General features: G+C 69.9%; 86 protein-coding genes and 2 pseudogenes (1 of these 88 running past the window's edge). 56 read left to right on the top strand and 32 right to left on the bottom strand.

The window, feature by feature from the left end:
• On the bottom strand, positions 1 to 14,702 hold a 14,702-nt coding region (locus tag ACT54X_RS20745; protein WP_476348305.1), incomplete at its 3' end, for an Ig-like domain repeat protein.
• A 545-nt stretch (positions 14,703 to 15,247) separates the two neighbouring features.
• On the opposite strand from ACT54X_RS20745, the gene ACT54X_RS20740 reads away from it, so the two are divergent.
• Positions 15,248 to 15,856, top strand: a complete 609-nt coding sequence (locus ACT54X_RS20740) for a tetratricopeptide repeat protein (protein ID WP_476348303.1) — start codon at positions 15,248 to 15,250, stop codon at positions 15,854 to 15,856.
• Positions 15,857 to 16,109: 253 nt separating this feature from the next.
• A pseudogene (locus tag ACT54X_RS20735) lies at positions 16,110 to 16,448 on the top strand (LysR family transcriptional regulator); the annotation flags it as partial.
• A gap of 7 nt (positions 16,449 to 16,455) precedes the next feature.
• Here ACT54X_RS20735 and ACT54X_RS20730 read toward each other — a convergent pair.
• The 3 genes and pseudogenes from ACT54X_RS20730 to ACT54X_RS20720 all read right to left on the bottom strand — a co-directional run bounded on the left by ACT54X_RS20730 (position 16,456) and on the right by ACT54X_RS20720 (position 20,752).
• Positions 16,456 to 17,792 (bottom strand): annotated as a pseudogene (locus tag ACT54X_RS20730) (alpha/beta hydrolase domain-containing protein).
• Positions 17,793 to 18,496: 704 nt separating this feature from the next.
• Positions 18,497 to 19,492: a Bug family tripartite tricarboxylate transporter substrate binding protein gene (locus ACT54X_RS20725; protein ID WP_476348301.1), complete on the bottom strand. Its 996-nt coding sequence runs from the start codon at positions 19,490 to 19,492 to the stop codon at positions 18,497 to 18,499.
• Positions 19,493 to 19,534: 42 nt separating this feature from the next.
• Complete coding sequence (locus ACT54X_RS20720; protein ID WP_476348299.1) at positions 19,535 to 20,752, bottom strand: M20 aminoacylase family protein; 1,218 nt, start codon at positions 20,750 to 20,752, stop codon at positions 19,535 to 19,537.
• Between the two features lie 107 nt (positions 20,753 to 20,859).
• On the opposite strand from ACT54X_RS20720, the gene ACT54X_RS20715 reads away from it, so the two are divergent.
• From ACT54X_RS20715 to ACT54X_RS20650, 14 genes are all read left to right on the top strand, one after another.
• Entirely contained in the window at positions 20,860 to 21,852 is a 993-nt protein-coding gene (locus tag ACT54X_RS20715) for a LysR family transcriptional regulator (RefSeq protein ID WP_476348297.1), read from the top strand.
• A gap of 271 nt (positions 21,853 to 22,123) precedes the next feature.
• The gene (locus ACT54X_RS20710; RefSeq protein WP_476348295.1) at positions 22,124 to 22,903 is read left to right on the top strand and encodes a GntR family transcriptional regulator; all 780 of its coding nucleotides are present in this window, start codon (positions 22,124 to 22,126) and stop codon (positions 22,901 to 22,903) included.
• 24 nt (positions 22,904 to 22,927) lie between these two features.
• Positions 22,928 to 24,142 carry an ABC transporter substrate-binding protein gene (locus tag ACT54X_RS20705; RefSeq protein WP_294375362.1) on the top strand — a complete coding sequence of 405 codons (1,215 nt, stop codon included), beginning with the start codon at positions 22,928 to 22,930 and terminating at the stop codon, positions 24,140 to 24,142.
• A 24-nt stretch (positions 24,143 to 24,166) separates the two neighbouring features.
• Positions 24,167 to 25,039, top strand: coding sequence for a branched-chain amino acid ABC transporter permease (locus ACT54X_RS20700; RefSeq protein ID WP_354319528.1), 873 nt, complete (start codon positions 24,167 to 24,169; stop codon positions 25,037 to 25,039).
• Positions 25,036 to 25,998: a branched-chain amino acid ABC transporter permease gene (locus ACT54X_RS20695; RefSeq protein WP_354319527.1), complete on the top strand. Its 963-nt coding sequence runs from the start codon at positions 25,036 to 25,038 to the stop codon at positions 25,996 to 25,998. The genes ACT54X_RS20700 and ACT54X_RS20695 overlap by 4 nt, the downstream gene beginning before the upstream one ends.
• Positions 25,991 to 26,761: an ABC transporter ATP-binding protein gene (locus ACT54X_RS20690; protein WP_354319526.1), complete on the top strand. Its 771-nt coding sequence runs from the start codon at positions 25,991 to 25,993 to the stop codon at positions 26,759 to 26,761. The genes ACT54X_RS20695 and ACT54X_RS20690 overlap by 8 nt, the downstream gene beginning before the upstream one ends.
• Positions 26,758 to 27,522: an ABC transporter ATP-binding protein gene (locus ACT54X_RS20685; RefSeq protein ID WP_476348292.1), complete on the top strand. Its 765-nt coding sequence runs from the start codon at positions 26,758 to 26,760 to the stop codon at positions 27,520 to 27,522. The genes ACT54X_RS20690 and ACT54X_RS20685 overlap by 4 nt, the downstream gene beginning before the upstream one ends.
• A gap of 1 nt (position 27,523) precedes the next feature.
• On the top strand, positions 27,524 to 28,843 hold the full coding sequence (locus tag ACT54X_RS20680; protein ID WP_476348290.1) for a 3-isopropylmalate dehydratase large subunit: 1,320 nt from the start codon (positions 27,524 to 27,526) through the stop codon (positions 28,841 to 28,843).
• A complete protein-coding gene (locus ACT54X_RS20675; RefSeq protein ID WP_476348288.1) occupies positions 28,840 to 29,373 on the top strand; it encodes a LeuD/DmdB family oxidoreductase small subunit in 534 nt (177 codons plus the stop codon). Before ACT54X_RS20680 ends, ACT54X_RS20675 begins: the two co-directional genes overlap by 4 nt.
• Positions 29,366 to 31,060 carry a hydantoinase B/oxoprolinase family protein gene (locus tag ACT54X_RS20670; RefSeq protein ID WP_476348286.1) on the top strand — a complete coding sequence of 565 codons (1,695 nt, stop codon included), beginning with the start codon at positions 29,366 to 29,368 and terminating at the stop codon, positions 31,058 to 31,060. The genes ACT54X_RS20675 and ACT54X_RS20670 overlap by 8 nt, the downstream gene beginning before the upstream one ends.
• Positions 31,057 to 33,102: a hydantoinase/oxoprolinase family protein gene (locus ACT54X_RS20665; protein WP_476348284.1), complete on the top strand. Its 2,046-nt coding sequence runs from the start codon at positions 31,057 to 31,059 to the stop codon at positions 33,100 to 33,102. The genes ACT54X_RS20670 and ACT54X_RS20665 overlap by 4 nt, the downstream gene beginning before the upstream one ends.
• A complete protein-coding gene (locus ACT54X_RS20660; RefSeq protein WP_476348282.1) occupies positions 33,099 to 33,689 on the top strand; it encodes a cysteine hydrolase family protein in 591 nt (196 codons plus the stop codon). Before ACT54X_RS20665 ends, ACT54X_RS20660 begins: the two co-directional genes overlap by 4 nt.
• Positions 33,686 to 35,119: an FAD-dependent oxidoreductase gene (locus tag ACT54X_RS20655; RefSeq protein ID WP_476348280.1), complete on the top strand. Its 1,434-nt coding sequence runs from the start codon at positions 33,686 to 33,688 to the stop codon at positions 35,117 to 35,119. Before ACT54X_RS20660 ends, ACT54X_RS20655 begins: the two co-directional genes overlap by 4 nt.
• Positions 35,116 to 36,033: an isocitrate lyase/PEP mutase family protein gene (locus ACT54X_RS20650; RefSeq protein ID WP_294375391.1), complete on the top strand. Its 918-nt coding sequence runs from the start codon at positions 35,116 to 35,118 to the stop codon at positions 36,031 to 36,033. Before ACT54X_RS20655 ends, ACT54X_RS20650 begins: the two co-directional genes overlap by 4 nt.
• Before the next feature lie 51 nt (positions 36,034 to 36,084).
• Here ACT54X_RS20650 and ACT54X_RS20645 read toward each other — a convergent pair whose 3' ends face one another.
• Entirely contained in the window at positions 36,085 to 36,912 is an 828-nt protein-coding gene (locus tag ACT54X_RS20645) for a DODA-type extradiol aromatic ring-opening family dioxygenase (RefSeq protein ID WP_294375393.1), read from the bottom strand.
• Entirely contained in the window at positions 36,905 to 37,213 is a 309-nt protein-coding gene (locus tag ACT54X_RS20640) for a subunit of meta cleavage enzyme (RefSeq protein ID WP_294375396.1), read from the bottom strand. The genes ACT54X_RS20645 and ACT54X_RS20640 overlap by 8 nt, the downstream gene beginning before the upstream one ends.
• Positions 37,214 to 37,602: 389 nt before the next feature.
• On the opposite strand from ACT54X_RS20640, the gene ACT54X_RS20635 reads away from it, so the two are divergent.
• From ACT54X_RS20635 to ACT54X_RS20625, 3 genes are all read left to right on the top strand, one after another.
• Complete coding sequence (locus ACT54X_RS20635; RefSeq protein ID WP_476348277.1) at positions 37,603 to 38,727, top strand: FAD-dependent monooxygenase; 1,125 nt, start codon at positions 37,603 to 37,605, stop codon at positions 38,725 to 38,727.
• Positions 38,728 to 38,810: 83 nt separating this feature from the next.
• Positions 38,811 to 39,836, top strand: a complete 1,026-nt coding sequence (locus ACT54X_RS20630) for a Rieske 2Fe-2S domain-containing protein (protein WP_476348275.1) — start codon at positions 38,811 to 38,813, stop codon at positions 39,834 to 39,836.
• A gap of 71 nt (positions 39,837 to 39,907) precedes the next feature.
• A complete protein-coding gene (locus ACT54X_RS20625) occupies positions 39,908 to 41,212 on the top strand; it encodes an MFS transporter (RefSeq protein WP_476348273.1) in 1,305 nt (434 codons plus the stop codon).
• 31 nt (positions 41,213 to 41,243) lie between these two features.
• Here the strand turns inward: ACT54X_RS20625 and ACT54X_RS20620 are convergent, their stop codons facing one another.
• Entirely contained in the window at positions 41,244 to 42,203 is a 960-nt protein-coding gene (locus ACT54X_RS20620) for a helix-turn-helix domain-containing protein (protein ID WP_476348271.1), read from the bottom strand.
• Positions 42,204 to 42,371: 168 nt separating this feature from the next.
• Between ACT54X_RS20620 and ACT54X_RS20615 the strand changes: the two genes are divergently transcribed.
• The 13 genes from ACT54X_RS20615 to ACT54X_RS20555 all read left to right on the top strand — a co-directional run bounded on the left by ACT54X_RS20615 (position 42,372) and on the right by ACT54X_RS20555 (position 54,098).
• Complete coding sequence (locus ACT54X_RS20615) at positions 42,372 to 42,719, top strand: YciI family protein (RefSeq protein WP_294375408.1); 348 nt, start codon at positions 42,372 to 42,374, stop codon at positions 42,717 to 42,719.
• 122 nt (positions 42,720 to 42,841) lie between these two features.
• Positions 42,842 to 43,243 (top strand): YciI family protein, encoded by a 402-nt coding sequence (locus ACT54X_RS20610; RefSeq protein ID WP_354319513.1) that lies wholly within the window; start codon positions 42,842 to 42,844, stop codon positions 43,241 to 43,243.
• 27 nt (positions 43,244 to 43,270) lie between these two features.
• Entirely contained in the window at positions 43,271 to 43,810 is a 540-nt protein-coding gene (locus tag ACT54X_RS20605) for an SRPBCC family protein (RefSeq protein ID WP_476348268.1), read from the top strand.
• Positions 43,807 to 44,256 carry an SRPBCC family protein gene (locus tag ACT54X_RS20600; protein WP_476348266.1) on the top strand — a complete coding sequence of 150 codons (450 nt, stop codon included), beginning with the start codon at positions 43,807 to 43,809 and terminating at the stop codon, positions 44,254 to 44,256. Before ACT54X_RS20605 ends, ACT54X_RS20600 begins: the two co-directional genes overlap by 4 nt.
• An 11-nt stretch (positions 44,257 to 44,267) precedes the next feature.
• Positions 44,268 to 44,672: a VOC family protein gene (locus ACT54X_RS20595; protein ID WP_354319510.1), complete on the top strand. Its 405-nt coding sequence runs from the start codon at positions 44,268 to 44,270 to the stop codon at positions 44,670 to 44,672.
• 14 nt (positions 44,673 to 44,686) lie between these two features.
• Positions 44,687 to 45,178, top strand: a complete 492-nt coding sequence (locus tag ACT54X_RS20590) for a VOC family protein (RefSeq protein ID WP_354319509.1) — start codon at positions 44,687 to 44,689, stop codon at positions 45,176 to 45,178.
• A gap of 22 nt (positions 45,179 to 45,200) precedes the next feature.
• Positions 45,201 to 46,466, top strand: coding sequence for an RNA polymerase sigma factor (locus tag ACT54X_RS20585; RefSeq protein ID WP_476348263.1), 1,266 nt, complete (start codon positions 45,201 to 45,203; stop codon positions 46,464 to 46,466).
• Between the two features lie 115 nt (positions 46,467 to 46,581).
• Positions 46,582 to 47,607 carry a LacI family DNA-binding transcriptional regulator gene (locus ACT54X_RS20580; RefSeq protein WP_476348261.1) on the top strand — a complete coding sequence of 342 codons (1,026 nt, stop codon included), beginning with the start codon at positions 46,582 to 46,584 and terminating at the stop codon, positions 47,605 to 47,607.
• A gap of 197 nt (positions 47,608 to 47,804) precedes the next feature.
• A complete protein-coding gene (locus tag ACT54X_RS20575; protein WP_476348259.1) occupies positions 47,805 to 48,767 on the top strand; it encodes a Bug family tripartite tricarboxylate transporter substrate binding protein in 963 nt (320 codons plus the stop codon).
• A 30-nt stretch (positions 48,768 to 48,797) separates the two neighbouring features.
• A complete protein-coding gene (gene gudD, locus ACT54X_RS20570) occupies positions 48,798 to 50,129 on the top strand; it encodes a glucarate dehydratase (protein WP_476348317.1) in 1,332 nt (443 codons plus the stop codon).
• 95 nt (positions 50,130 to 50,224) lie between these two features.
• Positions 50,225 to 52,645: an MBL fold metallo-hydrolase gene (locus ACT54X_RS20565; RefSeq protein WP_476348257.1), complete on the top strand. Its 2,421-nt coding sequence runs from the start codon at positions 50,225 to 50,227 to the stop codon at positions 52,643 to 52,645.
• Positions 52,642 to 53,526, top strand: coding sequence for a tetratricopeptide repeat protein (locus tag ACT54X_RS20560; protein WP_476348256.1), 885 nt, complete (start codon positions 52,642 to 52,644; stop codon positions 53,524 to 53,526). The genes ACT54X_RS20565 and ACT54X_RS20560 overlap by 4 nt, the downstream gene beginning before the upstream one ends.
• Positions 53,527 to 53,540: 14 nt before the next feature.
• Entirely contained in the window at positions 53,541 to 54,098 is a 558-nt protein-coding gene (locus tag ACT54X_RS20555; RefSeq protein WP_476348254.1) for a DUF3299 domain-containing protein, read from the top strand.
• Between the two features lie 34 nt (positions 54,099 to 54,132).
• Here the strand turns inward: ACT54X_RS20555 and ACT54X_RS20550 are convergent, their stop codons facing one another.
• The 3 genes from ACT54X_RS20550 to ACT54X_RS20540 form a co-directional block, all read right to left on the bottom strand.
• Complete coding sequence (locus ACT54X_RS20550) at positions 54,133 to 55,779, bottom strand: histidine kinase famiy protein (RefSeq protein ID WP_354319503.1); 1,647 nt, start codon at positions 55,777 to 55,779, stop codon at positions 54,133 to 54,135.
• 184 nt (positions 55,780 to 55,963) lie between these two features.
• Complete coding sequence (locus ACT54X_RS20545) at positions 55,964 to 56,506, bottom strand: hypothetical protein (protein WP_476348252.1); 543 nt, start codon at positions 56,504 to 56,506, stop codon at positions 55,964 to 55,966.
• Positions 56,507 to 56,671: 165 nt separating this feature from the next.
• Positions 56,672 to 57,598 (bottom strand): LysR family transcriptional regulator, encoded by a 927-nt coding sequence (locus ACT54X_RS20540; RefSeq protein WP_476348250.1) that lies wholly within the window; start codon positions 57,596 to 57,598, stop codon positions 56,672 to 56,674.
• A 125-nt stretch (positions 57,599 to 57,723) separates the two neighbouring features.
• On the opposite strand from ACT54X_RS20540, the gene ACT54X_RS20535 reads away from it, so the two are divergent.
• From ACT54X_RS20535 to ACT54X_RS20500, 8 genes are all read left to right on the top strand, one after another.
• Positions 57,724 to 58,626 (top strand): VOC family protein, encoded by a 903-nt coding sequence (locus tag ACT54X_RS20535; RefSeq protein ID WP_476348248.1) that lies wholly within the window; start codon positions 57,724 to 57,726, stop codon positions 58,624 to 58,626.
• A gap of 57 nt (positions 58,627 to 58,683) precedes the next feature.
• Complete coding sequence (locus tag ACT54X_RS20530) at positions 58,684 to 59,553, top strand: fumarylacetoacetate hydrolase family protein (RefSeq protein WP_294375455.1); 870 nt, start codon at positions 58,684 to 58,686, stop codon at positions 59,551 to 59,553.
• The gene (locus ACT54X_RS20525; protein ID WP_476348246.1) at positions 59,550 to 61,097 is read left to right on the top strand and encodes a bifunctional 3-(3-hydroxy-phenyl)propionate/3-hydroxycinnamic acid hydroxylase; all 1,548 of its coding nucleotides are present in this window, start codon (positions 59,550 to 59,552) and stop codon (positions 61,095 to 61,097) included. Before ACT54X_RS20530 ends, ACT54X_RS20525 begins: the two co-directional genes overlap by 4 nt.
• A gap of 80 nt (positions 61,098 to 61,177) precedes the next feature.
• Complete coding sequence (locus tag ACT54X_RS20520) at positions 61,178 to 62,152, top strand: Bug family tripartite tricarboxylate transporter substrate binding protein (RefSeq protein ID WP_476348244.1); 975 nt, start codon at positions 61,178 to 61,180, stop codon at positions 62,150 to 62,152.
• A gap of 19 nt (positions 62,153 to 62,171) precedes the next feature.
• Positions 62,172 to 63,155: a tripartite tricarboxylate transporter substrate-binding protein gene (locus tag ACT54X_RS20515; protein WP_476348242.1), complete on the top strand. Its 984-nt coding sequence runs from the start codon at positions 62,172 to 62,174 to the stop codon at positions 63,153 to 63,155.
• A 4-nt stretch (positions 63,156 to 63,159) separates the two neighbouring features.
• On the top strand, positions 63,160 to 64,905 hold the full coding sequence (locus ACT54X_RS20510; RefSeq protein ID WP_476348241.1) for a thiamine pyrophosphate-binding protein: 1,746 nt from the start codon (positions 63,160 to 63,162) through the stop codon (positions 64,903 to 64,905).
• A 31-nt stretch (positions 64,906 to 64,936) separates the two neighbouring features.
• Complete coding sequence (locus ACT54X_RS20505) at positions 64,937 to 65,365, top strand: GlcG/HbpS family heme-binding protein (protein WP_295529351.1); 429 nt, start codon at positions 64,937 to 64,939, stop codon at positions 65,363 to 65,365.
• A 133-nt stretch (positions 65,366 to 65,498) separates the two neighbouring features.
• Positions 65,499 to 66,533: an amidohydrolase family protein gene (locus tag ACT54X_RS20500; RefSeq protein ID WP_354319495.1), complete on the top strand. Its 1,035-nt coding sequence runs from the start codon at positions 65,499 to 65,501 to the stop codon at positions 66,531 to 66,533.
• A 175-nt stretch (positions 66,534 to 66,708) separates the two neighbouring features.
• Here ACT54X_RS20500 and ACT54X_RS20495 read toward each other — a convergent pair whose 3' ends face one another.
• Positions 66,709 to 68,328, bottom strand: coding sequence for an IclR family transcriptional regulator (locus ACT54X_RS20495; protein ID WP_476348238.1), 1,620 nt, complete (start codon positions 68,326 to 68,328; stop codon positions 66,709 to 66,711).
• 135 nt (positions 68,329 to 68,463) lie between these two features.
• On the opposite strand from ACT54X_RS20495, the gene ACT54X_RS20490 reads away from it, so the two are divergent.
• The 3 genes from ACT54X_RS20490 (at position 68,464) to ACT54X_RS20480 (ending at position 72,001) form a co-directional block, all read left to right on the top strand.
• Positions 68,464 to 69,438, top strand: coding sequence for a Bug family tripartite tricarboxylate transporter substrate binding protein (locus ACT54X_RS20490; protein WP_476348236.1), 975 nt, complete (start codon positions 68,464 to 68,466; stop codon positions 69,436 to 69,438).
• A gap of 3 nt (positions 69,439 to 69,441) precedes the next feature.
• A complete protein-coding gene (locus ACT54X_RS20485; RefSeq protein WP_476348234.1) occupies positions 69,442 to 70,656 on the top strand; it encodes a CaiB/BaiF CoA transferase family protein in 1,215 nt (404 codons plus the stop codon).
• 178 nt (positions 70,657 to 70,834) lie between these two features.
• Positions 70,835 to 72,001: an acyl-CoA dehydrogenase family protein gene (locus ACT54X_RS20480; protein ID WP_476348232.1), complete on the top strand. Its 1,167-nt coding sequence runs from the start codon at positions 70,835 to 70,837 to the stop codon at positions 71,999 to 72,001.
• A 941-nt stretch (positions 72,002 to 72,942) separates the two neighbouring features.
• Here ACT54X_RS20480 and ACT54X_RS20475 read toward each other — a convergent pair.
• The gene (locus tag ACT54X_RS20475; RefSeq protein ID WP_476348230.1) at positions 72,943 to 74,151 is read right to left on the bottom strand and encodes a CaiB/BaiF CoA transferase family protein; all 1,209 of its coding nucleotides are present in this window, start codon (positions 74,149 to 74,151) and stop codon (positions 72,943 to 72,945) included.
• A 13-nt stretch (positions 74,152 to 74,164) separates the two neighbouring features.
• The gene (locus ACT54X_RS20470) at positions 74,165 to 75,127 is read right to left on the bottom strand and encodes a Bug family tripartite tricarboxylate transporter substrate binding protein (protein ID WP_354319489.1); all 963 of its coding nucleotides are present in this window, start codon (positions 75,125 to 75,127) and stop codon (positions 74,165 to 74,167) included.
• A gap of 143 nt (positions 75,128 to 75,270) precedes the next feature.
• Here ACT54X_RS20470 and ACT54X_RS20465 point away from each other — a divergent pair, with 143 nt between their 5' ends.
• Complete coding sequence (locus ACT54X_RS20465) at positions 75,271 to 76,152, top strand: SMP-30/gluconolactonase/LRE family protein (RefSeq protein WP_476348228.1); 882 nt, start codon at positions 75,271 to 75,273, stop codon at positions 76,150 to 76,152.
• Between the two features lie 29 nt (positions 76,153 to 76,181).
• Here ACT54X_RS20465 and ACT54X_RS20460 read toward each other — a convergent pair whose 3' ends face one another.
• A complete protein-coding gene (locus ACT54X_RS20460; RefSeq protein WP_354319487.1) occupies positions 76,182 to 76,592 on the bottom strand; it encodes a MarR family winged helix-turn-helix transcriptional regulator in 411 nt (136 codons plus the stop codon).
• Between the two features lie 171 nt (positions 76,593 to 76,763).
• Here ACT54X_RS20460 and ACT54X_RS20455 point away from each other — a divergent pair, with 171 nt between their 5' ends.
• Entirely contained in the window at positions 76,764 to 78,500 is a 1,737-nt protein-coding gene (locus ACT54X_RS20455; RefSeq protein WP_476348226.1) for a tannase/feruloyl esterase family alpha/beta hydrolase, read from the top strand.
• Positions 78,501 to 78,550: 50 nt separating this feature from the next.
• Here the strand turns inward: ACT54X_RS20455 and ACT54X_RS20450 are convergent, their stop codons facing one another.
• Together ACT54X_RS20450 and ACT54X_RS20445 are read right to left on the bottom strand one after the other, a co-directional pair.
• Positions 78,551 to 78,943 carry a VOC family protein gene (locus ACT54X_RS20450; RefSeq protein WP_354319485.1) on the bottom strand — a complete coding sequence of 131 codons (393 nt, stop codon included), beginning with the start codon at positions 78,941 to 78,943 and terminating at the stop codon, positions 78,551 to 78,553.
• A gap of 84 nt (positions 78,944 to 79,027) precedes the next feature.
• Positions 79,028 to 79,945, bottom strand: coding sequence for a LysR family transcriptional regulator (locus ACT54X_RS20445; RefSeq protein WP_354319484.1), 918 nt, complete (start codon positions 79,943 to 79,945; stop codon positions 79,028 to 79,030).
• Positions 79,946 to 80,047: 102 nt separating this feature from the next.
• Between ACT54X_RS20445 and ACT54X_RS20440 the strand changes: the two genes are divergently transcribed.
• The 11 genes from ACT54X_RS20440 (at position 80,048) to ACT54X_RS20390 (ending at position 91,354) form a co-directional block, all read left to right on the top strand.
• Positions 80,048 to 81,142 (top strand): LLM class flavin-dependent oxidoreductase, encoded by a 1,095-nt coding sequence (locus ACT54X_RS20440; RefSeq protein ID WP_354319483.1) that lies wholly within the window; start codon positions 80,048 to 80,050, stop codon positions 81,140 to 81,142.
• A 21-nt stretch (positions 81,143 to 81,163) separates the two neighbouring features.
• Complete coding sequence (locus ACT54X_RS20435; RefSeq protein ID WP_476348223.1) at positions 81,164 to 82,105, top strand: flavin reductase family protein; 942 nt, start codon at positions 81,164 to 81,166, stop codon at positions 82,103 to 82,105.
• Positions 82,106 to 82,177: 72 nt separating this feature from the next.
• Complete coding sequence (locus ACT54X_RS20430) at positions 82,178 to 83,341, top strand: acyl-CoA dehydrogenase family protein (protein ID WP_354319481.1); 1,164 nt, start codon at positions 82,178 to 82,180, stop codon at positions 83,339 to 83,341.
• Between the two features lie 4 nt (positions 83,342 to 83,345).
• The gene (locus ACT54X_RS20425) at positions 83,346 to 84,461 is read left to right on the top strand and encodes an acyl-CoA dehydrogenase family protein (RefSeq protein WP_476348221.1); all 1,116 of its coding nucleotides are present in this window, start codon (positions 83,346 to 83,348) and stop codon (positions 84,459 to 84,461) included.
• Positions 84,458 to 85,219, top strand: coding sequence for an enoyl-CoA hydratase/isomerase family protein (locus ACT54X_RS20420; RefSeq protein ID WP_476348219.1), 762 nt, complete (start codon positions 84,458 to 84,460; stop codon positions 85,217 to 85,219). Before ACT54X_RS20425 ends, ACT54X_RS20420 begins: the two co-directional genes overlap by 4 nt.
• A gap of 2 nt (positions 85,220 to 85,221) precedes the next feature.
• On the top strand, positions 85,222 to 87,360 hold the full coding sequence (locus ACT54X_RS20415; RefSeq protein WP_476348217.1) for an acetate--CoA ligase family protein: 2,139 nt from the start codon (positions 85,222 to 85,224) through the stop codon (positions 87,358 to 87,360).
• Positions 87,357 to 88,124 carry an SDR family NAD(P)-dependent oxidoreductase gene (locus ACT54X_RS20410; RefSeq protein WP_294375525.1) on the top strand — a complete coding sequence of 256 codons (768 nt, stop codon included), beginning with the start codon at positions 87,357 to 87,359 and terminating at the stop codon, positions 88,122 to 88,124. Before ACT54X_RS20415 ends, ACT54X_RS20410 begins: the two co-directional genes overlap by 4 nt.
• The gene (locus ACT54X_RS20405; protein WP_476348215.1) at positions 88,121 to 88,519 is read left to right on the top strand and encodes a VOC family protein; all 399 of its coding nucleotides are present in this window, start codon (positions 88,121 to 88,123) and stop codon (positions 88,517 to 88,519) included. Before ACT54X_RS20410 ends, ACT54X_RS20405 begins: the two co-directional genes overlap by 4 nt.
• Positions 88,516 to 89,070 carry a nuclear transport factor 2 family protein gene (locus ACT54X_RS20400; RefSeq protein ID WP_476348213.1) on the top strand — a complete coding sequence of 185 codons (555 nt, stop codon included), beginning with the start codon at positions 88,516 to 88,518 and terminating at the stop codon, positions 89,068 to 89,070. Before ACT54X_RS20405 ends, ACT54X_RS20400 begins: the two co-directional genes overlap by 4 nt.
• A gap of 8 nt (positions 89,071 to 89,078) precedes the next feature.
• Complete coding sequence (locus tag ACT54X_RS20395) at positions 89,079 to 90,362, top strand: SDR family NAD(P)-dependent oxidoreductase (protein WP_476348211.1); 1,284 nt, start codon at positions 89,079 to 89,081, stop codon at positions 90,360 to 90,362.
• Positions 90,363 to 90,364: 2 nt separating this feature from the next.
• Positions 90,365 to 91,354 carry a Bug family tripartite tricarboxylate transporter substrate binding protein gene (locus ACT54X_RS20390; RefSeq protein ID WP_294375537.1) on the top strand — a complete coding sequence of 330 codons (990 nt, stop codon included), beginning with the start codon at positions 90,365 to 90,367 and terminating at the stop codon, positions 91,352 to 91,354.
• Positions 91,355 to 91,520: 166 nt separating this feature from the next.
• Here ACT54X_RS20390 and ACT54X_RS20385 read toward each other — a convergent pair whose 3' ends face one another.
• From ACT54X_RS20385 to ACT54X_RS20310, 16 genes are all read right to left on the bottom strand, one after another.
• On the bottom strand, positions 91,521 to 92,072 hold the full coding sequence (locus ACT54X_RS20385; protein ID WP_476348209.1) for a hypothetical protein: 552 nt from the start codon (positions 92,070 to 92,072) through the stop codon (positions 91,521 to 91,523).
• A 110-nt stretch (positions 92,073 to 92,182) separates the two neighbouring features.
• The gene (locus tag ACT54X_RS20380; RefSeq protein WP_476348207.1) at positions 92,183 to 93,466 is read right to left on the bottom strand and encodes a DUF6402 family protein; all 1,284 of its coding nucleotides are present in this window, start codon (positions 93,464 to 93,466) and stop codon (positions 92,183 to 92,185) included.
• A gap of 366 nt (positions 93,467 to 93,832) precedes the next feature.
• Complete coding sequence (locus ACT54X_RS20375) at positions 93,833 to 94,747, bottom strand: restriction endonuclease (RefSeq protein ID WP_476348205.1); 915 nt, start codon at positions 94,745 to 94,747, stop codon at positions 93,833 to 93,835.
• A gap of 55 nt (positions 94,748 to 94,802) precedes the next feature.
• The gene (locus tag ACT54X_RS20370) at positions 94,803 to 95,204 is read right to left on the bottom strand and encodes a type II toxin-antitoxin system RelE/ParE family toxin (RefSeq protein ID WP_294375553.1); all 402 of its coding nucleotides are present in this window, start codon (positions 95,202 to 95,204) and stop codon (positions 94,803 to 94,805) included.
• Positions 95,197 to 95,520, bottom strand: a complete 324-nt coding sequence (locus tag ACT54X_RS20365) for a type II toxin-antitoxin system Phd/YefM family antitoxin (protein ID WP_476348203.1) — start codon at positions 95,518 to 95,520, stop codon at positions 95,197 to 95,199. Before ACT54X_RS20365 ends, ACT54X_RS20370 begins: the two co-directional genes overlap by 8 nt.
• Positions 95,521 to 95,602: 82 nt before the next feature.
• Positions 95,603 to 97,597, bottom strand: a complete 1,995-nt coding sequence (locus ACT54X_RS20360; RefSeq protein WP_476348201.1) for a hybrid sensor histidine kinase/response regulator — start codon at positions 97,595 to 97,597, stop codon at positions 95,603 to 95,605.
• Positions 97,579 to 98,514 carry a sensor histidine kinase gene (locus ACT54X_RS20355; protein WP_114802722.1) on the bottom strand — a complete coding sequence of 312 codons (936 nt, stop codon included), beginning with the start codon at positions 98,512 to 98,514 and terminating at the stop codon, positions 97,579 to 97,581. Before ACT54X_RS20355 ends, ACT54X_RS20360 begins: the two co-directional genes overlap by 19 nt.
• On the bottom strand, positions 98,511 to 99,536 hold the full coding sequence (locus tag ACT54X_RS20350) for an ATP-binding SpoIIE family protein phosphatase (protein WP_476348198.1): 1,026 nt from the start codon (positions 99,534 to 99,536) through the stop codon (positions 98,511 to 98,513). The genes ACT54X_RS20355 and ACT54X_RS20350 overlap by 4 nt, the downstream gene beginning before the upstream one ends.
• Positions 99,527 to 99,931, bottom strand: coding sequence for an anti-sigma regulatory factor (locus tag ACT54X_RS20345; protein ID WP_017757019.1), 405 nt, complete (start codon positions 99,929 to 99,931; stop codon positions 99,527 to 99,529). The genes ACT54X_RS20350 and ACT54X_RS20345 overlap by 10 nt, the downstream gene beginning before the upstream one ends.
• Positions 99,921 to 100,301 (bottom strand): STAS domain-containing protein, encoded by a 381-nt coding sequence (locus ACT54X_RS20340; protein ID WP_114802720.1) that lies wholly within the window; start codon positions 100,299 to 100,301, stop codon positions 99,921 to 99,923. Before ACT54X_RS20340 ends, ACT54X_RS20345 begins: the two co-directional genes overlap by 11 nt.
• Before the next feature lie 5 nt (positions 100,302 to 100,306).
• Entirely contained in the window at positions 100,307 to 101,155 is an 849-nt protein-coding gene (locus ACT54X_RS20335; RefSeq protein WP_114802719.1) for an STAS domain-containing protein, read from the bottom strand.
• A 216-nt stretch (positions 101,156 to 101,371) separates the two neighbouring features.
• Positions 101,372 to 102,919, bottom strand: coding sequence for an HD domain-containing phosphohydrolase (locus ACT54X_RS20330; protein ID WP_476348196.1), 1,548 nt, complete (start codon positions 102,917 to 102,919; stop codon positions 101,372 to 101,374).
• Positions 102,916 to 106,359, bottom strand: a complete 3,444-nt coding sequence (locus ACT54X_RS20325) for a SpoIIE family protein phosphatase (protein ID WP_476348194.1) — start codon at positions 106,357 to 106,359, stop codon at positions 102,916 to 102,918. Before ACT54X_RS20325 ends, ACT54X_RS20330 begins: the two co-directional genes overlap by 4 nt.
• On the bottom strand, positions 106,337 to 106,678 hold the full coding sequence (locus tag ACT54X_RS20320; RefSeq protein WP_294375579.1) for an STAS domain-containing protein: 342 nt from the start codon (positions 106,676 to 106,678) through the stop codon (positions 106,337 to 106,339). The genes ACT54X_RS20325 and ACT54X_RS20320 overlap by 23 nt, the downstream gene beginning before the upstream one ends.
• Positions 106,636 to 106,974: an Hpt domain-containing protein gene (locus ACT54X_RS20315; protein WP_114802715.1), complete on the bottom strand. Its 339-nt coding sequence runs from the start codon at positions 106,972 to 106,974 to the stop codon at positions 106,636 to 106,638. Before ACT54X_RS20315 ends, ACT54X_RS20320 begins: the two co-directional genes overlap by 43 nt.
• Positions 106,958 to 107,108 carry the 3' portion of a response regulator gene (locus ACT54X_RS20310; protein WP_476348191.1) on the bottom strand. 329 nt of this gene lie beyond the right edge of the window, so only the last 151 of its 480 coding nucleotides appear in the window; its start codon lies off the right edge, out of view — the gene reads right to left on this strand; its stop codon occupies positions 106,958 to 106,960. The genes ACT54X_RS20315 and ACT54X_RS20310 overlap by 17 nt, the downstream gene beginning before the upstream one ends.

The following is a 107,108-nucleotide window of genomic DNA, read 5'->3' as shown; positions in this document are numbered from 1 at the left end:
CAGCTGTAGACATCGGCCAGGGCGTGGGTGGTCTTGATCAGGCGGCCGAGCTTGTCGTGGGTGTACCAGGTGGGTGCACCCAGGGCGTCGATGCGCCGTACCTCGTCGCCGAAGGCGTCGTAGGCATGCTGCACGACGCCGCCGTCGGCGTGCACCTCGCGCACCAGCTGGCCGGCGGCGTCCCACTCCTGGCCGTTGGTGTGGCCGTTGGCGTCGGTGACGGCCACCTGCCGGCCCAGGGCGTCGTAGGCGATGCGGGTGACGGGCGAGGCGGTGCTGGCAAAGCCGTTGCTGTCGGGCTGCACCTGCTCGATGACCTGGTTGTTGGCGTTGTAGCGGTAGGTGGTCTTCCAGGCCGTGGAGCGCGGGTCGCTGATGCTCAGAACGTTGCCCCAGCGGTCCACGTTCTGCTGCACCACGGGGCGGACCCAGTCGGCCACGCCGTTGAGGCCCGTGCTCTGGCCGACGGAGCGGCCGGCGCTGGTGGGGTCCTGGCTGAGGGCGTAGGGGCCGGCGTCGCTGGCGCTCCAGCCGTATTGCGGTGGGGTGTCGGGCGTGCCGGGGGTACCGGGGGTGGCCGGCGTGTAGGGCGGGGTGGTGTCGTTCAGGACGATGCTGCCGTCGGCGTTGACGGTGATGGTGCCCACGGCGTGGGCCGTGGCGTTGGCGCCCACGTAGGGGAACCAGCCGTAGCCGAAGGTGTAGGTGCCGGGGCTCAGGTTCTGCGCGGTGATGTCGGCAATGAACACGCCGCCGTCGACGCCCAGGGTGACGGGGTACTGGAAGCCTCCCGCGCCCAGGAAGAAGGCCGGCACCTGGCCCGGGGGCGGCGGCAGGCGCACGACCCAGTGGGTGGTGGTGATGGGGTTGCCCGATTCGTCCTGAACGGTCTGGATCTGCTGGGTGCCGACGCTCAGGCCGTCGATGTGCGGCAGGCCCGAGGCTGGGGTACCGGGCGTGCCTGGCGTGCCGGGAATGCCGGCGGTCTTGTCGAAGTGACCGGTGGCGTGGGCATAGGGGCCGGGCTGGCCGGCATGGGTCCACAGCACTTCGTAGTCGTAGCTGCCGGCCTGCAGGCCCGCCAGGCTGGCCACGGTCCAGTTGTCGCCGTTGGGCTGGCTGCTGCCGATCTCGATCCAGCTGCCGCCGGACTGGCGCACACGCACGGTCTGGATGTCGCCGTTGCCGGGGCCCGCCCATTCCAGGGTCTGGCTGCCACCGTTGATGCCGGCCACCGCAAAGCTGGCCAGCACCTTGGGTGTGATGCTGAAGCTGCCCGTGGCGGTCTGCACGGCCGCGCGCCCGGGCACGGTGGTGCTGGCGCGGTATTCGTAGTTGCCCAGGGCCAGGGCGGAGATGTCGGCGCGCAGGCGGTCACCGAAGTTGGTGGTGGCCAGCGTGGTCCAGGCGCTCTGGCTGCCGGCTGGTCGGATCTCCAGCAGCACGGTGGCGCCGCTGTCGGCGGGGCTGTCCAGCAGCAGGGTCTGGGCGGTGTCGCCGAAGCCGCTCTGGTTGATGAGCGCGACCCAGTCGGCCTGGGTGTCTTTCTTGAAGACTTCGATGCGGCTGATGCGGCTGATGGCGTCTGTGCCACCGGCGTCGTTCTGGCTCCAGCCGATGCTGGCACCGCCACCCGCCTGGGCAGCGTTGAGGATGCGGGTGACGCTCTGCTCGGGGCCTTCGTTGCCGTTGGCGTCGCGCGGGATGTAGCGGATGCGCACGAGCACGTCGCCGCTGCCCAGGTCCGCCGTGCTGTTCCAGCCCAGATTGACGACGTTGCTGCCGCTCCAGATGGTTTGCGGGCCCTGGCCGATGACAGCGACGCTGGTGGTGTCGCCTTGAGTCGCCGTAGCGCGCGCCACTATGCCACCGGTGAGGGCTTCGGCGCGTACCGATGCACCACCCTGCACCTCCTGACGCTCGGGCAGGCGCTGCTCGACGACGCGGCCGAGCAGGTCGTAGATGGTGTCAGTGCGGCGCACGTCGCGCAGGCTGGCCACTTGCTGGGCATCGCCCGCCGCACGCAGGTCGATGTCGCCACGCCCTTGGCCGGCGCTGCCGATCTGTGCGGTCTGGTGGCCTTGGGTGTCGTACAAGGCCACCTTGTCGACGCCGTCGCCCGCGTTGGTGCGCCACAGCCGGCCGGCGGTGTCGTAGTCGAAGTATTCGTCGCGCAGGCCGGCCACGTTGCGGTGCGTGACTTCGCCGAAGGCGTTGTAGCTGACAGCGGTATCGACGAGCGTGCCCGGCTGCTCGGCGCCCGCACCGATGGAGACGCCGCCATTGGCTTGGGCAGCGCTGCCCTGCCAAAGCAGTTGTCGGTTGGGCAGCGGTACGCCGGCGAGCGAAAGGCCGGACAGGGAAGCAACGCGGTAGATGCGGATGCCGGTGATGGTGCCGATGGGATGGTCGGGCACGAGTTCGACGGCGCCGCTTGCCTGGGCCGCCAGCAGGTAGCTGCTGATGTAGGTGTGGCTGTCGTGCTGGGTGGTGCCGCTGCCCGTGCTGCTCTCGTCGCCGGGCGTAGTGACGGTGTAGTCGGGCGTGATGTAGTCGAACTCGACCTGGAAGCCGCCGTCGAGGGTGGTTATCAGGTTGTCCAGCCGCGAGAGCGTGAGCTTGCCGGCCGAGGCGATGGCTGGCTCCTGGCTGGGGCTGTTACTTTCGTTGCCGACCGGCTGGCCACTCCCGTTGTTGGCAGTCTGGTAGCTGCCGGCCGTGACGGCAGCGCCCGGGTTGGCCGCGTAACCCGCGATGCCGGTCGTGCCGGCGGTGTTGACGCCATCGGTGGGCGTACCGGGCTCGTAGATGTGGGTCTGCCGGCCCAGGGCGTCGTACTGGTAGGCCTTCCACAGGGTGTGGCTGGCGCCATCGTTGTCGCTGACCTGTTGCCACTGCCGGGCCAGCAGGCCTTGCGCGTTGTAGGCGCTGTAGTGGTTGACGCCGGTGGCGTCGGTGCTCTGCACCTGGTTGCCGCGGCTGTCGTACTGCGCATAGCTGGTGCGGTCGGTCTTGGCAAAGAGGTCGGCGTCGCGCGAGGGGTCGGGCGCGACCGATGTCGATTCGGCCAGGTAGATGTGGTCCGAGAAGACAGGGCCCGCAAGACGCAGCAGGCGCGTGTCCATCGAAGCATCGGCGTTGGTGCGGGTTTCGAATGCCTCGCCATCCAGCATGGCGCCCGAGGCAACCTGGCTTTCGGCTTCGGCGGGGTCGGTGGTGAGAAAGTGCGTGAGGCCGAGAAGCGGCACGAACCGGGACAGTCGATAGACGGGCTGGCCGCCCGAGCCCGGGGGCAGCACGTAACCGGACACGCCCTCGTCGGTGTAGAGGCCGCTGGCCAACAGGCTGCTGCGTTCGGTCGCCGAGATGGTGTAGAGGTGCTGGTTGTTGAAGGTATTGCGCAACCGATAGAGCGCCGTGCCGCCGTCGAAGGCGGCGGTGGAGATGTACCCCATCGAGCCTTCGTCACGCCAGCCTGACGCTCTAACGCTGGCGAGTTCGGTGGAGGGGATCTGTACCTTGTCCGGCAGGGGGTTGGGCGCAGCCGCGCCGTAGCCGTCGCCGTTGAGCACTGCGCCATTGACGTAGTCGGTCTTGGCGACCACATTGCCGTAGGCATCGTGTCGGTACACCGTCAGCGGCGTGATGCTGCCCCCACCCTCGGTGCTGCTACGTGCCGGGCCGGCCACAGCCACGGAACGCCCCAATGCGTCGTAGTAGGTGTAGGTGGACGCACCCAGGGCGTCGGTGCTGCGGGTGAGGTTGCCGACCGCGTCGTAGGCGTAGGTGCTGGTCAGGTTGCCGCGCTGCGTGCTGCCGTTGGCGCTGCTGCTGTATTCGACGTTGACGCGGGTCTCGCTGATCTTTCGGTTGTCGGCGTCGAAGGTGAACGTGGTGCGCCGATCATTGGGCGACGCGCCAGCGACCGGCTGTGTGCCGGCCGTTGCTGCCAGCCCCGTCCAGCCCACCATGGCAGAGGTGCCGACCCAGGCGCTGCCGTCCGCGTTGCGTGCGGCGGTGGCGTATTCAAGATGCTCCACGGCGTTGCCGGCGCTGTCGAAGTGGTCGACCGTGAGGTAGCCGAGGGCATCGACGCTGCCGATCTGCTGGCCGCGCTTGTCGAAGAAGCGCGTGTCCAGGACCCAGTTGTCGGCGCTCTTGAGGCTGGCGACCTGGACCAGGTTGCCGAAGCTGTTGTAGGTACTGCGGGTGGTCTTGGCCAGATAGGCATAGGTGCCCGATGCGCCCGCGCTGCTGTCGTAGACGAGGACCGTGGGCTCCTTGACCTCGATGACGCGGCCCAGGCGGTCGTAGGCCGTCAGCAGGACGCGGTCGGCCGAGTGATCGAGGCCGGCGACGGCGGCCTGCACCTGGGCCGTGTTCAGGCTCGGCGGATTGCCGGCGGTCAGGCCGCTGGCGGTGCCGTAGCGTGTCAACGCAGTGGCGTCACCAAAGGTGTTGCGCCCGTAGCCGCTCACATAGCCCAGTGCGTCGACCTCGAAGGCAACACGCCCAAGGGCGTCATAGGTCTTGTAGCTGTAGGCACCGCCGACGTCGCGGTTGGCAATGGCATTGCCCAGCGCGTCGTAGGTGGTTTCTGTGCTCAGTGCCTGGGTGACGTCGACACGGTCGCCCATGCTGGCGCCGCCGTTGGTGGCCACCGCCTGGCCGGTGAGCTCGTAAACGCCCACGGGCGGATAGATGACGCGCACCTGGCGGCCCACCTGGTCGTACTGGTACTCGGTGGTGCGCTGCTCGGGCCGGCCGACGGCCTCGGTGCGCCAGCGCAGATTGCCGAAAGCGTCGTACACCATCTGGGTGATGACGCTGCCTTGTCCGCTGTTGGCAGCGTCGATCCGCAGGCTGCCATTGACGCTCTTGACGGCTGTGAGTTCGACCTGGGGCGAAACCTCCATGCGCAGTCGGCCGGTGCGGTCGTAGTCGTACGTCCAGACTGCGCCCTTGGCGTTGGTGTGGGTGCGCTTGTTGCCCAGTGCGTCGTAGCTCCAGCTTTCGGTGTAGCCCAGCGCATCGGTGGTGGCGAGGAGGCGGCCTGCCGCGTCGTGGCTGTAGGTGGTGGAGCGGTCGGCGCCAATGGCGACGACAGCCGCAGCCCACGCGGCAGCCGTGTTGGCCGTCGTGGCCGGCACGGCGAGCGCGTACTGCGTGCTGGCGTTGAGCTGACCCAGGGCGTCGTAGCTGTTGCGCGTGACAAAGCCGAGCGCATCGACGCTGTAGATGCGGCGCCCCGCCGCGTCGTAGGCCTGCTGAATGATGCGGTCGTTGGCGGCGTCGGTGCTCAGGCGCGAGCGGATGTCTGCCACGCTGGCGGTCAACGCCAACCCAGTGGTGGCAACGGCACGGGCATATTGACGGCTCTGCACGGCCAGTCCTACGCCGTCGTAGCTCGTCTCGACAGTGCCGCCCAGGGCGTCGACCGCGAAGACCTGCCGGTTGGCCTGGTCCCAGGCCATGCGCTGGATGCGATCGGCGCTGGCGTTGGTCACGATGCTCGATGCGAGCGTTGCGTCGCTGTACACGCTGGCACTGGTGGGCGGCGTGATGCGGGTGGCATAGCTCGCCTGGAGGGTGACATTGCCGAAGGCGTCGTACACCGTCTGGCTGACGCCGCCCAACGCATCCACGGTGAAGGTGGTCCGGCCGGCGGCGTCGTGCGCCATGGCGGTGATGCGGTCGCGGCCCGCGCTGGTCTGCAGGCGCGACTCGATGTCGGCGAGCGACAACGCCGCGGTGCCCGTCGAACGCTGAGCGGGCTGGGAAAGTTGGGTGTCGATGGCCTTGGCGAACTGCTCGGTACGGATGATCCGCCCCGTGCCGTCGTAGCTGTTGCGAGTGACAGCGCCTTCGCCGTCGACGCTGTAGCGCAGCCGGCCCGCCGCGTCGTAGGCCATGAACTGGCTCTGGTCCTGATCCGGTGCGACGACCAGGTTGTTGGCGACACTTGCTGTGTCGTTGCCAACGGAGGCGGGCAGCGGCCAGGCATGCGCGGTCTGCCGCACCACATGACCTGCGCCGTCGTAGGCGTAAGAGGTCACTTCGCGCACGGATCCTGCACCGGGCAGCAGGTATGAGCCGCTGGCCCAGCGCAACTGGTAGCTCAGGCGATTGCCCTTGTCGTAGAGGTAGTCGACGGTACGGTCGCCGTCGCTTTGCACGGCACTAGTCGGGTCGGCGCTGTAGTCAATCGGCGTCAGGTACTGCCGGCTGCGCGTGATGTTGCCGTTGGCGTCGTACTCAAGGTGCGAGACAGCGCCAGTGCCGTCTACGGTCCACGACAAGCGGTTTGCGGCGTCGAAGACCTGACGCGTGCGTGCGTCGTGGGCATCGTCCGTCACGGCGGCAGGCGCGATGCGGCCGTTCCATGCTGCAAGTGCGGTGCCCGTCAACGCCTTGGCATAGGCGCGGCGCTCGATGAGGTTGCCGTTGGCGTCGTAGCGCATCTGGGTGACGTCGCCCAGGGCGTCCACACTCCAGACGGCGCGATTGGCGTTGTCGTAGACCGTGCGCAGGCGCTGGTCGCGGCTGTCGTCGGCGGTGACGGTGGGCGCGCTGCTGCCGTTCCAGCTGGTGAAGGCGGTGCTGGTGAGCGCATTGGCAAAGGCACGGCGATCGGTGACGTTGCCGTTGGCATCGTAGGCATAGCTGGTGACGTTGCCAGCGCCGTCGACCTTCCAGGTGGCGCGGTTCTGGGCGTCGTAGACGACACGAACGCGCTGGTCGCGCGAGGCGTCTACGACCACTGCCGGCTTGGCGCCCAGCCCCAGCGCCGAGGGGTTGATGCGATTGGCGTAGGCGCGCGTTTCGACGATGTTGTCGTTGGCGTCGTACTTGTACTCGAGCACCGCGCCCGTGCCGTCGATGGTGAACTGCAGGCGGCCCTGGCGGTCGTACCGGCGCTGCTCGACCACATCAGAGGCGCTGGCAGTCAATCGGCCGCTGATCACCGTCCATACCGTGGAATTGGTGATGCCGGCCAGGCTGATGGGGGTGGCAAACGCCGTTCTGCGCACCACCCGGTTCTCGGCGTCGTATTCCGTGAACTGCACGTTGCCGAGCGCGTCGATGCGGTACATCTCGCGGTTGTAGGAATCGTAGATGTAGCGTGTGGCGTTGCCATTGCCGTCGATGGAGCGCACGACGTTGTCGGCACCGTCGTACTCGTAGCGCCGCGTGAGGTTGAGCCCACCTGGATCGACCGTCTCTGAAACGCGGCGTCCGGCGGCGTCGTATTCGTAGCGTGTCAGGTTGCCGTTGGCGTCGGTGACCGTCAGCACCCGCCCGGTGGTGTCGTGGACGTAGCTGGTGCGCAGGTTGAGGCCACCGGGGTCGACGGTCTGGCTCAGCGTCTGTCCGTTCAGGTCGAATTCGGTCAGGGTGACGACACCGCGAGGATCGGTCACGCAGATGGCCTGACCCTTGGCGTCGTAGGCGTACGTGGTCAGTTGGTTGAGACCGGACGGATCGACTGTGCGCGAAAGCTGCCGATTGGCGGCGTCGTAGGTGTAGACGGTCTGGACGCCGCGCGCGTCGGTGGTCTGGACCAGCCGGTCGGCCTTGTCGTATGCCGCGGAGCTCGTCACGCCCAGTGGCCCCTCGGTCTTCACGAGGTTGCCGCTCTTGTCGTAGCTGTAGCTGGTGGTGTTGCCACGCCCGTCGGTCACGCTCTGGACCTGACCTTCGCGGTTGTAGACGGTCTTGATGACGACGCCCTCGGGGGTGGTCGTGGTGACAGTTCGCGTGGTGGGGTCGTACCAATAGATCGTGTTGTTGTTGAGCGCGTCGGTCCGCATCTGGACGCGGTCGAAGACGTCGTAGGTGGTGCGCGTGACATTGCCCAGTCCGTGTCCTGTGGTCACGATGCGGCCGAGGCGGTCGTAGGTCACAAAGCTCGAACGGCCGGCTCCGTCGAGCCGGGTGGTCGCCCGGCCGAAAGCGTCGTAGTAAGTCCGCTCGGTGATGGCCAGGCCGCCTGCATCGCGTACGAAGATCGTCCTGAGACCACGTCGGTCATAGCTGGCCGTGTCGGTGACGACTTGCCCGCTCGCCAGGGTGTAGTTGGTGGCCAGGGCTTCACGGAAGGCGTTGTATGAATACTGCGTGACATGCCCGAGCGCGTCGGTGGTGCGCGACTCGGTGCCGACGGCCGTGTAGTCGTGCGAAGTGCGCGAATCCTTGGCAGCGTCTGCAATGAGCACAAGTTGGGCGGCCAGCGCGGTGCTGTCCAGCCCGCCGGGAGCCAACGACGCCATGGCAGAGGCGTCCAGCCGGGTTCCGTAGGCAACCTGCTCGGTGAGTTGATCGAGGGCGTTGTAGTGGCTCTCGCGCACTTCTCCCTCGGCGTTGACGGTGTAGCGCAGGCGGCCGGCCGCGTCGTAGAAGAAGAGCGTCCGATGTCCTTCGGCATCGGTGGTGCTGGTGCGCCGGTCAGCGGCATCGTAGGTGTGGGTCGTGCCGTTGGCCTGCCATTGGCCGAATGCATCGGAGGCAGCGACCGCCTCGCTTCCCCTGCCGTCGAGTTCGCCGATCAGGCGCCCCTGCGCGTCGTACAGGTACTTGGCGCTACGCTCGTCCGTGGTGCCCAGAGCGACGGTACGCTGCACCAGATGGCCTGCGCGGTCGTAGGTGTAGCGGGTGATCGTTCCTTCGGCATTCGTGCTGCTCACGAGCAGGTTGGCCGCGCTCCAGGTCTGGGTCTCGACCTTGTCGTAGCCCGAAGTCAAGGTTGGGCGTACGCCTTCGAGCGTGGTGGCATTTCGATTGACGCCACGCGCGTAGCGAATCGTCTTCACCACATTGCCACGTGCGTCGTAGACGGTTTCCGTCAGCCGGTCCTCACCGTCCACATGGCCGACAAGCCGTCCTTGCGCGTCATAGAAGTAGTTGTCGTAGATGGCCACGCCATCCAACACTGGGCGCAAGCTGCCCAAGCTGTAGCTGGCCCGGGCCGTGGCCAGGACTGCCTGGCGATCGGCAGCGGTCATCGACTGCCAGGTCGAGAGGCGGCTGTACTGGATGGATTGCACGACGCGCCCGGCGGCGTCGTACTTGTATTCGGTCACACCGCCTTCGGCGTCGAGCGTGGCCATCAATTGCCCATCGCGGTCGTACAGGCGGGTGCTGCTGCGGTCTTGGATGACATCAAGTGCCACGTACACGGGCGTGCTTTCAGCACCTGCGACGGTTCGCGTGAAGGTGGTCTCAACGTCGGCATTGTTGCCGTCCCCCGAGTAGGCGGCAGTGATGGCGTAGGTTCCCCCGGGCAGGTGGGCGCCGGTGAGTGTCGCCACGCCATTGACCACGGCGGCCGTCCCCAACAGACGTGAGCCCGCATAGAAGTTGACCATTCCCCCCGTGTTCAACCCTCCATTCACCTGAACGGACAGGCTCCCGTCGGCCGCCATGCTCTGCTCACCGATCACAGCCAGGCTTGTCTTTCTGGGCTTGACGACCACAGTCTGGGTGGACTCGGCCGCGGCATTGTTGAGATCCCCGGCGTAGACGGCTCTGATCCAATGCGTTCCTGCTGAGAGCTCGCCAAGGTTCAAGGCGGTCTTTCCCCCTTGAACAGTCGAGGTTCCGATCAGGACCGTGCCCTCATAGAAGCGGACCAGCCCGCTCAGCGACGTCTGATAGAGGGAGGTGACCGTGGCGGTCAGGCTGACCGAAGACCCGTACCCGGTGATGCCAGCGCTGACCTGCAAGGCGACATTCGTCGGCGTGGTCGAGCCATGATTGACTGGACTGGCGCTGCCCGTGGCGTAGGTGGAGTCGCCGGCATAGCTGGCCGTGATACTGCCGCGGGCAGGGAAGTTCGCCACGGTCAGGGTTGCCACGCCGTTGCTCACGCTGGCGGTACCGATGGCGACCCCATTGTTGTAGAACGTGACGACGCCACTGATCGTGGGCCCCTGGTACGTGGGGAGCTTGGGGCTCACGCTCGCCGTGAACGTGGCAGAGGATCCACTCTGCGACGTCGCCAGGCCCACGGCGACTTGCACAGGGATCGCCGTCACGCTCTTCTGGACCGAGGCGGCAGGGGATGTGCCGCTGCCCGAGTAGATGATGGTGAGCCTGTGGTCGCCTTTGTTCAGGTTGGGCACGATGAAGCCCGGCATACTGCTGGGGACCGAGTCTTGGCTGGCAGTCGCCACAAAGCTGCCGAGCAGCGTCGAACCATCGAATACCGTGAACGTTCCGGGATAGGCGCCATTGACCGACGCACGACCATCAAGACGGACATAGACGCCCGCTGCGCCATCTGTCTGACTCACGGTGTAGACCGTGGCATCCATGGCGGCGAGAGCAGGAATTCCTGAAGCGCTGCCGGCGGCCTGGACCACCACCGATGTGCCGGCCGCCGAGGCGCTGCCGACGTTGTGCGCGTCTCCCCCATAGCTTGCCGTCAGAACGTTGGTGCCGCCTGGCAAGGCATTGGTGCTCAGGCTCGCCACGCCGTTGAGGACCGAGGCCGAGCCGAGATACTGCATGCCCGAGAAGAAACTGACGAGCCCGCCAGGTGCGGCGCCCGCAACAGTGGCCGTGAGCGTGACCGACTGGCCTTGCGTGAGGCTGCTGGTGGATGCAGCCAGCGCCATTGCCGTAGGTGCCTTGAGCACCGTCACCGAGCCTGTTCTCAAGCCAGAGGCAGCGTCGGTGGGGGAGTAGTTCTCGTCGCCACTGTAGACCGCATTGATGGTCGCCGTGCCGGGTTCCAGGCGGCTCAGCTGCAGCACGGCCTGCCCCTCTGTCAGCGGGGCCTCTCCGAGCAGTTCGGCTGCGCGGTAGAAGCGCACTGTTCCAGTGGCAAGGGAGCCCGCCCCGACAGAGGCTCTCAGCGTCACTGGACTGCCGTAGTTGGCCACAGGGGGGGCGATCCCGACGGTGACCGATACAGACAGGGATTGGGACGACGCTCGTACATCGACGGCGCGCGTCCAGCTCATTGCCTCGAAGGTTGCATCACCGTCATAGGTGGCCGTGAACATCTGCCGTCCGATCTGCGTCAGATCCACGTCCAGGCTGGCCGCGCCATTGACCAACTGAACGTCGCCGATGGGCGCTCCGTCACGATAGAAATGCACCGTCCCGGTGGGCACGCTCCCTGTGGCGCTGTTCTGGGTCGTGAACTGCAACGTGAGTTGATTGCGCGATCCGACCATGGGCATCGGGTTGGCACTTCTCAACGACCCCATCGACGCCGGTGACAGACCGCCCACAGTCGTCTGGACACGCGTGGTCGATGCCATGGTGCCGGACCACGGGACGGTGCTGTCGCCCGCACAGACGATGGTCAGCTCATGCGCTCCCTTGGGCAATCCAGGCAGCGAGAAGTACCTCCCGCCGGAGTCCACGGCAGTGACCTTGAAGCAACCGATCAGCGTTTGACCATCGAACACGGCGATCGGAGCGTCGATCGCCGATCGGGTGCGAAGCCCCACGCTGCCCGAAGAAGCAGTCACCACTTCGAAGCTGCGCTCGGTCTGCGGGGGAGGTGCAACAACACCAGTGCCCGCACTGACAGTGATGGGCCCGCTGGTCTGCGCCACGCTCGACGACTTGGATGCGCCGCCACCATAGGCCGCCGTCAGAACCGCCGAGCCGATGGGCAGGTATGACGTGACCAGCGACGCCTGACCGTTGATGACGTCGGCTCTTCCCAGATACTGTGTGCCCGAGAAGAAGGTGACGACGCCACCCGGCTCAGCCCCGGCGACGGTTGCGCTCAAGGTCAGCGGCTGCCCCTGCTTGATGGTGCTTGCCGATGCCGTGAGCGCGATCTGGCTCGTCAGGGCGCTACTGCTGCCTGCGTTGACGGCGTCTCCCTCATAGACCGCTGTGAGTGCCCCGGCAGGAAGCGCGCCGCTGCAGGTGAGGGCAGCGACCCCCTCAACGATTTGGGCGCTGCCCAATGCCGTGCTGCCGCTATAGAACGTCACACGTCCTGCGGGCGCCGGCACCGTACCGAGCGTGGGACCGACGCTGGCGCGCAACACCGTGCCCCCCACGACGGGTTCGATCTGGAGGCTCGTGCGGGTCGGCGCCACCTGGACCGTCTGATACTCGGACACAGACGCCGAGGTGTAGGAGTCGTCGCCCGCATATTCGGCCCGGATGCTGTTGCGCCCCATGGGCAAACTGTTGAGCGTCAACACAGCCTGCCCTTTGTCGAGGGTAGCCGTTCCGATCAAGGTGCTTCCGTTGAAGAACTGCACCTGCCCCGTCGCGATGTGAACAAAGCCCTGCGCCGCCGCGACCGTCGCGACCAACGTCACGGGTAAACTCCAGAAGGTCGCCACCGGGGACATTGACAACGTGACGGATGGCGGCGTTCGCTGCACCACGAGTGTGCTGGCAGCAGAAGTGGCGGCCGGCCGGCTGGCCGAGCCGGAGTAGACGGCACGGATGCTCAGGGTTCCCACTGGCAGTTCGTCCGTGAATAGCGTCGCCACGCCATTGATCACCAGCGCGCTGCCCACGATGGTGTCGTTCGCGAAGAACGTGACCATTCCCCCCGGATCTGCCCCATCGATCGTGGCCTTCAGGGGCAGCGGCGCGCCGAAATAGGCACCGCTCGTCGGCGGAAGGGTCAGCGAGACGCCACCGACGCTGCCCGGATCCACCAACAATTCCACCGGCGTCGTACCAGACAGGGACCGTACATCGATGGGCCGCGCCAGTTGCGTCACGCTGAGTACGCGGGATGCACCGTCGTAGACGGTTCGCGTCACATAGCCCAGTGCATCCACCTGCCATACCAGGCGATTGGCACCGTCGTAGAAGCGCCAGACCTGCTGGTCCTTGTCTGTGGGCTGGGGCCGCAGGGCGGCGACGGATGTGACGGCGTTGTCCGCGTGCCAGGCAGTGGTGGGCCGACCCGCACTGTCAACAAGTGCCGAGGTGTCCACGGCTGTCGCGTAGGCGATGGTCCTGGTCAACTGATCGTTGGCGTTGTAGACGTACTCCGTCATGGCGCCCAGCGCGTCGATGTCCGCCGCCTTGCGGCCGGCTGCGTCGTAGAGCGTCCAGGCGCGCACACCCGTCGGGTCTTGCGTCATCAACAGCCGGCCCTCGGCGTCGTAGCTGTAGGTGGTGGTGCCGAGGACGCCCATGCCAGCACGGCTCTGGGCCACGGCCACGAGCCGTCCCGCCTTGTCATAGGACGAGATGGTCGTGAGGCCATCGGCCGCTGTCACCGACGTTGCGCCGTGGGCGTCGTCGTAGGCGGTGACGGTGATGCCCTGGCCCTGTCCATCGGCCGCAGGCCCGGTGGCAACGAGAAGCCGACCCAGGCCGTCGTAGACGTAGCTCGTCGCCCCCGCCTCGTTGCCCGGTTCGATCTTCTGCAGCAGCAGGCCTTGCTGGTCATAGACATAGTGGGTGGTTGCGGCCGTCGTTGCCACACCCTCGCCAGTGCTCGCCGTCTGTCCGTAGGCGGTCGTGCTGGCGAGTGCGCCGCGGCCATCGAAAGCATAGTCAGTGCGCTGGCTGCGGGTGAGATCCTGTGTCTGGCGCCAGCTCACCATCTGCGCCTGAGTGGGCACCTGGTCCTGCCCCAGTGCACTCAAGTTGTACAAGGCCCCCGCATAGGTGATGACGCTGGTGCGCTGGCCGTAGCTGTCGTAGCGGTACTCCGTGACCTCACCCTGCGCACTGATCATGAAGCTCAGCTGGCGGAGGTTGCCCGGTGCGTACACATAACGTGTCGTCTCGGGCAGGGCTGCGGCCGTGTTGAACGCTCCGCGGTCGTCCACCGCCGCGTTGGCAAACCGGGTGTCGGTGAGCAGTTGGTTGGCGGCGTTGTAGGTCCGCACCCGGGTGTCACCCGCCCCGTCGACTTCCTTGAGCAGGTTGCCGTTGCCGTCGTACTCGAAGCGGACCTTGCGGCCTTCGCCATCAGTCACCAGCGCGACGTTGCCCTGGGCGTCGTAGAGATAGCTGATCTGGCTGAGCCCTGCAGGATTGGTGGCCGTGACCCCCTGGCGAACCTGTAGAAGCTGGCCTTGGCTGTCGTAGAGGAATTTGCTGGACGAGCCGAGCGCGTCGGTCACAGTGGTTGTGCCGGCAACGGGATCGTAGGCAAACGTGGTAACGGCTCCCAGCGCATCGGTGACCGAGCTGACCTTGTACTCGCCACCGGCTTGCGTGTAGGTCAGGCGCTGGCTCGTTCCATCAGCCTGGGTGATGGTGGCGATGCGTGTGCTGGCGCCGTCGTAGGTGTAGCGGGTGACGTACGTGTTTCCGTCGGCTACGCTGTTGTCCTCGGGGGAGAGATCGACAGTCACCATGACCAGGCGGTTGCTGTTGTCGTAGCCGTAGTGCACTCGCGTCGAGGTGACATTTGCACTGGTAATGGTGCGGATCTGGACGAGGTTGTCGCCTACGTAGTCGTAGCAGGTGACCTCGCCGTTGGCGTCGGTCATGGACTGCACATGGCCCGCAGTGTCGTAGGCCAATGAGACGTTGTTGCCGTCGGCATCGGTGGCCGAAATAAGACGCCCGGCCGCCGAAGCCTGATAGCGCTCGCTGGAGCCGGTGTCTCCGTCGGTCCAGAGGAACTGCGACGCCTGACTGTCGTACGTGATGGTGTCGTAGGCGCCTGCGCCCGCACTGCTTACGTAGGCGCTTCGCGTCGCGTCCCATAGGTATGTCGTTTGAGCACCGTCCCGGTCTGTGCGGGTCACGACACTTCCCGTCTGCCCCAGAGGACCGTTGGCAGTGACGCGCTCACCGAAGGCGCCCACCAGCCAGCCGTCGTAGTTGGCATCGGTGAAGCGGCCTTGACTGTTGTAGGTGCGGAAGCTGCCGATATCGAGGCCTCTCCCCGAAAGCAGCTCGTCACGATGTTGCAGAACGAGGTTGCCGGTAGCTACGTTGACATAGGCCTGTTCGCCGCTTCTGCCTTGGGCCGCCGAGCCAAACACGCCTTGCTGGCCCAGAGTGCGAAGAGAGCCCAAGCTCAGGCCCAGGCTACTGCCGCTGACGATTGCTACCATGGATGTACTCGCATTCGATGATGAGACTCGAGCCTTCTGCGGTTGACCAACTTGTGTGATCGCCCTGCACCGCAGCGGCATCTGCGTGCAGCACATCCCCTTGGTAGCGGGTTCGTTTAGTCCGCTCCAAAGACCACGCGGAATCCACGACTACTAAACGAATCAGGATTGGCGTGGATATGGGCGGAGACAGTGCTTTGGGTGTCTGCTCCCTTAACCAGGAAAACGCGACCTTGTCCCCGACCGACAGCAAACTCCAGTCCCTGATCGCCAAGGGCATCGTGACCAGCCAGGCGGGCCATTCGGCCGCCGCCATCGACGCATTCGTCGAAGCGTGTCGCGCGGCACCGACCGATGGCCTGGCCGCGTTTTTGCTGGGTTCCGAGTACGCCGCCGCAGGCGACGTCGAGCGGGCCGAAGCCGCACTGGCGGACGCGACCCGATTGGCACCGGACCTGAGCATTGCGCGTTACCAACTGGGACTGCTGCAATTCAGCTCCGGACGCGCAGCGGTGGCGCTGCTGACCTGGGAACCACTTCTTGCCGCCGGGGGGGCAGAGCCGCTGGGCCATTTCGTCCTTGGGCATGCGGCGTTGGCCCGGGACGACTTTGCAGAGGCGCGGGAGCATTACCTTCGCGGGTTGGCCAGTGGTTCCACCAACGCGGCGCTCGCAGCAGATATCCAGAAAATCGTTGATCGCCTGCCGATCCAAGCAGACGCTGCTTCAGCAGGGCAACATGGTCATGCGGAGGAGTCTCTGGCGCCTCAGTTGGCCCGAAACCCACAACATGCCGAACACGTCCTGCTCGCCGGCTACCAGAACCAAGGCCGTCCTCATTGAGCAAGCCTAGGTTCGGCCTGACCACCCATGCCGGTTGATCTGGCTCGTCTACGGCACGCAGCTTGAAGGCAGCACATGGCGGCGTTGAAGCAGCGAGCTTCGGCATGGCGACTTCGAACGGGCATGCGCACCAGCGCGCGTTCCGCGAATTGGTGGAGTGGGGTCATGGCATGGCGTGCCGGGGCGCATTGCCCACCCCGATGATGACTGCGCCAGGATCGACAAGAAAAGCGGCCGCACCTGAACAAACCGTATGCCCAAGACAAACGGTTTCGAAGAGCCCGGTCCCGCCAACCTGGCCAACTTCAACCGCATGGCCTACTACGCGGCGGCGGTGAAGACGGGCAGCTTCACCGCAGCGGCAAGCCGGCTCGGGATCACCAAGGCGGTGGTGCGCCAGCAGGTGGCCCGGCTGGAGCGCGAATGCCGCACGACGCTGCTCACCCGCACGACGCGCAAGGTGGTCGCCACCGATGCGGGCTGGACGTTCTACCAGCATTGCGCGCGGGTCCTCAAGGAGGCCGACGACGCCTTCGGCGAACCGGTCGACGCGGCCGTGCAGCCCTCCGGCACGGTGAGGCTCACCGCGCCGCCGGTGCTCAGAGCTTGCCCAACGCCGTGATCATCGTCGTGGCCTGCCCCTTCAAGTAGTTCACCGTGTGGGCGTTGAGCGTCTTCATGTTGGCCTGAACGTCGAGCAGCGCGCTGTACTTCTCGAGCGAGGCGATGGCCAGCCGGAAGTTGGGCCGCGCCGCCACCGGATCGCTGTTCAGATAGCCCGAGGCGATCCAGAACGTCGCATCGTCCACATGGCCCAGCATGGCCATCGGGACCACCACTTCACCCAGCCGGATGCCGGCGCCGGTCGAGATGCCGCGTGCGTCGACCGAGATGGTCGGCGGGCTGCCGTTGGTGAGGCCCGCAAGCGCGGTGACGCTCGGCACGGCCGCGCCGGTGTCGATGTACTTCTCGAGCTTGTCGATGGCGCTGTTGTAGACGTAGCGGCTGGGCACCCGGCTGCGCGAGGGCAGGGTGCATTTGTCGCCGATGTTGCCGCCCCGGTCGCGGTTGATCAGCTGCGCCCGGGCTGAGATGCCGTAGGCGTCCGAATGGGCGGCCCCGGCGATCTGCCAGGTGTGGAACTTGTCGGTGTCGGGCTGCAGCGCCGGCAGCTGGCGCGGGCTCGAATTGGTCAGCTCGGTCTGGCTGAGCACCTTGATGATGGGGATCTTCAGGTCGGTGCGCATACGGCGCCACCGATGGTCATCAGCGCGCCGTCGAACACGTCGGTCAGGGCGTGGACGGAATTGAGATAGATGCCCAGACGGCCAGCGGACTGGGAGGCGCCGGTAGCGATGACGGGCATGGCCACCAGGCCACCCATGTTCTTCGGCGACCGGATCGCCTTCGCCGCCTGCGAGAAGATGTCGTAGCCGAGCAGGTCGCCGGTGACCGTCCCGCCGTTGGTGACGTCGAGGCTGCCGTAGCGCGTCGGGCTCCAGTTCTTCAGGCCGTTGGTCGTGGAGATGCCTGCGTTCTGTGCCGACACCCCGACCCAGGCATAGCCCTTGCGCAGGATCAACTCCTTCTGCTGCAGGAACTGGACGGGCGTGTCGTAGCTGTTGGTCACGTTCAGCCATTCGACGATGACCGTGCCGTTGAACTTCGCAGCGCTCTCCGGACGCACGACGATGATCCGCGACTTGTAGGGGACGTCGGGCGTAACGACGTTGGCCGAGGGCGTCGCGGCGGTGTTCTCGCCGGTGCCGCCGTTGGGCGCGGGCGTGTCATGGATGTTGGCCTTGCCCTCGATGCTGAACTCCTCCAGCACGAAGCCGAAGGGCTTCAGGTCGAAGTCGGGCGCGAAGAAGGGGTAGTTGCGGTCGCTGGCGCCGACCTGGCCGACCGCAAGTGCGGTGAGCGTCGCGTCGGGCACGTTGGCACCTCGGACCACCGTTGGGGGTGTCCGGTGTCGTGGGTGTCGTGGTGCCGGAGGATGCGGTGCCGGTGGATGTGGAGGTGCTCGTCAGGCCCAGCAACGATGGCGTTCCGCCACCGCTGCCGCCGCATCCGGCCAAGGCCATTCCGAGGCCAATGCCCCATATCCATGCCCTGGATCGGGCGGGTCTCGACGCTGCATTCATGGTGTCTCCTTGTGATGGTGAGGTGCAGGCAAAGCTCCGCCCACCGCGTGCTCGGCGGTTGCGAAGAACGGGATGCTTGAAGAGTCGCCAGCGCCGTGGGGGGCTGCCGGATCGGTGCGGCACCGAGCCGCGCACGCAGGCGGGGCGGTTGCGTCAGTGCGGAAGGGCGGGGCGCTTCGGCCACCGCGGCGGTGGCACGGTGATGGCGCGTCTGCGGACGCGAGGGGTCGAACGGGATGTCATGGGTGTTGCCTCCGCCGGGCCGCCGCGAATTGCGTCGAGTGGGCCGGTCCTTTGCTCTTGCGCCCGATCATGGAGAGGCGCCCTCATGCGGGCAAGCGATTTGCCTTCAACCTAGGATGACAGATCGTCATTCGATGTGCGGGTTGCGCCCATGGCCGGATCGGCCTTGACGCAACAGAGGGCCTGTTCGGCAAGCCCCTCGAAAGCCTCGGTGCGCTGGGGCGGAGCCGACGACTCCGCCCTGGCACTGCGCTCATTCGCGCACGTTCGCGAACTTCACCAACTCGGCGTACTTGGCCGTGTCCTCCTGAATCAGCCGCGCCAGGTCTTCCTTGCCCGTGGCGGGGATTGAGCCGCCGTCCTCCAGGCGCCGGCGCATGCCGGGGTCGGTCAGGCCGGCCTGCAGCGTCTCGCGCAGCTTCTGCGCGAGCGGGGCCTGAAAGTGCTTCGGGCCGGCCAGCGCAAACCAGCCATTGAGTTCATAGCCCTTGAGCAGCGGGTGCTCGCCCAGCGCCGGCACCTGCGGCAGCGTCGGAAAGCGCTGGGCCGAGGTGATGCCCAGGGGAACGAGCCGGCCGCTGGCGATGAAGGGCGCCGCCGCCGTGGGTGAGAGCATGGCGAAGTCCAGCGCGCCGCCCATCAGGTCGGTGGTGAGCGGCCCGGTGCCGCGGTACGGGATGTGCGTCATGAAGATGCCTGCGCGCTGCTTGAGCAGCTCGCCTGCGAAGTGCAGCGTGGAGCCGACGCCCGAGCTGCCATAGCTGTACTTGCCCGGGCTGCGCTTGACCAGGGCGATCAGCTGGTCGATGTTCTTCACGCCGGTGTGCGGCGCCGCGACGAAGAGCACGGGGGCCGTGGCGATCAGCGCGATGGGCGAGAGGTCGGTCAGCGGGCTGTAGCGCTGCGACGGGTTGACCAGCGCCGTCGCCGCCATCTCGTTGCTCGATCCGGCCAGCAGCGTGTAGCCGTCCGGGCGGCTGGCGGCCACGCGCTGTGCGGCCAGCACGCCGGCGGCGCCCGGCAGGTTGTCGATCACCACCGAGCCGCCGAGCCGGGCCGACAGGATGTCCGCCGCCACGCGGGCCGCCATGTCGACCGAGCCGCCCGGCGCGTAGCCCACCACCATGCGGATCGGCCGGGTCGGATAGGCGTCCTGGGCGAGGGCGAGCGATGCGGCCGGGCAGAGCGCGGCGCCGCCCAGGGCGCCCAGCAGGCGCCGGCGGGTGACGGAAGAAGGGGGGGGGGTCATGGCAGTGCGAAGCGGAAGAGAAAAAGGGGCGGTGCGGCCGCGTCAGCGTTGCGGCGCCAGGAAGCGGCGCACCAGCTCCACCCAGTAGCTGGCAGCGATGGGCAGGATGGCGTCGTTGAAGTCGTAGCCTGGGTTGTGGACCATGCAGCCGCCGGTGTGGTGGTGCTCGCCCACGCCGTTGCCGACGATGAGGTAGCTGCCCGGGCAGTGCTCGAGCATGAAGGAGAAGTCCTCGCTGCCGGTCAGCGGCGCCAGGTCGTGCAGCAGGCCGTCCTCGCCCAGCCAGTCCGCCGCGACCTGCCGGGCGAAGCGCGTGGAGGCCACGTCGTTGACCAGCGCGGGGTAGCGCCAGTGGTAGTCCACCTCGGCCTGCACGCCCAGCGTGGCGGCCTGCGACTGCACCAGCGCGGTGATGCGCTCGCGCAGCATGGCGCGGATCTCGGGCCGGTAGGCGCGCACCGTCAGGCGCATCGTGACGGTGCCGGGAATGACGTTGGGCGCATCGCCGCCGTGGATGGCGCCGACCGACACCACGGCCATCTCGCGCGGATCCACGTTGCGCGACACGATGGTCTGCAGCGCCACGACGATGTGCGCGGCGGCCACCACCGGGTCGGTCGCCAGGTGCGGTGCCGAGCCATGGCCACCGCGGCCGCTCACGGTCACATGTACCGTGTCCGACGAGGCCATGAACGGCCCTTCCCTGAAGCCCAGCTTGCCGGCCGGAAAGCCGGGCATGTTGTGCAGGGCGAAGATGGCGTCGCAGGGAAAGCGCTCGAACAGTCCTTCCTCCACCATCCGGCGGCCGCCGCCCAGGCCTTCCTCGGCAGGCTGGAAGACCAGGTGCAGCGTGCCGTCGAAGTCGGCCTGCTGCGCGATGACGCGCGCTGCAGCCAGCAGGATGCTGGTGTGGCCGTCATGGCCGCATGCGTGCATCTTGCCGGCCACCTGGCTCGCATAGGGCAGGCCGGTGGTCTCCTGGATCGGCAGCGCATCCATGTCGGCGCGCAGGCCCAGGCGGCGCGTGCCCTGGCCCTTGCGCAGCGTGCCCACCACGCCGGTGCCGGCCAGGCCGCGGTGCACCTCGTAGCCCCAGGCCGCCAGACGCTCGGCCACCAGATCGCTGGTGGCATGTTCCTCGTAGGCCAGCTCCGGGTGGGCATGGATGCGCTGGCGCAGCGCCACCATCTCCGGTGCGATGTCGCGCACTTCGGGGGGCACATGGTCCAGGGCAGCGGCGGTCTCGATTTCGAATGGCATGGGGTCGTCCTTTGCGGAGCCAGTCTAGGAGTGCCTTTGCCGCATCGACAGACAGGCATTGCCCGTCACTGCGTGGCGGCGCCTGTCGCTTCGCATAATCGCGGCCCATGAAGCTGCATCAGCTGCGCTACCTCGTCGCAGTCGCCTCCGAGGGCGGCATCCGCGCCGCCGCCCGGTCGCTCGGCGTGACGCAGGCGACCGTCACCCAGGGCCTGCGCGAACTCGAGGCGCATGCGCAGGTGGCGCTGATCGCGCGCCGCGGCAGCCAAGTCGCCCTCACGCCCGCCGGCCAGGCGCTGCTCGCGCATGCGCAGCGCATGCTGTCCGAGATGCGTCAGGCCGAAGGCATGCTGGCCCGCCATCGCGACACGGGCGCGCCGCAGCGGCTGGCGCTGGCCATCACGCCCTGGGTGGCGCAGACCCTGCTGCCGCGGGTGCTGCCCGCCTTCCGGCAGGAGCTGCCCCATGTGCAGCTGGAGATGTTCGATGGCCTGTCGGCACTGGGCTACCCGCGCCTGCGCGAAGGCAGCCTCGACCTGTTGATCGGCCGCCTCGGCCCCACCGAGTCGATGCAGGGCCTGCATGCGCAGCCCATGTTCCGCTACGAGATGACGGTGGTGGCGCGTCGCGGCCATCCACGCGCCGCGGCCCGTTCGATGGCCGAACTGCTGGACGAGGACTGGGTGCTGAACTTCACCGCCGGCGAGCGTGTGAACCTGCTGGACAACCTGTTCGTGCAGCACGGCCTGGCGCCGCCCGTGCACCGCATCCAGCTGGCGCATTCGGCCTCGCTGATGCTGGGCCTGGTGCGCAAGACCGACATGCTGACCTTCTGCCCATGGCCCCTGGTGGAGGGCGATGCGCTGCGCGATGAGGTCGTCGCGCTGCCGCTGCGCGAGCGCTTCCACAGCCATGTGGTGGGGCTGGTGCGCCGCTCGCACGAAGGTCTTTCGCATGCCGCGGGCCGCTTCGTCGCCCACTTCCAGGGGCAGTTGGCGGGCTGGATGTCCTCGGACGAACCCGAACTGCGCCGGGTGCTGCACTCGGTGGAGTTCGTGGGCGAGTGGCCCGCCGACGGCCCGGCGCCCGGGCGCGACTGAGCGACCAAGCCGCAGCCCCGTGGCCGCGGTCGCGCCCCAGGCGTGTGCGCGGCGCCCTGCCTTGGGGGAGCCCCGTGGGTCGCCCTGCGGCTCACGCCGGCTTTGGCGCACCGCCGTGCACCGAAGCACGGGGGGCATGCGGGCATGACTCCTGCATACCCCTCCAGTCTGGCGAACCGGTATCGCATCGCCGTCCCTGCAAGATTCGCGAAGTTCCGCCTTCAAATGTCTTATTGACAGAACAATAAAACGGCTCCTACGATCATTTCCCATGTCCTCGGCGCTGCCGCTTCCCAAGTACCACCGCATCTACCTCGTGCTCCGGCAGCAGCTGGAGGAGGGCGCCTTCGAAGCGGGGCTGCCGGGCGAACATGCCTTGATGGAGCAGTTCGAGGTCTCCCGCGTCACGGTGCGCAAGGCGCTGGAGCGCCTGTCCGGCGAGGGCCTCATCAAGCGCGAGCCCGGCCGCGGCACGCGGCCCACGACGTCCAATGCCTCCGTCGCCGCGCCTGACCGCACGCCGCTCACCGGCCTGCTCGAGAACCTCGTCACCATGGGCCTGAAGACCTCGGTGAAGGTGCTCGATGTGGCGGGCATCACCGCCTCCGAGGCGGTGGCGCAGGCGCTGGCCATCCCGGTCGGGGCCGAGGTGCAGAAGGCGGTGCGCGTGCGCAGCACGCGCGAGGGGCCGCTGTCGCTCATCACCACCTATGTGCCCCAGGCGCTGGCGCAGGGCTTTGGCCGCCGCGAGCTGGCGCGCAAGCCCATCCTGCTGCTGCTGGAGGAGTCCGGCGTGCGCGTGGGCCGGGCCCACCAGACCATCTCGGCCCGCCTGGCCGACGCCCACATGGCCGAGCACCTCGATGTGTCGGTCGGCACGGCGCTGCTGGCCGTGCGCCGCCTCATCTACGACGTGGACGACCGGCCTGTGCAATGGCTGCACGGCCTGTACCGGCCCGACCGCTACGAGTACCAGATGGAGCTGTCCCGCGTTGGCGACATCGACGCCAAGGTGTGGGTCAGCAAGGACGCTTCCGCCCGCTTTTCCTGACATCGACCCACGAAGGAGTTCGCCGTGACCCAGCCCACCCGCAACCGTCGCCAGTTCATCGCCCAGTCGGCCGCCGCCGCGTCCGCGCTCGCCTTGCCGACCATCGGCGGTGCCCAGCCGCGCAGCATCAAGGTCGGCGTGCTGCACCCGGTCACCGGGGCGCTCGCCTATTCGGGCCAGCAGTGCCGGGCTGGCGCGCTCATGGCCATCGAGGACATCAACAAGGCCGGTGGCATCAAGTCGCTCGGCGGTGCGCGCCTCGAAGCCCTGCTGGGCGATGCCCAGTCGCAGCCGCAGGCCGGCGCGGCCGAGGTCGAGAAGATGAACGAGGCCGGCGTGTCCGCCGTGGTCGGCGCCTTCGCCTCGGCCATCTGCCTGGCCACCACGCAGGCCGCCGCCAAGTACAACCTGCCGCACATCGTGGACGTGGGCGTGGCCGACCAGATCGTCGAGCGCGGCCTGAAGAACACCTTCCGCTTCGGCCCCGGCTACAAGGCCGTGACCGATCTGGCCATGTCCAACCTGCACGTGCTCAACAGCGTGGCGGGCAAGCCGGCCAAGACCGTGATGATCATCCACGAGGAGTCGCTCTTCGGCACCGGCACGGCCAACCTGCTGTCGCGCGAACTGCCGGGCTATGGCTTCGAGGTGAAGGAAGTCATCAAGCACGCCAACCCCACGCGCGACTTCAACAACATCGTGCTGCGCATCAAGTCCGTCAACCCGGACATCGTGATCCCGGCCAACTACTACAACGAATACGCACTGCTGGTGCGCACCATGCAGCAGCAGCGCGTGGTGCCCAAGGCCATCTACTCGGTGCTGGGCGGCGCGGCGTCGAGCTACAAGTTCGTGCAGGAGTTCCCCGATGCCTCGCACGGCATCATCGACTGCAACCACTGGTTCAACCCCAAGGACGCGCGCGCCCAGGCGCTGAAGAAGCGGGCCGAGGCCCAGAAGCTGTACTTCAGCTATGAGCTGTTCATGACCTACACCAGCATGATGCTGCTGGCCGATGCGCTGGAGCGGGCCAAGTCCAGCGAGCGCGCGGCGCTGATCGACGCGCTGGAGAAGAGCACCTTCTCCGACCACTTCATGCCCTACGGCCCGACCAAGTTCGTCAATGGCCAGAACCAGGGCGGCCGCCCGCTGATGACGCAGGTCATCGACAAGGACATCAAGGTCATCATCCCGCGCGAATACCGCGAGGCCGAGCCCCTGTTCCCGCTCAAGGCCTGAACGGCACCACCAGGCTCCTTTTCCATGTTCGATCTGTCGATCGTGGTGCCGTCCGTGCTGAACGGACTCACCACCGGGGCGGTCTACGCCCTCATCGCCCTGGGGCTCACGCTGATCTACGGCGTGCTGCACATCATCAACTTCGCGCACGGCGCCTCGCTGATGCTGGCGCTCTATGCCGTCTACTGGCTGCGCGCGCAGTTCGGCATCGACCCCTACCTGGCGCTGCCGCTGGTGGTGGCGGGCATGTTCGCGCTGGGCTACGTGCTGCAGCGCGGCATCATCAACCGCGCCAGCCACGGCAAGGACGAGAACATCCTGCTGGTCACGCTGGGCCTGTCGATCGTGATGGAGAACCTGGCGCTGCTGTTCTTCCGCTCCGACACGCGCACCATCGACACGCCCTACACGCTGACGACGCTGCAGATCGGCCCGGCCTTCATCGCGCTGCCCAAGCTCATCGCCTTCGGCGGTGCGCTGGCCGGGGCGGCCGTGCTGCTGTGGATCGTCAAGGCCACCGACCTGGGCCGCGCGATCCGCGCCGTGGCCAAGGAGAAGCAGGGCGCGCGCCTCATGGGCATCGACGTCGACCATGTCTACGCCATGAGCTTCGGCATCGGCCTGGCCTGCCTGGGCGCGGCCGCCTGCTTCCTGCTGCCGGCCTACTACGTCAACCCGCAGGTGGGCGGCGGCTTCGTGCTGGTGGCCTTCACCATCGTGGTGCTGGGCGGCATGGGCAGCTTCACCGGAGCACTGGTAGGCGGGCTGCTGATCGGCGTGGTCGAGTCGCTGGGCGGCCTCTTTCTGGGCGAGTCGCTGGGGCAGATCGGCATCTTCCTCATCTTCATCGCGGTGCTGCTGTTCCGTCCCCAGGGCCTCTTCGGAAGCAAGGCATGAAATCGGTTCTCTTCATCGTGGTGTTCGCCCTCGTGGTGGGCGCCATCCCGCTCGTCACCACCTCGGGGGTCTGGCTCAACTTCGTCATGATGGCGCTCTATGCGGGGCTGTTGGCGCAGGCCTGGAACATCCTGGGTGGCTTCGGCGGGCAGTTCTCCTTCGGGCATGCGCTGTTCTTCGGCTTCGGCGCCTATGTGCAGGCCATCGCGCAGTTGCAGTGGGGCCTCAACCCCTGGGTGGCGCTGGTGGCGGCCGCTGGCGTCGCGGCGCTGGTCGGCTTGATCGTGGGGGCGCTGAGCTTCCGCTACGGCCTCAAGGGCTCGTACTTCGCGCTGGTCACGCTGGCCTTCGCGGAGGTGTGCCGCATCCTCGCGCTGTCGCTGCCCTTCACCGGGGCAGGGGTCGGCCTGATGGTGCCGCTGCGCGAGTCGGTGGCCAACCTGCAGTTCGGCTCCCGGGCCGGCTACCTGTACGTGATCCTGGCCCTGGTGGTGGCGGCCCTGCTGGTCAGTGCCTGGCTGCGCCACTCGCGCTTCGGCGCCTACCTGCAGGCCGTGCGCGACAACGAGGACGCGGCCCGCGCGGCCGGCGTCGATCCGCTGCGCGTCAAGCTCGGCGCCATCGTGCTGTCGGGCGGCTTCATGGGCCTGGCCGGCGCCTTCTATGTGCAGGTGTTCCAGTACATCGACCCGGGCATCGCCTTCGGCTCCTCTGCGTCGGTCGAGGCGCTGGTGGCGGCCATCGTGGGCGGCATGGGCACCGTGTGGGGTCCGCTGCTGGGTGCCTTCGCGCTGCATGTGCTGGCCGACCTGACGCGCAACCTGTTCGGCGAGCTGCCGGGCATCAACATGGTCATCTATGGCTGCGTGCTGGTGCTGATCGTGATGTTCCTGCCGCGCGGCATCGCCGGCGTCGGGCAGAACGTGCGCCGGCTCTGGAAGGGAGGCCGCGGTGGCTGAGTACCTGCTCGAAGTCGAAGGCGTGTCCAAGACCTTCGGTGGCCTGCGCGCCGTGCGCGAGGTGTCGCTGGCGGTGCCGGCGGGCTCGCTCACCGCGCTGATCGGCCCCAACGGTGCCGGCAAGACCACGCTGTTCTCGCTGATGTCGGGCTTCCAGCGCCCGGACACCGGCCGAGTGCGTCTGGGCGGGCGCGACATCACCGGCCAGGCGCCGCACCTCAATGCCCGCATGGGCATGGGCCGCACCTTCCAGATCGTGCAGCCCTTCGCGGCGCAGACCGTGCGCGAGAACATCGCGGTGGGCGCCCACCTGCACCATGCCAGCCGGCGCGAGGCCCTGGCCAGCGCCACGGCCGTGGCCGAACGCGTCGGCCTGGGGCCGCAGCTGGACAAGCCGGCCTCCGACCTCACCGTGGCCGGCCGCAAGCGGCTGGAGCTGGCGCGGGCCCTGGCCACCCGGCCGCGCCTGCTGCTGCTCGACGAGGTGCTGGCCGGCCTCAATCCGCAGGAGATCGCCGAGATGCTGCCCGTGGTGCGCGCCATCCGCGAGGAGGGCGTCACCGTCCTCATGATCGAGCATGTGATGCAGGCCGTGATGAACCTGGCCGAGCATGTGTGGGTGCTGGCCCAGGGCGAGCTGATCGCCGAGGGCCCGCCGCAGGCCGTCACGCGCGACCCCAAGGTGGTCGAGGCCTACCTGGGCCACGGCACGGCCGCCCGGCTGCAGCGGGGCATGACGGCGCAGGCGGAGGTGCAGGCATGAGTGCACAAGCGATCGATACGCAGGTCGTGCGCGACGCGAGCACGACCGCCGCGGAGACCCTGCTCGACGTGCGCGGCCTGCGCGGCGGCTACGGCCGCATCGAGGTGCTGCGCGGCGTGGACCTGCAGGTCGCGCGCGGCGAGATGGTGGCCCTGCTGGGCAGCAACGGCGCCGGCAAGACCACCTTCAACCACACGCTGTGCGGCCTGGTGAAACCCTGGTCGGGCTCGGTGCGCTTCAACGGCGTGGAGCTGGGCGGCGCGCATTACCGCGAGGTGGTGCGGGCGGGCCTGATCCAGGTGCCCGAGGGCCGCAAGATCTTCCCCAACCTGAGCGTGATGGAGAACCTGGAGCTGGGCTCCTTCACCCGCGCCCGGGCCCGCCGCGCGCAGAACCTGGAGAAGGTGTTCGGCATCTTCCCGCGGCTCAAGGAGCGCACCGCCCAGCTGGCCGGCACCATGAGCGGTGGCGAGCAGCAGATGCTGGCCATCGGCCGCGGCCTGATGGCCGAGCCCGAGCTGCTGATCCTGGACGAGCCCTCGCTCGGCCTGTCGCCGCTGCTGGTGGAGGAGATGTTCGCCCTCATCGGCCGCCTGCGCGGCGAGGGCCTGGCCATCCTGCTGGTCGAGCAGAACGTGGGCCAGGCGCTGGAGATGGCCGACCGCGCCTACGTGATCGAGAACGGCAGCATGCGCTTCTCGGGTCGTCCGGAGGAACTCCTGAACTCCGACGCCCTGCGCCGCGCCTACCTGGGGGTATGACATGAGCACCCCCCAGACCCTGGCGCAGAAGCTCATCGCGCACGCCGCCGGCGTGCCCGCGGTGCGCGAAGGCGAGATCGTCAACTGCCGCGTGGACCTGGCCATGTTCCACGACTCCTCCGGCCCGCGCCGGCTCAAGCCCATGCTGGAGGAGCTGGGCGCGCGCATCTGGGACCCGTCCCGCGTGGTGCTGGTGATGGACCACTTCGTGCCCGAGGCCGACGACGACGCGCGGCGCATCGTGCGCATCGCGCGCGACTGGGCGGCCGAGCAGGGCCTGCCCCATGTGCACGACAGCCAGGGCATCTGCCATGTGGTGCTGCCGCAGAAGGGTCACCTGCGCCCGGGCCTGTTCTGCGTCGGCGGCGATTCGCACTCGCCCACCGGCGGCGCCTTCGGCAGCTACATGTTCGGCATCGGCAGCACCGAGATGCTGGGCGTGGTGGTGACCGGCGAGATCTGGGTCAAGGTGCCGCGCACCCTGCGCATGCGCTGGCAGGGCCGGCTGGCCGATGGCGTGTGCGCCAAGGACATGATGCTGCACATGATCGGCCGCCTGGGCATGAACGGCGGCGACTATCAGGCGGTGGAGTTCGCGGGCGACACGGTGCGCGGCCTCTCGATGGCCGAGCGCATGACGCTGTCCAACCTGAGCGCTGAGCTGGGCGCGCAGGCCGGCCTGGTGGCGCCCGATGCCACCACCGCCGCCTGGCTGCGCGAGGTGGGCGTGACGGTGAGCGACGAGGAACTCGCCCGCTGGCAGACCGACGAGGGCGCCGCCTGCATCGACCACGACTTCGACGCGAGCGAGCTTGTGCCCATGGTGGCGCTGCCCCACAGCCCGCAGAACGGCCGCACGGTCGATGCCGTGGCCGACGAGCCGGTGCAGCTGGCCTACATCGGCGCCTGCACCGGTGCCAAGCTGGAGGACCTGCAGGCCGCCGCCCGCGTGCTGGCCGGCCGCCGCATCGCCCCCGGCATGCGGCTGCTGGTGGCGCCGGCCAGCGTGCACGACTGGCAGCGGGCCGAGGCCACGGGCGTGGCCCAGGTGCTGCGCGATGCGGGCGCCGAGCTGTTGCCCAGCGCCTGCGGCGCCTGCGCCGGTTACGGCCAGGCCATCCAGGGCGCGACGCGGGTCATCTCCAGCACGGCGCGCAACTTCAAGGGCCGCATGGGCTCGGCGCAGGCCGAGGTGTTCCTCGCCTCGCCCTACACCGTGGCGGCCTCGGCGCTGCGCGGGCGCATCACCGATCCGCGCGAGCTGCTGGCGGATGGGCGCTCTTCCGCCATCGCTTCTTCATCGCCGAGCGCAAAGCCATGAGCACATCTCTACCGACGGACGGCGCGGCGCAGGGCCACCGCGTGTGGCGCCTGGGCGCCAACGTCGACACCGACGCCCTGGCCCCCGGCCATGCCATGAAGTTCGGCATGGACGTCATCGCGCGCCATTGCCTCGAATCGATGCGGCCCGAGTTCGCCGCCCAGGTGCGTCCCGGCGACGTGGTGGTGGCCGGGCCGGGCTTCGGGATCGGCTCCTCGCGCGAGCAGGCCGCGTCCGTGCTCGTGGCGCTGGGCGTGCGCGCCGTCATCGCGCCCAGCTACAGCGGCCTGTACTTCCGCAATGCTTTCAACGTCGGCCTGCTGCTGCTGACCTGCGCCGACGTGGACGCGCTGCAGGAAGGCGAGCGCATCGGCCTGGCCGTGGACGACCCCGACCGGCCCCAGGTGCGGGCCGCCGACGGCTGCGTGCTCGCCTGCGACCCCGTGCCCGCCTTTCTGATGGCGCGGGTGCGCGCGGGCGGCCTGCTCAACGAACTCAAGCAACGCTTCTCCAAGGAATCCCATGTCTGAAGCCACACTCGATCCCGTCACGCTGGCGGTGCTCAAGGGGCGACTCGAGCAGATCGCCGACGAGATGGACGCGACGCTCTACCGCAGCGCGTTCAATCCCATCATTGCCGAGGCGCACGACGCCTGCCACGGCCTGTACGACGCCCAGAGTGGCGACACGCTGGTGCAGGGCAAATCGGGCCTGCCGGTGTTCGTGGGCGCCATGGCCTTCGCGGTGCGCGCCGCCAAGCGCGCGGCCGAGGCCCTGGGCGGCATGCGCGAGGGCGAGGTCTGGCTGTTCAACGACCCCTACGAGGGCGGCACTCATGCCAACGACTTCAAGCTGGTGCGTCCGGTGTTCCGCGACGGCCGGCTGCTGTGCTTCCTGGCCTCGGCCGCGCACTGGCACGACGTGGGCGGCGCGGTGCCGGGCAACTACAACCCCGCGGCCACCGAATGCTGGCAGGAGGCCGTGCAGATCCCGCCGGTGCGCATCGTGCAGGGCGGCCAGATCAACCCCGACGTGCTGGCCATCCTGCGGGCCAACACCCGGCTGCCCGACAGCCTGTGGGGCGACCTCAACGGCCAGCTGGCCGCGCTGGAGCTGGGCGCGCGCCGCTTGGCCGAGCTGCTCGACGCCTACGGCGATGCCGTGGTGCTGCAGGCCCTGCAGGCGCTGCGCGAGCGCGCCCGCCGGCTGATGCGCGCGCAGATCGCCTCGCTGCCCGACGGCGTCTATCGCTTCTCGGACGTGCTCGACAACGACGGCGTGGTCGACGAACCCCTCACCATCGCGCTGGACATGACGGTGGAGGGCGAGCGACTGGTGCTGGACTTCTCGCGCAGCTCGCCGCAGTGCCAGGGCCCCGTCAACATCTCGCGCGCCACCGCGGTGGCGGCCTGCTACGTGGCGCTCAAGCACCTGTTCCCCGAGGTGCCGGCCAATGCCGGCGTGCTCGATGCGGTGGAGTTCGTCATGCCCGAGGGGCTGGTCATCACGGCGCAGAGGCCACGGCCGGTGGGCGGCTACACCGAGACCATCCTGCGCATGATCGACGTCATCTTCAGCGCCGCGGCCCAGGCCGATCCGCGCCGCGCCGTGGCCCAGGCCTACGGCACCATCAATGCGCTGTCCATCGCCGGCCACCGCAGCGAGGGCGCGCGCAGCGGCCAGCGCTGGGTGATGTTCAGCTTCTTCGGCGGCGGCCACGGCGCCCATGCGGGCGGCGACGGCCTCAACCACGGCAATGCGCCGATCTCCACCGCCACCATCCCGCCGCTGGAGATCCTGGAGGCCGCCTATCCCGTGCGCTTCACCGAATGGGCACTGCGCCCGGGCTCGGGCGGCGACGGCACGCACCGCGGCGGCCTGGGTGCCGTCTACGAGATCGAACTGCTGGAGCGCCAGGCCCAGGCCTTCGTCTTCGGCGAGCGCGGCAAGTCGGCGCCCAAGGGCATTGCCGGCGGCGGCGATGCGCAGGCCAACCGCTTCAGCTGGCATTCGCAGGGCGCGTGGCACACGCCGCCCATGGTGTCGAAGATGCTGGGCATCACCCTGGAGCGCGGCGACCGCGTGCGGCTAGAAACCCCCGGCGGCGGAGGCTGGGGCCCGCCCGCGGCGCGCAGCGCGGACGAACGCGCGGTGGATGCCCGCCGCGGCTACCTGGCCGACGCGGCCGACGCGGCCCACCCAGGAGAACAGCAATGAGCGACGCGCGCACCCGTGTCGTCGGCGTGGACGTCGGCGGCACCTTCACCGACCTCTTTGTGCTCGACGAGGCCGCCGGCACCGCCGAGATCGTCAAGGTGCCCTCCACCCGCGGCGAGGAATCGGTGGGCTTCATGAACGGCATCGCGCGCGTGGACGACCGCGGCGCGCAGAGCCTGGCCACCATCATCCACGGCACCACCGTGGGCACCAACGCGCTGCTGGAGCGCAAGGTGGCCCGCACCGGCCTGATCACCACGCGGGGCTTTCGCGACGTGCTGGAGATGCGCCGGCGCGACCGGCCCCAGACCTGGGGCCTGCGCGGCGGCTTCGAGCCGGTGATCGAGCGCGCCCTGCGCCTGGAGGTGGACGAGCGCGTGCTGGCCGACGGCAGCGTGCACACGCCGGTGGACCTGGACCAGGTGCGCAGCGCCGCCCGCCAGCTGCTGGAGCAGGGCTGCGAGGCGGTGTGCGTGTTCTTCATCAACACCTATGCCAACCCCAGCAACGAGCAGGCCGCCGCAGCGGCGGTGCGCGCGCTCTGGCCCAACGACCATGTGACGGCCGCGGCCGAGGTGCTGCCCGAGATCCGCGAGTTCGAGCGCGCCTCCACCGCCAGCCTCAATGCCGCGCTGCAGCCCGTGGTGGGCCGCTACCTGGAGCGGCTGGACGGCGACCTGCGCTCGCGCGGCTTCGGCGGCGAGCTGCTGATCGTGCAGAGCAACGGCGGGGTGATGTCGCGCCGCACCGCGGGCGAACTGCCGGTGCGCACGGCGCTCTCCGGCCCGGCCGCGGGCGTCATCGCCTGCGCGGCCATCGCCACGGCCGCCGGCCATCCGGACGTGATCACCGGCGACATCGGCGGCACCTCCTTCGACGTGTCGCTCATCGCCGGCGGCCAGGCCGCACTGGCCTCGCAGACCAGCATCGACTTCGGCCTGGTGGTGCGCTCGCCCATGATCCAGATCGAGACCATCGGTGCCGGCGGCGGCTCCATCGCCAGCGTGGATGCGGGCGGCATGCTGCAGGTCGGCCCCGAGTCCGCCGGCAGCGTGCCCGGCCCGGCCTGCTATGGCCGCGGCAACGAGCGGCCCACCGTGACCGACGCCAACGTGCTGCTGGGCCGCATCGCGGCGCAGCGTCCGCTGGGCGGCGGGCTGCTGGGCGCGCTGGACGTGGAGAAGGCCCGCGAGGCCATCCGCCGCCATGTGGCCGAGCCGCTGGGCCTGGATGTGCTGGCCGCGGCCGAGGCCATCCTCACGGTGGCCAATGCCAAGATGGCCGGCGCGATGCGGCTGGTCTCCATCGAGCGTGGCCATGACCCGCGGCGCTTCGCCTACATGCCCTTCGGCGGCGGCGGCGGCCTGCATGTGTGCGCCATGATGCGCGAGGTGGGCGTGGTCACCGGCATCGTGCCGCGCTACCCGGGCGTCACCTCGGCCCTGGGCTGCGTGATGGCCGACATGCGCCACGACGCGGTGCAGACCCTCAACCAGGACCTGGCCGCCATCGACTTCGCCGCGCTGCGCGAACTGCGCGCCGGCTTCGAGTCGCGCTGCCGCGCCCGGCTGGACAGTGCCGGCGTGGCCTTCGAGTCGGTGCGCGAGGAGCTGGTGCTGGACATGCTCTACCAGGGCCAGACGCACACCGTGGCTGTGCCGGTGCGCGCCGATGCGCTCGATGCCGACGCCGCCCGCGCCGCCTTCGAGGCTGCCTACCGCGCCGAGTTCGGCCGCGTGCTCGACGGCATCGGCCTGCGGGTCATGAACCTGCGCTATGCCCTCATCGGCGTGCGGCCCAAGTTCGACCTGTCGGTGCTGGCACCGCGCGGCGAGGGCCGCACCGAGCCGCTGGGCGAGCAGCTGGTGTTCTTCGGCGGCGACTGGGTGCAGGCACGCCGCTACGCGCGGCTGGACCTGCCGGTGGGCGCGCGCATCGCCGGCCCGGCCATCCTCGAACAGGCCGACACCACCGTGTGGCTCGAACCCGGCTTCGAGGCCGTGGTCGACGCCCTGGGCAACCTCATCCTTCGCCAGCCATGAAAACCGCCCTGGTCATCATCGACCTGCAGAACGACTTCCTCGACGCCCACGGCGCCTATGCCCGCGGCGGCTGTGCCAACCCCGCCGCGCAGGCCCTGCCCGAGCGCGTGCTGCCGCTGGCGCAGGCGGTGCGCGCGGCCGGCGGCCTGGTGGTGGCCAGCCAGTTCACGCTCTGGCCTGGCGTGGGTGGCGCGCCCATGATCTCGCCGCACCTGCTGACGCTGCGACCTTTCCTGCGGCAGGGCGACTTCGCGCCCGGCAGCTGGGGCCAGGCCAATGTGGATCTGCTGCAGCCGGTCATCGACGCCACGGTGCACAAGGTGGCGTACTCCGCCTTCTTCAACACCCAGCTCGACTGGCTGCTGCGCAAGAACGGCATCGAGCGGGTGGCGGTGTGCGGCATCGTCACCAACGGCGGCGTGGCCAGCACCGTGCGCGATGCGCACATGCGCGACTACGACACCTGGGTGGTGGCCGACGGCTGTGCCGCCTTCAAGCCCGAAACCCATGCCACGGCGCTGGCCGACATGGCCACCGTCGCCCACATGGTGGACTGCGCCGAATTCGGCGTGCGGGTGCTGGCATGAGCGGCCCTCCAGCCGCCACGGACGGGACGGGCACGGCGGCCCGGGTGGTGGTCGAGCCGGGCTTCGAGGCGCCGGTGCAGACCGATGTGCTGATCGTGGGCGCGGGCGCCTGCGGCCTCGTGGCCGCACTGCTGCTCGCCGATCTGGGCGTCGAGGCGGTGGTGCTGGAGCGCGATGCACAGCCCAGCGGCTCGACCAGCCTGTCCTCCGGCTTCATTCCGGCGGCGGGTACACGCACGCAGCAGGCGCTGGGCGTGCAGGACAGTGCCGAGCGCTTCGCCGAAGACATCCAGGCCAAGGCCCACGGCACGGCGGCGTCGGCCCTGGTGGCGGCCTACACGCAGGCCATCGCCCCGGCGCTGGACCATCTCGAATCGCGCCATGGCCTGCAGTGGGAAGTGCTGACGGGCTTTCTCTATCCGGGCCACAGCCGCCATCGCATGCACACGCTGGCCGCCCGCACCGGCGTCGCGCTGGAGCAGGCGCTGGAGGCCGCGGTCGAGGCGGCGGCGGTGCCCATCCTCTGCGAGGCGCAGGCGACCGAGCTGGTGGTCGACGCGGCGCGCCGCGTGCTCGGCGTGCGCGCGCGTCGGCCCGACGGCAGCGTGGAGGCCGTCGGCTGCCGCGCGCTGCTGCTGGCCTGCAATGGCTACGGTGGGGCGCCTGCGCTGGTGCGCCGCTACATCCCCGAGATGGCCGAGGCCACCTTCGGCGGCCACACCGGCAACGACGGCACCGCGCTGCACTGGGGCGAGGCGCTGGGCGCGCACCTCGCGGACATGCGGGCCTACCAGGGTCACGGCTCCTGGGCGGTGCCGCATGGCGTGCTCATGACCTGGGCCCTGATGGTCGAGGGCGGGGTGCAGATCAACCGCGAAGGCCGTCGCTTCCACGACGAGTCGCAGGGCTACTCCGAAGCCGCGCTGCATGTGGTCGCGCAGCCCGGCGGCATCGCCTGGAATGTGTTCGACACGCCGGTGCATGTGCTGGCGCAGGGCTTTCCCGACTTCGTCGACGCCGAGCGCGCCGGTGCCGTCCGGCGGGCCGATTCGCTCGAAGCGCTGGCGGGGCTCATCGGCTGCGATCCGGCCACGCTCGGCGAGACGCTGTCTGCCTGGACGCCGGGCGAGCCCGATGCCTTCGGCCGCCGGCTGCCGCGCCGCCTCGACGCACCCTTCTACGCCGTGAAGGTGACCGGCGCCCTGTTCCATACGCAGGGCGGGCTCGACATCGATGCGCGGACCCGCGTGCTCGATGGCCAGGGGCAACCGCTGCCCAACCTCTGGGCGGCGGGCGGCGCGGCGCGTGGCGTCTCCGGCAACCATGTCAGCGGCTACCTCTCCGGCAACGGCCTGCTCAGCGCGGTGGCGGGCGGCTACATCGCGGCCCATGACATGGCGGCCTTCCTGCGCACATCCACTTCGACATGAACGAGACAGCTTCTTCTTCGTCGCGCCCTGGGCGCAGCGCTTCCGTCCCTGCAGGCGCCGGGCTTGCCGCGCGCCTGGCGCGCCCCGAGCCCCTGCTGTGCCCGGGCGTCTACGACGCCTTCAGCGCCCTGCTGGCCGAGCAGGCCGGCTTCGAGGCGCTGTACCTGTCGGGTGCCTCCGTCGCCTACACCAAGCTGGGCCGCTCCGACATCGGCCTCACCACCTTCACCGAGGTCTGCGACACGCTGGCCCACATCACCGAGCGGGTGCGCACGCCGGTGATCGTGGATGCCGACACCGGCTTCGGCAATGCGCTGAACACGCAGCGCACCGTGGCCGGCCTGGAGCGCGCCGGCGCCGCCATGATCCAGCTGGAGGACCAGGGCTTTCCCAAGCGATGCGGCCACCTGGACGGCAAGACCGTGGTGCCCGTCGCCGAGATGCAGGGCAAGCTGCGCGCGGCGCTGGACGCGCGCCGCAGCGCCGACACGCTGATCCTCGCGCGCACCGATGCCCTGGCCGTGGAGGGCTGGGACGCCGCCATGGAACGGGCCGAGGCCTACCTGGCCTGCGGTGTCGATGCGCTCTTCATCGAGGCCCTGCGCACGCCGGAACAACTGGCCAAGGCCGCACAACAATTCGCCGGCCGCGTGCCGCTGCTGGCCAACATGGTCGAAGGCGGCAAGACGCCGATCACACCCGCGGACGCGCTCGGCCGCCTGGGCTTTCGCATCGTCATCTTTCCCGGCGGCACGGTGCGGGCCCTGGCCCATGCGATGCAGGGCTACTTCACCAGCCTGCGGGCGCACCAGACCACCGAGCCCTGGCGTTCGTCGATGCTGGACTTCGATGGGCTCAATGCCGTGATCGGCACGCCCGACTTGCTCGCGCGGGGTCGGCAGTACGAGGGATGAGGCGCGGCGCGGGCGCGCCGCTCGGCCCGCCCGACGCCGATGCCTCGGCGCTCAGGCCTGCGCCGCCCAGGAGGCCACGGCGATGCCCGTGTACCAGGTCGGCACGGCTTCGTAGAAGTGCGTCCGACAGCCGCGTCCGCCGGCGGCGCCATGGGCCACCAGCCAGTTGCGGATTTCCTCGGCGCCATTGCCGGCCTCGTTCACATGGTCGGTGGCAAAGCGCAGCAGGGCGGCGGTGTCGTCGCCCTCCAGCAAGCTGAGCAACTCGCGGTCGAAGGCTTCGTTGACCATGCCCATGCGCGGCGTGGCCACGTCATGACTGATGCCCCCTGTCGCCAGCACCGCCACCCGCACGTCGGCCGGATAGGAGTCGATGGCCGACCGCAGCATGCGGCCCCACTGGAGGCTGCGCCGCATGGTCGGCAGCGGTGGCTGCACGCAGTTGATCAGCAGCGGCACCAGGCGGACCTGCTGTTCGAGCCCGGCAAGCAGCAGCGGGGTCAGCACGCCGTGGTCCAGCGTGAGTTGCATGGAGAACGAGGGATCGAAGTCGTGCTCCAGGGCCTCGCCCAGCAAATGCGCCCCGAAGGCGGCATCGCCTTGCAACGCCAGCCGGGGTGCCTTCAGCCAATGCTCGGCAGGTGCGGGCCAGCGGCTTCCGGCACCGATGCAGAACGAGGGAAAGTTGTCCAGGAAGAAGTTGTGCAGGTGGTCGTCGGAGACCAGCACCAGCACATCCGGTCGGACGGCGGCGATGGCCTCGCCGAGCGCCTTGAACGCGTCGTACACCCGCTGCCGTGTGGCGTCGTCGACGGCCCCGGGCAGGTTCAGCATCACAGGGGTATGGCTGGCAGCGAAGGCGCCGACGAACTCAGCCATGGGACGCCTCCTCGCGCACCGCACGCAGCGACTGCAGGAAGTCCTGCTCCGGCATGTGCACGCCCAGCGCGTGGGCGCGCAGCAGGTAGGGGTTGGCCCCGGCCAGGTAGAGCGCGCCGATGGCGTTGTCGCGGATCTGCGCCTTGCGCAGGGGCGGGAGGTCGATCGGGTCCATGTATCGGAGGGGGTCTTCCAGATATTGCTGCAGATGGCCTTCCTTGTGGTGGACATCGAACAGCACCCGGTTGATCCAGTAGCTTTCGGGCGTGGGCATGCTGAGCTGCCAGTTGCGTACGGCCATCACGGGCACTCCGGCGTGTCGGCAGGCGTGGAGCGGCGCTGCGGGCGGCCGGCGTCGCCCGGCGCTGCGAGGTGGGTCATGTCCATCGAGTCGTCTCGTCTGCGTGGTGGCCCCGGGCCTGCCCTTGCTGGCCTGCCTCGGGGGGATGCAGGCATGGTAGGAGTGGGCCCCGGCGCAAGCTTGCCTGCGGCTGCGCCCGATCTTGACCGGGTGTGCGGATGCCCGGCCTGCCGCGCAAGGCCGCGCCGTGGACCCGAGCCGGTCTCCCGGTCCCGATTTGCCTGGGCCTGTACTTCTTCTTGACCACGACGGGGCTTGGTTCACCGCGTCGTTGACGCAAGGCCCTGGGCCTCCTTCCAATCGCTGCCATCGCAACAGGAGACAAGCAGATGGGACTGCAACGAAGGGCGCTCATCGTCGGGGGCGGCATCGCCGGCATGGCCTCGGCCATCATGCTCGGACGCATCGGCGTCAGCGTGAAGCTGATCGACCTGGACCCCGGGTGGCGTGTGTACGGCGCCGGCATCACCATCACCGGGCCGACCCTGCGGGCCATGAAGCAGCTGGGCATCTACGAACAGGTTGCCGCGCAGGCCTACGTGGGCCACGGCATCCGCGTCTGCAACGTGGCCGGCGTGCCGATGGACGAGGTGGCCACGCCGATTGCCCCCGAGGCGGGCGTGGCCGGATGCGGCGGGATCATGCGCCCCGTGTTGCACCGCCTGCTGTCCGAGCAGGTCCGGGCGTCGGGTGCCGAGGTCGTACTGGGCTGCACCGTCAGCGACGTGGCCGATGAGGACGGCGGGGCCCTCGTGCGCTGCAGCGATGGAAGCGTCGAGCGCTTCGACCTCGTGGTCGGGGCCGATGGGCTGTTCTCGCGGGTGCGCCAGCTGCTGTTTCCGCAGGCCGAGCCGCCGCGGTACATGGGCCAGTACGTGTGGCGCACCGTCGCGCCCCGGCCCCCCGGGCTGGACCAGCGGCACTTCTTCCTGGGCGGTCCGCACAAGGTGGGCCTGACGCCGGTCTCGGCTGACGCCATGTACATGTTCCTGCTGGAGGCCCGCGAGGACCGTCAGAACGTCGCCGACGCCGACCTCGCCCCCACATTGGCGCGGCTGCTGGCCACCTATGGCGGCCCGCTGCGAGACATCCGCGAGAACCTGTCGGATCGCTCGCCCATCATCGTCCGCCCCTTGGAAGCCTTCCGCCTGCCCAGCCCCTGGTCGCGGGGCTGTGTGCAGCTCATCGGCGACGCCGCGCATCCCACCACGCCGCAGCTGGCTTCCGGTGCGGGCCTGGCCATCGAGGATGCGTTGGTGCTGGCCGAGGAACTCGCGGCAACGCAGGACGTCCGGGCCGCCCTGACGCAGTTCATGGCGCGGCGCTATGCCCGCTGCCAGCTGGTCGTCGACAGCTCCTTTGCGATTGGCGACAAGGAGCGGGCGGGCGCGCCTGCGCAAGAGCAGACCGCCATCCTGGCGCGCAGCCTGGCCAGCCTGGCCGAGGAAATATGAGTGCCGCAGAGCACCGTCCAGGCCTCTTCGGAGGCGGACCCACGAAGGAGGCAGCGTCGAATTACGCCACCTCGGTCTGGTACATGGCCGCCTGGAGCGACGAGCTCACCGTTGGCGAGCTGCGTCATCGCAAGCTGCTCGACCAGGACCTGGTCCTGTTCCGCGACGAGCAGGGAAGGGCACACGCGCTGCACGACCGCTGCCCCCATCGCTTCGCGCCATTGCATCTGGGCAACTGCACCGCGGCCGGCACCATCCAGTGCAAGTACCACGGCCTGGAGTTCGACAGCGAGGGCCGGTGCGTGCACAACCCCCACGGCACCGGCACCATCCCGCGCAACGCGCAGGTTCGCCGCTATCCCCTGGTCGAGTGCCACGGCATCGTCTGGGCCTGGTTCGGCGATCCGGACGCGGCCGACGCCGACAGCATCCCCGACTACGGCCGGGCCGACCCGGCGACGGCCTGGTTGGCGCGGCGCTACCTGCACGTCAAGGCCAACTACGTCCTGGAAACCGACAACATCCTGGACCTGAGCCACATCCAGTACCTGCACCCGTCCACACTGGGGACGGCCGCCGTGTCCCAGGCCCGGACCGAGGTGGTGCTCGACGGCGAGACGGTGTGGTGCCGCCGCGAGATTCGCGCCGAGATTCCTTCGCCCTTCCTGGCCCGCAACTTTGGCCTGGTCCCGGGTGCGCCGGCCGATCGCTGGCTGGATGTGCGATGGGACGCGGCTTCCAGCCTGCTGTTGCTGGTGAGCATGTCGGCGGCCGGGGAAGGACGCGACCGTGGTCGGACCATCGCCATACCGCACATCTTCACGCCCGAGACGCGCACCACCACGCACTACTGGTTCGCCTCCGCGTTCAGCCGTGCCGATGGCGACGATGGACAGGCCCGCGCCGAGGCCCATGTCGAGGGCCTGCTGCAGCCCTTCGCCACCGAGGACATGCCGATGCTCGAAGCCCAGCAGAGCCGCATGGGCGATGCCGATTTCTGGTCGCTGCGGCCGGTGCTGATGGCGACCGACGCCGCCGCGGTGCGGGCCCGGCGGCTGCTCGACGCTCGGATCCAGCGTGACAGGGAATCCGCAGAACGTCGTGCATGACAGGCCGCGTTCCGCGGCGACCGCAAACGCTGACAAGGCCGCCATCGTGGGCGGCACCAAAAAGGAGACCTATGAAAGCCGCATCCGTCCTCACGCAGGACGCCCCCCTTCCGGGTGGCGCCGCCTCCGGATTCGCCGTCCCGGCGACGTCCTCCAACGAAAGCCGCAAGAGTTGGATGGTCGCCGTCGCAGCCATGTACGGGCTGATATTCGGTCCCAGCGCCATCCTGGTGACCGGCTTCGGCGTGCTTGCGGGGCCGGTGGCGCGCGGCTTCGGCTGGACGCTGGGCCAGGTGTCGTCGGCCGTCAGCGTGATCGCGCTGTCGATCGTGGCGATCGCGCCGCTGCAGGGGTATCTGATCGACCGCTATGGCGCGCGTCGCGTCGTGCTGGGCTCCGTGGTGGCCTTTGCGGCCTCGCTGCTCGCCATGTCGTCCCTGCCCGCTGACCTGCTGATCTTTCATCTCGCCTGGGGCCTGATGGCGCTGGCGGCCGTCGGCCTGTGGCCGGCGGCGTACCTGAAGGTGGTCAGCGGCTGGTTCGACCGCCGCATGGGCCTGGCCATCGGCATCGCCAATGCCGGCATTCCGGTGGGCGCCGTGCTGGTCTCGCCCATCGCGGCCTATGTGATCGAGGGCTGGGGCTGGCGGTCCGCCTTCATGGCCCTGGCCGCCTGCGTGGTGACGACCTTCCCTGTGCTCTACCTCGGATTCCATGAGCGTGCTTCGCAGCGTGCGGCCGTCCTTTCCCAGCCGGGGGGGCGCAGCGCATCGGCGATGCGCGAGCTCTGGCGCGACCACGACTTCCGTCTGCTGGTGGGCAGCTTCTTCCTGATCGGCTTCACCGGCACGGGCATGGTCGCGAACCTGGTGCCACTGCTGATCGAAGCGGGGCTCACGTCGAAGGCTGCGGTCGGCCTGATGTCGGTGTATGGCCTGTCGTCGCTGGTGGCCCGCCTGGTGACTGGCGCGCTGCTCGACCGGATGTTCGCCAGCCGCCTGCTCAACGTCTTCGTGGCCGGCGCCCTGGTGGCGTCGTTGATCCTCTCCGTCCAGGCCAGTGGTGCTGTGCTGGTGGTGGCCGTGGTGCTGATCGGCTTCATCATGGGCGCCGAGTTCGACATCCTGGCCTATGTCCTGCGCCGCTACTTCGGCCTGGTGGTGTTCGGCCGGGCTTTCGGTGCGATCTTCGCGGTGTTCCAGTGCGGTGCGGCGCTGGGCGCCGGCTTTCTTTCGTTGAGCCTGCAGCGCTGGGGCAGCTACCGGCCCGGCATGCTGGCCTTTGCGGCGGCACTGGCGGCCTCCATGCTGATCGTGCACCGTCTGCGGCCCTACCGCATCAACGTGTTCGGCCAGCCGGTCGGCGCGCCGAAATGATGGGTGCGCCGCCCGGCGGGCGGTCCAGCGGTCAGGCGGCCGGCAGGGCGGCCGCGGCGTGCGCCTGCCGCCGGAATTCGCGCGGCGACACGCCGTGGCGCAGCTTGAAGGCCCGGCTGAAATGGGCCACGTCGTTGAAGCCCCAGTAGTAGGCGATCTCGCCGATGGACCGCGCCCGCAGGGCGGGCGACGCCAGGTCGGCACGGCAAAGCTCCAGCCGATGCGACCACACCCGCTTCATCAGGGGCTCGCCACTGTCCTCGAAGAGCTCATACACGTAGCGCGTCGACAGGCCGACCGATTCAGCGATGGTCCCCGCGTCCAGGGCGCTGTTGCGCAGGTTGTCGCGCAGAAAGTCCATGACCCGCTGCCGGTGGATCGCCCGGATGCGCGACGGCGCGCTGTCGATCTGGCGGGCGGTGGTGGCCAGCGCGGCGCTCAGCGTGTGCGGCAACGCGTGGGCCAACTGGTCTGCCTGGTGCTCGTCCAGGCTGGCCGCACAGGCGAAGAGCTGGTCGACGAAGTTGGCGAACAGTCCGGCGGCGCCCTCGCGGCAGGGCACGGCGGTGGCCGTCATCGTGTCGGCCTCGGGCAGCACCCGGCGCAGCGCGTCGGGCTCGAGGTAGATCGAGTGCGTGAAGATGTGGTCGGTCCGGATCGAAAAAGGCCGGGAGGGGTCCACGAGAAACAGGTCTCCCGCCGACACCGTCGAGGAGCGGCCATCCTGCGACACATGCGCCGTGCCCTCCCGCTGCAGGGTCACCAGCCAGCGCGTGGGTCGCCTGAACTGCTGAGAGCGCGTCAGGTGGGGTGAGAAGCGCAGCGCGGCGAATCGCAGCTTGCGGCCGCAATAGGCCGTGATCTGGCTGCTGAATTGCGCTCTGTCGGGTTGCTCCACTGCGAGATCCACCGCGAACAGCCGGTGCATCGCGTCGGAAAACTGCAGAGGTCCAGGGTGGCCCTCGATCAGGATCTTCTGGTAGGGGCTCATGGCAGAACGCAGGCAGTCATAGGCAGCGGTGCATGGTGTGGGGCGTCTTGACCAGCGTCAATGCCGAGAACCCGCACGGCATGCAGTCACCCAGTCCGGGTACATCCCTCTGACCAGGGACCGAAGCGCTTCAGAATGGCGGCCATCGTCCATTCCTGCGAGGTCGCCATGCCGCACATGCTCCTGATCGTCGAACCGCTGGGCCAGCGCGCCGGGCGCAGCCGTCCCGAGGGGGAGGCGGCGTACCAGCGCATGCTGGACTTCGGCGCCGAACTGAAGGAGGCCGGCCTGCTGATCGCCCGCGAGTCGCTGGGCACCGCCGCGCGGCGCCTCACCCGGCGCGCGGACGATGTGCAGGTGCTGGACGGCCCCTTCGCGGAGGCCAAGGAGATGGTGGGCGGTTTCTTCCTGCTGGACACCGAGGACGAGGCCGTGGCCCTGCACTGGGCCGGCCGCTGCCCCGCCGCGGAATGGGCCACGGTGGAGATCCGCGGCGTAGGCCCCTGTTACGCGTAAGTCGGTCACCCGGCCTGGCGGGCTAGGTAGTTTCCCGAGGCCTGTCGATTCCGCGCGTGCCGGATCGTCGTAGGCATGAAGGCAGCGAAAGGCGCTGCCGCCCCACCAGGAGAAAGCCTGCCATGCGATTCATGATCCAGGTCCGCGCGACGGACACAAGTGAGCGCGGCGACAAGCCCGGCCCCGAGTTCGCCAAGCTCTTCGAGGACATGGGCGCCTTCCACGAGGAGATGGCCCGCGCGGGCGTGCTGCTCGACGGCGCCGGCCTGCGCCCCAGCCGCGAGGGCTGGCGTCAGCGCTACCACCCCGATGGCCGCCGCGAGGTCATCGACGGCCCCTTCGCCGAGACCAAGGAGGTGATCGCCGGCTACACGCTGATCCAGGTGCGCTCCGAAGAGGAGGCTCGCGCCTGGGCCAGCCGATTCCCGGCACCCTTCATCGGCATCACCTGTGAGATCGAGGTCCGGCGCCTGTACGAGGAGGCCGACTTCGGACCCGGCGGCGACATGGAGATCGTCCGCTGACCGCGGCCCGTCATGCGAAGCACCCCCATGAGAATCCTCGTCTTCGCGCTGATCGGCCTGGCCGTCCTGGTCCTGGCCGTGCTGGCCTATGCCGCCACCCGCCCCGCCACGTTCTCGGTCGAGCGCCAGCTGCGGATCGAGGCCAGTCCCGAGCGGCTCTGGCCGCTGGTGAGCGAGCTGCAAGGCTTCAACCGCTGGAATCCCTATGCCCGCAAGGATCCGCAGATGCTCAGCCACTACAGCGGCCCGCCGACGGGCGTCGGCTCGCGCTACGGCTGGGAAAGCAGCAAGGTCGGCACCGGCAGCATGACCCTCACCGGCCAGCAGCCCGGCCGGGCGGTGCAACTGCAGCTGGACTTTCTGAAGCCCTTCGAGGCCCACAACGAGGCCGAGTTCGCGCTGGAGCCCGCCCCTGGCGGTGGCACGACCGTGCACTGGCGCATGCATGGCCCGGCCAACCTGATCGGTCGTGTCATGGGCCTGTTCATGGACATGGACCGCATGGTGGGCCGCGACTTCGAGGACGGCCTGCAGAACCTGAAGCAGATCGCGGAGGCCAGGGCATGAGCGACCAGCAACACACCGTCGACATCGGCGCCACGCCCGAGCGGGTCTGGGCCTGCCTGTTCGACCCGGTCGCCTTTCGCGACTGGGCCAGCGCCTTCTGCGAAGGGGCGCACTGCGAGGGCGACTGGTCCGAAGGCAGTCGCATGCGCTTCCTCGATCCCGACTGCAACGGCATGGAGGCCGTCGTCGAGCAGCGCCGGCCGCCCGCCCATCTGAGCCTGCGCATCCTGGGCGAGCTGCGCGAAGGCCAGCCGATGACGCCGCCCCTGCCCGACGCTGCGCCGATGCACGAGCGCTACACCCTCGCCCCGCTTTCCGATGGCGGCACCCGCCTGCAGGTGCGGCTGGAAGGCTGGAGCGACGAACACGCGGCCATGCTCGACGGCATGTGGCCGAAGGCCCTGCAGCGGCTCAAGGCCCTGGCCGAATCGTCGTCCACCCCCTGAAAGGAATCCGCATGCACAAGCAGATCTTCATCAACCTGCCCTGCAAGAGCCTGCCGGCCAGCAAGGCCTTCTTCGAAGCGCTGGGCTACCGCTTCAACCCGCAGTTCACCAACGAACACGGCGCCTGCCTGGTGCTGGGCGAGAACCTCTTCGCCATGTTGCTGACCGAGGACTTCGCCCGTGGCTTCACCGCCAAGCCGTTGGTGGACGCGAAGGCCGCGACCGAGGTGCTGGTGTGCCTGTCGTGCGAGAGCCGCGAAGAGGTGGACGAACTCGTGGCCAAGGCCCGCGCCGCCGGCGCCGCGGTGCCGCGTCCGCCGCAGGACCATGGCTTCATGTACGGCCATGGCTTCGAGGACCTGGATGGCCACATCTGGGAGCTGGCCTTCATGAGCGGCATGCCGCCCGCGCCCTGAGCAAGGAGATCGCCATGGAGATGCTGAACAAGCTCACGCCCTTCATCTGGTACCAGCAGGGCGCCGAGGACGCGGTGGCCCACTACCTGCGCGTCTTTGGCCCCGACAGCGGCCGCGTGCTGCACACGCAGCACTGGGGCGAGAACGCGCCGGGGCCGGCCGGCACCGTCATGCTGCAGCACGTCGAGCTGCTGGGCCTGCAGATGACGGCCTTCAACGGCGGGCCGCACTTCAAGCTGAGCGAGGCCTTCTCGCTCACCGTGGCCTGCGAGGACCAGGCGGAGATCGACCATCTCTGGGAAGCGCTGCCCGCGGGCGGCGGTACGGCGCTCGCCTGCGGCTGGGTGCGCGATGCCTGGGGCCTGTCGTGGCAGGTCATTCCCCAGGCCTGGTTCCGCATGGTCAACGACCCCGACGCAGCGCGCGTGCAGCGCGTGTTCCAGGCGGTCTGGGGCATGCAGAAGATCGACGTCGCAGCCTTGCAGCGGGCCTACGACGGCGCCTGACAGGTCGCCCGACACGACGCCGATGCCCGCGCGCCATGCCGACACCGCCGCCGCCGTCTGGCGCATCGAGCGTGGCCGCCTGGTGGGCGCGGCGGCCAGGCTGCTGCGCGACCTGGACGAGGCCGAGGACTGCGCGCAGGACGCCCTGCTGGCCGCCCTCGATGCCTGGCCGCGCGATGGCCCACCCGCCAACCCGGCAGCCTGGCTGATGACCGCCACACGCAACAAGGCGCTGGACCGCCTGCGCCGACGCGCCATGCTCGAGCGCGAGCATGCGCAGCTTGCCGCCGACGACGAAGCCCTGGGCGCGCAGGTGGTGCCCGACTTCGCCGATCAGCTCGATGCCGCGCGCGACCAGGCCGCGATCGGCGACGAGCAGCTGCGGCTGATCTTCATCGCCTGCCATCCGGTGCTGCCGCGCGAGTCGCAGGTGGCGCTCACGCTGCGCCTGCTGGGCGGACTGGAGACGCACGAGATCGCGCGCGCCTTCCTGCTGCCCGAGGCCACGGTGGCCCAGCGCATCGTGCGCGCCAAGAAGGCGCTCAAGGGCCAGCCCTACGAGCTGCCCGATGCGGGCGAGCGGACGCAGCGACTGGGGGCCGTGCTGGCGGTGGTCTATCTCATCTTCAACGAAGGCCACAGCGCGGGCAGCGGCGCGAGCCTGCTGCGACCGGCGTTGTGCGACGAAGCGCTGCGCCTTGCGCGGCAGCTGCAGCATCTGCTGCCCGACGAGGCCGAGGTGCATGGCCTGGCGGCATTGCTGGAGATCCAGGCCAGCCGCCTGCCGGCCCGCCTCGATGCCAAGGGCCGCCCCGTGCTGCTGCCGGATCAGGACCGCCGGCGCTGGGACCGCCTGCTGATCCAGCGGGGGCTCGGCGCGCTGGCGCGGGCCCAGCGGCTCGACCCCGATGGCCCCTACACATTGCAGGCCGCCATTGCCGCGTGCCACGCGCGCGCGGCACGCGCCGAGGACACCGACTGGCACGCCATCGTGGCCGGCTACGACCGGCTGCTGGCGCGCCATCCATCGCCGGTGGTGGCACTCAACCGGGCCGTCGCGCTGAGCTTTGCCGATGGCCCCGTTGCCGCGCTGCCCGTTCTGGAGGCACTGGCCGGGGAGTCGCAGCTCCAGCGCTATCCCTATCTGCACGGTGCGTGCGCCGACGTGCTGGAGCGGCTGGGCCGCATCGCCGAGGCGCGCGAGGCCTACCGCCAGGCGGCGGACTTGACGCAGAACGAGGCCCAGCGCGCGCTGCTGCTGTCGCGCATGCAGGCGCTCGCCCACTGACCGAGACCCGCGGGCGCACGATGTCGCGCCCGCCCGCTGCGCCGCCGCCCACATCACGTTGCCCGGCGCGCGGCCGGCAGTCGGACGCCCAGTCCCCGCTTCCTAGAATGCCGCGATGACCGACGACGCGCCCCGCCGAAGCCGCCGCAGCAGCGGGGCCGTGACCCTGCATGACGTGGCCCGCCTGGCCGGCGTGGCGCCCATCACCGCCTCGCGGGCGGTCAACACGCCGTCCCAGGTGTCGGCCGACGTGCTGCGGCGCGTGCAGGAGGCGGTGGCCAGCACCGGCTACGTGCCCAACCGCATCGCGGGCGGCCTGGCCTCCTCGCGCAGCCGGCTGGTGGCGGCGCTGGTGCCCACCATCTCGGGCCCGGTGTTCCAGAACGCGATCCAGGCGCTGATCCAGACCCTGGCCGACCACGACTACCAGCTGATGCTGGGGCAGTCGGGCTACGGCCACAGCCGCGAGGATGCGCTGCTGGAGGCCATCATCAGCCGGCGGCCTGACGGCATCGTGCTCACCGGCATCATGCATTCGGCCCAGGGGCGCAAACGCCTGGCCGCGGCGGGCATCCCGGTGGTGGAGACCTGGGACCTGACACCCACGCCCATCGACATGCTGGTCGGCTTCTCGCATGCCGAGGCGGGCCGGCAGGTGGCGCTGCTGCTGCATGCCAAGGGCCGGCGCCGGCTGGCCATCATCGCGGGGGACGACGAGCGCGCCAGTCGTCGCACCTCGGCCTTCGCGGAGGCGGTGCGCAGTCTGGGACTGCCCGAGGCGCGGCACATCCGCGTGCCGGCGCCCACCACCATGCGCAGCGGCCGCCTGGCGCTGCGCGAGCTCCTGCAGTCGGGCGAGACGGTCGACGGCATCTTCTGCAGCTCCGACCTGCTGGCGCTGGGCGTGCTGGCCGAGGCGCACAGCCAGGGCATCGCGGTGCCCGAGGCGCTGGCGCTGGTGGGCTTCGGCGACCAGGAATTCGCGGCGGACTCGCATCCCGCGCTGACCTCGGTCCACATCAAGGGCGCCGCCATCGGGGAGCAGGCGGCGCGCTTCATCCTCGACCGGGCCGAAGGCCGCCGCGTCGAGCAGCCGGTGATCGACATCGGCTTTTCCATCATCGAGCGCGAGACGACCTGAGGTCTGGCGGCAAGGCCAAGGCGCTGCCGCACTAGGGCAAACCCGAGAAGCAAATGAAATCGGTAGCGCTACCATCTCGCCGCACTTGGTAGCGCTACCGGTTGGCTCTGCGCGCTTGCGTGCCTGGTGCCCCAGGACCTGCAGGCTGTCCGCGGTGCGCCTCGACCTTCCCCATTCCTTTCTTCCGGAGACCTCGCATGAAAAAGTTGATCGCCTGCCTTGCCCTGGCCGCCACGGCTGCGGCGCCCGCCCTGGCCCAGGGCTGGCCCAACAAAACGATCAACCTGATCGTTCCCTTCCCGGCCGGCGGCTCCACCGACATGGTCGCCCGCGCCATCGGGCCCAAGGTCACGGCCGCGCTCGGCCAGCCAGTCGTCGTCGACAACAAGGCCGGGGCCACCGGCACCATCGGCGCCACCTTCGTCAAGCGCGCCGCGCCCGACGGCTACACCTTCCTCGTCACCTCGCTCGGCCCGCTGGTGATTGCGCCGCACCTGATCAAGGGCGTGCAGTACGACGCGCTGAAGGACTTCGACACCATCACCGTCGCCGTGCAGGCGCCGAACGTGCTGGTGGTGCCCGCCAACTCGCCCTACAAGACCGTGGCCGATGTCGTGGCCTTCGAGAAGGCCAATCCCGGCAAGATGAGCTTCGGCTCCTCGGGCACCGGCTCCAGCGACCACCTGACGGCCGCGCTCTTCTGGCAGCAGACCGGCACCTCGGGCCTGCATGTGCCCTACAAGGGCGGCGCGCCGGTGATCACCGACCTGCTGGGCGGGCAGGTGGATGCCTCGTTCCAGAACATCAACGCCGTCATCCAGTACATCCGCGGCGGCAAGCTCAAGGCGCTGGCCATCACTTCCGACAAGCGCTCCACGCTGCTGCCCGACGTGCCCACGCTGGGAGAGTCGGGCATCAAGGGCGTGGACGTCTACTCGTGGCAGGCCGTCGTCGGACCCAAGGGCCTGCCGGCCGACGTGCGCAAGAAGTTCCACGATGCCGTCGTCGCCGCGCTGAACGACGCATCCGTCAAGGAGCCGTTCGCCGCGTTGGGCTTCGAGATGGTGGCCAACACGCCCGAGCAGTTCGCGGCCTTCCAGCAGAAGGAATACGCGCGCTGGCAGAAGGTCATCGAGACCGGCAAGATCAGCGCGGAGTAAGCCACCGTGCTGGACCGAGTCACGACGGCGATGGCCGTCGACACGCCGCGCATCGCGTCGGTGCAGGCCATTCCCGTGGCCGGGCGCGACAGCATGCTGCTCAACCTGAGCGGCGCGCACGCGCCCTTCTTCACCCGCAACCTGCTGCTCGTGACCGACAGCGCCGGCCACACCGGCGTGGGCGAGGTGCCCGGCGGCGAATCCATCCGCCAGGTGCTGGAGGAGTCCGCGCCGCTGCTGGTGGGCCAGCCCGTCGGTGCGCTGCGCCAGTTGCTGCAGAAGGTCGAAGCGGCCTTCAGCGACCGCGACGTCGGCGGCCGTGGTTTGCAGACCTTCGACCTGCGCACCACGGTGCATGCGGTCACCGCCATCGAGTCGGCCCTGCTCGATCTGCTGGGCCAGCATCTGGGCGTGCCCGTGGCGGCCCTGCTCGGCGAAGGCCAGCAGCGCGACCACGTGCCCGTGCTGGGCTACCTGTTCTACGTGGGCGACCGCCGCCGGAGCAGCCTGCCCTATGCCAGCGAACCCGACGCGCAGGACGACTGGCTGCGGCTGCGCCACGAGGAGGCCCTCACGCCCGAGGCGGTCGTGCGCCTGGCCGAGGCAGCGCATGCGCGCTACGGCTTCGAGGACTTCAAGCTCAAGGGCGGCGTGCTCGCCGGCGATGCCGAGGTCGATGCGGTGACCGCCCTGCACGAGCGATTTCCGCAGGCGCGCATCACGCTCGACCCCAATGGCGCCTGGCTGCTCAAGGACGCCGTGCGCCTGGGCCATCGCATGAAGGGCGTGGTCGCCTATGCCGAAGATCCCTGCGGCGCCGAAGGCGGCTTCAGCGGGCGCGAGGTGATGGCCGAGTTCCGCCGCGAGACCGGCCTGCCCACCGCCACCAACATGGTCGCCACCGACTGGCGCCAGATGGTGCATGCGCTGGCGCTGCAGTCGGTGGACATCCCGCTGGCCGATCCGCATTTCTGGACCATGGCCGGCAGCGTGCGCGTGGCCCAGACCTGCCGCGACTGGGGCCTGACCTGGGGCTCGCATTCCAACAATCACTTCGATGTGTCGCTGGCCATGTTCACCCATGTGGCCGCCGCGGCACCGGGGCGCATCACGGCCATCGACACCCACTGGATCTGGCAGGACGGCCAGCGCCTCACGCGCGAGCCGCTGACCATCGCCGGCGGCCAGATCGCCGTGCCGGCACGCCCGGGCCTGGGCATCGAGCTGGACATGGACGAAGTGCACAAGGCGCATGCGCTCTACCGCGCGCACGGCCTGGGCGCGCGCGACGACGCCATCGCCATGGGGCATCTGGTGCCCGGCTGGCGCTTCGATCCCAAGCGGCCCGCGATGGTGCGATGAGCCGTGGGCGGGCCAACGCCCGCCCTTGCCGAATCCGCGAAGCCGTCGCCCAAGAACGGCCGCAACGAGCCACCCACAACGAGTCGGAGAAGACAGTGAAATCCATCCTCAGAAGCGGCACGTCGTCGCTCGCCCTGACCGTCGCGGCCGCCGCCGCGATGCTTGCCGCCTGTGGCGGTGGCGGGGGCAACAACAGCGGGGCCGCGGCGCTGCTGCTGGCGGCCTCCGGCGGCACAGGGGGCAGCGGCACCACCAGCCCCTCGACGCCGGGACAGACCGATCCGGTCACCCAGACGACGCCGCCGCGCCAGGCGGGCCTGGTCTACCAGGCCCCGGTCACCGAAGGTGGCAACGGCGGCTCGGTCGTCAAGGTGGCCGTGCTGGCCGCCTCGGGCCCGGTCACGCTGACCACCGCACCGCTGGCGACCGATGCGGCGCAGGCGCTGGTGGCCAAGCTGGTGCCCGGCAACCTGGTGGACTGGGTGGCGGGCAGCACGGCGGACAGCGTCGTCACGGCCGACGTGGCGGCCGACACCTTCAACGTGATCCTGCGCAAGGGCAGCTCGGCTGCGGCGCAGTTCAACCTGGCCCGCTATGGCGCGGCCGTCTCGCGCCGGGGCGACGAGCCCGGGCCCATGGTGGCCGCGGGCTGGGTCTACGGCAAGACCGGCACGAGCGTGACGGTGGGCGATGGCCGCGTGGTGACCGCCGACCAGGCTGGCCGCGCCTACAACCCGCCGATCAAGCGTTACGAGGAAAGCTACACGCTGGCGCCGGACGTGAAGGTCTACAACGTCAACACCGCCGACTACAGCCAGAGTGCGGCCTCCACGCTCGATGCGCTGCCCGTCACGGCCAATTACGACTACGCCACCACCAGCCGCCAGGCGGCGTACCTGCTCTTCGACCAGAACTACAAGAACGCCGACAAGGCCCGCGTGGTCGCCATCTGGTACTTCACGCCGACTTCGACGAGCGATGGCAAGCCCGTGTGGGACGTGCCGTCCAACAGCCCCATGCTGGCGGACAAGGGCACCGACCCGGTCTCGGGCCAGGCCTACGTCAACATCAACGCCACCACGCCCACCACGGCACCGTACGCGCGCAGCACCGAGCCCTTCGAGATGGTGAAGAACACCATGTACTACGTGGGCGACAACGAGGTGGCCTCGTACCTGCTCGTGGCCGACATGGGCACGCCCGACGACAAGTCCGACGACAAGGTCATCAAGGTCGACGCCGGCTGGCCCAACAGCGGCTACCAGTACTGGAAGAACATCGAGCTGCTGGGCCTGGACCCGCGCTCGGTCACCGACATCTGGCTCACCCACGGCCATTCGGACCACTACGGCACCGTGGTCGAGCAGCTGCGCATGATGGACAACGCCGGCAAGCCCGTGGCGCTGTGGGCCTCCAAGGAAGACGTGCAGGGCATCAAGGCCGACCTGCAGGGCAACACCTTCGACATCACCGGCGCGCTGCCGGCGACCGAGACGGTGATCCGCGCCCGCACCACCAACTTCTACGAATACGACAAGTGGTACGACTACGGCAACGTGAAGATCATGGTGATCTGGGCGCCGGGCCACACGCCGGGCACCACCAACATGCTGTTCAAGGTGAAGAACCCGGTCGACGGCCAGTTCTACACCTTCGGCTACCACGGTGGCTACGGCTTCAATGGTCTGACCTCACCGACGGAGGCCAACGGCTGGCTGCGCCTGTCGTACCAGCATGGCTTCAGCTATCTGCAGAACAGCATCACGGCGGACTTCGTCAGCCCGCAGCACACCAACCAGTTCCCCATTGTCGAGGTGTACCAGGCGCTCAAGGCCTACAACCGCGACCCGGCCAACGCCGGCCGGCAGCTGACCATGATGGACGCCATGCAGTCGAAGGTGTATGACTCGCCGTCCATCAACGGCACGAAGATCACCAGCGAGTTCGCCAACCAGCTGGAGAAGCGCCGCTCGGTGGCCTCTTACAAGGCCAGCGACGCCGCCAACAGCAGCTACAAGAGCATCGAGACCGCGGGGCCCTTCAAGCCGGGCCGCGAGAACGGGCTCGCGTCGGTGCCGGCGCGCATCCTCGACGACGCACGCATCGTGCAGGGCTTTGTCGGTCCGCAGAACAAGAACCCGGCCATCCCGCTGCTGGCCAATGGCATCGTGACCGCCACCGACCAGTACGTGAACGATCAGGGCGGTTACTACGTCCAGGTGTCGCTGGAGGTGCTGGACAACGGCCCGTACCGCGGCTTCATTCCCGAGGGCTACACCCAGTTCAGTCCCGGCCTGAACCGCAGCATCGTCTACAAGGGCGGCCCGGTGGAGTCGGTGCATGCGGCCAAGGGCACGATCCGTCCGCCCGAAGTGCTGCGCACCCAGCGGCTGGGTTCGCTGGCCGACGCCGTGCGCATCCTGGGCACGTTGCAGAAAGGCGCGACGGTGACGCTGTCGCTCACGCCGGCCAGCGAGATCGTGGTGCCGGCCGATCCGACCAAGACCTTCCAGTGAGCGTGCGGCCCGTCGTGCGCCGGGCCTGCCGGCAGGGCGCCGCCGTCGCCATGATGGCGGCCGCCCTGGCGGCCGCCCTGGTGGCCGCACCGGCCGGCGCCACGTCGCGCAGCGATGCGCGGGCGGCCGCCGCCGCCTTGGCCGAGGGCCAGCGCCTGCAGCGGGGCGAGGGCGTCGCGCCCGACCCGCAGCGGGCGCTGGCGCGCTTCGAGGACGCATCGCGCCTGGGCTCCGCCGACGCGGCCTATGCGCTGTCGCGCCACTACCGCGGCCTGACCGGCCTGGCCAATGATCCGCAGCGCGCCCGCGAGCAACTCCAGCGGGCGGCCGAGCGCCAGCACCTGCAGGCGCAGGTCGAGCTGGCCTTCCTGCATCTCAACGGCATGCCGCCGGTGCCACGCGACCTGGATGCGGCATACCGCTGGTTCTCGGTGGCGGCCCGCCGCGGCTCGGTGGCCGCGGCCTGCCAGCTGGGCGATTTCCACCAGCAGGGCTGGGGCGGCGCCACACGGAGCGCAACGCTGGCCGTGGGCTGGTGGCGACGCACGGCCGACAGTGCCGATGCCTGCGCCGCGCATTCGCAGTTCGCGCTCTACCGCGCCTACCTGACGGGCGAGGGCGTGCCGCGCCATGGTGCCCGTGCGATGGCCTGGCTGGAGAAGGCGGCCGAGTCGGGCGACGTCCGCGCGCAGCGGGCCCTGGGCCGTGCCTACGAGCGCGGCGAGGGCGTGCCACGCGATGCCGGGCTGGCCCGCCACTGGCTGCGCAAGTCGCGCGAGGGCGTGGCACCGCACGACGACCATGAGCACGACCTGCCCAGCTTCGCCGGACCGCTGCTGTTCCAGAAGCTGGCGCCCTTCCAGCCCGACCGTCCGCCATAACGCGGCAACCGACCATGATGCTGTCGCGAAGAATCCTTCTTGCCGGCGTGCTCCAGGGCGCCGCCTGGGCCGCCTGGGCCCGCGAGCCCGGCTACCGCACCATCGGCTGGGATGCCCTGCTGCCCGAGGGCTGGGACCCCTGGGCCGAGTTCAGCGCCGGCGGCGTCGACCTGCGCCGGCTGCCCGACGACGACCCGCGCGCCAAGGCCGCCCTGGCGCGGCTGCGCCGTGTGTGGGATCAGGCGCCCACCAATGCCGCGCTGGACGGCGCCCTGGTGCGCCTGCCCGGTTATGTGGTGCCGCTGGAGCAGACGGCGCAGGGCCTGCGCGAGCTGCTGCTGGTGCCGCACTACGGCGCCTGCATCCACACGCCGCCGCCGCCGGCCAACCAGATCGTGCATGTGCGGCTGGATACGCCTGCGCGCTCCGTCGGCACCATGGACACCGTCTGGATCAGCGGCCGGCTCCAGGTGGCACGCTCCGAGACCAGCGAGGCCGTCAGCGGCTGGAAGCTGGCCGGTCAGCGCGTCGAGCGCTACACCGGCACGCCGTCGACGACCGGCCTGCGCTGAGCGGCCGCGCGCACGGCATCGCCAGGCGCGGCGCTCAGCCGCCCACCGTGTGCGAGCCCGTGGGCCCGTCCAGCACGTCGCGCACCTTGCGCGCCAGGTCCACCAGCCGGTAGGGCTTCTTGATGATCTCGAACTCCGCGGGCGCCACCGGGTCCAGGCTGCCCAGGTCGCGATCGAAGCCGGTGGTCAGCAGCACGCGGGCCGAGGGCCGCAGCTTCTGGATCTCGCGCGCCAGCGTATAGCCGTTCATGCCGCCGGGCATCACCACGTCCGAGAAGAGCAGGTCCGGCTGCTCGAAGGGCGCCAGGCTGCGGAACAGCGTGAGCGCCTCCTGCGCGGAGGTGGCCATGCGCACGGTGTAGCCCAGTCCTTCCAGCATCTCGCGGGCGAGCAGGCCGACCTCTTCGCGGTCTTCCACCAGCAGGATGCGCTCGTCGCCGCCGCGGTAGTGGGCTTGCACGCCGCGCACCGCGGCAGTGGGCCGCGCCTCGACGGTGGGGAAGTACATGCGCACCGTGGTGCCCATGCCCAGCTCGGAATAGAGCGTCACCGTGCCGCCCGACTGCTTGACGAAGCCATACACCATCGACAGGCCCAGGCCGGTGCCCTTGCCTTCCTCCTTGGTGGTGAAGAAGGGGTCCATCACGCGGCCGAGCAGCGCCTTGTCGATGCCGTGGCCGGTGTCGGTGACCGACAACGTGGCATAGCGGCCCGGCGGCAGGCCGGCGAAGGCCGTGGCGTCGTCCTCGCCCACCTCCACGCTGGCCGTCTGCAGCGTGAGCGTGCCGCCCTCGGGCATGGCGTCGCGCGCGTTGACCAGCACGTTGAGCAGCGCCACCTCCAGCTGCGTCGGGTCGAGTTGGCAGTTGCCGATGTTCTCTTCCAGTCTGAACTCGACGTGGATCTGCTCGCCCAGCGTGCGCACCGCCAGGTCGGTCATGTCCTTGGTCACGGCATTGAGGTTGATCACGCGCCCGCGCAGGCTCTGCTTGCGCGAGAAGGCCAGCAGCTGGCTGGTGAGCTTCGAGGCCTTGCTCACCGCCTCGCGGATGTTTTCCACGCCGCGGCGCACATGCTCGGGGTCGAGTTTGTTCATGCGCCCGCGCAACTCCAGCAGGTCCAGGTGGCCCGACATCACCTGCAGCAGGTTGTTGAAGTCGTGCGAGATACCCCCGGTGAGCTGGCCCAGCGCCTCCATCTTCTGCGCCTGGGCCAGGCCGTCCTCGGCGTCGCGACGCCGGCTCACGTCCAACTGCGAGGCGAAGAAGTACACCAGTTCGCCTGCCGGGTTGAACACCGGCGAGACGAAGAGCGCATTCCAGAAGGTGCTGCCGTCCTTGCGGTAGTTGAGCAGCTCGATCTGCACCTCGGTGCGGCTCTCGATGGCTTCGCGGATCACGGCGACCGAGGCGCGGTCGGTGCCCGGGCCCTGCAGGAAGCGGCAGTTGGTGCCCATGATCTCTTCCGGCGTGTAGCCGGTCATCGAGAGGAAGGCGCGGTTGGCGAAGACGATGGGGTTGTCGGGCTGCCGCGGGTCGGTGACCAGCATGGGCATGCGGGTCATCTCGATGGCGGCGAAGAAGATGTCGTCCTTGTGGTCCTGCACCTCGCGTGGGCCGCCTTCGGCACGCACGGGTTTGCGGTCGTCGTTGAAGGGGGGTTTTTCGGGGGTACGGGTCACGGGCGAAGCCTCCGCGGATTGCGTTGCGGCAGGATCGTCCGGTGGACGAGGGCGCCGCCCGTGTAGGACGGCAGTCAGAGCCGCCGTCTGGCGACCGGGTCCTACGGTCGCGCGGCGTGGCGGCCGAACCCAAACGTCGGCGCCCGCGCGCTTGCGCGGGGCCGGCAGGTGCGCGGGGGTGGCCTCAGCCGGGCATGCCCAGCCGCGTGCGCACGGCGTCGGCGTCGCGCAGGAACTCGATGCCGCGCACCGTGCCCTGGTCGAGCACGAGCAGTGTCAGCGTTCCCGCCTTGCGCGGCAGGGCGGCCGTGACCTGGGCATCGCGCACCAGACCGACGGGGAAGGGCAGGTCGCGCATCTTGGGCATCGCGAACATGCGGGTGATGACGGCCGGCATGCCGCTGATGTCGGCCAGGTACACCAGGCGCTGCTGGGCCAGCACCTCCGGATGCGCCTTCAGGGCCTCGGTGGCGACATCGCCGGCCGCCTTGTCCGCCGCGAAGAGCACCAGCCGGGTGCTGGCGTCCACCACCACGGGGCGGTCGAACTGGTCGTTGACCGAGAGGGGCGGCAGGGCGCTGCCCACGGCAAGTTCGGACTCGGCGGCGCCGGCTCCGGGCAGCAGCGCGACTGCGAGCAGCGCGGCGCCCGCGCGCAGGGCGTGGCGACGGGACGCCGTTGCGTCCAGGGCCAGTGGAAGGAAGAAGGGGGCGGATCGTTGGGTCATGCGAAAGGAAAAGGGAGAGTGCAGGCGTGGGCGGGCCGCCTGTGCAAGGCCGCCCAGCATAGGCGCCCGGCCATGCTCCAACCTGAACGGCGCCGCGGCGCCTGCCAACGCCGAGTGGGCGCGTTTCGGCAGGACGTGCGGACCTGACGGACTTGTCCAACCTTCTCAGGCCGGCAGTCGCGCCCCGGCCTCGCGCCGGTTGACCTCGTGGAACAGCCCGCGCAGCCAGCGGTTGGCCGGGTCGTTCTGCATGCGCCGGTGCCAGAACTGCTGCACCTGCAGCGGCGGCGGCTTGAAGGGCAGGGCCAGGGTGCGCAGCGGAATGTGCCGGCCCACGGCGGTGGCGATGTCCTGCGGCACGGTGGCCACCAGCTCGGTGCCGGGCAGGAGGGCCAGCAGGCTCATGAAGTGCGACAGCTCCAGCGTCACCTGCCGCTGCCAGCCCTTGGCGTCCAGGAAGCGCTCCAGCAGGTGCTCGCGGCCATCGGGCCGCACCACCACATGCCGCGCCGCCAGGTACTGCTTCAACGTGGGCCGATCGCCCAGGGCCGTGTGGCCCGCACTGGTGATGCATTCGTACGTGGTGGTGAACAGCGACTGCTGGAAGTAGCCGGCCTTCTGCAGGTCCGGGAAGAAGCCGATGGCAAGGTCCGCCTCGCCCTTCTCCAGCGCGTCGGCCGCCGCGGCGCGGGCGCGCGAGACCGCATGCAGCCGCACCCCCGGTGCCTCGTGCTGCAGCCGCCGCAGCACGCCGGGCAGAAAGGCCACCTCGCCGATGTCGGGCGTGAGCAGGGTGAAGCTGCGCTGCGCCTGGGCGGGTTCGAAATGGGGCGATTGCAGGATCTCCTGCTGGATGGTCTGCACCACCCGCCGCACCACCGGGGCCAGCTGCTGGGCGCGCGGCGTGGGCTCCATCTGCGCGGCGGTGCGCACGAACAGCGCGTCGTCGAACACGCCGCGCAGCCGTGCCAGCGCACCACTGGTGGCCGACTGGCTCAGGCCCATGGCCTCGGCGGCCCGGTTGACGCTGCGCGTCTGAATGAGGGTGTCGAACAGCACCAGCAGGTTGAGGTCGACCGAACGGATATCCATGAAACCGATTTTAGGAATCGGCCGCATCGTCTGTACAGGATCAGGCCCGCTTCCTACGATCCGCCGCAACCGCAACGACGCTGGCCACCCGCAACCCGCGGCAGCCGCGCGAAGGAGACAAGACGATGAGTTCCCCCTGGATCGAGGGCCTGCGCAGCGTGGCCCTGTTCGTGCCCGACCTCGCCCGTGCCGAGGCCTTCTACACCCAGACCTGGCACCTGGCCGTGGCCCACCGCGGCGACGGCGTGCTCTACCTGCGCGGCACCGGCGACGACGCCTACCTGCTTGCCCTGCACCAGGGCGGCCATGCGCCCCAGGTGCGGCAGGTGACGCTGCGGGCCCGTAGCCGCGAGGCGCTCGACACCCTGTGCGAGACGGCCGTGGCGGCCGGCGGCACGTTGCTCGCTGAGCCGCATGCGCTGACCAAGGACCCGGCCGGCGGCATCGGCATGAAGTTCAAGGACCCGCACGGCCGCGTCTTCCAGGTGGTGCATGGCGACGCGCGACGCGAGGCCGACCCGCCCCAGGCCGACATGCCGATCCGCCTGACCCATGCCGTGCTCAACAGCCACGCGGTGGACGACACCAAGGCCTTCTTCGAACGGGCGATGGGCTTCCGGCTCGCGGACCGCACCGGGATCATGGCCTTCATGAACTGCAACCGGGACCACCACACCCTGGCCATCGGCATCACCGACAACGACGCGCTCAACCACATCGCCTTCCTGATGCCGGACTTCGAGTCGGTGATGCGCGGGGGTGGCCGCATGAAGGACGCGGGCCATCCGATCCAGTGGGGCCCCGGCCGGCATGGCCCGGGCAACAACCTCTTCAACTATTTCATCGACCCCTTCGGCGTGGTCATCGAATACACGGCCGAGGTGGAGCAGGTGGACGACAGCTATGTCTCGCGCGGGCCCGAGCACTGGAAGTGGCCGCCCGGCCGCATCGACCAGTGGGGCATTGCGCCCATGCCCGGCCCCGAACTCAAGGCGGCGCAGCGGCAGGTGCTGTTCGCGCCGGCCTGAGCGAGGCCGACCTCTCCTCCTTCCTTCCTCTTCCTTCCTTCTCCCGCACGGCGTTCCATGAAGTTCACCACCTACCTGCGCGATGGCGCACCCCGCCTGGCCCTCGTCGACGGCGACATGCTGATCGACCTCCACGACGCCGACGGCCGCATTCCGCACGACCTGCGCGCGGCGCTGACCGCCGGCATCGACCTGCCCGCCATGGCCGCGGCCTGTGCCGAGGCCGGCGCTGCCCGCGTGCCGATGGCCGGCGTGCGGCTGGCCCCGCTGGTGCCCGAGCCGGGCAAGACGGTCTGCCTGGGCCTCAACTACTTCGACCATGCCAAGGAAGGTGGGCGCGAGAAGCCCGACTACCCCTGGTTCTTCTTCCGCGGTGCCAGCTCGCTGATCGCCCATGGCGATGCCGGCGTGGTGCCGCGCGTGTCGCCTCGCTTCGACTACGAAGCCGAACTGGCCGTGGTCATCGGGCGGCGAGTGCCGCGGCACGTGAAGGAGGCCGATGCGCTGCAGTACGTCTTCGGCTACAGCTGCTTCAACGACATGAGCGTGCGCGACTACCAGAAGCGCACGCCGCAGTGGACCATCGGCAAGAACTTCGACGCCACCGGCGGCTTCGGCCCGGTGCTGGTGACGGCCGACGAACTGCCGCCCGGCGCAACGGGCCTGCGCATCCAGGGCCGGCTCAACGGCGAGGTCATGCAGGACGCCAACACCACCGACATGATCTTCGGCGTGGCCGAGACCATCGCCCTGCTGGCCGAGGTGCTCACGCTGGAGCCGGGCGACGTGATCGTGATGGGCACGCCCGCCGGCGTGGGCCAGGCGCGCACGCCGCCGGTGTGGATGAAGGCCGGCGACACCTACGAGGTGGAGATCGAGCGCGTCGGTCTGCTTTCCAACCCCATCGTCGGGGAAGCGCAGGCATGACGGCCGCGCCTGTCTACGACGTCGCCATCGTGGGCTACGGGCCGGTGGGCCAGGTGGCCGCCGGGCTGCTGGGCCAGCGCGGCTTCAAGGTCCATGTGTGCGACCGGCTGACGGAGGTCTACCAGATCCCCCGCGCCATCGCGCTGGACCACGAGATCATGCGCGTCTTCCAGCAGCTGGGCGCGGTGGAGGCCATCGCACCCTTCACCGAGCCCTTCTCCAATTCGGAGTACTTCGGCGTGGACGGGCAGCTGATCCGGCGCATGACCATGCTGCCGCCGCCCTATCCGCAGGGCTACACGCCCTCGCTGGTGTTCACCCAGCCGCCGGTGGAGCGGGCGCTGCGCGAGCGCGTGGCGCGCCTGCCCAACGTGACGGTGGAGCTGGGCGTGGAGATGACCGCCATCGCGCAGGACGCCGAAGGCGTGCAGCTCACCCTGCAGCGCGAGGGCCGCAGCCACACCGTGCAGGCCCGCTATGCCATCGCCTGCGACGGCGGCAGCAGCGGCGTGCGCACGCAGCTGGGCCTGCCGCTGGAGGACCTGGATTTCGACGAGCCGTGGCTGGTGGTCGACGTGCTGCTCAACGCCGCCGGCATGGCCCGCCTGCCAGCAGTGAGCGTGCAGTACTGCGAGCCGGATCGGCCTTGCACCCTGGTGCTGGGCCCGGGCAACCACCGCCGCTGGGAGATCTCGCTCAAGGCCGGCGAGGACCCGCGGGAGATGGCCACGCCCGAGGCCACCTGGCGGCTGCTGTCGCGCTGGATCGGCCCGGAGCACGGCGAGCTCTGGCGACAGGCCAGCTATCGCTTCCATGCGCTGGTGGCGGCCGACTGGCGGCGCGGCCGCGTCTTCCTGGCGGGCGATGCGGCCCACATGCAGCCACCCTTCCTGGGCCAGGGCATGTGCCAGGGCATCCGCGATGCGGCCAACCTGGCCTGGAAGCTGGGCGCCGTGCTGGGCGGCGAGGTTCAGGGCGAGGCGGCCGAGGCGCTGCTGGACAGCTATGGCCACGAGCGCCGTGCCCATGTGCGCGAACTCACCAGCCGCATCAAGCAGGTGGGCGCCGTGATCTGCGAGCGCGACACCGACCGCGCCCGCGAGCGCGACCGCCGCCTGCTGGCCGAGTCCGGCGGCGAGGTGCGCGATACGCCCAGGCAGGACATCCTGCCCGGGCTCGAGACCGGCCTGCTGGCCGAGCGATCCGCCGGCGGCCGGGGCGGCCTGTTTCCCCAACCCTGGCTGCGCACGGCGCAGGGGCCGCGGCGCATGGACGCGCTGCTGGACCCTGGCTGGCGGCTGGTGATGGCCGCCGGGGTGGCTCTGCCCGAGGGCGGCTTCGACGGCCTGCGCCTCCTCAGCCTGGGCGAGCAGCCCGAGACCGAGGGCGTGGTGCGCGACTGGTTCGCCCGGCACGCGGCGGTGGCCGCGCTGGTGCGGCCCGACCACTATGTGTTCGGCACCGCGGCGCGGGCCGAGGACATCGGCGCCCTGCTGGACGAGGCCGCCACGCGCCTCGGCCTGGCCACGGCCTGCGCCGCCTGAACGGCGCCCGCCGCAATCACGGCGGCGAGGCAGGCCACGCTTTCGACGACGACAACAACCACAGACGGAGACAACGCACCATGAACCGACGCCAATTCCAGCAGGCCCTGGCCGCCCTGGCCCTGCCCCTTGCCGCCCCTGCGGCGCTCGCCCAGTCCTGGCCCGAGAAGCCCGTGCGCTTCGTGCTCTCGCAGCCCGCGGGCTCGGGGCCGGACATCCTGGCCCGCCAGATCGGCGACCAGCTTTCGCGCCTGTGGCAGCAGGCCGTGATCATCGACAACCGCCCCGGCGGCCAGAACGTGATCGGCGCCCAGGTGGCGGCCCGTGCCGCACCCGACGGCTACACGCTCTACTACGCCACCACCGCGGCCATGGTGACCAACGTGTTCACCTTCAAGTCGCTGCCCTACGACCCGGCGCGCGACTTCGTGCCGGTGCGGCTGGTCGGGCGCAGCCCCTTCGTGCTGGCTGCCGCGGCCAGCTTCCCGGCCAAGGACCTGCCCGACCTCATCGCCCGCGCCAAGGCCCAGCCCGGGATGCTGGCCGCGGGCACCGAGGGGCCCAAGACCTTCTCGGGCATGGTGCTCGACAGCATGGCCGCCACCGCCGGCATCAAGCTCAACCAGGTGCCCTACACCAAGGCGCCCGAGGCGCTGCAGGACCTGCTGGGCGGCCGGCTGCAGCTGGTGTGCCTGCCCGAGGCGGCCCTCACCGCCTACATCCAGGGGGGTCAGGTGCGTGCGCTGGCCGTGAGCACCGGCAAGCGGCTGCCGCAGTGGCCGCAGGTGGCCACCGTGGCCGAGACCCTGCCGGGCTTCGAGTTCACCGGCTGGAACGGCATCTTCGCGCCGGCCGGCACGCCCGCTGCGGTGGTGGCCCGCGTCAATGCCGACCTGGACAAGGTCATGGCCCAGCCCGAGACCGCGCAGCGCCTGGCCGCGCTGGGCACGATGGCCGAAGGCCCCATGAGCCCGGCCGAGTTCGGCAGCTTCATGAAGGCCGAGCGCGAGCGCTGGGCGGTGGCCGTCAAGACCATCGGCCTGCAGCCCGAATGAGTCAGGCCGGGCAAGCGACATGCAACGACGCGACTTCATCCGCCAGGCCGGCGCGGGCGCGCTCGCCGGTGCGCTGGGCCTGACCCTGGCGCAGGCTCAGGCCGAACGCACCGCCTTCATCATCTCGGGCTTTCCGGCCGGCGGCATGGGCGACCAGGTGGCGCGCCCGCTGGCCGAGAAGCTGCGCGGGCGCTATGCGCCCGGTGTGGTGGTCGATGCCCGGGTGGGCGCCGGCGGCCGCATCGCGGTGGACTACGTGCGCCGGGCGGTGCCCGACGGCATGACCATCCTGCAGATCCCCAGTTCGCCGATGACGCTGTACCCCAACACCTACCGCAAGCTGAGCTATGACCCGCTCGCGGACTTCGTGCCGGTGTGCAGCACGGTCAACTATGCCTTCGTGCTCACCGCGGGGCCCGGCGTGCCGGCCGAGGTACGTACGCTGGCCGACTACCTCAAGTGGGTGCAGGCCAATCCGCAGGCCGCCACCTATGGCGTGCCGGCGGCGGGCTCGGCCCTGCACTTCGTGGGCATGCTGCTGGAGCGCCACGGCGGCCGCAAGCTCACGGCCGTGCCCTACAAGGGCGGCGCGCCGCTGCTCAACGATGTGCTGGGCGGCCAGGTGCCGGTGAGCATCAGCGTGCTGGGCGAGGTCATGCCTTACATCCGCAGTGGCCGGCTGCGCGGACTGGCCGTCTCCAGTGCGCAGCGCTCGCCCTTCCTGCCCGATGTGCCCACCTTCGTCGAACAGGGACTGGCCGACGTGGTGGTGCAGGAATGGCTGGGCTGGTTCCTGCCGGCCCGCGCGCCGCGCGAGCGGGTGCAGCAGCTGAACGCGCTGGTGGGTGAGGGCCTGCGCGATCCGGCGCTGGTCGACAGCCTGGCCAGGAACGGGCTGCAGCCCTTCCACCAGTCGCCGGAGGAATTCGCGCAGCTGGTGCGCGGCGACTTGGCGCGCTGGGCGCCCATCGTGAAGTCCTCGGGCTTTACCGCGGAGGACTGACAGCATGGCGATCGAACTGACGGGTGCGCAGGCGCTGGTGCGGCTGCTGGCGGTCGAGGGCGTGGAGCAGGCCTACGGCATCGTGGGCGGCAAGCTGGCGCCGCTGCTGCATGCCATCGCGGGCCAGCCGGGGCTGCGCTTCATCGGCACCCGGCACGAGGCCGCGGCGCCCATGATGGCGGCGGCCACCTTCGCCGGAACCGGCCGGCTGGCCGTGGCCATCGGCGAGATGGGGCCGGGCGGGCTCAACCTGATCTCGGGACTGGGTGTGGCCTTTGCCAACCAATTGCCGCTGCTGGCCATCACCACCAACCAGCACCGCGCTGCGGCCTATCCGCACAGCGGCATGTTCATGGACCTGGATGCGGTGGCCGTGAGCCGCGCCATCACCAAATGGAACGCCGTGGTCCACGACGCCCGGCGCCTGCCCGAGCTGGTGCGCCGCGCGCTGCGCGAAGCCCTGGGTGGCCGGCCCGGTCCGGTGCACCTGGACATTCCGCAGGACGTGCTGGCCCAGCGCTGCGCCTTCGCCGATGACGAGTTCGACCTGCCGCCGCACCGCTACCGCGCCATCGGTCGGCCGCGGCCGGATGCCCAGTCTGTGGCGCAGGCGGCCGCGTTGCTGCGCGCGGCGCGCCGTCCGCTGATCGTGGCGGGTGGCGGGGTGGTGGCCAGCGACGCGGCGGCGCAGGTGCAGGACCTGGCCGCGCGCCTGGGCTGCCCGGTGGTGCCCACGCAGATGGCGCTGGGCGTGGTGCCCACCGCCAGTGCACATTTCATCGGTCATGGCGGCCTCATCGCCGGTGCCCCGGTGCAGGCGGCCTTTGCCGAGGCGGACGTGATCGTGGCCGTGGGCTGCCGCTGGTCGTCCTGGATGTGGGACGCGCAGGGCCCGCTGGCCCGGCGCAGCCACCGCACCATCGCCATCAACCTGGACCCCTCGGCTCTGGGCCATCCCGCGGTGCATCAAGTTGCCATGCAGGCCGATGCCCGCGCCGCGCTTGATGACCTGGCTGCGGCGCTTCGAGCCGCCGATCTGGCGGTGGAGGCCGACTGGTTGCCCCGCATGAGGGAGGGTCGGCGTCGCTACGAAGCCGACATGCATGCCGCGGCCGATGCGCCCCGCGAGGAGGGCGCCGCCATGCATCCGGCGGCGCTGGCGCGCGAGATCGGCGCAGCACTGCCGGTCGACGCGCTGGCGGTGTTCGATGGCGGCCACACCACGTTCTGGTCCAACGACCTGACGCCCGTGACCGCACCGCGCACGCGCTTCCACGAGCCGGGCATGAGCCACCTCGGTTTCGGCCTGCCCTATGCACTGGCGCTGCAGGCGGTGCATCCGGGGCGGCCGGTGGCGCTGATCACGGGCGACGGCTCCTTCGGCTTCACGCTGAACGAACTGGACACGGCCCGCCGCCACCGGCTGCCCGTGCTGGTGGTGATCCACAACAACGAGGCCTGGGGCATCATCCGCGCCGGCCAGCGCAAGGCGCTGGACTTCGAGCTGGGCACCGACCTGTCGGGTACCGACTATGCGGCGGTGGCACGCGGCTTCGGCTGCCACGGCGAGCGCGTGCTGGCGCCGCAGGACGTGCGTCCGGCCATGGAACGGGCCTGGGCCAGCGGCCTGCCGGCGGTGCTGGACTGCCGCACCGACTTCCTGCCCCATCCGGCCGGGCCGATGTTCGGCAGCATGAACCAGTACGGCTTCGAGGCGCTCACGCGGCTGCCCGCGGCCCCATCGGCCTGATCGCTTTCCTCTTTACTTTCCTGGACACGCCATGACCGCCTCCCTCACCCTCGACCAGGCCCAGCGCCTGCTGGCCGCCGCCCTGGCGCGTTCGCGCGAACGCGGCTTCAAACCCATGGCCGTGGCCGTGCTCGACGGCGCCGGCCACCTCAAGGCCTTTGCCAGCGAGGACGGCGCCAGCATGTTCCGCTTCGACGTCGCCCGGGCCAAGGCCTGGGGTGCGGTGGGCATGGGCGTGGCCAGCCGTGCGCTGGCCGAACGGGCCCGCGACAACCCGAACTTCTTCGTCTCGCTGTCGGCCACGGCGCAGGGCCGCTTCCTGCCGCAGACCGGCGCCGTGGTCATCAAGGATGCCGCCGGCACGGTGATCGGCGCCGTGGGCGCCAGCGGTGGCACGGGCGATGAGGACGAGCTGATCTGCATCGCGGGCGTGGAGGCCGTCGGGCTGCAGTGGGGCTGAGCCTGGCCGCCGTGCGATACGTCGCGCATGGGCACCGGGGCGCGGCGCCCGCCGTGGGCGCCGTTGCCGGTGCGGGCCGTATCCGCGATCGAGAGGCTGTCGATGGCCGCCCCCGGCGCCAAACCGGAACACGATGAAACACCCTGCAGCCTGCCCGTGCGGCATCGATGTCCACGCGCATGTGGTGCCGGAGAACTTTCCGAGCTATATCGGCGACAGGCTTCCCGCCGAGTGGCCGTCGATGGCTCCCGCCCATGCCTGCCATCGCCACGTGATCATCGCGGGCAAGGTGTATCGCACCGTCTCCGACGGCTGCTGGAACACCGCCCGGCGTCTCGACGATCTCGCCGCCATGGGCCTGGCCATGCAGGTGATCTCGCCGATGCCGGAGCTGCTCTCCTACTGGATGGCGGCTGCGGACGCGCAGCAGCTGCTTCGCTACACCAACGACTGCATGGCATCGATGGTGAACGAGGGAGGCGGCCGTATCGCGGCGCTGGGTGCGGTTCCGCTCCAGGATCTGGACCTGGCCATTGCGGAGCTGGAGTACGTGGTCAAGACGCTCGGATTCGCCGGCGTGGAGATCGGCAGCAACATCAATGGCGTGCCGGTCGGTGCACCACAGCTCGATCCCTTCTTCGAGGCCTGCGAAGGGCTCGGCGCCGCGGTGTTCGTCCACGCACTGCGACCGGCGGGCATGGAGCGGCTCGTCGGCCCCGCCTCTCTGCAACAGGTGCTGGCCTATCCGGGGGACGTCGGATTGGCGGCGGCATCGGTCATCACCGGCAATCTGATGTCGCGCCGCCCGAGATTGCGCATCGCCTTCAGCCACGGCGGCGGCACGCTCGCATCGTTGTTGCCGCGCCTGCAACAGGGCTGGGACGTCTTTCCTGAACTGAGGCAGAGCCTCGGCGCCTCGCCGGTGGAACAGGCTCGCCAACTGTTCTACGACACGCTTGTCTTCGATGCGCGGACGCTTCGCCATCTGGTCGATCAGTTCGGTGCCGGCCAGTTGATGGTGGGCACCGACTACCCCTTCAACTTCCGCGATCGCATGCCGGTGGAGCGCATCGAGGCCGCAGGCTTCGATGCCCCGACGGCCCAGGCGCTCCTGCATCGGAATGCGGCGCGCTTTCTCCACCTTCCGGCCGGGGCGCCGGCCGCGTGATCCGCCAGGGAGACCACCAGCGAGCGACCACGATGGGCCTCTCGTTCGCATTGCAACAAGGCTTTCGATGCGCACCACGAGCCATGATCGAAGCGGCCCAGCCTGACATGGGACGACCGGCCCCCACGCTCCGCAGCCGGTGGGGCTGGCAACCGATGGCGGCCCGCCGGGCAGCTCAGCCGGCCGGGCCAGGCGTCTCCAGCTCCACCACCGTCTCGCGCAGCCAGGCGCCGATCTGCGCCAGCCGGCGCGCGTCGGCCGCCTGGTCGCGCAGCACGCCGCAGTTCATCACGTAGCGCAGGCCCTCGACAGGTCGGCTGAAGGGCACGGCCACCGCCACGATCTCGGGACGGAAGTCGGCCGAGCTGCACCACCCCTGCCGCCGGCAGTCGGCCATGGCCGCACTGGCGGCCGGCCACAGCCGCGCGAAGGCCTCGGGTTGCGTCAGGCGCAGGCGGTGCAGCAGGGCCTCGCGCGTCGGGTGGTCCACGCTGGCCAGCCAGGCCCGGCCCATGGCGGTGTGCAGCATCGGCATCGGGGCGCCGGTGTCGGGCGGCAGCAGGCGCGCGTCGGTCTGCCAGGCGGTTTCGACATAGACCATGCTGGTCTCGTGCGGCAGGCCCAGCGATACGGCGCCGCCGGTGCGCGCGGCCAGCGCCAGCATGGCGGGCCGTGCGCGACGCCGCAGCGGCAGCCCCGAGAGCATGGGATAGGCCGCGGCCAGCACGGCCGGCGCCAGGCGGTAGCCGGCCGTGGCCTCGTCGCGCCGCAGATAGCCGCGTTCCATCAGCGTGTGCACCAGTCGCTGCACGGTGTTGGGCGCCAGCCCCAGCCGCCGCGCCAGCGCGCGGATGCCCAGGGCGGGCTCGCCCGGCGTGAAGCTGCGCAGCAGGTCGATGCCATGCGCCAGCGTGCGGGCGAAGCCGCCATCGCGTGGATCGTCCTGCACGGCCGCCGTTCCGTGGCCCACCAGCCAGGCGGGCGCGGGTGGCACGGCCGGTGGCTGGCCCGCGCCGTCGCGCAGCAGGGCGCGCTGCCAGTCGGCCTCGATGGTGCGTGCCAGCTGCACGAGACATGGGCCGATCTCCCGCTGCAACGCGCGCGGTGCCAGCCGTCGCGCGGGCAGGCCGGCGTTGAGCAGCAGGTGCTCGCCCTGCAGCGTGATGCGCAGCGGCACGGCCACAGCGTGCACGTCGGGCAGCCAGTCGCCTTCGGAGTGGCAGAAGCCCTGCGCGGCCCACTGCCGCTGGGCTTCGCGCAGCACGCGGTCGAAGCGGCTGGCTTGCGCGCCGTCCACGACGGCGAGCGCCACGCGGGCTGCTTCGCGTTCCGATGGCGTCGCTGTGGCCAGCCAGGCGCGGCCAATGGCCGTGTCCAGCAGGGGCAGCGGCGCCCCCAGGTCGGGCTGGAAGGTGAGCGGGTCGTTGTTGCGCCAGGTCTCCACATAGACCATGCGGTGCCGGTCGCGCATGCCCAGCGATACCGAGGCGCCCAGCGCATCGGCCAGCTGCTTCATCGGCAGCCGGGCGATGCGTCGCAGGCCCAGCTGCGCGAGCAGCGGATAGCCCAGCGTCAGCGCGCCGCTGCCCAGCCGGTGGCCACGCCCTTCGCCGGCGGGGACGACGAGGCCGCGGCTGGCCAGCGTGGTGGTGAGCCGGGTGATCGTGGCGCGGGCGAGGCCGGTGCGCTGCGCGAGGGCCGAATTGCCCAGCACGGCGGGCGCGCCGGCAAAGGCCTCCAGCACGTCCAGGCCGTTTGCCAGCGTGGTGGCGAAGCGCGGGTCGGTGATCGGCATTGGGGAAAGAGCGGCCTGGATGCGGGGCGGTGTCTGTCCAATATAGCGAAACAGCGTTTGGCGCCGGACCGGTGCCTCCCTAGTCTTCGGGCCCTGCCGCACTTCAGTGTGCCGGCACCCACCGGAGACAACGACATGCTCAAGCAACTGATGGCCGCCACGCTGGCGGCCGGCCTCGCACTGGCCGCGCCGCTCGCCTCGGCGCAGGCCGCCTATCCCACCAAGCCGATCCGCCTGGTCGTGCCCTTTGCGCCCGGCGGCTCCGCCGACGTGGTGGGCCGTCTCATCGCCGAGGAACTGCGCGCCGGCCTGGGCCAACCCGTGGTGGTGGACAACCGCCCCGGCGCCGGCGGCAACATCGCCGGTGACATGGTGGCCAAGTCGCCGGCCGACGGCTACACGCTGCTGCTGGCGGCGGCCGGTCCCATCGCCATCAACCCCAGCCTGTATGGCCGCATGCCCTACAACCCGGCCACCGACCTGGCGCCGGTGGTGCTGCTGGCGCGCGACCATCAGCTCATGGCCGTCACGCCGTCGGTGCCGGCGCGCGATGTGCGCGAGTTCATCGCCTATGCCAAGGCCAATCCGGGCAAGGTCTCCTTCGGCTCGCCGGGCAACGGCACGCCGGCGCACCTGGGTGGCGAGCTGTTCAACCAGATGGCGGGCACCCAGATGGTCCATGTGCCCTACAAGGGCAGCGCGCCGGCCATGAACGACCTGATCTCGGGCCAGATCACGGTGATGATCGACAACATGCCGGCGCTGCTGCCCCAGGTGCAGTCCGGCCGCCTGCGGGCCCTGGGCGTGGCCAGCCCGTCGCGCGCGAGCGGTGCCCCCGACATTCCCACCGTGGCCGAGTCCGGCCTGCCCGGCTTCAACGTCACCGCCTGGAAGGGCCTGATGGCGCCGGCCGGCACGCCCAGACCCATCGTCGCGAAGCTGAACGAAGTGGCGTTGGCGGCCGTGGCCAAGCCGGAGATCCGCAAGCGCCTGGTGGACCTGGGCGCCGAGCCCGGCGGCGGCAGCCCCGAGGACTTCGGCGCGCTCATCGCCAAGGACAGCCGCAGCTGGGCGGCGCTGGTGAAGTCCACCGGCGCGCGGGTGGACTGAGGCATGCCCGACGCTTTCGATCCCGCGCAAGGGCCGCTGCACGGCCTGCGCATCCTGGACATGGCCACCGTCGTGGCCGCGCCCTTCGCCGCCACGCTCTGCGCCGATCTGGGTGCCGAGGTGACCAAGCTGGAACTGCCCGACGGCAGTGACGCCCTGCGCTCGCTGGCGCCGGTGGAGCCCGGCCATGCCCTGTACTGGAAGGTGCTCAACCGCGGCAAGCGCGGCATCACGCTCGACGTGCGCACCGACGTCGGTCGCGCGTTGTTTCTGCGTCTGGTGGCCGGCATGGACGTGCTGGTGGAGAACTTCCGCCCCGGCACGTTCGACCGCTGGGGACTGGACCTGGCAACGCTGCACCAGGCCAATCCGCGCCTCATCGTGCTGCGGCTCACCGGCTTCGGCCAGACCGGGCCCTATGCGGGCCGGCCCGGCTTCGCGCGCATCTTCGAAGCGATGGGTGGCCTGGCCCATCTGACCGGCGAGGCGGACGGCCCGCCGCAGCATGTCAACTTTCCGCTGGGCGATTCGATGGCCGGCCTGTTCGGCGCCTTCGCCATCGCCGCAGCGGCCGCCGAGCGGGCGCGTTGCCCCGATGCGCCCGGCCGCGAGATCGACCTGTCGGCCACCGAGGCGCTGCTGCGCGTGCTGGAGCCGCTGGCCGTGGAGCGCGAGCGCACCGGCCAGGCGCGCCAGCGCAGCGGCGCCCGCGCCACCTACACCGCGCCGTCCAACATCTATCGCACGAAGGACGGCGACTGGATCACGCTCGTGGGCTCGTCGGATGCCATCTTCCGGCGCCTGTGCGTGGCCATGCAGGCGCCCGACATGGCGGCCGACCCGCGCTTCGCCACCAACCCGCTGCGGGTGCGGCACCTCGATGCGCTGGACGGACGCGTCGCCGCCTGGTGCGCCGCGCACAGCCATGACGAGCTGCGGGCCGCGCTCGATGCGCATTCGGTGCCCTTCTGCAAGGTCTACGACATCGACGACGTGCTGGCCGATCCGCACTTCGCGGCGCGGGACGCCATCGTGCGCCTGCCCGATGCCGAGCTGGGCTCGGTGCCGGCGCCGGCCGTGGTCCCGCGCTTCGGCGGCCATGCCTTCGCGCCGCCGCGCACCGGCCCGGCGGTGGGCGAGCACAACGCCGAGGTCTTCGGCGCGCTGGGGCTCACGGCCGAGGACCTGCGCGGGCTGCGTGCGGCCGGTGCGCTGTGAGGTGCCAGCCACGCCGTGGAGCCTCTCCGTCCCCCCGCCTCACGGCCCAATGCACGATGGCCGACCCAGAGCCGTTCGGGCTGAGCCTGTCGAAGCCTGGGCACACGCGCAGGGCATGACTGAGTGACCTTGGCCCACGGCCCACCCTTCTCCCCTTCATCCTTCATCCCCCACGACCATGATCCGCGACACCGCCGCCTTCGACGAAACCCTGCAATCCCTGCGCCGCTATGTGCGCGAGCGCCTGATCCCGCGCGAGGCCGAGGTCGAGGTCCGCGACGAGGTGCCCGCCGACCTGGTGGAGGACATGGCGCGGCTCGGCTTCTTCGGCTGGTCCATCCCCGAGGCCTGGGGCGGCGCCGGCATGACGACGGAAGAGCTGGTGCTGGCGGCGATGGAACTGTCGCAGGCCTCGGTGGCTTTCCGGGCGCGCGTGGGCACCAACACCGGCATCGGTTCCGAGGCGCTGGTGGCCGATGGCACGCCCGCGCAGAAGGACCGCTACCTGCCGCTGATGGCCAGCGGCCAGCTCACGGGTGCCTTCGCGCTGACCGAGCCCGAAGCCGGTTCGGACGCCACGGCGCTCAAGACCACGGCCGTGCGCGACGGCGATCACTATGTGTTGAACGGCACCAAATGCTTCATCACCAATGCGCCCATCGCCGGTCTGTTCACGGTGATGGCGCGCACCGATCCGCAGGACGCCAGCGCCCGCGGCATCAGCGCCTTCCTGGTTGAGCGGGACATGCCCGGCTTGAGCACCGGCACGCTCTACCGCAAGATGGGGCAGGCCGGATCGCCGGTGTCGGAGGTGCATCTGCAGGACTGCCGGGTGCCGGCCAGCCACCTCATCGGCGGGACCGAGGGCACGGGCTTCAAGACGGCGATGAAGGTGCTGAACAAGCAGCGCATCCACTTGGCGGCGCTGTGCACGGGGCCGGCGATCCGCATGCTGGACGAGGCCATCGCCTGGACGACGCAGCGCCGGCAGTTCGGCCAGCCGGTGGCGGCCTTCCAGCTGATGCAGGCGCTGATTGCCGATTGCCAGACCGAGATCCAGGCGGCGCGCGCGCTGATCCTGCAGACGGCGCGCGAGCGCGATGCGGGGCAGGATGTGACGTTGCAGGCGTCGATCTGCAAGTACTTCGCGTCCGAGATGTGTGGGCGCGTGGCCGACCGGTGCGTACAGATGCTGGGCGGCACGGGCTTCATCCAGGGTCACCCGATCGAGCGCTTCTACCGCGATGTTCGGCTGTTCCGGTTGTACGAGGGCACGAGCCAGATCCACCAGCTCAACATCGCGAAGCGGACGATTGCGGCGGCGGGGTATCGACTGGCCGATTGAGCGGGCCCGTCTGCGCGTTTGCGTTCTCGGGTGTGGTGATTGGTGCCTGATGCTTGGTGCTTGGTGCGCGTCAAGGGTGACATGGCGAGTGCCGTGAAGCTAACCCGGCAGAGGACGCCGGCATGCGCGCTCCCGGTGCACGCTCGCGCTGACCGGCTTGCCTCGCCGGACGGGTGCTCGCTTTCCGCCGACGTGCCCGGGGCACTGCACGGCGCCGCGAATGGCACCTCCGCACGCAGACCGGCATCCTCCGCCTCGACGCTGCGCCCGAACGGCCGGGTTCGGCCATACGGGTCCTAACTCCGTTCGCCCTGAGCTCGTCGAAGGGCAGAGCGGAGCGCGGCGCAAATGCCCGGCGCTGCTTGACCTGCTTGCGTGCCGCCCACAGGTGCGAGGCTTCGACAGGCTCAGCTCGAACGGTCTGGGGGTTGACGGGCCCGCCTTGCCCTGAAACGCAGGATCAGGACTTCAGGACTCAAGGACTCAAGGACTCAAGGACTCAAGGACTCAAGGACTCCACGGCCCTGATGGTCTCAAGGCCCCATGACCTGAACAGCGGAGGGCTCGCGCGCAACGTCGAGGCGGAGGATGCCGGTGTGCGTGCGGAGGTGCCATTCGCGGCGCAGTGCAGTGCGGCAAGCACGTCGGTGGAGAGCGGGCACCCGTGTCGTGCAGCAAGCCGGTCGGCGCGAGCGTGCACCGGGAGCGCGCATGCCGGCGTCCTCCGCCGGGTTAGTACCCCTATCGCCAGTGCCCGGCGCCCTATTGCCAGTGCCCGAGGCCCTATTGCCAGTGCACCAGCGTCCTACCACCACTGCCCCGAGACGCTTCGCCAGCGCACCAGGCCCCTGCCACCCATCGTCCCAGGACACGACCGCCGGTCGACGCAGGAGAAGCGGCGGATCTTTCCCGCCGGTCAGTGAGACCCCGACGAACCCGCGCTACCGGATCACCTGCCGCGCCCGCAGACCTTCCAGATCGCTGCCCTGCAAACCGAGCAGCTCGCCCAGCACCTCGGCCGTGTGCTCGCCCAGATGCGGCGGCGGCTGGTGCACCGGCGCGCGCTGGCCGTCGAACACGTAAGGCGGTGCGTGCACGCCCTGCGTGCCGGCCTCGCTGTCCTCGAAGCTGTGCCACAGGCCCACCTCGCGCGTGCGCTTCGAACCGAGCGCCTCGTACAGCCCCAGCACCTCGCCGCAGGGAATGCCCGCCGCGTCCATGCGTTCGATCAGTTGCGCCCGCGGATGCCTGGCGATCTCGGCCAGGAGGATGGGCAGCAGCACGGCGCGGTGCTTCGAGCGTTCGGTGTTCTGCGCGAAGCGCGGGTCCAGCGGCAGGTCCGGCCGGCCGATCACCGCCTCGCAGAACTTGCGGAACTGGCCGTTGTTGCCCACGGCGATCACCACCGGCCCGTCGGCCGCGTCGAAAACGCCATAAGGAACGATGGACGGATGCGAGTTGCCGAACTTGGGCGGGTCGGCCTGCTGCATCCAGGCCGTGAGGCCGTAGTACGAGGTGATCATCATCCCGCCGTCGTACAGCGACATCTGGATGTGCCGGCCCCGGCCCGTTCGATGGCGCTCGTGCAGCACCGCCAGGATGGCCTGCCCGGCATACATGCCCGTGAACATGTCCACCGCCGCGATGCCGAACTTGAGCGGGCCCTGGCCCTCCTCGCCGTTCATCGCCATCAGACCCGTCTCGCCCTGGATCACCAGGTCGTAGCCCGGCCGCGCGCGCTCGGGCCCCAGCGCCGAATAGCCCGCGATGGAGCAGTAGACGAGCCCGGGATTCAGCGCCTTCAGGTCCTCATAGCCCAGGCCCATCTTCTCGGCGCCGCCATGCTTGAAGTTCTGGATCAGCACGTCGCTCTTCGCCGCCAGCTGTCGCGCCATGTCGCGGCCCTCGGGCGTCTGCAGGTCGAGGGCCACCGAGCGCTTGTTGCGGTTGCAGCTGTTGAAGTAGGTGGTGTTGTGCTGGCCGATGCGCAGCCCCCAGTCGCGCGTGTCGTCGCCGCGCTCCGGATGCTCGACCTTGATCACCTCCGCGCCAAGGTCGGCCAGCGCCTGCGCGCACAGCGGGCCCGCCATCACGCGGGACAGGTCCAGCACACGCAGGCCGGCGAGCGGGGCGGGAGACAGGGACGTCATGGCGGGCGGGGCTTCAAGTGCCTTGCTTGGGGATGTTCAGGCTCTGCAGCAATGGCAGCCAGCGGTCCGATTCGGTCTTGACGAAGCGGTCCAGCTCTTCGGGCGTGCTCCCGCGCGGCTCCATGCCGATGGCGCGGGCGCGGGCCACGAACTCGGGGTCGGCGATCACCTGGTTGACGGCCTTGTTCAATTTGTCGATCGCGGCGCGCGGCGTGCCGGCCGGCACCGAGAACGAATACCAGAGCGTGGCCACCATGTCGTAGCCCATCTCCTTGAAGGTGGGGGCGTCGGGCATCTGCGGCAGGCGCTGGTCGTCCATCACGCCCAGCACGCGCAGCTTGCCGGCCTTGATGTAGGGCAGCGAGCCGGTGATGGAAGTCCCGTGGATGTCGATCTGCCCACCCAGCAGGGCCTGCAGTGCCGGCGCGTCGCCGTTGAAGGGGATGTGCGTGGTGCTGAAGCCCTGGGCGCGCTCGAAGGCGATGGGCGCCAGGTTGGTCAGGATGGAGGCACCCGGCGAGCCGCGGTTGATCTTGCCGGGGTTGGCCTTGGCATAGGCCACCATCTCCTTGATGTTCTTGTAGGGCAGGTCGGTGCGGCCCACGATCACCGAGGGCTGATAGGCGATCTGCGTGACCGAGGCGAAGTCCTTGGCCGGGTCGTAGGGCAGCTTGTCGTACAGCGCGATGTTGTTGGCCAGCGTGCCGAGCGACGAGACCAGCACCGTCTGGCCGTCCGGCTTGGAGCGGGCCACGTAGTCGGCCGCCAGGATGCCGCTCGCACCGGGCTTGTTGTCGATGATGACGTTCATGCCGTGCTTGTTCAGCTCCTGGGCCAGGATGCGGCAGTACTGGTCGGTACCGCCCCCGGCGGCGAAGGGCACCACGATGCGGGTGACGTTCTGCTGGGCGAAGGCCGGGCTCAGCGCGCAGGCGCCGAGCAGCAGGCCGGCCAGGAAGTGGCGGCGATGGCTCATGGTGTGTCTCCGGGTCTTGGGCCCTGTCTCGGGCGTGGCGGCCAGTCTAGGGGGGTGTCCACAGACCTTGATCTCGATCAATGAAAAGATGCTTTCCGTGTCCTGCACATCGGGGCCCGGACCGGCTGCGCACACTGCGGGGCATGCCGCATCTCGACATCCGCCGCCTGGGCACCACGCGCGACCAGCTGGGCGAAAGCCCCTGCTGGGACGCCGAGGCGCAGGCCATGTGCTGGATCGATGCGCTGGCCGGCACGATGCACCGCCTGCACCCCGCCACCGGCGCGCTGGAATCGCATGCGCTGCCTGCGCCCCTGGGCGCCATCGCGCCGGCCCAAGGCGATGCGGTGGTGGTGGCGCTGCGCCATGGCTTCGGCCGCTACGACTTCGGCACGCGCCGGCTGACGATGCTTGGCGACATCGGCCTCTCGGATCTCGACGTGCGGCTCAACGACGGCAAGTGCGACGCGGCGGGCAACTTCGTGGCCGGCACCATGCACATGAACCGGCCGGCGGATGTGCCGGTGCGCGGCGGGCTTTACCGGCTGTCGCCGGCAGGTCGCGTGGAGCAACTGGCCGACGACATCGGCTTTGCCAACGGCCCCTGCTTCAGCCCCGACGGACGCACGCTCTACCTGGCCGACAGCCTGGCGCGCGTCATCTGGGCTTACGACTACGACCCGCAGGGCGCGCTGGCCAACAAGCGCCGCTTCGTCGAGACGCATGCTTTCGACTCCGGCCCCGATGGCGCCACGGTGGACGCCGAGGGCTTCGTCTGGAGCGTCATGGTGCGCGCGGCGCAACTGGCCCGCTTCTCGCCGTCGGGCGAACTGGAGCGGCTGGTGCCGCTGCCGCTGACGTACCCGACCAGCCTGTGCTTCGGCGGGCCGGGCTTGACGCGGCTGTATGTGACCAGCATCTCGCGCAGCGCCCGGCTGGAAGGCCGGCTGCCGCAGGACGGCGGCCTGTTCGTCGTCGACGGGCTGTCGGTGGCGGGCTTGCCCACGCAGCGCTTCGGCGGATAGCGGCGAGCGCCGCTCTCGGCCGCAGCGGCTCAGCCGGCCGCGAGCTTCAGCAACTGCACCAGCTTGGCCGCCTGCGCCGGGCTCAGGCGCGCCAGCGTGGCGTCGCTGACGCCGGCGGCGGCATCGGCAAGTCGTTCGTAAAGCGCCAGGCCCTCCGGTGTCAGCGAGACCAGGACCCGGCGCCGGTGCGCCGGGTCGTCCTGGAACTGCACCAGTCCCCGTGCTGCCAGGCGGTCCGCCACGCCCTTGATCGTGGCGGCATCCATGGCGGTCATGCGCCCCAACAGGTTCTGCGAGCACTCCTGCACCTGGGCCAGCTTGGAGATCACCGCCCACTGGGTGGGCGTCAGTCCGTCCAGGGCCTGGGTCAGCAGTTCCGCATTGCGCTGATAGAGAACCCGCAGCAGGAAGCCGACCTGTTCATCCAGTCGATAGCTCATCGGGGCATTGTGCTTTCGTGTGCCAGGCCGGTGCGCCGGCCCTGGCTCGGATTCTGCTAAGTGGCTGCGTCCGATTGTTTGCATACAAACAATCAAGGCGGCATGGCGAGGCTGCGGACGGTGCTCGCGCCTGTGCAATCTGATTCCAACTCAATCATCGCGAGGGATTCCATGATGAAGTTACAAGGATGGTGTGTGACTGGTGTGGCTGCGGCCGCCACGCTGCTGGTGACCGCATGCGGAGGAAGTGGCGGGGGCACGAGCTTTGCGCCCACGGCAGCAGCGCCCGCGCCCGCTTCAAGCGGGACCTCCACGAGCAGCGCGCCTGCGCCGGCGCCTGAGGCGAGCTTCGAGGCCCAGTGCAGTGCACTGGCCGGGCTGCCGCTGGCCAACGGAAAGCTGGTCAGCGCGGTCTACACGGCGGGCGTGACCAACACGGCGAGCCCCGCATCGTCCACACCCGACCACTGCCTGGTGCGCGGCGAACTCAATTCGCGCACGGGCGTCGACGGCAAGCCCTACGCGATCCTCTTCGAACTGCGGCTGCCCAAGGACTGGAACCAGCGCTTCTTCTACCAGGGCGGCAGCGGCGTGGACGGCAGCGTGCCGGCCGCGCTCGGCGCCTATCCCGGGGGTGGCGCCACGCGCAACGCGCTGCTGGACGGCTATGCGGTCGTGACCACCGACTCGGGGCACGAGGCGCCCTTCGACATGAGCTCGAACGTCACCTTCCTGTTCGCGGTCGATCCGCAGGCCCGTGACGAATACGGCGACAAGCAGCTGCCGCTGGTGGCCGGCTCGTCGCAGGCGGTGATGAAGCAGCTCTATGGCATGCAGCCCAGCCGCTCCTATTTCGTCGGCTGCTCCAACGGCGGGCGCCAGGCGATGGTTGCGGCCCAGCGCTACCCACAGCTGTTCGACGGCATCGTGGCCGGCGCGCCCGGCTTTCGCCTGACGGCGGCGGCGCTCGAGGGCTCGATCTTCCGTGCCCAGGCGGCGGCGTCGGTGGCGCCCTTGGGCACCGACGGCAAGCCCGACATCTTCAATGCGCTCACGAGTGCGGAGAAGGACACGGTGCGCAACCGCATCCTCGCCAGCTGCGACGCGGCCGACGGCGTCACCGACGGCATGGTCAGCAAGCCCAGCGCCTGCAACCCCGATCCGTCCCAGTGGGTCTGCACCGGCGGCGCCACCAGCAACTGCCTCAGCGCCGACAAGGCCGCCTATGTGAAGAAGTTCTTCGAGGGTGCGAAGACGTCCACCGGCCGCCAGATCTACGGACCTTGGCCCTATGACCCCGGCATGATCGACACGGTCGGCACGCCCGCCCAGCTGTACTACGCCATCTTCGCGGGCGAGGCCTCGCACGTGTACACCACGCCGCCGACGGTCACGCCCGACCTGCTCGGCTACGCCCGCACGGCCGACCTGGATGCCGAGTACGCCAAGATCTTCGACGTGTCCGGCATCTACACGCGCTCCGGCCACGAGTTCACGGACGCGGACTCGGCCGACATGGACGCCTTCCGCGCGCGGGGCGGCAAGATCCTGTCGTTCAACGGCACGGCCGACTGGGCCTTCTCCTTCACCGATCTGTCCAGGTACCAGGACCGCGTGATCGCACGCTACGGCCGCACCGAGGCCGACAAGTTCGCCCGCGCCTTCGCGGTGCCCGGCATGGACCACTGCAGCGGCGGCAAGTACGGCACCGACCAGTTCGATGCCTTCGGCGCCGTGGTCAACTGGGTCGAGAAGGGCCAGGCGCCCGACGTGATGGTGGCCACCGCACGCGCCGCCGCCGGCGTCGCTTGGCCGGGCCGCACCCGTCCGCTGTGTCCGTATCCGAAGGAAGCGGTCTACAACGGCTCGGGCAGCATCGAGTCGGCCGGCAGCTTCAGCTGCCGCTGACGGGCGGCTGCCCCTCGCCGGCACCGCACCGCGCTCGGCGCGGTGCCGGCTCAGATCCGCTCGGAAATCTCGATCAGGTTCAGGTCGGGGTCGCGCACGTAGACCGAGCGGATCTTCCCCGTCGCGCCGGTGCGCTCGACGGGGCCTTCGATCACCGGCCAGCCGTGGGCCGCCAGCCGTGCGAGCACCTCGTCCAGGGGCACCGCAGAGATGAAGCACAGGTCCAGCGCGCCGGGCACCGGAAGGTGGGCCTTGGGCTCGAACTCCGAACCCTGGACATGGATGTTGATCTTCTGGGGGCCGAACTTCAGGGCCTGCCGCTCGACGGGCGGCGTGCCGCCGACGAAGCTTTCCAGCTGCATGCCGAGAACACGGGTGTAGAAGTCGACGCAGGCCGCCGGACGGGAAGTCGTGAGCACGAGATGGTCGAGGTGGTCGATCATGATGCGGTTCCTTTCGGTGTCAGCCGCGCGGGCGCGCGGCATGGGGTCGGCCATGGCCTGCCTGCGGCGAGCGCTGCGACGGCCTCAGACATCGGCCGGCGCGTCGTCCTGCAGCGCCTCGGCCACGAAATCCACGAAGGCCCGCACCTTCAGCGGCAGGGCGCGGTTCTGGCGGAACACCGCGAAGATGCCGTTGGAAAACGCCCGCACCGCGAAGCGGTACTCGGGCAGCAGGCGCACCAGGGTGCCGTCCTGCAGGTTGCTGCGCACCGTGGGCTCGGACAGCAGCGCCACGCCCATGCCGCCCAGCGCGGCCAGGCGCAGCATCTCGCCGTTGTTGGCGCTGAGCACACCCTGGATCGCCAGCTCCTGCTGCGCGCCCTGCTCGTCCACGTACTTCCAGCTCGTGGCCTCGTGTTCGCGCCGGTAGGTGAGGCATCGGGCCTGCGGCAGGTCGTTCGGGTGCCTGATGCGTGAATTGGTCTTGAGGTAGGCGGGGCTGGCCACCAGCACCTCGTCGCTGGACAGCAGCCGCTTGATGACGAAGCCCGAGTCGTTGGATTCGCCGGTGCGGATGTCCACGTCGAAGTCGTGCTCGACCAGGTTGACCGGATGCTCCGACAGCTCGATCTGCACCTGGATGTCCGGATAGCGCTGGGCAAAGCGCGGCAGCAGTGGCGCCAACACGCGCAGGCCGATGTGCGTGCGCGAGTGCACCCGCAGCCGGCCTTCGGGCCGCTGGCGGGCGCTGCGCGCGGCCTGCTCGGCATCGGCCATGGCCTCCAGCACGCCCTCCGCGCGTGACAGGAAGGCCTGGCCGGCCTCGGTCATCTTGAGGTTGCGGCTGGTGCGGTCCACCAGCTGCACGCCCAGCTCTTCCTCCAGCGCGCTGATCCGGCGCGAGATGGTGGCCGGCGACAGGCTCAGGCTGCGCGCCGCGGCCGACAGGCTGCCCTTGCGCTGGGTGGTGACGAAGATGCGCAGCGAGTCGAGGGCCTTCATTTCGAAAGACGCAAAGAAGGTGTGCGCATGCCGGTGCGCTGGCAGGCCGGGGCGTTCCTAGCATTGATCCACGTCACGAACCAACGATCAGGAGCAAAGGCCATGGACTTCGGAATCTTCATTCTGATGCAGCAGCGGAACAAACATAAGACCTCGCACGAGATCCTGCGGGACGCGGTGGAGCAGACACGCCTGGCGGACGAGCTGGGCTTCGGCGCGGCATGGTATGCCGAGCACCACTTCAGCAACTACGGCATGTGCTCGTCGCCGCTGACGATGATCGCGCATTGCGCCGCCGCCACGCGCCGCATCCGCCTGGGCACGGGCATCGTGGTGGCGCCGCTGTACACGCCGGCCCGCCTGATCGCCGATGTGGCGATGGTGGACCAGCTGTCCAACGGGCGGCTCAATCTGGGCATCGGCTCGGGCTACCAGCACTTCGAATTCGAGCGCTTCGGCGTCGCACTGGAGACGGCCAAGGCCCGCACCTTCGAGATGCTGGACATGCTGGAGCTGGGCCTCAAGCAGCCCAAGTTCAGCTACGACGGGCAGTACTACCAGCAGCCCATGAGTGCCATCAGCCAGCGCGCGGTGCAGCAGCCCGGCCCGCCGATGTGGATCACCAGCGTGGACCCGAGCTTCGTCGCCCGCGCCGTGCGCGGCAACCACCATGTGTTCGTCTCCGGCGGCGACGGCGGCCTGGAGAAACTGGCCAGCACCCGCGCCCTCATCGACCGTGTGGCCACGCAGGAGGGCAAGGACCCGGCCGCCGTGCCCGTGGGCCTGCTGCGCGCCGCCTATGCCAGCAACGACAAGGCCGAGGTCGAGAAGTACCTGGACTGCGCCCGCTACCAGCGCCGCATCGCCGTCAGCCTCAAGCGCCGCACGGCGCAGATCGCCGACGACTACCAGGTGGAAGAGGGCATCGTCGAGGGCGAGCCCACGCTGGACGAGATGCGCGCCCTGCTGCCCGTGGGCAGCATCGACACGGTGATCGAGCGCGTGGTCAAGGAGATTCGAACCCTCAAGCCGGTGCACTACTGTTTCCAGACCCAGATGGGCGACTTCGACCACCCCACCATGCTGCGCCAGCTGCGCACCTGGGCCGAGGTCATCATCCCCACCGTGCAGCAGGAGATCGCCAACGACCCGCCGCACCGCGCCGCCGCCGCCCAACCCGAACTGGCCGCGGCCTGAGCCGCACGCCGAGGTTCCGCCATGACCGCGCTTGCCACCGCCGAACGCACCCGGCCCGCCATCGAGCCCGCGCTGCTGCGCCAGCACCTGGGCTGCTTTCCGACGGGCGTGGCCATCGTCACCACGCGCACGGCCGACGGCCAGCCCGCGGGGCTGACCTGCAACAGCTTCAGCTCGGTCTCGCTGGAGCCGCCGCTGGTGCTGTTCAGCCTGCGCAAGGCGAGCCGCCTGCTCGACACCTTCCAGCAGGCCGCGGGCTTCGCCATCCACATCCTGGGCGAGCACCAGGACGCGCTGTCGGGCCGCTTCGCCTCCAGCAGGATCGCGCACAAGTTCGAGGGCGTGGCCTGGCGCGAGGGCGGGCTGGGCATGCCGCTGCTGGACGATTGCCTGGCCAGCTTCGAATGCAGCCTGTTCGCCGCCCATGACGCGGGCGACCATGTCATCTTCATCGGCGAGGTGCACCACCTGGGCGCCGGCACGGGCGAGCAGGCGCTGGTGTTCTACAAGGGCGCCTACATGCGCCTGGCCGAGTCGCTGCGCCACCGCGTGGTGCAGGGCGGCATGGGCGATGCCGATGTGGACGAGGCCTACCGCACGCTCTACGGCCGGCTGCTGCGCCTGGCCTGCGAACGGGCGAGCGAGGCCGAGATCGACGCCATCGAGGCGGCCGCCGAGCTGATCGAGGCGCATCCCGAGGACGCGCCGCTCAAGGCCCGCATCGATTCGGCCAGCGCCTTCTTCGGCGCCATTGCCGCCGCCGGCCACAACGATGCGCTGATGCTCATGGCCCAGACCATGACCACGGTGCTGCGCGAGCGCATGACCCATGTGCTGTCGGTGCGCGCGCGGCCCGACCTGTACCCGCTGCGGCGCGCCGTGGTGCATCACCTGCGCGAGCGCGATGCCGAAGGCGCCGCCGCCGCGCTCGATGCGCTGATCGATCAGCTGCGTCGCGGCTGAGCGACCACACCGACGCGCCGCGGCCCGAGTGCCCGGCGCCATTCCCGATTGAGTGAGAGACGAGGAGACACGATGTCCATCGACTACGCCGCGTTCCGGCGTGAACTGGAGACCTTCGCCCGCCAGGCCTGCCCGCCCGAGATCCGGGCCGTGGTGGCCGGCGGCCAGAAGATCACCAAGCGCGAGTACCAGGCCTGGCAGAAGATCCTGAACGACCGCGGCTGGGGCGCCCCCAGCTGGCCGGTCGAGGTCGGCGGCACCGGCTGGGACATCCGCCAGCGCCTGATCTTCGAAGAGGTGATGGCCGAGAACGACTGCCCGCCGCTGTACCACCACGGCCTGGGCCACATCGGCCCGGTCATCATCCGCTTCGGCACGCCCGAGCAGAAGGCCCGCTTCCTGCCGCGCATCCTCGATGGCTCGGACTGGTGGTGCCAGGGCTATTCGGAGCCGGGCTCGGGCTCCGACCTGGCCTCGCTGCAGACCAGCGCCCGCCGCGACGGCGACGACTGGGTGGTCAACGGCCAGAAGATCTGGACCTCCCACGCGCACGAGGCCAGCATGATCTACATGCTGGTGCGCACCTCGAAGGAGGCAAAGAAGCAGGAGGGCATCTCGCTGCTGCTGGTGCCCATGGACACGCCCGGCATCACCGTGCGGCCCATCCGCACCATCGACGGCTGGCACCACCTCAACGAGGTCTTCTTCGACGAGGTGCGGGTGCGCACGGACAACCTGATCGGCGAAGAAGGCAAGGGCTGGACCTGCGCCAAGTTCCTGCTGGAGCGCGAGCGCCTGCCCCCGGCCAACGTGGCGCGGCTCGCACTGATGCACCGCCAGGTCTCGGCCCTGCTGCAGCAGGCCGCGCAGGCCGCCGGCGGACGGCGCGACTTCGGCGTGCTGCAACACAAGCTGCTGCTGTGCGAAGCCGAGCTGCAGGGCGCCCGCGTCATGATGGCCCAGGCCACCGACGACCTGATCCACCAGCGGCCCCTGGGCGTGCAGCCCTCGGCCATCAAGATGACCTGCGCCGACGTGGCGCAGCGCCTGACCACCATCGCCCTCGATGCGGTCGGGCCCGAGGCGGCGCACCGCTTCCTGGCCGAGGAGGGCGGCGAGGAGCTGCCCGCCGCCACCTGGATCCAGAACTACATGTTCACCCGCGCCCGCACCATCGCGGGTGGCACCTCCGAGGTGCAGCGCAACGTGATCGCCAACGCACTGTTGGGAGCCTGACCGGATGTCCACCCACTTCTCCCCGCTCTTCCCCGGCATGCTCTTCGACGCGGCCGACCGCTTCGCGCAGGACCATGTGCACATGCCCACCCTGCCCGGCGACCCGGTGCGCGAGCTGGGCTGGACCGCCACCCTGGTGCCCGAGTCCGACGGCGGCGTCGGCGGCACGCTGGCCGACCTGGCCAGCGTGGTCGAGGGCCTGGCCGCCCAGGGGCTGCAGCTGCCCGTGATCGAGACCTGCGCCGTGGTGCCGCTGCTGCTGCGTGCCGCGCCGACCGAGGTGGCCGGGCCCTGGCTGCAGGCCGTGGCCGAGTCCGAAGTGCAGATCGCGCCGCTGGCCGCGCTGTCGGCCCTGCCCGAAGATGGCACCCTGCGTGCGGTCCGCAGTGAAAGCGGCTTCGTGCTCGACGGCCTCGTGGACGGCGTGGACGCCACGCTGCCCGCCAGCCACTGGCTGGCCGTCGCCACGCTGGACGGCGCGCCCGCGCTCTTTCTGGTCGATGCCGAGCGCGTCGGTGCGCCCGCCGCCCGCTACCGCACCATGGAAGGCCGGCAGGGCGCGGACTTCAGGCTGGACGGCGTCGCGCTGCCCTCAACGGCCCTGCTGGCGCAGGGCGAACCGCTGCGCGCTGCGCTGGCCGCGGCCGGCGATGCGGCCCTGCTGCTCACGCTGGTCGACACCGTGGCCGCCCAGGCCGCGCTCATCCGACACACCATCACGCACCTGCAGGAGCGCCGGCAGTTCGGCGTGGCGCTGGCCACCTTCCAGGTGCTGCGCCACCGTGTGGCCGACATGTACGTCAAGGCGCAGTGCGCCCAGGGCCTGGTGGTGCATGCCTTCCAGGCGCAGGAATCGGCCGCGCCCCAGCTGCGTCGCACGCTGCAGCTGGCCAAGCTCTCCATCGCCGAGACGGCCCGCGCCGCGGCCGAGGCCGCCATCCAGATGCACGGCGGCATGGGCCTGAGCGAGGAGGTGCTGGCCACCCGCCTGGCCCAGCGGCTGATCGCGTCGGAGTTCCGCTATGGCGACCGGCTGACCCAGTTGGCCGTGCTGCTGCATGCAGCCCCCGCTTCCTCCGCCCCTTCTTCTGCCAACACCCTCCCTGGGAGCGCGCGATGAGCATCCACCTCGAAGTCTCCGAATACATCGCCGTCGTGCGGCTGGACAAGCCGCCCGTCAACGCCCTCGACCGCGCGTCGCGCCGCGACCTCATCGCTGTCTTCGACGAGCTCTCCGAGCGCAGCGACGTGCGCGTGGCCATCCTCACTGGTACCGGCAAGGCCTTCTGCGCGGGTGCCGACCTGAAGGACCGGCCGAACGCCGACAAGGCCGGCGACTTCCTCGACCACAACCGCTGGACGCGCGAGACGGGCAATGCCATCCGCGAATGCGCCAAGCCGGTGATCGCGGCCATCAACGGTCCGGCGCTCGGCGCGGGCTTCGGGCTGATGGCGGCCTGCGACATCTTCCTGGCCAGCGAGGACGCCACCTTCGCCATGCCCGAGATCAACGTCGGCTTGGCCGGCGGTGTCTCGATGCTGCGCACGCTGGTGGGCCGCTCGTTCACGCGGCGCATGTTCTTCACCGGCATGAAGGTCTCGGCCGCCGAGCTGTACCGTCGCGGCGTGCTCGACGAGGTGGTGCCGGCCGAGCGGCTGATGCCGCTGGCCATGGAGATCGCGCAGGACATCGCCTCCAAGGCGCCGCTGGCCGTGGCCTATGCCAAGCAGGCCGCCAACATGATGGACCTGATGCCCCAGCGCGATGGCTACCGCGTGGAGCAGAACTTCACCATGGCGCTGTCGCGCACCGAGGACGCCAAGGAGGCCCGCCAGGCCTTCCTGGAAAAGCGTGCCCCGGTCTACAAGGGACGATGAGCATGCGCCCCGACATCGACGTCGGCCACGGACTGGAGGCGCTGTTCACGCCGCGCTCCATCGCCATCGTGGGCGCCTCCGACGACGTGACCAAGATCGGTGGCCGGCCGCTGCAGTTCCTGCGCAAGTACGGCTTTGCCGGCGCGATCTATCCGGTCAACCGCAAGGCGGCCGACGTGCAATCGCTGCGCGCGTATCCCGACGTGGCCGCGCTGCCCGAGGCGCCCGAGCTGGCCGTCATCGCCGTGCCGCCCGAGAGCGTGCCGCAGGCCGTGCGCGACTGCGCCGCCCGCGGCGTGAAGGCGGCCGTGGTGCTCTCCGCGGGCTTTTCCGAGATGGGCGAGGCGGGGGCCCGGCTGCAGGCCGAGATCGGCCGCATCGCCCGTGAGACGGGCCTGCGCGTGGTGGGCCCCAACTGCCTGGGCGCCATCGGCGTGCCGGCCAAGAGCATCGCCACCTTCTCGGTGGCGCTGGAGTCCGCCTTTCCGGCGCCGGGGCCCGTGGGCATCGTCTCGCAGAGCGGCAACCTGGGCAGCTACACGCTGCGCCTCGCGTCCGAGCGGGGCCTGGGCATCAGCCGCATGCTGACCACCGGCAACGAATGCGATGTGGACATCGCGGATGCCATCGCTTCGGCCGCGGCCGACCCGGGCACCCGCGTCATCCTCTGCTGCATGGAGACCTGCCGCGACGGCGACAAGCTGCGCCGCGCCATGGCCCTGGCCCGTGCCGCGGGCAAGCCCCTGGTGGTGCTGAAGGTGGGCGTCTCCGAAGCGGGCAGTGCCGCCGCGGCCTCGCACACCGGCGCACTGGCCGGCTCCGACGCCGTGTTCGACGCCGTGCTGCGCGAGGGCGGCGCCCTGCGCGTGCCCAGCATCGAGCAACTGCTGGACGTGGGCCACGCGCTGGCCGTGCTCGGCGAAGGCCGCCTGCCCACGGGCCGGCGCATCGCCGTGCTCACGGCCTCGGGCGGCTTCGGCGTGCTGCTGGCCGATGCGGCCAGCGCGCAGGGCCTGACGCTGCCGCGCCTCGCCGAGGCCACCCAGCAGCGCATCCTGCAGGCAGTGGCCTTCGCGGCGCCGGCCAATCCGGTGGACATGACGGCGCAGGTCTCCAGCCGGCCCGAGCTGCTGGCCCAGGTGCTGGACGCCGTGGCCGCCGATCCGGCCTGCGACACGCTGCTCTTGCAGTCGGCCAACGCCTTCCATGTGCCGCGGCTGCGCGACGTCTTCCTGGCCGCGCTCACGCAGATGCGCGAGCGGCATCCGCAGCGGCTCATCGTGCTGTGCGCTCGGGCGCCGGCAGAGGTGCGGCGGCAGCTCGATGCGCTGGGCATTCCGGCCATCGAGGGCATCGACGCGGCCTGCGCCGCCGTGGCGGCCCTGGCGACGCTGGGCATGCAGTCCTCACAACCATCCGGGGTCGAGGCAATGCCCCGTACGCCGCTGCCGGCCAAGGCCTTCGCCACCGAGGCCAGCGCCAAGGCGGCCCTGGCCGCCGCCGGCCTGCCGGTGCTGCGCGAGGTGGTCGCGGCCACGCGCGACGAGGCCGTGGCCGCGGCACGCGCCATCGGCTTTCCGGCGGTGCTCAAGATCGTGTCGCCCGACATCGCCCACAAGACCGAGGTGGGCGGCGTGGCGGTGGGTGTGCGCAGCGAGGGCCAGCTCATCGATGCGCATGACACGATGCTCGCCCGCGTGGCCGAGAAGGCGCCGGGGGCCCGCATCGACGGCGTGCTGGTGGCGCAGATGGCGCCGGCCGGCTGCGAGCTGATCCTGGGCACCAAGACCGACCCGGTCTTCGGTCCCATGGTCATGGTGGGCCTGGGCGGCATCCATGCCGAGATCTGGAAGGACGTGGCCCTGCGGCCCGCGCCGGTGGATGCTGCGGCGGCCGAGGCCATGCTGCGCTCCCTCAAGTCCTTCCCGCTGCTCGACGGTGCGCGCGGCCGGCCCAAGGCCGACGTGGCGGCCGCGGCCCAGGCCATCGCCGCGCTGTCGCGCTTTGCCGCCCGGCATGCCGACGACGTGGCCGAGATCGACATCAACCCGCTGGTGGTGCTGGACGCCGGCCAGGGTGCCTATGCGCTCGATGCGCTGCTGGTGCCCACCTCGACGAACAAGAAGGACGTTCATCCATGACCGCCACCCTTTCCTCTCTCGCCGGCCGCACGGCCTTCATCAGTGGCGCCGGCCACGGCATCGGCCGTGCCACAGCCCTGGCCCTGGCGGCCCGCGGCGCCGTCGTCGGCATCAACGACCTCAAGCCCGAGTTCGTCGAAGACGCCGTGGCCGCGGTGCGCGCCGCGGGTGGCCAGGCCATCGGCCTGCCCTGCGACGTCGCCACCCGCGACGGCATGCGCGAGGCGGTGCAGCGCTTCGCGGCCGATGCCGGTCGCCTCGACGTGATGGTCAACAACGCCGCCTGGGTCCGCTATCAGTCGCTGCCCGAGATCACGCCCGAGGTCATGGACCGCATGGTGGAGATCGGCTTCAAGTCGGTGATCTGGGGCATCCAGGCCGCGGCCGAGGCCATGGATGCCGAACGGGGCGGCGCCATCGTCAACGTGGCCTCCATCGCGGCCTTCAAGTCGCCGATGCGCTCGGTGGTCTACAGCGGCATCAAGGCCGGCGTGCTGGGCATCACCCGCGCCGCGGCGGCCGACCTGGGCGCACGCCGCATCCGCGTCAATGCGGTGGCGCCGGGCGCGGTGCCCACCGAGGGCACGGTGCGCAACCGCAATGCCGAGCTGGATGCCAAGCGCATCGCGCGCACGCCGCTGGGCCGGCTGGGCACGGTGCAGGACATCGCGGACGCCATCGTCTTCCTGGCCAGCGACGAGGCGCGCTTCCTCAATGCAGAAGTGCTGCGGCTGGACGGCGGTGCCTCGGAGACCTCGCTGTGAGCGCGCCAGCAAAGTCCTTCGCGCCCACGCGGCTGCAGAACGTCTACCTGGTGGCCGAGCGGCCGGCTGCGCTGCACGCCTTCTACAGCGAGGCCCTGGGCCTGTCGCTCAAGTTCGCCGACGGCGAGCGCTGGTACCAGTACGGCGTGGGCGGCGGCAATGTCTCGCTGGCCTGCCGCGAGGAGGCGGCGCCGGCCACTTCGGGCGCGGTGATGGTGTTCGAGGTCGCGGACTTCGACGGCGCTTCGGAACGCATCGCCGCGGCCGGCGGCGAGGTGCTGGGTCTGCGCGACATGGGCGCCCATGGCGCCGTGCTGTCGCTGCGCGATCCGGAGGGCCATGTGGTGCAGATCTTCCGGCGCTCGCCTCCGGCAGACGCCAAGGCGCAGCTGTGAGCGCCTCCGCCGTCGACACGGCCGCGCTGCAGACGTTGCTGGACCGCGAGGCCATCCGCGACTGCCTGTACCGCTACTGCCGCGGCATCGACCGCTGCGACGAGGCGGCCTTGCGCTCGGCCTACTGGCCCGATGCCACGGACTGCCACGGCGCCTGGAAGGGAAGTGCCACGGGCTTCATCGACCAGGCGCTGGCCAGGCTGCGCCAGGGCGGGCGGCGGGTGCACCAGATCAGCAACATCCTGATCGAACTCGCCGGCGACGCGGCGGCGGTCGAGAGCAGCTTTCTCGCGCTGCAGTCGACGGCGGCGCAACCCGGGCGCGAGACCTTTCTCTGTGGCCGCTACGTCGACCGCTTCGAGCGCCGCGAGGGCGAATGGCGCGTGGCCGACCGCACGGTGGTCTACGACTGGATCGAGGAGCGCGCGCGGCCCGAGCTGGCGCAGGACGATGCGCAGCTCTTCGGCGTGCGCCAGCCGACGGCGGCGATGGCGCCGGCCGATCCGGTCTATGCGCTCCTCGCGGCCCTGCACGAGCCGGCCCGGCGATGACGAGGGGCATGCACCCGGCAGCGCCGGACCGCGTGCCCGGCCCAGGCGAGGCCGCAAGCGGCTTCGCCACTGCGGCCATCCGGCCCCGGGGTGGCGCAGCGCCCCGCCACGTGCTCATCACCGGCGCGGCCGCGGGCATCGGCCGCGCCACCGCGCTGCGGCTCGCGCGCGATGGCTGGCACTGCGTGCTTGTCGATGCCGACGCCACCCGCCTCGCGCAACTGGCCGCCGATTGGCCGGCTGAAGCGCCCGCGCCGCAGGTCCGCGCCATCGACCTGTGCGACGCAGCGCAGATCGCTGCGCTGGCAGGAGCCGACCTGCCGCCGCTCGATGCACTGATCAACAACGCCGGCATGTCGGCCGGCGGACGCGATGCGCTCGACGCCGAAAGCCAACGGCTGCTGGCCCTCAACCTCGAAGCGCCCGCGCGGCTGGTGCAGGCCTGCACCTCACGGCTGCGGCCCGGCGCGCGCATCGTCAACGTGGCCTCTGGCGCGGGCCTGCGCGCCATTCCCTGGCGCGGCCTCTACAGCCCCAGCAAGGCTGCTCTGATCGCCCAGACTCGCGCCCTGGCACAGGCGCGCCCGGACTGGACGGTCACCGCGCTGGCGCCGGGCTTCGTGCGGACCGAGCTGGTGCAGCAGCTGATCGACAGCGGCCGTCTGGTGCCCGCGCAGGCCACGGCCAAGATCCCGCTGGGCCATATGGCCGAGCCGGAGGACATGGCTGAGGCGCTGTGCTTTCTGGCGGGCGAGGGCGCCCGGCCGCTGTCCGGCGAGTTGCTGGTGCTGGACGGCGGATCGTCGGTGTGCGGTGGCAGCCAGCCGCTGCCACCGGCGGAGGCGCCACTGCCGCCGCTGGATAGGGTCTGCACGCCGCAGGAGGCCGGCGCGTCCACAGGCACAGGGGGCTATCCCGCGGTGCTCGATGCGAGCCTGATGACGGCGCCGCCGGGCCAGTGGCTGGCCACCTTGCAGGCCGCCGCGCGGCGCTTCCGTCTGGCGCATCCGATGCAGGCCAGCCTGACATTGCTGGTGCCTGCCGCGCAGCCCGCGCTGCCCTGGGCGCAGGCCGGCGACCCGGCCGCCGCCCGCATGCTGCTGCACACGCTGGCCGCCGAATGGGGCAGCCAGGGCCGGCGCATCAATGCCCTGGCCATCGACGGGCCCGGCGTGGATGCCGCCACGCAGGCATTGCTGGCCTTCGTCGCCGGTCCGCGCTCGCGCTTTCTCACCGGCCAATGGCTGCGGGCCGCCGCAGCGACGACAACGATCCCAAACCCGGAGACATGACCATGAACGAGCCGATCTGCAATCGCCGGCACCTGCTCACCGCCGCCGCGCTGCTGAGCCTGCATCCCGCGCTGGCCCACGCCCAGTCCGGCGTCTGGCCGCAACGGCCGCTCAAGCTGGTGGTGCCCGGCCCGCCCGGTGCCGGCTCCGACATCTTTGCGCGCTTGCTGGCCGTGAGCCTGCAGGAAGCCCTGGGCCAGCCGGTGGTGGTCGACAACCGGGCCGGCGCCAATGGGCTGATCGGCAACGAGGCGGTGGCGCGGGCTGCGGCCGACGGCTACACGCTGCTGCTGTCGCCCTCGTCGGCCATCGCCATCAACCCGGTGATCCAGCCGCGCATGCCCTACGACGCCCGCAAGGACCTGCAACCGGTGGCGCAGGTGGGATCGGCCGGCGTGCTGCTGGTGGCCCATCCCGCCACCGGGCTGCGCTCGCTGGCCGACCTGGTGCGCGCCGCGCGGGCGCAGCCGGACCGCATCGCCTACGGCTCCTGGGGCAGTGGCTCCACCGGCCACCTGGTGATGGAAGGCATCAAGGCCGAATACGGGCTGGTCATGCCGCATGTGCCGTACAAGGGCGTCTCGCCGCTGGTGGCCGATCTGCTGGCCAACACCATCGGCGTGGGCTTCGTGGATATCGCCTCGCCGGTGCCCCACATCCGCGCCGGCAAGCTGGTGGCCCTGGGCTGCACCGGCTCCGCGCGTGGTCCTGCACTGCCCGAGGTGCCCACGCTCACCGAGCAGGGCTACCGCTTCGACGTCGATGGCTGGTATGGCGTCTTCGTGCCGGCCGGCACGCCGCCAGCGGTGGTGCAGCGGCTCAACCGCGAGATCAACCGCATCCTGGCGACGCCGGAGGTGGTGCAGAAGTTCGCGGTGCAGAACATGCCGCGCCCCCCGCTGAAGTCGGCCGAGGAATTCAGCGCCACCGTCTGGCGCGACATGGACAGCTGGCAGGCGCTGGCGAGGACGGCGCGGCTGCGGGTGGAGTGAGGGGGGCACGGCGCCGCGCCCGCGTGGCTGCAGCACGCTGCGCGATCCGCTCAGCCGACTTCTTGCCAGGAATGGCGAAGTGCAGCCTGTCTGGATGGATGTATGCCGGGAATCCAGTGTGACTGCAGGGGCGGGGGTTTTTTTAGGGGCGACTTCTTTGCAATTGCTATGGCAGGAGTTTGGGGAATTTCGCCTTAAGCCACTCCCAATAAGACGGCGGCATTTTCATCCTGACTTCCGATTCATCGCTGGCCTCGTCGTAGTAGGTCAAATAATCCTCTCCGTACTTGATGGTCAGCGGTCCCTGGCTGGTCAAAACGGGCATAAACGTTCGTTCTGCCCAAAGGCGGTCATTCATGAACAGAATGCGCAGCCGGACCCGACCGGCATCCATGAGGTTGTAGTTGATATGGTTGCGGGTGCTGCAAAGCTCTATCTTGACTGGCTCACCCTTGAACGTGCGCACACCGCCGCCCAATTCTTTGGTGAATTCATCGCATGCTCCGTAGTGCTGTGGAAACACGATGGAACCGCAAAAAATTCCTACCATAATGATGAGTAAAGAAGCTCCCATCCGATGATGGATCGTCTTCAACCACGTCAGCCGACTAACCTGGATGAATATCAAGGAAAATGCGGCGGCCGCTGCAATCCATCCTAAAGGCCGAACGTAAGGTTCAAGCAGCCCGTCAAGCCCATTTTTCGAGTTGATGTGCACATAAAGCAACTTATAGGCAGCAGCGAGTAGGACCGCTGTTGCGAACAAAAGAAGGCATCGAAGGCCAACGATTAAGAGTCTGTATATCCGGCGCATAAAATGGCCCGAGGTTAGCGCCGATACATCTCGCATATTTCATCGAGATCTATGGTTATAGGCTTCGCGAGTTTTATCTTTCTTGTGTCCGAAAAAATAGCGAAGTCGCCGCCACGGTTCTTCAAGTGGCGCCAAGTCTCAAAGTCCCTGTTTCTAACTGGGTAATATACTTGCTTCGCCAATAAACTATTACCGGTGTCCAGTGGCCTGTCCAGATTCCTGGGCACGGGCGGAAGATAAATTTCTGATCTGCTGCCGTGTTCTTTTTCCAGCAGGCTTGCGGCGTATGATTCCGCAGAAATTATTACGCCATAACGATTCCAATGTCCCAAATACTGGGAGGTTTGCGTCTCGTCGTTGAATGAGTAAACGTCCTTTGCATACACGTAGATATGTGACACCTCCACGGTGGTCTGTGTGCATTTCGTCTGACCTTCACTGCCGTATCGCATATACCGACGGGTGCGAACAGTGGCGTGAGCGACCGCTGCATAAAAGTAGAAGTTCGCCAGCGACGCAGCCAGATCGTTCATGATCTGGGAATTCTTTATCTTTCCTTGGGATATTTCCAATATCCCTCCCAGTACATCCACCATTGTCACCTTAATTCTCTGGAATTGAAAATCACGGTGCAGCTTTTGAATGTCCTGTTCTGAATAACTCCAAGTGGACAAGGGGCTGGGGCAGGAATTATTGTGCTTGTCGACGAATCTCTTAAGGACCTTTTTAAGCGCCTCCCTAGATTTATTGTTGTATATGTTTTCGGGTGCATTTGTGTCGGCATCCTTGAGTGCATCGAATTTTCTCTTCACCAGCCCGAAACTCAATATCCAATCCAGTTTGAAAGTGTCGGTGTCCAAGAATTGAAGAGACTCGATATCCGCCGAACCATCCTTAATCACATGAGCTTGACCACGGAACCAACGGTCGGCGCGGTAGGCCGCCTTTGTGAAACCCATTGCCCGCATGCCGGTCGGCAAATCCAGCATATCGAACGGTGGCACAACGGGACAGTTTTCCTTCTTATCGATAATGTTGCCGTTCGAATTCTGCGCTACCGAAGGCCTTTGAATTCCTGCTGCACCGGCATGTGTAGTGCCCTTCGCCGCACCGTTTCCATTGATTCCGGGGTTTGATGACGGCGGAGCTGAAGGGGGTGGCGGGGGCGGCGCACCGCCAAAAATCGGCGGCGGGTTTTTAAGCATTTCAATGGACGTCTGGGTCGGGCTGGGGCGGCAACCGAAGCCGGCCTCTTTGACGGTCCATTTCAAGCCGAATAGCTGAACTTCAGGTTTCAAATATGGGTGCCTATCCCGGTGGAGTTCGTCAGAATACCGCTGAAGGCTTGAGATAATGTTTCCGAGCATTGACTTTTTGAGGGATTTTTAAAGGTTCGGGCGATGCCTCGACCTTATCCATATTCCCTTGGCATACGGAACGTGGAATGCCAAAAATTCCCGGCACTGCTCATCTTCTTTCTACATCAGCCCCACCCTCAGGCTGCAGCAACTACTCGCCGGCAACCGGGGCCCGCGTATTCTGTCGGTCCTTCTGAATTTACTGCCGAGCCGGCATCCCGCCCGGGTACAACCTCCTCAGTCTCGTAAAGCAGGACCCGCCGGCAACGAAAAGGGCGGTTCCCTCATGCATGTCCCCTTGTCCGCTCAACCGCCCGGCGCCAGAAAGCGGATCGAGCGCAGCGGCAGCCGGCGCCGGGCCCTGTCGGTCAGCTTGTCGTAGTGCTCGTCCCAAAGGTCGAACAGCTTCTCAAGACTGATCAAGGTGATGCGTCGATTTTCCTGCGTGCGGGCTTCGGCCTCGGCATCCTTGGTGAAACCGCCGGTGCAGACGAACAGGCCTACGTCGTCATCGCCCAGCACGGCCATGAAAGACCGCAGGCCTTCGACGCCGACGGTGTTTTGCTGTCGCTTCACCTGAACCTTGATGCGCGGCGGGCGCGTGCCCAGCGCATCGGGCCAGGTCAGGATGTCCACGCCACCATCCTTGCCGGGCGGCGACACCCAGCTGACGTGGTACGACATGGCGCGCAACAGGTCGGCCACCAGTTCCTGGAAGTCGTAAGGATTCATCGCGCGCAGGTACTGCGACACCTCTGCCCAGGCCTGCTCTTCGGCCTCGTCGAAGGTGACACTCGCCGCCTTGGCGTTGTTGTCCACGTCGTTCACCGCATTCGCGGCGGCGGCCACCTCCGCAGCGCTGCCCTCGGAGTCAGGCTGTGCGGCCTTCCATTCCGCGTACAGCTTGCAGGCACGCTTGTAGAAGGCCTCGGGGTCTTGCAGCTCCGCATGGGCCGCCTGGCCTGCCTCGGTGATGGTCCAGATGCCCTTGTCCTTCACCAACCAGCCCGCCTTGACGCAATCGACCGTGGCGAAGCGGACGATCTTCTCGAAGCGGCGCCCGCCGGATTCATAGCTGTCGGCCTCGTAGGGTGACAAGGTGACGCTGCTGGCCAGCACCTGCAATGCTTCACTGCCTCGCATGCCTTCTGGCGCTGACATCAGGATGCTGAAGAGCTCGCGCAGAAATTCGCCGGTGCGGCGGCGGGTGATTTCAGCCATGATTTCGCTCGCTTGTGCGTTGTGGCGGGACTTGATAGAGGTAGGACATGAAAGCTCAGCGCCGCTCCTGCGGGTGGGCGCCCGGCCACAGGCGGGCGAAGTCGAATGAAAGCTGGCGGTGGTGCCGGATGGACAGCAGATAGACCGTCGCACTGGCGTCCATGACGGTGTAGAGCATCAGGTAGTCGCCATGCAGGTACTCGCGCAGAGCACTGGCTGCGCCGGCCGGCAGTGCTGCGAGCTGGGCCAGTGCTTCGGCCGACTGCGGCGGGTTGTCCAGGTAGCGCCGGCCGATGCGGGGGAACCGGGCCAGATTGGGGATGACCGTGGCACGCAGGCCGGCCAGCAGATCATCGAAGGCGAATGCCGCGTCGGCTTCTGCCAGAAAGGCCTCGATGGCGTCCAGCCGCTCCAGGAAGCTTGCGGTCAGTTCGACCCGATGCAGAGCCTCAGCCACGCTTCCTGGCGGCTTTGCCAGTGGGGAAGGCCGCGCGGCGCTGTTGAAGCTGGGCAAGGGCCGCATCGGCCCCGTAGGTGCGGCCGGCCTCGATGTCGGCGATGCCGCGTCGGGCATCGTCGATCAGCAGCAGGTGGATGCGCTCCCGCTCCAGGCGGTGGTAGTAGTCCAGCCGGTCGGCGTCGATGAGCGCGACGTAGCTTTCCCCGTTCTTGGTGATGATCTTTTCGGCACCGGCCTTGGCCTGGTCGGCCAACTCCGAGAGGTTGGCGCGTGCCTGGGTAAAAGGCACGACGTCGCTGGCTGAAAAGCCCATGGCCGGCTCCTTGAGAGTGCAGAATTCTGCGCAGTCTAAGACAGACTCGCGCGTGTCGAGCGCGGGGCGGCCCGCGGGCCGCTCAACCACCCTCGCGCAACGCCGCCAGCAGCGCATGCGTGTCCAGCGGCTTGGAGACATGCGCGTCGAAGCCGGCCTCCAGCGCACGGTCGCGGTCCTGCGGACGGGAGAAGGCGGTGAGCGCGACGCAGCGCACACGTGGATGGCCGGCCTTGGCCTCCAGTCGGCGCAGGGCCCGCACCAGTTCGTAGCCGTCGCGCCCGGGCAAGCCGATGTCGCTGACCAGCAGGCTGGGCCAGCGCTCGCGCATGGCGGCCAGGGCGCTGTCGTGGTCGTGCACCACGCGCACCTGCGCGCCAGCCTCGTGCAGCACCACCTGCAGCATTTCGGCGGCGTCGGGGCTGTCCTCCACGGCCAGGACGTCCTGGCCGGCGAGGGGCTGGTCGCGGTGGGTCGCCGGGCCGCTCTCGGCCGAGGGCTCGGTGCTGACGGGCTGCGCGGGCATGTCCTCCGGCGCCACATCCAGCCGCACCACCAGCCGGGCACCGCGGCCTTCGCCCTCGCTGAAGGCCTGCACGGCGCCGCCGTGCAGCTCGGCCAGGCGCTTGACGATCGACAGGCCCAGGCCCAGGCCGCCATGGAGGCGGTTGTCGGGCCCGTCGCTCTGGGCGAAGCGGTCGAACAGGTGCGGCAGGAAGTCGGGCGCGATGCCCTTGCCCTGGTCCTGCACCTCCAGCGTCAGCTGCCGGCCTTCGCGCCGCAGCGTCACGTCGATGCGCCCGCCGTTGACCGAGAACTTGATCGCGTTGTTCAGCAGGTTCCACACGATCTGCTGGAAGCGCGTCGGGTCCAGCCAGGCGCTCTGCCGTGCATCGTCGTCGGCCTGCGGCAGCACGCGCAGCGAGCGGGCGGCAATGTCGTCCTTCAGCGCGTCGATGGCCGCATGGGTGAGTTCCACCGGATCGGTCCACTCGCGGTGCAGCCGCAGCTTGCCGGCATTGACGCGGGAGACGTCGAGGATGTCCGAGATGATGCGGCTCTGCGCCTTGACGCTGCGGGCGATGGCGTCCAGCGCCTTGGCCATCAGGTCGGGCCGGCCGCCATGCTTCTGCAGGATGTGCACCCAGCCGCTGATGGCATTGAGTGGCGTGCGCAGCTCGTGCGAGAGCACGGCCACGAAGTCGTCCTTGGTGCGGCTGTGGCGCTCGGCCATGGCGCGGGCGGCCTGTTCGCGCTCCAGCACCTCCTGGCGCGCGCGCTCCAGCGCCAGGCGGTCTGAGATGTCCACCGCCACCGCCACCAGCAGCCCGGTGGCGCCGTGCGGCGACAGGCTCCAGGCCAGCGGCACCTCGTGGCCGTCGGCATGCAGCAGCGGGAACTCGGCGCGCCGCACACTGCCGGGGCTGCCCCCCTGGGCGGCCGCGGCCTGGGCCACGAAGGCCTGCACCTGGGCCGCCGCGCCGGGCACCGCCAGGGCGGCGAGCTCCAGGCCGATCAGCGCCTCGGGCGCGCGGCCCAACTGCGAGGCCAGGGCGGGATTCACGTCGTCCAGCCGGCCGGCGGCATCGAGCAGGGCCATGCCGTCGGGCACCTGGTTGTAGATGGCGCGGAAGCGGCTCTCGCTCTGGCGCAGCCGGTCCTCGGCGCTGCGCGCGCGGATCAGCGCCTGCAGCGTGGCCACCAGCACCGCGGGCTCGGCCGGGTGCACCAGGTAGGCGTCGGCGCCGGCGTTGAGGCCGGCCACCTTGTCGCGGTCCTGGACGAAGGTGGCCGACAGGTGGATCACCGGCAGGCTGGCGGTGCGCGGGTCCTCGCGCAAAAGCCGGCAGACCTCGAAGCCGTCCACGTCGGGCAGGTGCACGTCCAGCACCAGCGCCGACATGCCCTGGGCGGCCAGCGCCAGTGCCTGGCCGCCGGAGGCCGCCTCCTCGGTGGCGAAGCCGGCCGCGCGCAGCGTGCGAGCGGTCGAGTAGCGCGTGGTCGGATGGTCGTCCACCACCAGGATGCGGTGGGCACCCCGGTCGATGGTGGTGTGGATCACACGGGTGGTTTCCACGCGACCTCCGGCTGATCGGCAGGCGCGCCCGTGCGCGCGGGCGCGGGCGCCGGCGCATCCGGCAGCTGCATCGGCAGGGTGAGCCAGAAGGTGGAGCCGCGGCCCAGTTCGCTCTCCACGCCCACTTCGCCGCCCAGCAGGCCGGCCAGCTGGCGGCACAGCGCCAGGCCCAGGCCGGTGCCGCGCAGGCGCTTCTGCATCGGCGAATCCACCTGCGAGAAGTCGTCGAAGACCGAGGCCTGGTGCTCCGGGGCGATGCCGATGCCGGTGTCGCTCACCGAGAAGCGCACCCGGTCCTCGCCGAGGCGGCAGGCCGCCACGCGCACCTCGCCCTGCGGCGTGAACTTGAGGGCGTTGGAGACGTAGTTGCGCAGGATCTGCGAGAGCTTGCGGTCGTCGGTGTACAGCCGCGGCAGGTCGCTCGGCTCCTCGAAGGCGAGGCTGACCTGCTGGTTCTCCAGCATGGGCCGGAACATGCCGCGCAGCGCCGAGAACAGGTCGACCATCTCGAACCAGGCCGGCGAGATCTCCACGCGGCCGGCCTCGATCTTGGCCAGGTCGAGCAGGTCGTCCACCATCTCGGCGAACTCGCGCGCCGAGGTCTGGATGAACTGCACCTGCCGGCGCTGCTCGTCGGAGAGCGGGCCGTCCACCTCGTCGCTCAGCAACCGCGCGATGCTGCGGATGGCATTGACCGGCGTGCGGAACTCGTGGCTCATGTGCGACAGGAAGCGGCTCTTGAGTTCGGTGGCGCGCTTGAGGGCGATGGCCTGTTCGTCCAGCTCGGCATAGAGGGCGACCACGCCGCGGTTGGTCTCTTCCAGCTCCTCCCGCAGCAGGGCAGCCTCGGCTTCGGCGGCCTGCAGGCGCTGCTGCAGCTGCAGCACCCGCGCGTCGGTTTGCGGAGATTCGGTCATGGGCCCTCCTTGGGGCGCAGCGCGACGACGCAGACATCGTCGCGGCCGCGGGCATGGTCGGCAAAGATGCGCGCCGCCAGCAGCGTGGGCTCGCGCGCGAGCAGCGGCGCCAGCGCGGCGCCGGGCCAGCGGGTCTGCACGCCGTCGCTGTGCAGCAGGGCCAGCGCATGCGGCGGCCGCGTCGCGGGGGTCATGTCGAAGCGGCGCACCTGCAGCCCCAGCGTGCCGTGGGCCGTCGCCAGGGCCTTGTCGGCGGTGCCCGAGACCAACCGGCCCGCCACATTGCCGGCCCCGGTGTAGCGCAGTGCCTCGCCCTCCATCCACAGGCCGAACACGGCCGCGCCCCGGGTGGTGCGCAGGCGCTCGTGCACGGACTGCATCGTCGCCGCGCCGTCGTCGAAGGGGCGGCTGGCAAAACCGTCCAGCGCCGCCTGGGCGGCGACCTGCGCCTCGGGCCCGTGGCCCAGCCCGTCGGCCAGCAGGGCCGCGGCGCGGCGGCCGTCGAAGGCCAGCATCCAGGCATCGCCGCAGGCGGTCTCGCCGCGCACCGGCACGCACACGGCGCCCCAGTCGAAGGCGTCCGCCCGGGCCGGGGCGGCCACGGCCGTGCCCGTGCTCGGCCGCACGCGGGCCAGGCAGACGGTGCCCATGCCGGGCAGCGAATGGAGGTCGAACCCCTCGCTCTGCCGCGCGATGGCGCCCAGCCCGGTGCCGGCCGTGGCGGTGGTGGAGAAGCCGTCGCGCATCGAGCGCGCCAGGTCGGGCATGCCCGGACCGCGGTCGACCGCGATCAGCTCGATGTCCCCCAGCGCATCGCGCGCGGCCACCAGCAGCTGGCCGGCCTGCGCATGCTTGGCGAGGTTGGTGCCCAGCTCGGTGGCCACCAACGCGGCGCGGGCGGCGTCGTGCTCGGGCCAGGCGCGCTCGGCGGCCAGGCGCGCCACATGGCGCCGGGCTTCGCCGACGAAGCTCAGGTCCTCGATGGGGAACGCGCGGTGCGTCCAGCCGCGGATCACTTCCACTTCACGATGCTCACGCAAGTGCCCTGGCCGGGCGTGGAGCGGATGTCGAAGTCGTTCACCAGCCGCTTGCTGCCCGGCAGGCCCAGGCCCATGCCGCCGCCGGAGGTGTAGCCGTCGGACATGGCGAGGTCGATGTTGGCGATGCCGGGGCCTTCGTCCTCGAAGCGCAGTTGCAGGCCGCGGCGCGCGCCTTCCTGCAGCACGGCCCAGTGCATGCGGCCGCCGCCGCCATGGATCAGCGTGTTGCGCGACAGCTCGCTGGCGGCGGTGACCATCTTGGTCTGCTCCACCAGCGAGAAGCGCAGCTCCTGGCACAGGGCGCGCACCGTCTGCCGGCTGGCGACGATGTGCTGCTCGCTGGCCAGCGGCAGGGTGCCGGTGGGTTCAGGCGCCAAGGCGGGCTCCCGGCTGGGCGCGCAGGCGATCGAGCAGCGCCATGCCGCGCTCGACGTCCAGCGCGGTGCGCACGCCGTCGAGCGACAGGCCCAGCTCGACGAGGGTGATGGCCACGGCCGGTTGCATGCCCACCACCACCGCGGTGGCCGAGAGGATGGCGGCCGTGCCCGAGATGGTGCTGAGCATGCGGCCGATGAAGGAATCGACCACCTCCAGCGCCGAGATGTCGATCAGCACGCCGGAGGCGCCGGTGGCCGCGATGCGGTTGGCCAGGTCTTCCTGCAGCGCCATGGCGGTCTGGTCCTGCAGGTCGATCTGGATGGTGACCAGCAGGGTCTGGCCCATGCGCAGGATCGGGATGCGGTCCATGGGGTTCAGGCCTCGCGGCTGATGCGCCAGCCGTTGGTCTTGAGGGCCTGCGCCAGCGCGTCGGCCAGCGTGGCCTTGGTGACGATGCCCTGCAGGTCGATGCCCAGGTGCACGATGGTCTGCGCGATCTGCGGGCGGATGCCGCTGATGATGCAGTCGGCGCCCATCAGGCGGATGGCCGTGACGGTCTTGAGCAGGTGGCGGGCCACCAGCGTGTCCACCGTGGGCACGCCCGTGATGTCGATGATGGCCAGGGCCGAGCCGGTGTCCACCACCGTCTGCAGCAGCGTCTCCATGACGACCTGGGTGCGGTTGCTGTCCAGCGTGCCGATCATCGGCACGGCCAGCACGCCGTCCCAGAGCTTGACCACCGGGGTGGAGAGTTCGAGCAGGTCCTCCTGCTGGCGGCGGATGACGTCCTCTCGCGACTGCTGGAAGGTGTCGGCCGTGTGCTGCGCCAGGCGGTCGACCAGGGCGGAGAGCGTCCACAGGGCGCTGCCCATGGCGGCCGGGTCCTGCGCGAAGGCCTGCTGCAGGCGGCCGAAGAGGGGCTTCTTGAGCCCCAGAACGAAGACGCTGGTGGCGCCGGCCGAATCGCCCTTGGCGGCGCGGCTGGCCGACAGTTGCTCCAGCGTGCGCCGCAGCGCCTGCCAGGCTGGGCCCTGGAGCGACTGCGCATCGCCCCCGGCTTCGAGGGCGCTGCGCAGGCCATCGGCGACGGCCGTGGCCTCGGCCTTGGCGCTGGCATGCAGGCCGCCCTGCGTGGTGGCCTGGAGCTCGCGCATCCATTCCTCGACCACGGCGGTGGCATCGTCGTTCAGAGCACGGACAAGGGCCGCGGTTTCCGGGTTCATGGGGAGGCCCTCGTTGAATGCTCCCTTGTAGGGATGGGGATGCGGGAGCGTCCAAAAGTGTAGGAAAAGGTGACAGCCGTCGTTGTCAGCCGATACCTCTTTTGCGCTGTTGGCCCACACGGATTGCGCCTGCCATCCGCCATGGCGCGCGCTGCGCCCGTGCAGTGCGACGGGCCGAGGCGGGCCGGTCGCTCGGGAGCGCGGCCGCCCGGCGCCTCAAGCGCCGACTGGCAGCGCCGCGAAGTCCAGCGAATGCGGGTCGCTCAGCGCGCCGAAGCCCAGGCCGCGCTCCATCACCTGCTCGCACACCCGTGCCATGTGCTCGCCGTGGCGGATGAAGATCGACACCAGCGTGGGGTCGAAGGCCGCGCCGCTCTGCGCATGCAGCAGGCGCAGCACCTCCTCGGGCTTCATGCGCGCGCGGTAGCGGCGCTCGCTCACCATCGCATCGAAGAAGTCGACCAGGGCCGTGATGCGCCCCGGCAGCGGAATGGCGTCGCCCCGCAGGCCGCGCGGGTAGCCGCCGCCGTCCCAGCGCTCGTGGTGGGTCAGGGCGATCTCGGCGGCCAGGCGCAGCAGCGGCAGGTCGGAGCCGCCGAGGATCTCGGCGCCCATGACGGTGTGGGCCTCCATCTGCCGGTGCTGGTCCGACGAGAAGCGCCCCGGGTGCTTGAGCAGCGCATCGGCCACGCCGATCTTGCCGACGTCGTGCATGGGCGCGGCCTGCCGCAGCAGCAGTGCGGCTTCGGGGCTGCAGCCGGCCGCCAGGGCCAGGGCCCAGGCCAGGAAGCCCACCCGCACCATGTGCGAGGCCGTCTCGCCATCGCGGAAGCGCGCGGCGCGCGCCAGGTGGTCCAGCACTTCGCGGGGCTCGGCGGGGCCACCCTGGGCGAGCACGCCCGGGCAGCAGTCGATGCCCGCCGCGGCGGTGGTGTCCCGCCCGGCGGCTTCGTCGGCGCCGGGGGCCGGGCCGGCGTCTGCACAGGCGGCCGGCTGCCCGGCCGCCGGTTCGGCGACGCATGCGGGCGTGTGCAGGGCCGTTCCGGCTTGCGGGTCCGCGCCGGTGTCCACCTCGGCGCCGGCCGGCTCGACCGCGTCCAGCCGGTAGCCCTGGCCGTACACCGGCGTGAGGCGCAGCGGGCCCTGGCCGTCCAGCCGCAGCTTGCGGCGCAGGCGGCTGATGTGGGTGTCCACCGTGCGGGTGGTCACGTCCGCCGTCCTGCCCCAGACGCGGTTGAGCAGGTGTTCGCGCGACAGCAGCACGCCCGGGTTCTGGAAGAGGTAGACGGCCAGGTCGAATTCCTTCTGCGTCAGGTCGACCGCCGTGCCGTCGACGGCGATGCGGTGCTGCACCAGGTCCACGCGGTAGCCGTTCAGCTCCAGCACCTGGGGGCCGCGCGTGCGGGCGCGGCGGCTCAGGGCGCTGATGCGGGCCAGCAGTTCCGCCGGGCGCGCGGGCTTGACGAGGTAGTCGTCGGCGCCGCTGTTCAGGCCTTCGACCACGTGCGCCTCCTCGTCGCGCGAGGTCAGCACGATGGCCGGCGGCTGCACGCCCGGGCGGTTGCGCAGCCAGGTCAGCACGTCGCCGCCGGTGCCGTCGGGCAGCGTCCAGTCCAGCACCAGCAGGTCGTAGCGGCGCGAGCCCAGCTCGCGGATCAGCTCGCCGGTGCTGCCGAAGCTGGTCACCTGATGGCCGCCGTGGCTGAGCCACAGGGTGGCCAGGTCCCGCTGATCGGGGTCGTCTTCCAGGAGGGCGATGTTCATGCGGGCTGGGAGTGGGGTTGGGGGCGGTCCTGGGATTGGACGGCCGAGGGGGCGGCCAGATCGTGACGGGACTGCAAACTCCCGCCAGGAGCGGCCTCGTCCAGCCAGCGGGTGAGCCGCACGGTGCTCACGCCGTCGTGGTGCAGGTAGTCGACCTGGTCGCAGGCCTTGCGGATGATGGTCAGGCCGAAGCCGCCTTCGGGGTACTCGTCGAAGTTGGTCGGCAGCTCGTCCTCGGGCGGCACGTAGGGCTCGCCGATGTGGATCAGCGACACCTCCAGCGCGTCGGGCGGCCGCCGCAGCAGCGCCTCCACCGGCGCCTGCGGCAGCCGCCCGCGCGTGTGGCGCACGATGTTGGTGAAGGCCTCCACCACCGCCACGGTGAACAGGCCACTGGCCGGCGAGGTCTGGCCGGCCTCGGCCAGGCCGCGGTCCACCAGGGCCCGCAGGGCGCCGATGGCCCCCGGCTCGGCGGGCAGTTCGAGGCGCTGAACGGGCTGCTGCGGGTCGAACACCCGCACCGTGGCCAGCGTCACGTCGTCGGTCAGCATGGTGCCGGCCAGCAACTGCTGGCGCATGCGGTGCAGCATGGCGGCCGGCGTGGCATGGTGCTGGGCCAGCCGGCGGAAGGCGGCATGCACCTGCTGCACGCCCACGCGCTCGCCGTCAGCCAGGCGGGCGTCGCACAGACCGTCGGAATGCAGCAGCAGGGCGTCGCCCGGGCCCACGGGCCGGCTTTCCTGCGTGAAGCGGGTGTCGGCCAGCACGCCCAGTGGCGGATGCTGGTTGCGCAGCAGCGCCACGGCGCCGCCCGGGCCGATGTGCATCACCTCCTCATGGCCGCAGCCGCACCAGGTGAGCAGGCCGCGCGCCAGGTCGATGCGCACGTAGGCCAGGGTGACGAAGGTCTCCAGCGCCTGCAGGTGCGGTGTCATGGCCGCGTGCACGGCGTTGAGGATGTCGGCCGGCTCGGGCGTGGCGTCGCGGGCGGCGGGCTGCATCATCAGTTCCACGAGCGAGCGGCTGAACTGCATCTTCACGGCCGCGCCCAGCAGCGCGGCATTGACGCCCTTGCCCATCACGTCGCCGGCGATCAGGTCCACGCAGCGCGGGCCCGGGCGCATCACCTCGAAGAAGTCGCCGTCGATGTCCTGCGAGGCATGGTTGAAGCTGCTCAGCCACAGGCCCGGCAGGTCCACGGCAGGCGCGGCCACCAGCAGCGAGGCCTGGATGCGGGCGCTGATCATCACCTCCCGCTGGCGTGCGGCGCGCAGGTCCTCGCGGTGCTGGCGCTGCTCCTCGATGTCCTCGACGATGCCGATGAGGTAGAGCACGCGGCCCCGGTCGTCGCGCGCGAGCGAGGCGGTCAGCCGCACCCACAGCGGCCGACCCGTGGCGCGCACCAGCCGCGCCTCCAGCCGCAGGCTGGAACCGGCACCGTCGAACAGCCGTTCGGTGCCTTCCATCACGGCGGGTGCGTCCAGCGGATGCAGCAGGTGCTGCAGCGGCAGGCCCAGCAGCGCGGCGGCGTCGCGGCCGAGCAGGCGGCACAGCGTCTGGTTGACGCGCACCAGCTGCTGCTGCCGCTCGTCCAGCAGGAAGATGCCCACGGCCGCCTGCTCGAAGGTGGCGCGGGCGCGCACCTCGCTGTCGCGCAGGGCGCGCTCCACGCGGCGCTGCTCCGAGATGTCGCGCATGGTGGCGGTGAACAGCGTCTGCGCGCCGGCGCGCACCGCCACCACCGTGGCCTCCACCGGGAAGTGCTCGCCGTTGGCCCGCAGCGCCATCACGTCGATGCGGCCGCCCCCATGCATGCCCACGCCGGCGCCGCGCAGGGCGTGCATCGCCCGCTGGCGCATGGCGCGCCGGGCCTCGCCGGGTGCCAGCAGGCGGTGGATGGGGCGGTGCAGCGCCTGCTCGCGCGGCAGGCCGAACATGCGTTCGGCCGCGGGGTTGAAGTCGACCACCTTGCCGCGGGCGTCGGCGGTGACGACGGCGTCGAGTGCGCTGTCGAGCACGGCCTGGTGCCGGGCCTGGGCGGTGCTCAGGGCCGCTTCGTTGGCGCGCTGGTCGGCGATGTCGGTGACGAAGCCCAGCACATGCATGGCCTCCTGGCCGCCGCGCGTCACGGGCAGGGCCACGCCGCGCAGCAGCATCCACTTCCAGCGGCCGTCGGCGCAGCGCACGCGGGCCTCGCAGTGCAGGCTGGCGAGCTCCCGGCGCAGATGGCGGGCGAGCCGGTCCGCCAGTGTGTGCCGGTCCTCGGGATGCAGCAGGGCCAACCAGGCGGCGCTGTCGTAGCGGCATTCGGCCGGCGGCTCGCCGCGCATGGCGGCCCAGCGCTCGCTCAGGTCGACCCGGCCGTCGGGCAGCCGCCATTCCCACAGCGCGTCGCCCGACGCCGCCAGCGCGCGGCGCCAGCGCTGGGCGCGCTGCTCGCCCTGCGCATGCAGGCGCGCCAGGGTGGCGCGCGCCGTGCGCTGGCTGGCGATGCTGCGGCGCAGCGCGCGCAGCGCCAGCAGCACGATGGCGAGTGTGAACAGGGTCAGGGCCACGCCGGGGCGGATCTGGCGCAGCAGGTACTGCAGCAGCGGCTGTCGGGGCTGGACGACCAGGACCTTCAGGGGCCGCTGCGGCAGCCATTGCTCGGCGGCCAGGTCGCCGGCGGCCACGGCACCGGCCTGCGTGCCGGCCTGCCAGGGCGCGCGCGCGCTGGCCGTCAGCACCTCGCCGCTGCGGCCGACCAGCACGGCCCAACCCCCACGCTCCTGGGCGAGCGCCTCGGTCAGCCGGTCCAGGCTGTCGGCCTGCAGGAGGGCCACGGCCCAGCCTCGCTGGCCCGGCAGGGAGCGCAGCACCGGCACGACCCCGCCCGGCGCACGTTGCGCGAGGGCGGGGGGCAGTGCGGCCGCGGACAACCGCCGGCCGACGCACGGGTCGCAGGCGGAGGCCGTGGCCGGTAGCCCCAGACTGGCGGGCGGCGGCAGCAGTGTCGCCCCGCCCTGCGTCAGGCCTGCGCCGCGCTCGTCGAGCGCGAGCACCGCCAGCAGTTCGTGGTCCCATGGTGGCCGCAGGCCTTCCCCGGCGGTGGCAGGCAGCGCGGCCGCCCCGGGCGCGGCCGGCAACGGGCCGGCCGGCATGGCCGCTGCCAGGGCCCGCGTGGCCGCTTCCGCCCGGTCCAGGCTGGCGTCCACCAGGCTGGCGAGCGCCGCGGCATGCAGCCGGGCATGTTCCCGCGCTTCGTCGCGCAGATTGTTCCAGCCCAGCGCAAGCCGGGTGGCCAGCGTCAGCAGCACCGCGACGGCCACCAGCAGGCCCACCCAGCGCAACTGCTGCTCGCGCCGGCGCAGGGCGCGTTCCAGTGCGGCGTCGGGGCCGGCGTCGGCGCGCGGGTGCGGACCTGCGTCCTGGCCCGCCTCAGTCGAAGGAGGCGACGGCATCCTGCCGGTCCGGGAAGATCTGGAACACGCGGTTCATGCGCATCAGTGCCAGCAGCGCCTGCACCGTGGGCGTGAGGTTGCACAGCCGCAGGTCGCCACGCCGGGCATTGAGCTGCCGCAGGCAGGAGATCAGCGCGCCCAGGCCCGAGCTGTCGATGAACTTCACGCCCTGCAGGTCGAACACCACCCGCGTCGCCGTGGGGCCGACCAGGGCCTGCATGGTCTCCTTGAACTCGCGCACGTTGCTGGCGTCGAGGTTGGCCTCGCGCAGGGCGATCACGACGATGTCGTGTCCGGCGGGGTGGCTGCTGATTTCCATGGTGGCGTGTCTCCGTCGCGGGCGGGGGCGATCAGGCCGTCGAGGGCGGCCTCCAGTGCATCGAGGGCCTGGCGGATGCCGGCCGGGTCGGTCTGCCCTTCGGCATGGCGCGCCAGCTCGCCCAGCGCGGCGAAGCCGTAGCTGCCGGCGGCACCGGCCAGGCGGTGCAGCGCCTGCTGGCGGCCCTGGGCATCGGCGGCCTCCAGGATGGCCGCCCGGCGCTGGGGCAGGCCGTCGAGGAAGCGGCGGCGCAGCGCCGCGTAGGCGGGCCCGCCGCGGTCAGCCCCGGGGCCCACGGCCGTGCTCCCAGTACATGCGGATGTCCTGCGGCAGGCGCACGGGGTCGAAGGGCTTGACGATCACACCGGTGGCACCGTGGCGCAGCAGCTCCTCCAGCTGTTCGGGCATCGCCTTGGCCGTGAGGAAGACC

The sequence above is a fragment of the Pseudacidovorax sp. DMC4 genome, from assembly GCF_056314265.1.
The sequence above is the reverse complement of the archived record's forward strand: the minus strand, read 5'-3'. Positions and strand labels throughout refer to the sequence as shown.

Bases quoted from the DNA above. Each gene is read 5' to 3' on its own strand.
- ACT54X_RS20725 (WP_476348301.1), bottom strand. From the start codon at position 19,492: ATGACCCCCCCCCCTTCTTCCGTCACCCGCCGGCGCCTGCTGGGCGCC.
- ACT54X_RS20720 (WP_476348299.1), bottom strand. From the start codon at position 20,752: ATGCCATTCGAAATCGAGACCGCCGCTGCCCTGGACCATGTGCCCCCC.
- ACT54X_RS20715 (WP_476348297.1), top strand. From the start codon at position 20,860: ATGAAGCTGCATCAGCTGCGCTACCTCGTCGCAGTCGCCTCCGAGGGC.
- ACT54X_RS20710 (WP_476348295.1), top strand. From the start codon at position 22,124: ATGTCCTCGGCGCTGCCGCTTCCCAAGTACCACCGCATCTACCTCGTG.
- ACT54X_RS20700 (WP_354319528.1), top strand. From the start codon at position 24,167: ATGTTCGATCTGTCGATCGTGGTGCCGTCCGTGCTGAACGGACTCACC.
- ACT54X_RS20695 (WP_354319527.1), top strand. From the start codon at position 25,036: ATGAAATCGGTTCTCTTCATCGTGGTGTTCGCCCTCGTGGTGGGCGCC.
- ACT54X_RS20685 (WP_476348292.1), top strand. From the start codon at position 26,758: ATGAGTGCACAAGCGATCGATACGCAGGTCGTGCGCGACGCGAGCACG.
- ACT54X_RS20680 (WP_476348290.1), top strand. From the start codon at position 27,524: ATGAGCACCCCCCAGACCCTGGCGCAGAAGCTCATCGCGCACGCCGCC.
- ACT54X_RS20675 (WP_476348288.1), top strand. From the start codon at position 28,840: ATGAGCACATCTCTACCGACGGACGGCGCGGCGCAGGGCCACCGCGTG.
- ACT54X_RS20670 (WP_476348286.1), top strand. From the start codon at position 29,366: ATGTCTGAAGCCACACTCGATCCCGTCACGCTGGCGGTGCTCAAGGGG.
- ACT54X_RS20665 (WP_476348284.1), top strand. From the start codon at position 31,057: ATGAGCGACGCGCGCACCCGTGTCGTCGGCGTGGACGTCGGCGGCACC.
- ACT54X_RS20660 (WP_476348282.1), top strand. From the start codon at position 33,099: ATGAAAACCGCCCTGGTCATCATCGACCTGCAGAACGACTTCCTCGAC.
- ACT54X_RS20655 (WP_476348280.1), top strand. From the start codon at position 33,686: ATGAGCGGCCCTCCAGCCGCCACGGACGGGACGGGCACGGCGGCCCGG.
- ACT54X_RS20650 (WP_294375391.1), top strand. From the start codon at position 35,116: ATGAACGAGACAGCTTCTTCTTCGTCGCGCCCTGGGCGCAGCGCTTCC.
- ACT54X_RS20645 (WP_294375393.1), bottom strand. From the start codon at position 36,912: ATGGCTGAGTTCGTCGGCGCCTTCGCTGCCAGCCATACCCCTGTGATG.
- ACT54X_RS20640 (WP_294375396.1), bottom strand. From the start codon at position 37,213: ATGGCCGTACGCAACTGGCAGCTCAGCATGCCCACGCCCGAAAGCTAC.
- ACT54X_RS20635 (WP_476348277.1), top strand. From the start codon at position 37,603: ATGGGACTGCAACGAAGGGCGCTCATCGTCGGGGGCGGCATCGCCGGC.
- ACT54X_RS20630 (WP_476348275.1), top strand. From the start codon at position 38,811: ATGGCCGCCTGGAGCGACGAGCTCACCGTTGGCGAGCTGCGTCATCGC.
- ACT54X_RS20625 (WP_476348273.1), top strand. From the start codon at position 39,908: ATGAAAGCCGCATCCGTCCTCACGCAGGACGCCCCCCTTCCGGGTGGC.
- ACT54X_RS20620 (WP_476348271.1), bottom strand. From the start codon at position 42,203: ATGAGCCCCTACCAGAAGATCCTGATCGAGGGCCACCCTGGACCTCTG.
- ACT54X_RS20615 (WP_294375408.1), top strand. From the start codon at position 42,372: ATGCCGCACATGCTCCTGATCGTCGAACCGCTGGGCCAGCGCGCCGGG.
- ACT54X_RS20610 (WP_354319513.1), top strand. From the start codon at position 42,842: ATGCGATTCATGATCCAGGTCCGCGCGACGGACACAAGTGAGCGCGGC.
- ACT54X_RS20605 (WP_476348268.1), top strand. From the start codon at position 43,271: ATGAGAATCCTCGTCTTCGCGCTGATCGGCCTGGCCGTCCTGGTCCTG.
- ACT54X_RS20600 (WP_476348266.1), top strand. From the start codon at position 43,807: ATGAGCGACCAGCAACACACCGTCGACATCGGCGCCACGCCCGAGCGG.
- ACT54X_RS20595 (WP_354319510.1), top strand. From the start codon at position 44,268: ATGCACAAGCAGATCTTCATCAACCTGCCCTGCAAGAGCCTGCCGGCC.
- ACT54X_RS20590 (WP_354319509.1), top strand. From the start codon at position 44,687: ATGGAGATGCTGAACAAGCTCACGCCCTTCATCTGGTACCAGCAGGGC.
- ACT54X_RS20585 (WP_476348263.1), top strand. From the start codon at position 45,201: ATGCCCGCGCGCCATGCCGACACCGCCGCCGCCGTCTGGCGCATCGAG.
- ACT54X_RS20580 (WP_476348261.1), top strand. From the start codon at position 46,582: ATGACCGACGACGCGCCCCGCCGAAGCCGCCGCAGCAGCGGGGCCGTG.
- ACT54X_RS20575 (WP_476348259.1), top strand. From the start codon at position 47,805: ATGAAAAAGTTGATCGCCTGCCTTGCCCTGGCCGCCACGGCTGCGGCG.
- gudD (WP_476348317.1), top strand. From the start codon at position 48,798: ATGGCCGTCGACACGCCGCGCATCGCGTCGGTGCAGGCCATTCCCGTG.
- ACT54X_RS20555 (WP_476348254.1), top strand. From the start codon at position 53,541: ATGATGCTGTCGCGAAGAATCCTTCTTGCCGGCGTGCTCCAGGGCGCC.
- ACT54X_RS20545 (WP_476348252.1), bottom strand. From the start codon at position 56,506: ATGACCCAACGATCCGCCCCCTTCTTCCTTCCACTGGCCCTGGACGCA.
- ACT54X_RS20540 (WP_476348250.1), bottom strand. From the start codon at position 57,598: ATGGATATCCGTTCGGTCGACCTCAACCTGCTGGTGCTGTTCGACACC.
- ACT54X_RS20535 (WP_476348248.1), top strand. From the start codon at position 57,724: ATGAGTTCCCCCTGGATCGAGGGCCTGCGCAGCGTGGCCCTGTTCGTG.
- ACT54X_RS20530 (WP_294375455.1), top strand. From the start codon at position 58,684: ATGAAGTTCACCACCTACCTGCGCGATGGCGCACCCCGCCTGGCCCTC.
- ACT54X_RS20525 (WP_476348246.1), top strand. From the start codon at position 59,550: ATGACGGCCGCGCCTGTCTACGACGTCGCCATCGTGGGCTACGGGCCG.
- ACT54X_RS20520 (WP_476348244.1), top strand. From the start codon at position 61,178: ATGAACCGACGCCAATTCCAGCAGGCCCTGGCCGCCCTGGCCCTGCCC.
- ACT54X_RS20515 (WP_476348242.1), top strand. From the start codon at position 62,172: ATGCAACGACGCGACTTCATCCGCCAGGCCGGCGCGGGCGCGCTCGCC.
- ACT54X_RS20510 (WP_476348241.1), top strand. From the start codon at position 63,160: ATGGCGATCGAACTGACGGGTGCGCAGGCGCTGGTGCGGCTGCTGGCG.
- ACT54X_RS20505 (WP_295529351.1), top strand. From the start codon at position 64,937: ATGACCGCCTCCCTCACCCTCGACCAGGCCCAGCGCCTGCTGGCCGCC.
- ACT54X_RS20500 (WP_354319495.1), top strand. From the start codon at position 65,499: ATGAAACACCCTGCAGCCTGCCCGTGCGGCATCGATGTCCACGCGCAT.
- ACT54X_RS20495 (WP_476348238.1), bottom strand. From the start codon at position 68,328: ATGCCGATCACCGACCCGCGCTTCGCCACCACGCTGGCAAACGGCCTG.
- ACT54X_RS20490 (WP_476348236.1), top strand. From the start codon at position 68,464: ATGCTCAAGCAACTGATGGCCGCCACGCTGGCGGCCGGCCTCGCACTG.
- ACT54X_RS20485 (WP_476348234.1), top strand. From the start codon at position 69,442: ATGCCCGACGCTTTCGATCCCGCGCAAGGGCCGCTGCACGGCCTGCGC.
- ACT54X_RS20480 (WP_476348232.1), top strand. From the start codon at position 70,835: ATGATCCGCGACACCGCCGCCTTCGACGAAACCCTGCAATCCCTGCGC.
- ACT54X_RS20475 (WP_476348230.1), bottom strand. From the start codon at position 74,151: ATGACGTCCCTGTCTCCCGCCCCGCTCGCCGGCCTGCGTGTGCTGGAC.
- ACT54X_RS20470 (WP_354319489.1), bottom strand. From the start codon at position 75,127: ATGAGCCATCGCCGCCACTTCCTGGCCGGCCTGCTGCTCGGCGCCTGC.
- ACT54X_RS20465 (WP_476348228.1), top strand. From the start codon at position 75,271: ATGCCGCATCTCGACATCCGCCGCCTGGGCACCACGCGCGACCAGCTG.
- ACT54X_RS20460 (WP_354319487.1), bottom strand. From the start codon at position 76,592: ATGAGCTATCGACTGGATGAACAGGTCGGCTTCCTGCTGCGGGTTCTC.
- ACT54X_RS20455 (WP_476348226.1), top strand. From the start codon at position 76,764: ATGATGAAGTTACAAGGATGGTGTGTGACTGGTGTGGCTGCGGCCGCC.
- ACT54X_RS20450 (WP_354319485.1), bottom strand. From the start codon at position 78,943: ATGATCGACCACCTCGACCATCTCGTGCTCACGACTTCCCGTCCGGCG.
- ACT54X_RS20445 (WP_354319484.1), bottom strand. From the start codon at position 79,945: ATGAAGGCCCTCGACTCGCTGCGCATCTTCGTCACCACCCAGCGCAAG.
- ACT54X_RS20440 (WP_354319483.1), top strand. From the start codon at position 80,048: ATGGACTTCGGAATCTTCATTCTGATGCAGCAGCGGAACAAACATAAG.
- ACT54X_RS20435 (WP_476348223.1), top strand. From the start codon at position 81,164: ATGACCGCGCTTGCCACCGCCGAACGCACCCGGCCCGCCATCGAGCCC.
- ACT54X_RS20430 (WP_354319481.1), top strand. From the start codon at position 82,178: ATGTCCATCGACTACGCCGCGTTCCGGCGTGAACTGGAGACCTTCGCC.
- ACT54X_RS20425 (WP_476348221.1), top strand. From the start codon at position 83,346: ATGTCCACCCACTTCTCCCCGCTCTTCCCCGGCATGCTCTTCGACGCG.
- ACT54X_RS20420 (WP_476348219.1), top strand. From the start codon at position 84,458: ATGAGCATCCACCTCGAAGTCTCCGAATACATCGCCGTCGTGCGGCTG.
- ACT54X_RS20415 (WP_476348217.1), top strand. From the start codon at position 85,222: ATGCGCCCCGACATCGACGTCGGCCACGGACTGGAGGCGCTGTTCACG.
- ACT54X_RS20410 (WP_294375525.1), top strand. From the start codon at position 87,357: ATGACCGCCACCCTTTCCTCTCTCGCCGGCCGCACGGCCTTCATCAGT.
- ACT54X_RS20395 (WP_476348211.1), top strand. From the start codon at position 89,079: ATGCACCCGGCAGCGCCGGACCGCGTGCCCGGCCCAGGCGAGGCCGCA.
- ACT54X_RS20390 (WP_294375537.1), top strand. From the start codon at position 90,365: ATGAACGAGCCGATCTGCAATCGCCGGCACCTGCTCACCGCCGCCGCG.
- ACT54X_RS20375 (WP_476348205.1), bottom strand. From the start codon at position 94,747: ATGGCTGAAATCACCCGCCGCCGCACCGGCGAATTTCTGCGCGAGCTC.
- ACT54X_RS20365 (WP_476348203.1), bottom strand. From the start codon at position 95,520: ATGGGCTTTTCAGCCAGCGACGTCGTGCCTTTTACCCAGGCACGCGCC.
- ACT54X_RS20355 (WP_114802722.1), bottom strand. From the start codon at position 98,514: ATGACCGAATCTCCGCAAACCGACGCGCGGGTGCTGCAGCTGCAGCAG.
- ACT54X_RS20340 (WP_114802720.1), bottom strand. From the start codon at position 100,301: ATGGACCGCATCCCGATCCTGCGCATGGGCCAGACCCTGCTGGTCACC.
- ACT54X_RS20335 (WP_114802719.1), bottom strand. From the start codon at position 101,155: ATGAACCCGGAAACCGCGGCCCTTGTCCGTGCTCTGAACGACGATGCC.
- ACT54X_RS20330 (WP_476348196.1), bottom strand. From the start codon at position 102,919: ATGAACATCGCCCTCCTGGAAGACGACCCCGATCAGCGGGACCTGGCC.
- ACT54X_RS20325 (WP_476348194.1), bottom strand. From the start codon at position 106,359: ATGCCGTCGCCTCCTTCGACTGAGGCGGGCCAGGACGCAGGTCCGCAC.
- ACT54X_RS20320 (WP_294375579.1), bottom strand. From the start codon at position 106,678: ATGGAAATCAGCAGCCACCCCGCCGGACACGACATCGTCGTGATCGCC.